Raw genomic sequence first — 114608 nt, 5'->3', positions numbered from 1 at the left:
CTCGGCGTCGAGGTCGAGCATCTCGGCGAGGGCCGCCTCCGCGGCGGGGCCGTGGCCCTTTCCGTGGTCGTGGTCGTGGTCGTGGCCCTGGTGGTGGTCCCCGTGCTGGTGCTGCCGGAGCTGGTGCTGGTCCGTGTTCATGCCTTCAACCCTACGAGCGGTTTGCGCCAATCGCATACCATCTTGCGTATGACGCAAGACAGCGAAATCGACACCCTCGTCCGCAAGCGGATCCGGAGCCTGCGGCTGGCCAAGGGATGGTCGCTCGACGACCTGGCCGCCCGCTGCTACCTCAGCCCGTCCACCCTCAGCCGCATCGAGACCGGCCACCGCCGGATCAGCCTCGACCAGCTGAGCCCGATCGCCCGGGCCCTGGGCGCCACCCTCGATCAGCTGGTGGAGTCCGCCACCGACGAGGACGTGGTGATCAGGCCGCACCGCGACGAGACCCGGGGGGTGACCAGCTGGCTGCTGTCCCGCGAGGCCGGTCCGCACGGCACGACCGTGGCCAAGATGCGGCTCACCAAGCCGGCCCCGCCGCGGGACACCGAACCGCTGCGCGTCCATCCGGGCAAGGACTGGTTCACCGTGCTGTCGGGCACCGTCGAACTGCTGCTGGGCGACCGGAACATCCGGGTCGAGGCGGGCGAGGCGGCGGAGTTCTCCACGATGGTCCCGCACGCCTTCGGGGCGATCGGCGGGCCCGCCGAGATCCTGTGCATCCTCGACCACGACGGGCAGCGCACCCACCTGCACCCCTAGGCCGTCAGCGGGACGGCCTGCGCTCCCCGGCCCGCGCCCGCCCGCGCCGCCCCACCAGCGCCACCACCACGGCGGCCGCCGCCACCACGGCGAGCACGATCAGCAGGTTCCGCCCGTACGGCAGCGGCAGCGCCGACGGGTTCGGCGGCGTTCCCGGCCGCAGCAGCAGGGGCAGGGTGACCAGTACGAGCACGCCCGCCGTCAGCAGGGCCCCCCGTACGACGCCCCGCGCGGGCACCGCGGCGACCGCCAGTCCGGCCACCAGGACCAGCGGCGCGATGATCCCGTCGTGCAGGACGAGCGCGCCGCCCAGCCACACCATGACGTCGAGGGGGTCGGGCAGCACCGAAAGCAGCCGGCCGCCGATCGCGATCAGCAGGAGGCCGCACCCGCCCAGGATCCAGCGCAGCCATCGCATGGTGTTCAAAGCACCTCCAGCAGGGTGACCCACTTGGTCTGCAGGACACCGGGGCGGTTCGGCGCGATGATGCGCGCCGGGTAGCCGTGGTCGACGGTCAGGACCTGCCCGTTCAGTTCCAGCGCGAGCAGGGTCAGCGGGTCCTCGGCGTAGTCGCGGCCCATCTCCATCACCCGGTACGAGCCGGACCTCTCCAGCGAAGTGACGCGCAGCCCCGCTCCGGGGCGGGCCCCGGCGCGGGCCAGGAGGTCGCTGATCCGGACCCCGCTCCAGGCGGCCTCGACGCTCCAGCCCTCCACGCAGGCGATCGGCAGCCGCGACCGCACCCTGGGCAGGGCCCGGAGTTGATCGAGCGTCAGGCTGTACGGGGCCGGTCCGCGCACCTCCAGCCGCCAGTCCCGTACCGCCCGCTCCGTGATCCCGGCGGCCGCCGCCGTCCGGTTGACCGGGAGTCCCTGCGGTCCGTGGTCGGGGTGCCGGGGCGCGAGCAGGTCCAGGCTCTTCAGCGGGGTGAAGGCCTGTCCGACGGTGGTGAGGGTGACGGCGCCGACGGCCGCGCCGACGCCGAGCATCAGGGAGCGGCGGTCGGGGCCGTCCTGGGCGGGCAGTTCGAGCGTGCCGGGCGAGCGGCGGCTCCAATGCGCTTTGATCTCGGGGGCTTTGACGGCGATGTGCAGGAGCAACGAGCCCGTCACCACCCAGGCCAGGGCGAAGTGGGTCTGGATGAAGCCGAAGGGCCACGGGTACCACTCGGCGATGTTGAGGAGACCGGTGAACACCTCCAGCACGGCGGAGGCCACCAGGACGGCCACAGACAGCCGTTCCAGCGCGTGCAGCACGCCGCGCACCGGCGGCCACGCGAACAGCCGCGGGTAGACCGTCCACAGTTTCACCAGCAGCAGCACGATCGCGGCGAGCCCGCTCGCGATGTGCAGGCCCTGGCTGAGCCGGTAGCCCCAGACCGGCCGGCTGGGCAGTAGATCGGCGGCCCAGCCGGGCGGGTGCTGGAGGTAGTGGCTGATCAGGCCGGTCACGAAGCAGACGAAAAAAGCCGCGCCCAGCCAGCGGCCGATGGAGGTCGCGGTACGGGCGTCGTGGAGGCGGCCGGAGAAGGCGGGCGGCCGCACCGGCGGGAGCGCGAGCCTCGGGAGAGCGAGCCTTCCGCGCGCCCCGGCGTTGGCGGGCGGACCGGAAGCGGGGGGCGGCACGGGCGTTTCGGGCGGCTCGGGAGCGGGGGGCGTCATGCCCTCCATCAGAGCGCTGCCGGGCCCCGCGCGGGCGATTCGACACCTTACGAAACGCGGACACCGGGCCGGGTCGCACGGCCGGTGGCGGTCCGCGCTGCCAGGCTGACCCGTATGAACCGCCCCCGCGCGAACCTCCCCCGGGCCCGCGTCGCCCTCACCGTGCTGCTGCTCGCCGCCCTGACGGCCGCGCTCGTGCCGGCCGTCCGCGAGGAGGGCTACTCCTCCGACCCGGCCGGGCTCACCTGCTGGTACGCGGCCGCGTGGACACTGTTCGCCGCGGCCGTGTGGTCACTGCGCCGGGTGCCGGACCGGTTCCTGGTCCCGCTCGTGCTGGCGGGTGCGGTGGCCGTCTGCGCCGCGGGGCTGGCCGGCCCACCGCTGACCAGCACCGATTCCTTCCGCTACGTCTGGGACGGGCGGGTGCAGGCCGCGGGGATCTCCCCGTACGACCACGCCCCCGCCGATCCGGCGCTGCGCGCGCTGCGCGACGACTGGCTGTTCCCCCGGGGCAAGGCCGCCTGCGCCGACAATCCGGACCTGGTGCCCGTCGAGCCGGGGGTGTGCACCCGGATCAACCGGCCCACCGTGCACACGATCTATCCGCCCGTCGCCGAGGGCTGGTTCGGGCTCGTGCACGTCCTCTCCCCACCGGGCGTGCGCCACAAGGCCTTCCAGGTGGGCGGGGCCCTGCTGGCGCTAGCCGTCACCGGGGCGCTGCTGCTGATCCAGCGCCGCCGGGGCGCGCGGCTGCGCAACGTCGCGTACTGGGCCTGGTGTCCGGCGGTGGCGGTGGAGGCGGTGAACAACGCGCACGTGGACGTGCTCGCCGTACTGCTCTCGGTGGCGGCGCTGGGGGTGGTCGTCCGCAGGCGGGTCCTCGGCGGGGCGCTTTTCGGGCTGGCGATCGCGGCGAAGCTGCTGCCCGCGGTGCTGCTGCCGGGCGCGCTGGCCGGCGTACGGCGGTGGCGGGACGCCGCGGCGCTGCTGGTTCCGGCGGCCGCGGTGGTGGCGCTGACGTACCTGCCGTACGTGCTCGTCTCGCGCTCGTCGGTCTTCGGCTACCTGGGCGGCTACGCGCAGGAGGAGGGGTACGAGGATCCGGGCGCGGGCGGCCGGTACGCGCTGCTGCGCCTCGTGCTTCCGGATTCCTGGGCGGTGCCCGCGGTGGTGGTCGGGATCCTGGCCGTCGTGGCGTACGTGTGGCGGCGCGGCGATCCCCGGCAGCCCTGGAGCGGGGCGCTGCTGGTGACGGGCACGGCGTTCCTGCTGATGACTCCGGGGTACTCGTGGTACGCGCTGCTGCTCATCGCGCTGGTGGCGCTGGACGGGCGCGCGGAGTGGCTCGGGGTGGCGGTCGCGGGCCTGGCGGCGTACGTCTCGGTGCGCACGCTCGGCGGGCAGACCACCCCGGTGGCGTACGGGCTCGCGGGCGCGGCGGTACTGGCGGGCTGGGCGCTGCGGCGGCGGGCGGAGCGGCGGCGGGCGACGGCCCGGGGAGGGGAGGGGGTCCACCCCGGGGCGCCGCCCGGATCGGCCGGAACCGTCAGCCGATGTGGTACGAGTCCCCGTAAACCTTCCAGTCCAGCGGGGTGTTGAGGTTGAAGTTGCCCTTCTTGACCCACACCCGCTGCGCCGTGTCCACGCGGCTGGTGTCGCTGTGCGCCTCCTCCTGCTTCATCGCCCAGACGCGGGCGTCGAGGAAGGCGTTGAGCCAGGTGGTCTCGTTGCCGCCCTGGGACGGGGGCTTGGCCTTGGAGAGGGCGCGCTTGCGGATGTTGCGGAAGCTGGTGGAGTCGGTTCCGTCACCGTGCATGACGATGGCGTCGTAGTAGGTGAACTGGCCGAGCGCGCCCACCCCGTCGGCCTTGCCCTGGCTGACGGCCGGGTTGAAGTAGACCCGGTCGCGCTCGTGGTCCTGGGCCTTCTTGAAGTCGGAGTCGGCGGCCGCCTTCGCCCAGTCCTTGGTGAAGTTGGGGTCGAGGCCGGCGTGCGAGTCGCTGCCGTCCACCTTCTTCAGGGCGGGGAGGTACTTGGCGAGGACATTGCCCGGCTTGATGCTCGTGTAGTACTGGACGAGCTCCAGCATGTCGTGCGTGCCGGAACAGAACCCGATGATTCCGCCCGTGTAGCCGCGGCCGTCGTCTATGTCCTCGATGTACTTGTACTGCGCCTTCCAGTCGAGCGAGGAGTTCTCGGCGCTGGAGACGATCTGCATGGCGATGTCCTTCTTCACCGGATCGTCGAGCCCGACGGCGGCGGCCACCGAACCCTGCACGGCGGCCGGGGCCGCTGTGGGGGCGGCGGCGGTCGCGTGGGCGGTGACGGGTACGGCGAGGAGGGCAGTACCCAACAGGGCGCTGACGGCCAGTCGCTTGCGGTGGGGGGTGAACACGGTACCTCCATGAGGGAGTTGATGCTCGGGCGACTTCGTTAGGAAACTTTACTACCAGACGTCGCGCCGACTCAACCCCTCGGAACGGGCCGTTCTGCTCTTGGAGCATCAACCAGTTCGACGCCCGTGAAGGGCGGGATTTCCGTATTCGGAACCAATTCCCGGGAAACCCCGACCCTTGGTTGACTGGCCTGACACCCACGGCCACCGGCCTGGCGCTTGCGGCTCTCTCGCCGGCGACCGTGACGTGAGGGGGGAGCTCCCGCGCGCCGATCAGCGGTGTTCGGCGCGCGGGCCCCTGGCATATGAGAGTCAAGACGAGGCATCCTTACGCATATGCGGTCGGTTTCGGCTGCTGGAACCACATGTGCGGCAACAGCACGCCGGCGCGTGTTCAAGGGATGGAGTGGCCGATGGCCGTCCTCGTGATCGGAGAAGCGCCCACGGCTGCCATCGAGGCGGCCGGCCTGCGGATCCACCCGTTCCGTCCCGGCGCCGACGACCCGCTCCCCGACACCCTCACCGGCATCGACGCACTGATCCTCTCCCCCACCGCCACCCCCGACGCGCTGCCCCTCGTCGGCCCGGCGCTGGCCGCAGAAGTCCCCGTACTCGCGCTCGGAGAAGGCGCCCGGCTCCTCGCGGAGGCCGCGGGCTCGGGCGGCACCGGGTGCGGGGCCACCGACCCGCTGCTCGGCGGCGCCGCCGCGGCGCACGGATTCCGCGTCGGCGCCAGCGCGTGGGGGCTCCCGGTCCCGGACGAGGCGGACCACGGGGTACTGCGCCGGTTCGCCGAGCTGGTCGCCGGACGGGCCCAGACCACCGCCACCCGGACCTTCTTCACACCCCGGGCCGCCGCCTGGGAGGAGCGCTTCGCCTACCAGACCCCCGCCTACGAGGCCGCCGTCGCCCGGATGCGGCTGCGGCCCGGCCAGAGCGCGCTCGATCTGGGCTGTGGCAGCGGCCGCGCCCTGCCCGCGCTACGGGCCCTGGTCGGAGCCGCCGGCACCGTGATCGGGGTCGACCTCACGCACGCCATGCTCACGGCGGCCTCCGACGCGGGCCGCGGCGGGCCGGCCGCGGGGCTGCTGCTGGCCGACTGCGGGCGGCTCCCGCTGCCCGACGGCGCCGTGCACGGCATCTTCGCCGCCGGGCTCCTGGACCACCTGCCGCATCCGGACACCGCCCTGCGCGAATGGGCCCGCGTCACCGCGCCCGGCGGGGAGCTGCTGCTCTTCCACCCCTCCGGCCGCGCGGAACGCGCCGCCCGCCACGGCCGCGCCGTCAGCCCCGACGACCCGCTGGCCGAGCCGAACCTGCGGCCGGCCCTCGAAGCGGCGGGCTGGCACCTGGCCACGTACGAGGACGCCGCCAACCACTTCCTGGCCCGCGCGGAGCGGTAGGGGGCCAGGGCGCGACTGCGAGTCGGGTCAGGCGGAGGTGCGTCCCGCCGCCACGCGACCCTGCAGCGCACTCTTGACGTCCGGCCATTCCGGGCGCGTGATGCTGTACACCGCGGTATCGCGGATCCAGCCGTCGGGCATGAGCATGTGGTGGCGCAGCACCCCTTCGTGCGTGGCGCCCAGACCAGCGATCGCGGCGCGGGACTTGGCGTTGCGCACGTCCGTCAGCAGCTCGACCCGGTTCATCTCCATTGCCTCGAAGGCATGGGTCAGCATCAGCAGCTTCGCCTCGGTGTTCACACCGGTCCGCTGCCGGGACTCGGCGAGGAAGGTCCAGCCGATCTCCAGCCGCCGGAACTTCGTGTTGATCACCATCAGCCGGGTCGAGCCGAGGATCCGGCCGCTCTGCGCGTCCACCGTCGCGTACGGAATCTGCGTGCCCTCCGCGCGCGCCGCCACGGCGTTGTCGATGAACTCCCGCACCTCGTCCGGGTGCGGGACGATCGTCACCGCGAGCTCCCAGAGCCTGCCGTCGTGGATCGCCTCGCACAGCCCGTCGTGGTGCAGGGGCTCCAGCGGCTCCAGCCGCACTCGCCGCCCGGCCAACACCGCGTTCGCCACTGCCTGCTGATCCATGTCCGTCCCCACCTGACCGTTCCCCGTGATCCCCTGTTCAAGCGGACCTTACCCGGCGGCCGGATTCGGCCAGGCGACGACCCCGTCGGGACTCCCCCGCGACCCCAAGCCCGCGCTCAGAGCCAGCCGTTGCGCCGGAAGCCGCGGTGGATGACGAAGCAGGCGACGGCCATCACACCGAGCACGATCGGGTACCCGTAGGTCCAGTGCAGTTCGGGCATGTTGTCGAAGTTCATGCCGTAGACCCCGCAGACCATCGTGGGGACGGCCACGATCGCCGCCCAGGCGGTGATCTTGCGCATGTCCTCGTTCTGGGCGACGGTCACCTGCGCCAGGTGCGCCTGGAGGATGGAGTCGAGGAGGGCGTCGTAGGCGCTGATCTGATCCGTGGCGCGGGTCAAGTGGTCGGCGACGTCGCGGAAGTACGTGCGCATCTCCGGCGGGATGACCGTTATCGGCTGCGTGCTCAGCTGATGGAGCGGCCGGCTCAACGGGGCCACCGCGCGGCGCAGTTCCAGGAGTTCGCGCTTGAGCTGGTAGATCCGGCCCGCGTCGCCGCGGCCGTCGTACTCGCTGAAGACCATGGCCTCGACGGCCTCGATGTCGCTCTGCACCGCGTCCGTCACGGCCATGTACTCGTCGACCACGTGGTCGGCGATGGCGTGCAGGACGGCGACGGGCCCCTTCGCCAGCTGCTCGGGAGCCGCCTCCAGCTCCTCGCGGACCGAGCCGAGGGTGCCGCGGCCGCCGTGCCGGATGGTGATCACGAAGTCCTGGCCGGCGAAGGCCATGAGCTCGCCGGTCTCCACGACCTCGCTGGTCGCGGTCAGCTCCTCGTGCTCCACGTAGCTCACGGTCTTGAAGACGGCGAAGAGGGTGTCGTCGTAGCGCTCGATCTTGGGGCGCTGGTGTGCGTGGACCGCGTCCTCGACGGCGAGCGGGTGCAGGCCGAACAGCTCGGCGAGCCCCGCGAGTTCGGCCTGCGCGGGCTCGTGCAGGCCGATCCAGACGAACCCCTCGCCCGTCTTGCGGACCCGGCGCAGCGCCTCGCCGGCGTCGGCGGTGCCGTCCTGGCGCTCACCGTCCCGGTAGACGATGCAGTTGACCACGGCGCTGCCGAGCGGGGAGCGGGCCGGGTGGCTGAGGTCGACGGCGCGGTGGTAGCCGCGGCGCACGGCCCGGCGCAGGTTGCTGAACATGGACAACGTCGTACTCCCCTTCGGCGGATCACCGGCCAGTCTGCCACCGGCTCCGCGGCGCCCTGCGCCCGGGCACATGCGGAAACGTTTGTGCGGCTCTCGGACACGGCCCCCTATGCTGCCGCGGTGACCACACCACCCGGCAGACCCGCACGCCTTCGCGCCTCCACGCTGACGAGCCTCCTGCTCATGGTCCTGTTCGTCGTGCCCGCCTGCGGATTCCTCGGGTGGAAGTACTGGCAGCTGAACCACCCGGGCGATTTCACCGCCGACCCCCGGCCGTGCGAACTGCTGTCCCCGGAGACCGTGCACCGGCTGGTGCCCACCTCCTACGGCGGTCGCGCCGAGAACGGTTCGTGCAGTTGGGCCGCCCCGCGCGAGGAGCGCGCGAACCGGGCCGGGATCTTCCTCCAGCCCTTCCGCGTCACCGAGAGCCTCGCCGTCAAGAACCTGCGCGAGGAGCGCGAGGACCTGACGGGCTGGGAGCAGACCACCCCGGCGGTCGTCCCGGACGTGGCCGACGAGGCCTTCATCCGCTTCCGTACGCCCGACCCCGCGCGCCCCGCGACCGCGCAGGTCTGCTTCCGCCTGAGCAACCTGCTGGTCACCCTGACCTACACCCGGACCGACTCCGACCGCGAGGCCGCCCGCGCCGGAGCCGTGGACGCGGCGCGGGAGGCCGCCAAGTGGCTCAGGGCCTCCGCGCACTGAGCCGACGCCGCCGCCCCTGCGACGCGCGGCGGCTCCATGGGTCGTCTCTTTTCGGCCTAGGCCTTGTCGATGAACACGCTCGTCGACTTCACCCGGGCCGTCGCCCGCGCCCCGACCTCCAGCCCGAGCTCTTCCACCGCTTCCCGCGTCAGCAGCGACACGATGCGGTGCGGCCCGGCCTGGATCTCCACCTGCGCGTCGACCGTGCCGAGCTTGACCCCGGTCACGATGCCGGGGAAGGCGTTGCGCGCCGAGGTGTACGGGGCTTCGTCGCCGTCGGAAGCCTCCTGCGCGGCCTCCACGCAGAACGCGGCCAGGTCCGGGCCGTCCACCATGCGCCGCGTGCCCTCGCGGCGCGTCGGGAACCGGTCCGCGTCCGCCCATCGCCGGGCCGTGTCAACGCTGACGCCGAGCAGCCGTGCCGCCTGACCGATCGTGTAGGACTCCATGCCCGCAGCCTATGCCCTGCCCGCTGCCTCATCGCAGGCCAGGGGCGCGCGGCGGCCGCCGCCGAGATCTTCGTCCGGCAGGCCGGACCAAGCGGTCAGGAATGGAGAAGCAGGACCGGACAGGCCGCTCGTAGCGTGAAGCACATGGAAATCAACCTTTCGCAGTGCTTCATCGCCGTCGACGATCACGACAAGGCGCTCGGCTTCTACCGTGACGCCCTCGGCCTGGAGGTGCTCAAGGACGTCGGGTTCGCCGGGATGCGCTGGGTGACCGTGGGCTCCCCCGCACAGCCCGGAGTGGAGATCGTCCTCGAACCCCCGCTCGCCGACCCCAACGCCTCGGCCGCCGACAGGGAGGCCGTGGCGGAACTCCTCGCCAAGGGCCTCCTGCGCGGCGTGATCTTCTCGACCGACGACGTCGACGCCACCTTCGACCACATCCGCGCCACCGGCGCCGAGGTGCTCCAGGAGCCGGTCGACCAGCCGTACGGCGTCCGCGACTGCGCCTTCCGCGACCCGGCCGGGAACATGATCCGCTTCAGTCGGCCCCTCGCACAGTGAGCCCGGCGGTGTCGGTCGTATGGGCGTTGCGCCGCCCCGGCCGACACCGCCGATCGGGTAAACAGAGGAATGCCGCCGCGCACGCGGCCCCGTCGAGCTGATGGAGAGACGATGAGCAAGGCCAGGAAGACGGACAGCCGGTCGGACGTCCCGACGGGCGCCCCGTCTGCGGCGCCGCACGGCGCCGACGGCAGCCACGACCTGATCCGTGTGCACGGCGCGCGCGTGAACAACCTCAAGGACGTCAGCGTCGAGATCCCCAAGCGCAAGCTGACGGTGTTCACCGGGGTCTCCGGCTCGGGCAAGAGCTCCCTGGTCTTCGGCACGATCGCCGCGGAGTCGCAGCGGCTGATCAACGAGACCTACAGCGCCTTCGTGCAGGGGTTCATGCCCACGCTCGCGCGCCCCGAGGTCGACGTGCTGGAAGGGCTGACGACGGCCATCTCCGTCGACCAGCAGCGCCTCGGCGGCGACCCCCGCTCCACGGTCGGCACCGCCACCGACGCCAACGCGATGCTGCGCATCCTCTTCAGCCGGCTCGGGAAGCCGCACATCGGATCGCCTCAGGCCTTCTCCTTCAATGTCGCCTCGGTCCAGGCGAGCGGTGCGTTCAAGGTGGACCGCGGCGCCGACAGGACGAAGACCGTCACGCGGACCTTCAGCCGCACCGGCGGCATGTGCACGCGCTGCGAGGGCCGGGGCGCGGTCTCCGACATCGACCTCACACAGCTCTACGACGACTCCAAGTCGCTCGCCGAGGGTGCGTTCACCATCCCCGGCTGGAAGTCCGACAGCTTCTTCACCGTGCGGGTCTACGCCGAGTCGGGCCTCCTCGATCCGGACAAGCCGATCCGCAAGTACACCAAGAGGGAAATGCAGGACTTCCTCTACCGGGAGCCGACCAAGGTGAAGGTCGAGGGCGTGAACCTCACCTTCGAGGGGCTGATCCCGAAGATCCAGAAGTCCTTCCTGTCCAAGGACAAGGAGGCGATGCAGCCGCACATCCGGGCGTTCGTGGAGCGGGCGGTCACCTTCACCACCTGCCCCGACTGCGACGGCACCCGGCTCAGCGAGGTAGCCCGGTCCTCGAAGATCAAGAAGATCAGCATCGCCGACGCCTGCGCGATGCAGATCAACGACCTGGCCGCCTGGGTACGGGGCCTCGACGAGCCTTCGGTCGCACCGCTGCTCGACGCGCTGCGGCGGACCCTCGACTCGTTCGTGGAGATCGGCCTCGGCTACCTCTCGCTCGACCGGCCTTCGGGCACGCTGTCCGGCGGCGAGTCCCAGCGCGTCAAGATGATCCGCCACCTCGGCTCCTCGCTCACCGACGTGACCTACGTCTTCGACGAGCCCACCATCGGGCTGCACCCCCACGACATCCAGCGGATGAACGGCCTGCTGCTGCGGCTGCGGGACAAGGGCAACACGGTGCTCGTGGTGGAGCACAAGCCGGAGACGATCGTGATCGCCGACCACGTCGTCGACCTCGGCCCCGGCGCCGGATCGGCGGGCGGCACCGTCTGCTTCGAGGGCACCGTCGAGGGGCTGCGGACCGGCGGCACCATCACCGGCCGCCATTTCGACGACCGGGCCGCCGTCAAGGAGACGGTGCGCAAACCGACCGGCGCGCTCGAGATCCGGGGCGCCACGGCGCACAACCTCCGGAACATCGACGTGGACATCCCGCTCGGTGTGCTCGCCGTCGTCACGGGCGTGGCCGGCTCCGGCAAGAGCTCGCTGGTGCACGGCTCGCTGCCCGGCCTGTCGGGGCCGCTCGGCACGGAGGTGATCTCGGTGGACCAGGGCGCGATCCGCGGTTCGCGGCGGAGCAACCCGGCCACGTACACGGGACTGCTCGACCCGATCCGCAAGGCCTTCGCCAAGGCCAACGGGGTCAAGCCCGCCCTGTTCAGCGCCAACTCCGAGGGCGCCTGCCCCAACTGCAACGGCATCGGGGTCGTCTACACCGACCTGGCGATGATGGCGGGCGTGGCCACCCCCTGCGAGGAGTGCGAGGGCAGGCGCTTCGACGCCTCGGTCCTGGAGCACCACCTCGGCGGCCGCGACATCAGCGAGGTGCTGGCGATGTCGGTGGCCGAGGCCGAGGAGTTCTTCGGAGCGGGCGAGGCGGCCACCCCCGCCGCGCACCGCATCCTGGTCCGGCTCGCCGACGTGGGCCTCGGCTACCTCACCCTCGGCCAGCCGCTCACCACGCTGTCCGGCGGCGAGCGGCAGCGGCTCAAGCTGGCCACGCACATGTCCGAGAAGGGCGGGGTGTACGTCCTCGACGAGCCGACCGCCGGTCTCCACCTCGCCGATGTCGAGCAGCTGCTGGGCCTGCTCGACCGGCTCGTCGACTCCGGGAAGTCGGTCATCGTCGTCGAACACCACCAGGCGGTGATGGCGCACGCCGACTGGATCATCGACCTCGGCCCCGGCGCCGGTCACGACGGCGGCCGGATCGTCTTCGAGGGCACCCCCGCCGACCTGGTCGCCGCCCGCTCCACGCTGACCGGCGAGCACCTCGCGGCCTACGTCGGCGCCTGAGGTTGGTGTGCCGGGCCGACGGAACCGGGTACCGTCTTTGTCATGACCGTGAGCAAGAACATCAACAACCCCGTGGGCCAGGGCGGCGGCCAGCGCAAGAGGCAGTCCCGCGCCGAACGGCAGAACAACGGTCCGCACCGCAACCTCGACCGCCAGGGTGCGGCGGACCAGAAGGCGGAGCTGCTGCGCAAGATGCGCGAGAAGGCGGACGCGGCCGAGGGCGCCGGGCAGGCGGGCGGAGACACCGCACAGAGCTGACACACCGGCGCGCCGCAGGGCGGCACCGCAGGGGGCAGGGCCCGGATCGCGACACGCGGTCCGGGCCCTGCCGCCGTATCCGGGCGCCACCGCGTTCCCCGTGCCCGGCCCGGGGCTCCACGGGAACCCGCCCAGTGAAGTGCCTCCGCTAGTGGAGTGCCTCCGCCGCCGCCCGGGCGATCACCGACGCCACCGTCGACAGCGCGGGCGACTCGAGCTTCCACTGCTGCCAGTACAGCGGAACGTCGAGCTTGCGTCCCGGCGCGACGATCACGAGCCGCCCCTCCTTCAACAGCGGCCCCGCCTGCGCCTGTGGCACCATCGCCCAGCCCAGCCCGGCGACCGCGGCATCGCAGAACCCCTCCGACGTGGGCACGTAGTGCCGTACCTCCGAGGCCCCGGCCCCCTCGTCCCCCGTCAGCATCCGCACGAAGCGGTCCTGGATCAGGTCCAGCCGGTCGAAGACGACCACCGGGGCCACCCGCAGGTCCCGGTCCACCCTCCCCTTCAGGTGCCGGGCCGCGAACCCCGGGCTGGCCACCGGCAGGTACCGCGCGAGCCCCAGCTTGCGCACCGTGCACCCCGCCACCGCCTCCGCTTGCGAGGTCACGGCCGCCATCACGCGACCGTCCCGCAGCAGCGCGGTCGCGTGCCCCTCGTCCTCGCGGTGCAGTTCGAAGCAGACGGGCGGATCCTGCGGCACCCGGGTCAGCGCGGGCAGGAACCAGGTGGCCAGCGAGTCCGCGTTGACCGCGATCGGCAGCCGCACCGGCCCCAGGCCCCGCACCATCCCGAGCTCGGCCCGCGCGTCGCGCTCCAGCCTGACCAGCTGCCGGGCGAAGCGCACGACGACCTCACCCGACTCGGTCGCGCGCACCGGTTTGGTCCGCATCAGCAGCACCCGACCGGTGCGCTGCTCCAGCGCCTTGACCCGCTGGCTGACGGCCGAGGGGGTCACGTGCAGGGCGGCGGCCGCGGCGTCGAAAGTGCCCTCGTCGATCACCGCGAGCAGGGTCCGCACCTGGTCCACAGGCAGTTCATCCATCACAGCGGCTAATGCTACGTAAGAATCTTTAGCTGTACTACGCACGCCACGCACGCCTACGGTCGAAGACATGACACACGGCATCATCGCGGCGGGCCTCGCGGGCTTCGGAACCGGACTTTCCCTCATCGTGGCCATCGGCGCCCAGAACGCATTCGTCCTGCGCCAGGGCGTACGCCGCCACTCGGTCCTCGCCGTGGTCGCCATCTGCGCCCTCTCCGACGCCGCCCTCATCGCCCTCGGCGTGGCCGGCGTCGGCGCCTTCGTCACCGCCTGGCCGCCCGCGCTCACCCTGGTCGGACTCGTCGGCGGCGCCTTCCTGATCTGCTACGGGGTCCTCGCCGCCCGCCGGATGCTGCGCCCCGTGCCCGGCGCATCCCTCAAGGCCGAGGAGGCGGGCTCCGGTTCCGCCACCTCGGCGGTCCCCGCGGCCGGACCCGCTTCCGGCACCACCCGGGCCGCCGTGCTGACCTGCCTGGCCATGACCTGGCTCAACCCCCACGTGTACCTCGACACCGTGTTGCTGCTCGGCTCCCTCGCCGCCGACCGCGGCGACCTGCGCTGGGCGTTCGGCATCGGGGCGGGTCTGGCGAGCCTGATCTGGTTCGGCGCGCTGGGCTACGGCGCCCGGCTGCTCAGCGGCCTGTTCGCCCGGCCCTCGTCCTGGCGGGTCCTCGACGGGCTCGTGGCGGCGACCATGGTCACGATGGGCGGCCTGCTCCTCGCCCGCGCCTGAAACCCGCGCCGCCGGCTCCGCCAGCTCCGGCTCCACTGCTGCCACTGCTCCCGCCGCTGCTCCCGTCACCGCCGCGGCCGACCTCGAAGTCCGCCGCGGTGGCCCGCCGGAGCCGCCGCAGCCACGCCCCGGGCAGCACCGGCGCCGGCACCGTCAGCACCGGGCACACCGCGTTCCCGCGCAGTCGGCGGCCCACCCGCCCGCCATGGCGGCGCCCCGGGCGGCCGCCGATGACCAGCAGGTCGTCCGGCCTCCCGGCCACGGCGCACAGGGTCCGGCCCGGGTCACCCCGCAGCACGTGCCTGCGTACCGCCGGAACACCCGCCGGGTCCCCGCCGAACGCCTCCGCGAAGGCCCGGTCGAGGGTCTCGGCGGCCTCGGCCTCCCACATGGCGGCCCAGCCCCGGTCCGGGAACCGGGCGAAGAGACCTTCTCCCTCGGGCGGGGACCAGGCCATTACCGCCACCAGTTCCAGGCCGCGCAGCCGCGCCTCGCGGGCGCCCGCCCGCAGGGCGGCGAGGCTGCCGAGCGAACCGCTCACCCCGACCACCACCCGGCTCATCGCCCCGGCTCCCGTACGGCCCTGACCAGCCCATGGACCCACTCGCGGAGCACGGGAAGGGCCGGGATCGCGGCGGGGAGGCGCCGCTCGTGGCGCTGCTGGAGGGCGCGCTCGGCACGGTCGCTGAGGGTGGTGAACTCGTTGGACATGACGGTCTCCTTCCATCGGACACCAGACCAATCTCCGGCGCCGGCTCCAGCCTGGAGCAGAATTGGCCTGCCCAGCAGAGCCAATCCCGCACATCTGGCCTGCCGCCGCTCCCCCGGGTCCACACCATGGACACTCGCCGAGTGGGTACGGATCACCGTGCCCGCGCCCCGGCCGACCAGCCGGCCAGCCGGCCCCGACGCACCTCCCGCACCCCCGCACCCCCCGCACTCCAGGAGCCCCCGTGCCGGACGACCCCTCCTACCCCGACCCGGTCCGCGCCTACTACGCAGCCCGGTCCGCTCCCCTGATGGCCGCCACCGGGATCGTGCTGGACTCCCGCGGGCGGGTCCTCGTACTGACCACCTCGTACAAGACGGATCGGGAACTGCCCGGCGGGAGCGTCGAGGACACCGAGACCCCCGAGGAAGGGCTGGCCCGGGAGCTGAAGGAGGAACTGGACCTGAGCGTGCCGGTGGGCCGACTGCTGGCCGTGGACTCCCGCCCGCCGGGCCCCCTCGGGCGCTCCCTCGTCGTCCACGCCCACCTCGTCGGACCACTGACCCCGGAGGAGGCCTCCGCGATCTCCTTCCCGGACGGCGAGGTAACCGAGGCCCGCTGGCTCACCCCGGACGAGGCCTACGAGGCCCTGCCCGACCGGATCGCGCCCCGGCTCCGGGCCGGCCTGGCCGCCCTGCGCACGGGCTCGCTGGCGCACCTGATCGACGGCGTCCCCCAGCCCGGCTCCCCGGCCGGCCTGGATCCGCAGCGCCGGGCGGCCCTGGAACACGCGGGTGCCTTCGACACCGCCGGTCACCGGGCCGCCCGCCCCAAGGCCCTGACGGCGGCGAGCGTGCTGTTCACCGACTCCGCGGGCGCGGTGCTCCTGGTGCAGCCCGCGTACGGGAATCCGGACCGCTGGCACCTGCCGGGCGGCGGCATCGACAGCGACCTCGGCGAGATCCCGCGGGCCGCCGCGCACCGCGAGGTCCGCGAGGAACTCGGCCTCGACGTCCCGCCGGGACGGCTGCTGGCCGTCAACTGGTCCCATCGGCCCGGCTATCCGGCCCGCATCCGCTTCCTCTACGACGGCGGAACCCTGGACGCCCGCGCCCTGGCCCGGATCCGGCTGCCCGCTTCGGAGCTGCTCCAGTGGCGCACGGTCCTCCGGGCCGATCTGCGCTCCTTCGTGAAACCGGCCCTGCGCCGCCAGATCAAGGCCTGTCTCAAGGCCCGCACCACGGCCACCGGCCCCCTGGAACTCCACGCGGGCCGCCCGGTCAAGAATCCGGATGCATAGCCCGAACCCCCCTGCCACCATGCGCACATGCCCCTTTCCGACGACCCCCACGCACCCCAAGCAGCTCACACGGCTCATGCAGCCCATGGACCCGACGCGGCACGCGACTCCCTCGAAGGCCTGGCCCTCGGCGACGCCTTCGGCGAGCGCTGGTTCCCGCGCCTGCGCCACGGCCGGGCGGCCCTGAACCAGATCCGGGAGCGCACCACGCCCGAGGAGTCCCCGTGGAAGTGGACGGACGACACCGCGATGGCGCTGTCGGTCCACCGGGTCCTGACCATCCACGGGGCCGTGCACCGGGACCAGTTGGCGGAGGCCTTCGCGGCGGCGTACCTCGACGACGCCTACCGCGGCTACGGGTACGGCATGCACCAGCTGCTTCCTGAGCTCGCGCGGGACCCGTCGAGCTGGCGCACGCGGGCCCGGACCCTGTTCGGCGGCGAAGGCAGCCTCGGCAACGGTGCCGCGATGCGGGTGGCCCCCCTGGGCGCCTGGTTCCACGAGGACCTGGACGAGGTGGCTGAGCAGGCGGCCTTCTCCGCCGAGGTCACGCACGCCCACCCCGAGGGCGTCGCGGGAGCCGTGGCCGTGGCCCTGGCCGCCGCCCTGGCGGCCCGCAGCCGCGGCGGAACCGCGCCCCTGCCGTCGGCGCTGCTGCACGAGGTCGCCGACCGCACCCCGGCGGGCCCCGTGGCCGAGGGGCTCCGCAGGGCCGCGGCCCTCCCGGGCGACACGGCCCCGAGCGAGGCCGCCGGGATCCTGGGCAACGGAATGCGGATCCGCGCGAGCGACACGGTGCCCTTCGCCCTGTGGTCCGCCGCCCACCACATGGACAGCCTCACCGACGCCCTGTGGACCACCGCCGAGGGCCTCGGCGACGTGGACACCACCTGTGCCATCACCGGCGGCACGGTCGCCGCCCGCACCGGCACCGCCGCCGCCCCCGCCTCCTGGCACGCCCGCCGCGAACCGCTCCCGCCCTGGCTCGCGGCCGCGTAACCCGCCGCCGGCCGCCGTCGGCCGCCGGAGGAGACGATCCGGCTCACGGCAGGGGCGTGGGCTCCTTCGGGTCTCCCGACAGGCGGACCGTGCTCAGGATCCGCATGATCAGGTCGTCGCTGACGGCGCCGGGGACCCCCGTGCGGCCGTAGAAGTCCCAGGCGACGAAGCCGCCCTTGGAGTTCTGGAAGCCGAAGACGATCGCCTTGCCGTCGCCGGCGCAGCGGTGAGGCTGTTTGGCTCCCTCGGAGTGGGCCTTGACGTAGGTCCCCTTGACTCCGGACTTCGTGGTGTACTCCACCGGCTTGTCCCACTTCACGATGCTCTTGTCGGGCTGGGTGTAGGCGGCGTAGACCCAGGTCGGTGCGGTCTTCTCGGCCACCTCGGTGGTGTCCTTGGCACCGTCGGCGCCCTTGGTGCCGGTGGTGCCGAGGGCGGTGTCCGTGACCACGCCGTCGCCGTCGCCGTCGATGCTGCACCACTTCGACTTGTAGAACGCGGGCGCCGTGTGACCGATGAGGACCTTGTCAGGGTCCTTGTGGTCCGTATAGCCGCCGAAGACCTCGGGCTTGAGGACTTCCCAGTCCGGCGGGACGTCGAACGCGGTGCCGTGCTCGGGGTTGACCACGGTCTTCCAGCCCGCGGTCGAGGAGGCCTCGGCGCGGTCCTCGTTCTTGTGGACGACCACCAGGATGCCGGCGACGGCAGCCGTGACCGCGACCGCCGTCACAGCGTAGATCCCGAACGCTCTCCTCCGCCTGTCGGTGTCCTGCATGGTGCCCCTCACTGGTTTCGTACCTGTCGGACGTGTCGGACGTGTCGTACGCGGGTTACTTACCGAAGGAGAGGATCGCGCGGCTCGCCTTCCGGGGCTCCGGGCTCTCGACCCTGCCGTTGAGCAGGAACAGCCGTCCGCCCGTCCAGGCGATGCGGACGGCCGAGCCGTAGAAGACGTCCTCGGCGCCTGCGGCCGCGGCCGGGCTCTGCAGGAGCGGCTGCGAGGCGCCGTCGGCCGGCGCGAGGGACACGACCGAGCCCCCCTCGTCGATGCCGGGCGAGATGTACACGACGACCCTGCCGTTCTCGATCGCGAGCGGCCACATGGTGCGGCGCTTGGGCTGCTCGGCCGTGCGCCACTTCTCCTTGCCGGTGTTCAGGTCGACGGCCACCACCTGGTTGGTGTCGTCGATGCCGAGCTCCTTACCGGTCTTGCCCGCGCCGATGTAGAGCGTGTCCGCGTCGGCCACGGCGGCGTAGCACTCCTGGAGGCCGTTCGCGTTGCCCCAGCCGTTGCAGCGGCCGGTGACCCCGAACGCCGCGTCGCTCTGCGAACGGACCTTGCCGTCCGCGGTGAACGCAGTGATGTTCCAGGCCTTCCCGTCCTTGTGGTAGGCCGCGACCACCAGCGGGTCCACGGACAGGACCCGGCCGAGGTTCCAGCCCTTGTCGTACGTGTAGCTCCACTTGGGGACGCCCGTCGCCGGGTCCACTTCCTGGATCATCATCTGGTCGGAGCAGTTCCGTACGCCGATCAGGCGCGAGCCCCCGGCGAACTCGGTCGGGTAGCAGCCGTTCTCCTTCGACGTACCGAAGAGCTTCCTGCCGTCCGTGACCGAGAAGCCGCTCATGTTGGCCGTCCGGGCGACGGCGACGGTGTCACCGGTGATCGCCAACTGGAATTCCGTCGTGGTGTCAAAGCGGTTCTCCTGCGGGACGGTTGTCTTCCACCCCGCCTTGCCCGTGGTGAGGTCGACCTGCTGGAGATCCGTGCAATGGGAGGTCAGCGAGTCGCTCTCATGGACGCCGAGGACCAGCTTGCCGTTCGCGGACGGGGCCGGCGGAGCCCCGCACAGCGGTGTCTGCAGCGAGACCTTCCACTTCTCCTGGCCGTCGGCCACCGCATAGGCGGTGACCTCCTTGAACATCGCCTTGACCACTACGTCGCCCACCCGCCACGGGCCGAACTGCCGGGTGCCACCGCCCACTACCCGGGTCTGGTTGTCACGCAGCCACACCTGGGCCTGACCCGGCTGGATGTCGAAGTTGGGATCGTAGACGTCACGGCCGACACCAGGGCCTTTGCCGTCACCCTGATCGATCGAGGGCGAACCGGACGGTACGGCCTGCTCCTTGTCGCCTCGCGCGACGGGATCCGCGGGCTTGCCGAGGACGAGGTACGCGCCGCCGATGGCGAGCAGAAGGGCGACCAGCGCCGCGACGGCGACCACGGCCGGCCGGCCCTTGAACCGGTCGCCCGCACGGATGCCCGAAGGGGCGCCCGCATCCGGTGCGACCGTCCACGGCTGCGGCGGCGGCCCGAACGTGCCGTGGCCGCCGGGTTCGGGCGGTGGCCCGAACCCGCCGGGCACCGCTGGCCACTGCTCTTCGGGTTTCGGCTGTTCGCCGGGTGTACGACCGGTCATGCGGAGAGTCTGGCCGGTAAGGCAATTTTCCAGAATAGATTTTTGGACTACTTCCCTGCCAGGTGCGAGGAGGACCACGGCGTCACCCCGTCAACCCGTCAAGATGCTGTCTCCGCGGCGTCAGGAGTCCATCAGGGTTCGCGGCCCCGGACCCGACCGGTCATAGCGTCGCCGACATGGGACGACGTATCACTCGGTCCGCGCCCGGCCCGCGAGCCGGACACGCGGGGCCTCCCGGGCCGCTCGCACAGGACATCCGCTGGGCCTCCGACAGACGATCGGCGATCGGCATCGCTTCCCTGTTCTGCACCGCCCTGTTCGCGCTGGACGCGGGCGTCGGCCGGCTCGACGTGATCCGCGGCGCCCTCTGGACCGGCCTCGCCGTCCTGATCTTCGTGGTCATGCTGCCGCCCCGGATCTCCACCCGGCCCGGTCTGCTGACCGCCCGCGGACTTCTCGTCGAGCACCGTGTCCGTACCGACGCCCTCGTCTCGGTCCAGTGGTTCGACGGGGTTTCCCAGCGGATGGTCCTACGGGACGTGGAAGGAGCCCGGGTCGAGCTCGACCCGGCCGTCCTCGTCCGCAATCCCGCGATGTGGCGGCGTCTCGACGCGGACACCCGTACCTCCATCGAGCGCGGCACCCTGCTGCGCGGCGCGACCGCCCTGCGCGAACTGGCGGGGCGCATCGACCGCGAGACGGCTCACACGGTCTTCAAGGTCTCCGGGCTGGAGTGAACGGGCAAGGGCTGCGGCCCTGTCCGACCGGAGGCGGCGCGGGGCCCCCGGCGCCGCCTGTCAGTGATGCGTATGGACTCGGCCGATCGTCGTCAAGGTCCCGTCATGGGGCGATCACAGGGGTGGGGACGCGGGGATAGCTTCGATGTCGTGCCCCGGACCGCCTCCCCGCGCCCGGGCCTCCACTGCCACTCGTGGTTCCTCTGGGAGGGCCCCATGTGTTTGTTCCGGTACGAAGACGACCCCGAGCCCGAAGAACGGGTCCCGGCCGGGCCCCTGTACGTACCGGCCCGGCCGGGACCCGCACAGGTGGTGCTGCGCCTGTTCCGCACCCCGCTGGGTGCCCGTACCGCCGTCGGCTTCACCACCGCGGAGCGGCTGACCGCCACCCTCGGTGAGGGCCAGCCCTGGATCCGGCTCTCGGAGGCGGCCCTGCGCGCGCTGGCGGAACCGCTCGGAGCCTCGCTGCTGACCGTGGACCCGGCCCTCACCGCCCCCTCGGTCCCCGCGGCAGCGGCCACGGCCACTGCCGCTGCCGCCGACCCGGCCCCTGCCCCTGCCCCTGCCCCGCAGGCACCCCGGACCACTGCCCGGACAGTCTGAGGAAGAGCCCGCCGGGCCCTCACATCTCGAAGCGGTACCCCATGCCGGGGGCGGTGATCAGATGGCGCGGATGCGACGGGTCGGCTTCCAGCTTCCGCCGGAGGTGGGCCATGTAGACCCGGAGGTAGTTGGTCTGCGTGCCGTACGAGGAACCCCACACCTCCTGGAGCAGGCGCCGCTGGCTCACCAGTCGGCCCCGGTTGCGGATGAGGACCTCTAGGACGTGCCATTCCGTCGGCGTGAGCCTGATGTTCTTCCCTCCGCGCCTGGCCTTCTTGGCGAGCAGGTCGACGGTGAACTCCTCGGTCTCGACGACCGCTTCGGCCGCGGCGACCGGGTCCCGCCCCAGAACGCGCCGGGTGACGGCTCCCAGCCGGGCCAGCAGCTCGTCCATGCTGTAGGGCTTGGTGATGTAGTCGTCGGCGCCCGCGTCCAGGGCCCGGATCTTCTCCTCGGAGCCGTGGCGGGCGGAGACCACCAGCACCCGGGTCATCGGCGTGCCGCCTCCCTCTCGTACGTCATGCGGAGATCGGGACCGACCCCACGCTCGGCCGTCCCACCCCACCCACCAGCCCCGACTCGATCGCCACCGGACCGGGGGCATGAGGGCGGTGTCCGGATGGGACAGCCTCTCGATCAAACAGCTGGTTCCCGGCCGACCCGGCCTGCCTTGACTACGTCCATACGGCGACGGCCACAACCTTGACGACCCCCATACGGCCCGTGCGCGTACGGACTCACGTGGCGCAGAGGGCGGTGACGCAGGCGAGGGCGAGGCGCTGGCGGCGGTGGCCGGGGTCGGCCAGGGCCGCGACGTCCTCGTACTGGCTGCCAAGGAAGTAGGTGCGGGCCGGCGCGAGGGCGCGGCCCCGGTGGAAGGCGCCCCGGCACGGTCCGCAGGCGACGAGCTGCTCGGGGCCGCCCCAGGTCTGGTGGATCCAGGCCGCTCCGGGCCCGAGGGCGACGAGGGCCGGGGCGTCCTCGGGAGTCGGCCGGCTCGATGTAGCTGCCCGCGAACCGCGCGAGAGCATCCGGGGTGAGCGCGCCCGGGTCACCGCGCAACAGCACGTGGTCCCCGGGAGGAGCCGGAACGAGTGATGCACCGCCGGTCAGCGGCGGGAGCGAGGCCGTCAGGGCTTCGCGGAAGGGGCGTCAAGGGCCGTCGGCCCGGCCTCCGCGGTGAGCCGGAAGCGCAGGCGGCAGATGACGGCGTCGGTGTCGCGGCGCACGGCGTGGGCGACGACGGAGCCGCGCTGGTTCTGGAGGATCCGCTGCCACAGGTGGGCGGGTTCGGTCTCCGGGATGAGCACGGTGACCTGGGTGCCCGGACGGGCCTGCGCGAGCTTTCGTACGTACGCCGATACCGGTCGACCCAACGCACGCTTCTCTGAAGCGAGTTCGACGAGGTCGACGCCTGGGTTCCACAACTCCCAGTCCCGGCGCAGGGCTTCGGCGCCCAGCCGGTCCTCGGCCGTGGGGTGGGTGACGGTGACGGCGAGGACCTCGTCGCCGAGCGAGCGGGCAGCGGTGAGGGCTTGGCAGGTCAGGCGGGACAGCCCCGAGACGGGGACCACGACGAGCGACCGGGCGCGGTGCGGCGACTGCGGGACGCGGCCCAGTTCGAGGCGTTCGCCGATCTCGGCGTAGGCACGGTGGATCTTCTCGAAGCCGAGGACGATCAGCGGCAGGGCGAGGACGATCAACCAGGCGCCCTCGGTGAACTTGGTGGCGGTGACGACCACTGCCGAGACGCCGGTCAGGAGCGCGCCGAAGCCGTTGAGGGCGGCCTTGGCCCGCCAACCCTGGGGGCGTTCGCCGTTCCAGTGCCGGACCATGCCGACCTGGCAGATCGTGAAGCCGACGAAGACTCCGATGGCGAAGAGCGGGACGAGGGTGTTGGTGTCGCCGCCGGAGAACACGAGCAGCGCGGCGGATACGAGGGCCAGCGCGAGGACGCCGTGGCGGTGGACCTGGCGGTCGGCCTTGAGCGCGAAGAAGTGCGGCAGGTGGTTGTCGCGGGCCAGCAGGCTCATGAGCACCGGGAGTCCGCCGAAGGAGGTGTTCGCGGCGAGCGCGAGCAGCACCATGGTGGCGAACTGGACCACGTAGAAAGCCGCGTTGTGCCCGAAGGAGGCGTCCGCGAGCTGGGCGAGGACGGTCACGCCCTCGACCGGCTGGAGGTGGAAGCGGCCGATGAGGATCGACAGCCCGATCAGCATGACGCCGAGCAGGGCGCCGAGTGCCGCCTCCGTGCGCTGGGCCCGACGAGCGGCCGGGGCGCGGAAGGACGGTACGGCGTTGGCGACGGCCTCGACACCGGTCAGGGCCGAGCAGCCGGCCGCGAATGCCTTCAGTAGGAGCAGCGCGCCGACACTGGTGGCCCCCTCCCCCAGCGCGGAGGCGTGTCCTGCGGCGGAGGCGGTGCTGACCGGGCCGTCGCGGAAGAGGCCGACGGCGATCATCGCGAGGATGGACCCGACGAAGAGCGCGGTCGGTACGAGGAAGGCCTTGGCGGAGTCGACGACCCCGCGCAGGTTCACGGCGGTCACCAGGACCAGGACCGCGAGGCAGATCCAGACCCGCTCGCCGTGCAGACCGGGAAAGGCCGAGGTCAGGGCGGCGACGCCGGCGGTGACGGACACCGCGACGTTCAGCAAGTAGTCGAGGATCAGCGAGGCCGCGGCGATCAGGCTCGTACGCCGGCCCAGATGGCGCTTGGCGACCGCGTACGATCCGCCGCCGTCGGGGAACGCGGCGATGACCTGCCGGTACGAGGCCACCAGCACCGCCAGCAGCCCGGCGATGGCCAGGGTGACCGGGAGGGTGAAGCCCATCCCGTACGCACCGGCCGCCGCCAGGACGAGCACGATCGACTCGGGCCCGTACGCCACGGACGCCATGGCGTCGAGCGACAGTGCGGAGAGCCCCTGGAGGGCGGTCAGCCTGTGCCGGTCACCGGCCCGGGGCGCGCCGGTATCAGGGGGTTCCTCCTGCCCCGACCCCTGAGCGGCCGCGGTCGGATTTCCTGTCTGCATGGCCATGTGGCCGTTCCCTCCGGATGAACAAAGTGAGGACAGCGTCGAAGGCGCTCCGGGCGGCCGCCAGCACCCTTGGCGAATTCCTTACGCCGGTCCGAACACTCTTCACGTGATTCATACGCGCGACGGACGGCGACGTATGAGGTCCGTCAAGAGGCGCTGCCGCGCGTTGCCCCGGCCCCGCGGAGGGGCACGCTGGATGTGGGTGACATCTCGTCCGGACGGGAGGCATCACATGTCCGGTTACTGGTTCCGGTTCCGCGACCGCATCGCCCTGGCGGCGGGCCTCGTGGTCCCCTTCCTGGTCGCGCTCGCGCTCGTGCCCTTCCGTACGGATCTCTCGGCGACGAACGCGTCGCTGATCCTGGTCGTCGCCGTGGTCGCGGTCGCTTCCCTCGGCACGCGGGCGGCCGGGGCTCTGGCCGCCCTCTCGGCGGCCGGCTGGTTCGACTTCTTCCTGACCAGGCCCTACCAGCGGTTCGCCATCAATGACCGCGACGACATCGGGACGGCCTTCCTGCTGCTCGTCGTCGGCCTGATCGTCTCCCAGCTGGCGGTACGCGCCCGCCGCCTCCGGGCGGTCGTGGTCACCGACACCGCGCACCTGTCGAGTCTGCGGGGAACGGCCCGGCTGGCCGAGGACGGCGGCTCGCCCGACGCGGTGGTCGAGTACGTGCGCCGGGAGCTCGTGGGCCTGTTGGGACTGCGCGGCTGCCGATTCGAGTACGGGACCCTGATGGGACGCCTGCCGCGCCTGGAGCACGGCGGCGGGCTGTGGCTGCGCCACGGGACCCGGATCACGGAGTACGCGCGCTGGCCCGAAGGCGAGACCGAGCTCCGTGTCGTCGGCGGCGGCCACTACTACGGCCGCTTCCTCCTCGACCCACTCCCCGGCCGCCCCCTGCCCTCCGAGGAAGCCCGCCTCGTGGCCGTCGCGTTGGCGGCGCAGGCGGGTGCCGCGCTGGACACAGCGGGCCTGCCCCACTTGGGCTGACGGCCCGTTCGCCGCGCGAACACCGCACGCAGACCGCACGCACACCTCGCGCTGACCACCGGCCGGCCGCCCTCCGGCCGCCGCCGACTGCCCTCCGACTGCCTTCCCACCGCCCGCGGCCACCCGTGGGCGGCCAGCCGCGTAAGGGTGGCGTCAAGGGTTCCGGTCCCGCCGTATGGACCCCGTCAAGGCGTCTTAACACCCGGGTGAAGACACGGTTGTCTCGTCATCGGCCATCTGGCCGATTCAGTTCTTCCCTTCTTCACTCAGGAGCTCACGATGGCCGACCTGGCCTTCGTCGTCACCACGGTCGCGGTGTTCGCGCTGGTGGCTCTCATCGCCCGAGGGGTGGCCAAGCTGTGACCGTCGAAAACATCGTCGGCCTCGTCGTGGCCGTCTCCCTACTGGGTTACCTCGTCCTCGCCCTTGTGTACCCGGAGAGGTTCTAGCCACCGATGAGCCCCGTTCTCGCTGGTGTGCTCCAGCTCCTCGCACTGATCGCCGCACTCGCGCTGGCCTACCGTCCGCTCGGCGACTACATGGCCCGCGTCTACTCCTCCGAGAAGCACTGGAAGCCGGAGAAGTGGATCTACAAGGCCATAGGCGCCAACCCCTCGGCCGAGATGCGCTGGCCCGCGTACCTGCGCGGCGTCCTCGCCTTCTCGGCGGTGAGCGTCCTCTTCCTCTACGCCCTCCAGCGCGCCCAGGGCGTACTGCCCGGCTCGCTCGGTTTCGTCGCGATCGACCCGGACCAGGCCTTCAACACGGCCGCCTCCTTCGTCGCGAACACCAACTGGCAGTCCTACGCCGGCGAGCAGGCCATGGGCCCGCTCGTCCAGACCGGCGGCCTGGCCGTGCAGAACTTCGTCTCGGCCGCGGTCGGCATGGCCGTGGCGGTGGCCCTCGTACGGGGCTTCGCGCGCTCCCGTACCGGTGAGCTCGGCAACTTCTGGTCGGACCTGGTGCGAGGCACCGTCCGCATCCTGCTGCCGATCTCGTGGATCGGCGCGCTCGTCCTCGTCGCCTGCGGAGTCATCCAGAACTTCTCCGGGATCCACGAGGTCGGCCAGTTCCTTAATGGGCACAGCATGAACGGCACCCAGCAGTGGAACGGCGGCGCGGTCGCCTCGCAGGAGGTCATCAAGGAGCTGGGTACGAACGGCGGCGGCTACTTCAACGCCAACTCCGCCCACCCCTTCGAGAACCCCACCCCGTTCTCGAACCTCTTCGAGATCTTCCTGATCCTGGTCATCCCCTTCTCGATGACCCGCACCTTCGGCCGCCTGGTCGGAAACCTGCGCCAGGGCTACGCGATCCTCGCGACCATGGGCGTCATCTGGGTCGGTTTCACCGCGCTGATGATGTGGACGGAGTTCAGCCACCACGGCCCGGCGCTCCAGGCGGCCGGCGGGGCGATGGAGGGCAAGGAGACCCGCTTCGGCATCGGCGCCTCCGCGATCTTCTCGGTCGCCACCACCCTCACCTCCACGGGCGCGGTCAACTCCTTCCACTCCTCCTACACGGGACTGGGCGGCGGCATCCAGCTGCTGGGCATGCAGCTCGGCGAGATCGCACCCGGCGGCGTCGGCTCCGGCCTCTACGGCATGCTGATCATGGCGATCATCGCGGTGTTCATCGCCGGTCTGATGGTCGGCCGGACCCCCGAGTACCTGGGCAAGAAGATCGGCACCCGCGAGATCAAGCTCGCCGCCTGCTACATCCTCATCACCCCCGCGCTGGTCCTCTGCTTCACCGCCGCCGCCATGGCACTGCCCACCCCGGGCAATTCGATGACGAACTCCGGCGCGCACGGCTTCTCCGAGATCCTCTACGCCTACACCTCGGGCGCCAACAACAACGGCTCGGCCTTCGCGGGTCTGAACGCCGACACCCAGTGGTTCAACAGCACCATCGGCATCGCGATGCTGCTGGGCCGCTTCCTGCCGATGGTCTTCGTCCTCGCGCTGGCCGGCTCGCTGGCCGAGCAGAAGCCGGCCCCCGAGACGGCGGGCACGCTCCGTACCGACAAGCCGCTCTACGCGGGCCTCCTCGTCGGCACGATCGTCATCATCACCGGCCTCACCTACTTCCCGGCCCTGGCGCTGGGTCCGCTCGCCGAAGGGCTCGCATCATGAGCACCGCCACACCTACGAGGGCTCCCCACCAGGACGTGCCCACCAGCCACAAGCCGGACAGCGGCCGCGTCGGCGGCGGCCTCTTCGACCCCAAGCAGCTGCTGAAGTCCTTCCCGGACGCGGTCCGCAAACTGGACCCGCGGATCATGATCAAGTCTCCGGTCATGTTCGTCGTCCTGATCGGCTCGGTCGTCACCACCGTCCTGGCGGTCAAGGACCCGACCGACTGGTTCGGTTGGGCGATCACCGGCTGGCTGTGGCTGACCACGGTCTTCGCCAACCTGGCGGAGGCGGTGGCCGAGGGACGCGGCAAGGCCCAGGCCGACACCCTGCGCAAGGCCAAGACCGACACCGTCGCGCGCCGCCTGAACGGCGCCGTCGAGGAAACCGTCCCCGGCACGGAGCTCCGCATCGGCGACCTCGTGGTCTGCGAGGCCGGAGACATCATCCCCGGCGACGGAGACGTCGTAGAAGGCGTCGCCTCCGTCGACGAATCCGCCATCACCGGCGAATCGGCCCCCGTCATCCGCGAGTCGGGCGGCGACCGCTCCGCCGTCACCGGCGGCACCAAGGTCCTCTCCGACCGCATCGTCATCAAGATCACGACCAAGCCCGGCGAAACCTTCATCGACCGCATGATCGCCCTCGTCGAAGGCGCGGCCCGCCAGAAGACCCCCAACGAGATCGCCCTCAACATCCTTCTCTCGTCCCTCACGATCGTCTTCCTGCTGGCAGTCGTCACCCTCCAGCCGTTCGCGATCTACGCGGGCGCCGAGCAGTCGATGATCGTCCTGACGGCCCTGCTCGTCTGCCTCATTCCCACCACCATCGGCGCGCTGCTCTCCGCGATCGGCATCGCGGGCATGGACCGACTGGTCCAGCGCAACGTCCTGGCCATGTCCGGCCGCGCGGTGGAAGCCGCCGGCGACGTCTCGACGCTGCTCCTCGACAAGACCGGCACTATCACCCTCGGCAACCGCCAGGCCTCCGAGTTCGTACCGGTCAAGGGCACCACCGAAGCCGATCTCGCCGATGCCGCGCAGCTCTCGTCCCTCGCGGACGAGACTCCCGAGGGCCGCTCGATCGTGGTCCTCGCGAAGGAGAAGTACGGACTGCGCGAACGCCACCAGGGCGAGCTGTCGCACGCCACCTGGATCGAGTTCACCGCGCAGACCCGGATGTCCGGTGTGGACGTGGACGGCAGGAAGACCCGTAAGGGCGCGGCCGGTTCGGTCATCACCTGGGTCAAGGAGCAGGGCGGCCACGTCTCCGACGATGCCGACCTCCTCGCCAACCGGATCTCCGAGGCCGGCGGTACGCCGCTCCTGGTCGCCGTCGAGGACGAGAAGGGCGCGCGCATCCTGGGTGTCATCCACCTCAAGGACGTGGTCAAGGAGGGCATGCGCGAACGCTTCGACGAGCTGCGGCGCATGGGCATCAAGACCATCATGATCACGGGCGACAACCCGCTGACCGCCAAGGCCATCGCGGAGGAGGCAGGAGTCGACGACTTCCTCGCGGAAGCCACCCCCGAGGACAAGATGGCCCTCATCAAGCGGGAGCAGGCCGGCGGCAAACTCGTCGCCATGACCGGCGACGGCACCAACGACGCCCCGGCGCTCGCCCAGGCCGACGTCGGCGTGGCCATGAACACGGGCACCTCGGCCGCCAAGGAGGCCGGGAACATGGTGGACCTGGACTCCAACCCCACCAAGCTCATCGAAATCGTCGAGATCGGCAAGCAGTTGCTGATCACCCGCGGTGCGCTGACCACCTTCTCGATCGCCAACGACGTCGCGAAGTACTTCGCGATCATCCCGGCCATGTTCGCGGTGGTCTATCCGGGCCTCGACAAGCTCAACGTCATGGGCCTCCACTCCCCGCAGTCCGCAATCCTCTCGGCCGTCATCTTCAACGCCCTGATCATCATCGCCCTGGTCCCCCTCGCCCTCAAGGGCGTCCAGTACAAGCCGACCAGCGCGGACAAGATGCTCCGCCGCAACCTTGGCCTCTACGGCGTGGGCGGTCTGATCGCCCCGTTCATCGGCATCAAGGTCATCGACCTGCTCATTTCCCTCATCCCCGGAATCGGCTGAGACGACCATGAACAACTCTGTAGGAAACACCGCTCGGTTGATCGGGGCGGGCCTCCGGGCCCTGCTGGTTCTGACCGTGGTCTGCGGGGTGATCTACCCCCTCGCCGTGACCGGCATCGCCCAGGTCGTCTTCAACGACCAGGCCAACGGCTCCGAGATCAAGGACAAGGGCGGCCAGGTCGTCGGATCCTCCCTCATCGGCCAGAGCTACAACCTGCCCGAGCAGGACCCGAACGACGCGAAGGAAGCCGCCAAGCCTGACCTCAAGTGGTTCCAGCCGCGCCCCTCCAACGGCCTCGGCGCCAACTCCGTCAACACCCAGTACTCGTTGATCCTCTCCGGCGCCACCAACCGCTCCGCCGACAACGGCGCCGTCGACGGCAAGTGCACCGACCGGGCGGAGGAGGGCACCCTCTGCGCCCAGGTCCTCGCCGCCAAGGACGCCGTCATCATGGACAACTCCACCGCCACGTACAAGGTCAAGCCGGAGGACGTACCGGCCGATGCCGTCACCTCCTCCGGCTCCGGACTCGACCCGGACATCTCCCCCGCGTACGCCAAGCTCCAGATCCACCGGATCGCCGAACAGAACAAGCTTGACGTCCAGCAGGTCGAGAAGCTCGTCGCCGGCCACACCACCGGCCGCACCCTCGGCTTCATGGGCGAACCCCGCGTCAACGTCCTCGAACTCAACATCGCGCTCAAGGCACTGACCAAGAGCTGATGTTCCCCGTAGCAGGGGCCCGGAGCCGGCGGGACGCGGCATGTTCGCGTCCCGCCGGCTCCGACCCGTATCCATCGACAGAGGAAGGCCCCACACCGATGATCAAGGTGCTGGTGGTGGAAGACGACGCCCAGCTCGTCCGCGCGCTCAGGATCAACCTGGAGGCACGGAAGTTCGGGGTGGAGACGGCTACCGACGGACACACCGCTCTGAGGCTCGCGGCCGTCCGCAAGCCGGACGTCGTCCTGCTCGACCTCGGCCTGCCGGACATGGACGGCATCGACGTGATCAAGGAGGTACGGGAGACCAGCGGCGTGCCGATCCTGGTCCTCTCCGCCCGGCACACCTCCGAGGAGAAGATCCGCGCCCTGGACGCGGGTGCCGACGACTACGTCACCAAGCCGTTCAGCATGGACGAGCTGCTCGCCCGGCTGCGGGCCGCCGTCCGCCGCCGGGAGGTCGCGGCTCCCGCGGACGAGGTCGCAGTGGTCACCACCGAGGACTTCACCGTCGACCTCGTCGGGAAGAAGGTCCTGCGCAACGATCGCAGCGTGCGGCTCACTCCCACCGAGTGGCACCTCCTGGAGATCCTCATCACCAACCCGGGGCGGCTGATCAGCCAGCGCAGGCTCCTGCTCGACGTCTGGGGACCGACGTACTCCGAGCACACCAACTACCTGCGGGTCTACATGGCCCAGCTGCGCCGCAAGCTGGAAGCGGACCCCTCGCACCCGAGGTACCTGATCACCGAGCCCGGCATGGGCTACCGCTTCGAGGAATGAAGTAGCAATGGGACGCGGCAAGTTTCGCATCTACCTGGGCTCCGCCCCCGGCGTCGGCAAGACGTACGCGATGCTCTCGGAGGGCCACCGCAGGGTGGAGCGCGGCACCGACCTCGTGGTCGCCTTCGTGGAGCACCACAACCGCCCCCGCACCGAAGTGATGCTGCACGGCCTGGACCAGATCCGGCGGCGCGAACTGGAGTACCGGGGCGCCGGCTTCACCGAGATGGACGTGGACGCGGTCCTCGCGCGGCGCCCCGCCGTCGCGCTCGTCGACGAGCTGGCCCACAGCAACATCCCCGGCTCGCGCAACACCAAGCGCTGGCAGGACGTGGAGGAGCTGCTCCAGGCCGGCATCGACGTCGTCTCGACGGTCAACATCCAGCACCTGGAGTCGCTCGGCGACGTGGTCGAGTCGATCACGGGCGTCCGGCAGCGCGAGACCGTGCCCGACGAGGTGGTGCGCCGGGCCGACCAGATCGAGCTGGTCGACATGTCCCCGCAGGCCCTGCGCCGCCGCATGGCCCACGGCAACATCTACAAGGCCGACAAGGTCGACGCCGCCCTGTCCAACTACTTCCGGCCCGGCAACCTGACCGCCCTGCGCGAACTCGCCCTGCTCTGGGTCGCGGACCGGGTCGACGAATACCTCCAGGAGTACCGGGGCGAGCACAACATCCGCTCCACCTGGCAGGCCCGCGAGCGGATCGTCGTCGGCCTCACCGGCGGCCCGGAAGGCCGCACCCTCATCCGCCGGGCGGCCCGTCTCGCCGAGAAGGGCTCGGGCGGCGAGGTCCTGGCCGTCTACATCGCCCGCAGCGACGGACTGACCGCGGCCTCGCCCAAGGAACTCGCCGTCCAGCGCACCCTGGTCGAGGACCTCGGCGGCACCTTCCACCACGTCATAGGCGACAACGTCCCCGACGCACTGCTGGAGTTCGCCCGCGGGTGCAACGCCACCCAGATCGTCCTCGGCGTCAGCCGACGGCGGTCCTGGCAGTCCGTCTTCCGCCCCGGCGTCAGCGCCACCGTCGCCCGCGAGTCCGGCCCGGACCTCGACGTCCACATCGTCACCCACGACGAGGCCGCCAAGGGCCGAGGCCTGCCCGTCGCGCGCGGCGCGCGGCTCGGAAGGCTCCGGGTCGTCTGGGGCTGGCTGACGGGGGTGGCGGGCCCCGCCCTGCTCACCGTCCTGCTGAACGAGCTCGTGCCCGACCTCGGGCTCGCCAACGACATGCTGCTCTTCCTCGCCTTCACCGTGGCGGCGGCCCTGCTCGGCGGGCTGCTGCCCGCCCTGGCCTCGGCTGCCTTCGGCTCCCTGCTGCTCAACTACTACTTCACCCCGCCGCTGCACGAATTCACCGTCTCCGACCCCAAGAACATCGTCGCCATCGCGATCTTCGTGGGCGTCGCGGTGTCCGTCGCGTCCGTGGTCGACCTGGCCGCCCGCCGCACCCACCAGGCCGCCCGGCTGCGCGCCGAGTCCGAGATCCTCTCCTTCCTCGCAGGCAGCGTCCTGCGCGGTGAAACCGCCCTCGACGCACTGCTGGAGCGGGTGCGCGAGACCTTCGCCATGGAATCCGTGGCGCTGCTGGAGCGCGGTACCGACGTGGATCCGTGGACCTTCGCGGGCAGCACCGGGCGCGATCCGGTGACCCGCCCCGAGGACGCGGACGTCGACATGCCGATCGGCGAGAACATGGCGCTGGCCCTCACCGGCCGGGTGCTGCCGGCCGAGGACCGGCGCGTGCTGGGCGCCTTCGCCGCGCAGGCGGCCGTCGTGCTCGACCGGCAGCGCCTGGTGGGCGAGGCGGAGGAGGCGCGCCGCCTCGTCGAGGGCAACCGGATCCGTACGGCCCTGCTGGCCGCCGTCAGCCACGACCTGCGCACCCCGCTCGCCGGCATCAAGGTGTCCGTCACCTCGCTGCGCTCCACCGACGTGGAATGGTCGGAGGAGGACCGGGCCGACCTGCTGGAGGGCATCGAGGACGGCGCCGACCGCCTCGACCACCTGATCGGCAACCTCCTCGACATGTCCCGCCTCCAGACCGGCACCGTCGTCCCGATCATCCGCGAGACCGATCTCGACGAGGTCGTCCCGATGGCCCTGGCCGGAGTCCCCGGTGACAGCGTGGTCCTCGACATCCCCGAGACCCTGCCCATGGTCGCCGTCGACCGCGGCCTCCTGGAACGGGCCGTCGCCAACATCGTCGAGAACGCGGTCAAGTACAACCCCGGCGGTGAGACCGTCCTGGTGTCCGCCAGCTCCCTCGCCGAGCGCCTCGAACTGCGCGTCGTCGACCGCGGACCCGGCGTCCCCGACGAGGCCAAGGACCGGATATTCGAACCCTTCCAGCGCTACGGGGACGCACCCGCCGGCGCCGGGGTGGGCCTCGGCCTGGCCGTCGCGAGGGGCTTCCTCGAAGCCATGAGCGGCACCCTCACCGCCGAGGACACCCCCGGTGGCGGCCTGACCATGGTGATCACCCTGCCCGTGAAGGCCGGCACCCCCCTGTCCCGCCCCGACCTCCCGGCGGACGCCACGACATGACCGTCGCAGTGCCCGGAGGGAGTTCGCCCGTGGAGGAGCGGCCTCAGCCGCCCCGCCCGGCCCGCCCGCCCCGCCCGGCCCGCCGCGGATGCTGGGCCCGTGTGATCAGGACCAGGCCGAAGAGGAGACCCACGACGCCGGGCATGTTGACGGCGGACCGGTAGGCGGAGTCGACCGCCAGGAGGCCGACCAGCTGGACGCCGAGCGCGGCAGCGACCAGCAGCTGGGCCCAGCCGAACAGGCGCGGGCGGACGATGTACCGGCGCTGCCAGGGCAGCAGCCGGCCACGGCCGAGCACCGCCGCACCGGACGCGGCGAGCAACAGCGCCACCACACCGATGGGTACCGAGACGTACAGGCCAAGGCTCATGTCGACCCTCCCGCTTCCATGGGCGCGATCATGCCAGGCGGCCTCGGGCTCGACCGATGGAGGGGTGGCGGAGAGGGGGCCTTGTCCGGCAGGGCCCCTCGGGCGTGCGCTGCGGACGTCACCTGACGGACACGGCCCCGAGCGTGCGGCGCGACTGGTGGCAGGACGCCCTGTCATGGCAACGAGAGATGCCAGCGACGAGGCGTACGTCGTCGGGTTGTGCGAGCGGATCCTCCGGGAGAACGCCCTGACGCAGCACAGGTTCGACTGGCTGCTCGGAGATCCCGGGTCAGGCGGCCGACGGGTCCAACTGCCGGTCGACGCCTACTGGCCGGGCCATCAGCTGGCGGTCGAGTACCGCGAACGGCCGCCAGGACCCGCACACGCGCTACGGCCTCGTCGTGCCGTCCTCCTCCCTCAAGGCCGCCGCACGTGTCCCGACCCGGGTCCGGCAGCTCCTGCGCATCGATGTGTACGAGGTGACGGATGACGACCGGGTGTGCCTGCTGACCGACTGAGAACTGAAGGTCGAGATCCGCGAGCATGCTGGAGATCGCACCCCGCCCACCCTGCCCGAGTGCGAGAATGCGGCTCTTGGCCGTGGAGCGCATTGGCTCAGGGTGGGGCAAAAGCACCGGCGAAGCGGAGCGGGGGTTGCCGTGGCATTGGCCATGTGTCCACTGTGCAGCGACGACGAGGACATCGCGGTGGTCCGCACGTTCGACGGCGCACATCGGCTCGTGCGGCACCGGTGCGGTTTCGAATGGGAGCACAGGGACCCCGCGCCCACCGTCCCGCACCGGGACCCGCTCCGCTCCTTCCAGGACCTCAAGGCCCGTTTCCCGAACGCCGGGGACGTCGACCGCGAGCAGCTGGAGCGCGTGACCCGGCTGAAGGAGCAGTACCTCGCCGGCAAACCGGACCTCGCCCCCGACGTGGCGGCCTACTGGTCGAAGTACCAGCAGATCTTCTCCCCTGACGGGCTGTGGACCTGCGACCCCAGAGCCCTCAAGGACTTCGCCAACTCCGAGGTCGGGGCCCGCCCCGGCAATCAGGCCACTTTCAACTCCGCGTGGAACAACATGGGCGACATCGCAGCCGCGAAGGCGACCCGCCAGACGATCGAGTACCTCCTGCACGGACCTTCCGACATACCGCTCGAAGACCGGCTCGAGCACCTGCTGTCCGGCACCAAGCCGTTCGCCATGACCGGCTTCAAGGAAGCCCTCCTCACGAGGGTCCTCTGCGTGACGCACCCCGACCGCTTCCTGACGATCCTGAAATACACGACCGAGGCGGGCGGCAAACGCGAGATCGCGCGGATGGTCTACGGCCTGGAGCTGCCGTCCCCCGAGTCGGTGAACTGGACCCGCGGCCGGCTCATCCTGTGGAGCAACGACCTCCTCCTCGACCTCGCCGGCGAGGGATTCGCCAACCGCCAGCACGCCGCGGCATTCCTGTGGTGGGCCAAAGACCAGCCCTGAGGGCGACGGGCAGCACGACCAGGATTCCGTCGACCATTGAGCGCGCACGGCCTCCGCGGGCGGGGCACGAGGTCCACAGGTCGCCGGCGTAGGTGAACGGCGACAGCACCAGGCCACCACGCCCCATGCCGGACCTTTGGGCGTCCGCCGTCGCCCGAGGCCGCACTGCCCCTCCCCCGACGGCATCGTGGTTGCAGGGCCTCCCCCGACCGGACACGCTCACCGTGCCCGCCCGTGGCCCCAGACCTACGCTCGGGGCATGCGAAGCCGCCAGATGCACATGTCCGACGAGGCCCAGGCCGCCCTGCTCTCCGCGCTGCAGGAACTCCGGACGGAACTGAAGATCCCCACGAAGTTCCCCAAGCGCGTGCTCGCGGCGGCCGACGAGGCCGTGGCCAAACCGCAGCCGCCCGCCGAGGACCGCACCGACCTGCCGCTGTTCACGATCGACCCGCCGACGTCCAAGGACCTCGACCAGGCCATGCACCTGGAGCGGCGGGCCGGCGGCGGATACCGCGTGTACTACGCCATCGCCGACGTGGCCGCCTTCGTCGAGGCCGGCAGGCCGCTGGATGCCGAGTCCCACGACCGGATCGAGACGCTGTACTTCCCCGACCTCAAGGTCCCCCTGTATCCGCCGGGCATCTCCGAGGGACCGGCGAGCCTGCTGCCCGACCAGATCGTGCCGGCTCTGCTGTGGCAGCACGACCTCGACGCCTACGGCAAGGTCACCGCCTCGTCCGTGGGCCGGGCAAAGGTCCGCAGCCGGGCGAAGCTCCACTACCAGGGCGTCCAGCAGGCCATCGACGCCGGAACGGCCGAGGAGCCCATCGCGCTGCTGCGCGAGATCGGCAAGCTGCGGGAGGCCGTCGAGGCCGACCGCGGCGGGATCTCGGTGAACCTGCCGGACCAGGAGGTCACCCTCGAGGACGGAACGTTCCGGCTGAGCTACGTGGCCACGCTGCCCGTGGAGGGCTGGAACGAGCAGATCTCCCTCATGACCGGGATGGCTGCGGCCCAGATCATGCTGGACAGCGGTACCGGGATCCTGCGGACGCAGAAGGAGACGTCCGATCAGAACGTGGCCCAGCGCGTGCACGACATCGCCACGTCACTGGGCATCGATTGGCAGGCCAACCTCTCGTACGCCCAACTGGTACGCAAGCTCGATCCGAACGACCAGAAACACATGGCCTTCCTCAGCGAAGCCACGGCGATGCTGCTCAGAGCCAAGTACACCGTCTTCCGCGACCACCAGATCCCGGACGACAAGATCCACGCGGCCATCGCGGCCCCTTACGCCCACTGCACTGCTCCGCTCCGGCGCCTGGTCGACCGGTACGCCGGTGAACTGTGCGTGGCCGCGTGCGCCGACAAGGCCCCGCCGGACTGGGTGCTGGAGGCCCTGTACTGCCTGCCCTGCGACATGGAGCGGGGGAAGGGGAAGGTGGCCGACCGTGATTCGGTGGACCTGGCAGAGGCCGCAATGTTGCAGAACCGCGTGGGCGAGGTCTTCGACGTCACGATCATCAACACCGAAAGGGAAGTCGGCAGTCCGAAGGATGGCACGGCGCACCTGGCGGAGCCCGCCGTAATGGGCAAGATCACGTCGGGCACACCCCTCGAGCTGGGCGCGAGCGTCCGCGCCGAGCTCAAGCGCGCCGACCCGTTCTTTGTCGGCAAGCAGAAGATCCTCTTCAGAGCGGTGTAGCGGCCCCTCACCCGCGCACTGCGGTATTCGCCGTGCCGGGAGTTGCGGCTCGCGCCGGTGAAGACGACCGCCCGCGAGGCCCGGGTATCCAGGCGAAAGAGGCGGGCGACCAGCCGTCCCCTACCCGTAGCGGCCCGCGACCGACGGGGGAGCCTGCCGGCGTTTGGGTGATCGGGGTTACCGTTTCCTCTTCGGACGTTGATCGTGCGGAGGGGGCACAACGTCATGGGGCTGACCGCAGAGATAGCCGCTTACCGGGAGGGCCGGGGGGATCCTGGGCGTTTGGTGGGGGAGTTCCGGCGGGCCGTTCTGCTGGTTCCGCTCGCGGACGGCCCCGAGGGCGGTCTGATGTCGGCGGTGTCGGGGGGCATCCGGTGGGTGTACGCGTTCACGGACGAGGCTGCGTTGGCGCGGTTCGCGGAGGCGCGCGGGGAGTCGGGCCGGGAGTGGGAGTACCTGTCGGTGCTGGGTGCGCGCCTGGTGGATGCGGTGGTTCCGATGGCGGGCGGTCCGGCGGGTGTGGCGGTGAACGTGGCGGACGAGGACGGGTCGATGTTCTTCCCGCCGGTGGTGGGGATCGTTCCCGAGGGCAGTGCCGTGGATCTGACGGCGGACGGGGAGGCGGCCTGATGGCAGGGGACGGGGATCTCGAGGTTTCGCCGGCGGCGGTCAAGAACATCCAGGACGGTCTGCGGGCGGCGATCGGGGAGTTGCGGGAGTCGGGGGATGCGGCCGGGGCTTCGATGGGTGCGGGGTTCGAGAGCCTGTCGATGACGGGTATGGAGGCCGGGCACGCGGGTCTGGCGACCGATTTCGAGGACTTCTGCGAGCGCTGGGAGTGGGGGGTGCGCAGTCTGGTGCAGAACGCGAGCACGCTGGCCCAGTCGTTGGGGATCGCGGCGGGCACGGTGTGGGAGGAGGAGCAGTACCTCCAGGGCTCGTTCAAGGTGGTTGTGAACGCTGCCGCGTTCGGCAATCCGCACGCGAGTGAGGACGAGATCGAGCAGAAGTCGTGGGGGGACATTTTTTCCGCTGACACCTACATGCCCGATTACAGCTCGGAGTCCTTCGAGAAGAGCGGCGAGGACATCAGGAAGACCTGGTCGGACACGGGGGAGAAGCTGACGTCCAGCGGGAAGATCGGCTCGTTGAAGGATCTGCTGGAGCAGGCGAAGCGTGACGGGGGCGGTCGCTGATGGGCTGGCGGGATTTCGTACCGGACGTCATCGAGGACGGCGTCGAGAAGGGTGCGGAGAAGGTCGGCGACGCGATCGAGTGGGCCGGTGACAAGACGGCCGACCTCGCCGAGGACGTGGGTCTGGACGATGCGGGCGACTGGATCCGTGACAAGAGCCGTTCTGCCGCCAACCAGCTCGGCGCGGACGTGGCGGAGTTGGAGCTGGGGCAGACCGAGGATCCGAACAGGCTGGTCTACGGCAGTGTGTCGAAGATCCGTGCGCAGGTGTCCCACCTGAACGACTTCAAGGCCTCGTTCGACAAGGTCGGCAACGGTCTGAAGGGGATGGGGGAGCCGGACGGGCTGAAGGGCAAGGCGGCGGACTCGTTCCGGGAGGCGGTGGCGAAGGAGCCTCCGCTCTGGTTCAAGGCGGCCGAGGCGTTCGGGAAGGCCGCGGACGCGATGGGCCGGTTCGCGGAGACGGTGGAGTGGGCGCAGAACCAGGCGAAGGAGGCGTTGGAGGAGTACAACAATGCCAAGAAGGTCTCCACCGACGCCCGCAACGCGCACAACAAGCTGGTCAGCGCCTACAACGATGCGCTGAAGGCGAAGAAGGACACTCTGCCGCCCCGTCCCTCGGAGCACTTCACCGACCCGGGGACCGGGCTGGCGACGGCGGCGCAGGACAAGCTGGACACGGCCCGCAAGCAGCGCAACGACGTCGCGGAGACGGTCCGTACGGCGGTGCGTGCGGCGCGGGACGCGGCCCCGCCGAAGCCCTCGTACGCGAAGCAACTCGGCGACGGCATGGACTACATGGACCTCGCCAAGACCCACCTCGCGGGCGGTGTCCTCAAGGGCACGGCCGGTCTGGTGAACTTCGCCCGCGCGCTGAACCCGGTGGACCCCTACAACCTGACGCACCCCGCCGAGTACGTGACGAACCTGAACTCGACGGCCGCGGGTCTGGTCACCATGGCCAACGACCCGCTGGGCGCGGGCAAGCAGATGCTCGACGAGTTCATGAAGGACCCCTCCGAGGGCCTCGGCAAGATGATCCCGGAGCTCGTCGGATCCAAGGGCCTGGGCTCCCTCAAGAAGATCGGCTCCGCCGCCAAACACCTCGACGACCTCGACGACTTCAAGGGCCCGGGGCGCCGGACGCTCTCCGTTGCCCCGGGCGACGCCCACAAGACCCCGGACGCCGACCGCGACGTGGACGGTGACCCGGTGGACCTCTCCACGGGCCGGATGTTCCTCCCCCAGACAGACGTCGCCCTGCCCGGCATCCTGCCGCTGGTCTTCACCCGCCGCACCGAATCCGGCTGCACGGTCGGCCGCTTCATGGGGCCCGCCTGGACGTCCACCGTCGACGAACGGTTGGAGATCGACCCGGTGGGGGTCCTCCACGTCACCGCCACAGGGCTGCTCATCGCGTACCCGCACCCCGCCCCGGGCATACCCACCGGGCCCGAAGGCGGTGGAGCCCGTACGCTGCTCACCCGCGACGCGGACGGCGACTACACGGTCACCGAGCCGGACAGCGGCCTGGTCCTCCACTTCGCAGCCCCGGCCAGGGGCGAACCAGGGGGCGACGGCGAAGCCTGGCTGTCGGGCATCACCGAACGCAACGGCCACCGCGTCACCGTCGAACGGGACGAGGACGGCCTGCCGTCGGCCCTGGTGCACTCGGCGGGCCACCAGCTGAACCTGTCCGTCACCGACGGCCTGGTCACCGCCCTGTCCCTGGCCGGTGCCGGCGAGGGCGGCAGAGACCTGCCCCTGATGGGATACGGCTACGAGGACGGCAACCTCATAGCGGTCACCAAGCCTTCGGGCGCCACCACTGCCTTCGTGTACGACGATCGCCGCCGCGTCACGGCCTGGATCGACTCCAATGCCAGCCGCTACGACTACGTCTACGACGACCTCGATCGCGTCGTGGCGGAGGGCGGCGAGGCCGGCCACATCCAGATCGCCCTGTCGTACGGCGAGCCGGACCCGCGGACAGGTCACCACACCACCACGGTCACCACCCCCGACGGGAACGCGACCCGCCACCTGTTCGGGCCCGGCCGCAAGGTCCTGGCCGTCACCGACCCGCTCGGCCACAGCACCCGCTTCACCTACGACCCGCGCGGAAACCTCCTGACCCGCACCGACCAGCTGGGCCTCACGACCGTCTTCTCGTACGACGAGGACGGCCGCATCGTCCGCGCGATCCGCCCCGACGGTAGCGAACTGCACAACGTGCGCGGCCCGTTCGGTCTGCCCGTGGAAGTTTTCGGGCCGGACGGCGCACGCATGCTCCACGAGTACGACGAACGCGGCAACCGCACGGCGGTCACCGACCCGGCCGGCGCCACCACTCACTACACCTACGACGACGCGGCCCGGCTGACCTCGCTCACCGACGCCGCCGGGGCCACGACCTACGTGGTGTGCGACGTGGCGGGGCTGCCCGTGGAGGTGACCGACCCGAGCGGCGCCGTGACCCGCACGGAGCGGGACGCCCTCGGCAGGCCGGTCCGCATCACCGATCCGATGGGCGGGGTCACCCGCCTGGGATGGGATGCCGACGGGCAGCTCGCCCGACGCACCGGCCCCGACGGCGCCACGGAGACGTGGACGTATGACGGCGAGGGAAACCTGCTCTCCCGTACCGACGCGTCCGGTGGGGTGACCCGCTTCGAGTACACCCACTGCGACCTGCCGGTCGCCCGCACCGGCCCCGATGGCGCGCGGTACGAGTTCGAGCACGACTCCGCCCTGCGCCTCACCCGAGTCACCAATCCGCACGGGCTGACCTGGACGTATACGTACGACGCCGCCGGCAACATCGTCTCCGAGACCGACTTCGACGGCCGCACCCTCACCTACCGGCTGGACGCCGCGGGCCGGCTGGCCGCCCGCGTGGACGCGCTCGGCGGGACCATCGCGTTCGAACGCGACCGGCTCGGCCAAGCGGTCCGCAAGGACGTCGACGGCCAGGTGACGGCCTACGTCTACGACAGGGCCGGACGTCTGCTGGAGGCAGCCGGACCGGACGGGGAGCTGCGCTACCAGTACGACCGACGCGGACGCACCAAGACCGAACTGGTGGACGGCCGCCCCATCAGCTACGCCTACGACGGTGTGGGCCGCCGCACGCGCCGTACGACACCCACCGGGCACGTCACCTCCTACACCTACGGCGCCGACGGACATCCCCACCGGCTCACCACCGGCAGCAAGTCGGTCGAGTTCACCCACGACGCCGCCGGTCGCGAGCTGGCCCGGGTCTTCGGAGACGCGATCACCGTGGCTTCCGCCTGGGACGAGGCAGGACGGCTCTGCGAGCAGCACATCATCGCCGCGGGGCGCGCCGTCAACAGCCGCGCCTACGGCTACCGCACCGACGGTCACCTGACGTCCGTCGCGGACCGGCTGTCGGGCACCCGTACCTTCGACCTCGACCGGGCGGGCCGGGTCACCGCCGTCCACGCCCAAGGCTGGACGGAGCAGTATGCCTACGACGAAGCGGGCAACCAGACCTCGGCGTCCTGGCCCTCCGGACACCCCGGCGGCGAGGCCACCGGACCGCGCGCCTACGCCGGCACCAGCCTCACCCGCGCCGGAGACGTCCGCTTCGAGTACGACGCCCTCGGCCGGGTCACCTTGCGACAGAAGACCCGACTCTCCCGCAAGCCTGACAACTGGCGCTACACGTGGGACTCGGAGAACCGCCTCACGGGCGTCACCACCCCCGACGGGACCCGCTGGAGGTACCGCTACGACCCGCTCGGCCGCCGCACCGCAAAGCAGCGACTGGCAGCCGACAGCGAGAGCGTGGTGGAGGAGGTCCGGTTCACCTGGGACGGCCTCACCCTGTGCGAACAGACCACCCACCAGCCGGACCAGCCGAACACGGTCGCCCTCACCTGGGACCACCGCGGCGACGCCCCGCTGGCCCAGACCGAGCGCATCCTCACGGCCGACGACCGCCAGCAGGAGATCGACCGCCGCTTCTTCGCGATCGCCACCGACCTCATCGGCACCCCCACCGAACTGATCCACGAGTCCGGCGACATCGCCTGGCGGTCCCGGGCCACCTTGTGGGGAACCACCGCCTGGGCCCGCGACAGCAGCACCTACACCCCGCTCCGCTTCCCGGGCCAGTACTACGACCCCGAGACCGGCCTCCACTACAACCTCTTCCGCCACTACGACCCCGAAACCGGCCGCTACACCTCCCCGGACCCCCTCGGCCTGGCCCCCGCCCCGAACCCCGTCGCGTACGTGTCAAACCCGCACAGCGGGTCCGACCCGCTGGGCCTCATGCCCAAATACACGAAGGAGGAGAAGGCCCAGCAGCGACTCGACAAGGTCGTGGACGACGTCATCGACAGGGCACAGAACGGCGGGTTCAAGAAGCACAGCGACTACCACGGGGACGACATGCACGCCTTCCCCGAAGATCGGGCCGTGGAGATCCTGAAGAACCCGGACGCGGTGTACCAGACGACGGGCACGACCCCGAAGCTCATCTTCCGCCAGGGTGAGGACATTGTCGTGGTTCACGGACCCGGCAGCAGCCAAGGCCAGGCCATCACGGCGTACGGGCCATCGGGGATCAAGGGCGACTCGGGGGCGACGGCGCTCGGAGGCAACCCGACGGACCCGCATCCTCCGATTACCCACGAAGACATCGTAAAGGGCAGGATTCCCGCCAAGAACGGCTACATGGCTCCAGGAGTACAGATCAGATGAGGCAGCAGACACCATGAATCTGGGTTTCGACGGCGGCTGGCGCGCGACCGTGACGGACGAACCGCTGCGCATCACCCCCCGCTTCACGGGTGACTCCGTGCGCGTCGTGCAGTACGCGGACAAGAAGGAGCGTGAGCGGTTCGTCCTGGACACCTTTGGCAGCCAGCACTTCATGTGGGACTTCCCTGACGTCTTCCGGTTCGACAAGAACAGCCGGCAGCTGGTCGGGGCCGAATTCCAGATGCCGTACACGTCCCCTCACTGCGAGAGCACCGACCGTGTTCCCGCCATGCCCGCGCTACGCAGCGGCGGGCTCCGCGCGGACGAGGTCCAGGACTTCCGGCACGAGATGTGCCCGGTGCTGTGCCGTGTTCCCGGGGACACCGTGCTGACCTGTCTGCGTGACCTCGACGTCCTGGACGAGCCGCTGGCAGCCCGCATCGGCATCGCACCCGACCTGGCGCTCCTGATCCAGCACGACGCCGTGGTCGGCTGGAGCCTGACGGATCCGGCGCAGTACCTGACCACCGGGTACACCGACCCGGACCCCAACCCGCCGGCCCCTGCCACCCGCCGGCTGCTCACCGAATGCCTGGACCTCGTCACCGATCCGCTGATCTACGACGTGGAGGACCAGGATCCGGCCGCCCTGGCCCGGCTGCGGGCCGCCGACGAGGCCCTGCGCGATCAGCCCGAGGACCGCCACCGCGCCGATGCCCTGACCGCGCTGATCTCCAATCTGGTGGAGACCTACGGGAACTGGTGACGGTCGGTGGGGAAGTCGAGGCGCACCGTCGCTCCGGGTTTCCGCTTGTAGGCGTCGACGAGGCAGATCGATTGCGAGGCGTCGGGTCACTGGCCTCACTTCCCGCAGCCGGTCGCGTTCGCCGGCGTCTTCCCCGCCGGTGCCTCGTTCACGCCTCGGGCGTGCGGCCACGCCGCGAGCGCCGGCATTCCGGCATTCCGGCATTCCGGCATGGAAAAGGCCGCTCTCTCACGGATGAGAGAACGGCCTCCGACCTGCTTTTCCGCATGGTCGGGACGACAGGATTTGAACCTGCGACCCCTTGACCCCCAGCAGTGCGGTTCACCCGGATTATCTGCACATAACAGACTTAATCCGGGCGTAAGTTGTGCGTGGGGAGGGCTATCGTGCGCCATCGCGCAGACCGTGTGGTCCCCAACTGGTCCCCAAGATGCCACCCTTGCCGCCGGGCCCGTCACGCCCAGGTCGCCTAAGGGAAGCAGCTCAGGAAGTGTTGTGGCGCCGCATCTTCTCGGCTCGGCGTCGCAGGTCCCGGACGACCTCACGCCAACGCCACGGGCCGTCGGAGCCCCAGTCCTCCTGCCCGCCAGGCTCCCAGTCCGCCGCCGCCTCCAGCTGCTTGGTTACAGCATCCAGGTCGACGGGGACGCGGTACGTACGTTCGTCGTCAAGCTGCCCTGCGATGTCGTGTAGGCGGTGGGCAGCGCGGTAGTGAGCTGAATGTCGGTCAGCCGGCGTACGGCGTAGCCGCCGCACTTGCTGCACCAGTCCCAGTCATCACGGGCCAGCAGGTCGGACACAGTCAGGAGATCGTCGCTCGCCGCAAGGCCTCGATCCCGTGTGTGCCTGCAGAGGGGTGAGTGCCCCTTGCCTTCGAACCTGGGATCCGCGTTCGTGGCGTAGATCTGCGCATGCCCCAGGACACCCAGTGGAAGGCTGCTGCCGCTGCGCCAGCGGTCCGCGCTGGGCGGCCGAAACGGCGAGAGGTCCAAGGGAGCAGGCGCGAGCAGGCCCTCCCACACCGCGAGGGGCAACGTGCCGGAGCGGCCGGTATCGAGGCTCCGCAAGTCGGGGACACCACGCGCCATGGCGAGCAGGCGCAGGTTGTGTTCCTTCTCGCGCTCCTGATACGTCCGCCGGACAACTTCCCGCGCCCCGGCCACGAGGCCCAGGTCAGCGCCGAAGTGGCTGTCCTGCCGCACATGGTCGTGGCCCGCGGACAGGACACCGTCAGCGTCTGGAGCGGGGGCGACCCCCTTGGTCCACGGACTAATCACGCTCTCGGGGAGGTCCGACGCGCCCGCGACGATGACGCCGAGCCAGCCCTGGGCAAGTCGCCTCTCAATGACCTCGAGAGGCAGAGCCTCCGCTCCCCCGCTCGGCGAGAAGACGATGTAGAGCTGGTCGGCAGCGTACGAGAAGTTCCGAAGCGCCCGGAGGTGAGCGGGGGTAACGGGCTGGCGGTCGAAGACAGGGGTGTCGTCGAAGACCCCGGGCCGGACGGAGTCCGGCTGCTCTTGGGGGCCCGCTTCAGTAGCCACGGCTTCGGAACCGCCCGGCTCGCACGCGAGGCTGCCCGAGGGGTCCAGGAGTCTGTCTGCGACGAGGGTAGGGACTCTCAGCGTCAGCGTGCGCCGACCCCAGTCGGCGGTCACGGTCCACGTCACCACCACGCCAAGGGTCCACCGATCCAGGCCGGCCAGGACATCGGGCGCACCGCCGCGCGAAAGCTTCTCCGTGGCCTCGGGCAGGCGCGCCGTGACCCACACCGCCGGTGTCGCATCTGTGGCCGCAGCGGCGGTGCGGGCTTCGTCCTCCCAGGACTGGATCAGGCGGGCGGCTCCTTCCAGAGCTTCCGCGTACCCCTTCTTGTTCGACCTGATGCCGCGCACGAGGTCATAGCGGCTGACCGACCGTGATCCCGGTCCTTCCCAGCCCCGCTCCGCCGAGTACTGCCACTGGCTCCAGAGCGCGTTCAGGCCTGTGGAGATCCTGCCGCTGTTGCCGAGCACCGCGAAGGCAGGATCGTCGATCGGCAGCGAGGGCTTCTCCAGCGTCGCCGCCGCAGCGGCAACGACGAGACCGGCCGGCTCCACGAAGAGGGCCACCTGTACCCGCAGAACCTCGAGGTAGCTCTCCTTCCCCGACACGTGCGGCCGAGTCCGTCAGCCAAGGAAAATGGGCGATGACTGCCTGCGCCTTGTGAAGGCTCTGGGCTGCGTGCCGCCAGCGGGACAAGACCTGCTCCTGCAGCTCTTGGGCCTCCCTGCGCGCTTCCCAACGCCCGTCCTCCTCCTCATCATCGTCCTCATCCGCAGCGCCCCTTTCCGAGTGCAGAAGATCGGCTGCAGCTCGCACCTCGTCCTGGGTCCAGTACACGTCCTCGTCCGGCTCCGCATAGGCCTGCAGCTGGTGGAGCAGTCCCGCTCCACCGAGCGCATTCATGAAGATGCCCAGCCCGGATGACGGCCTGACCCTCGGCCCCCAGTCCGCACAACCGGAGCAGAACCTGTCCACCACGTCCGCGTTCAACGGGACCTCGGTCCAGCGAGTCCACGAGTGCGCCGTGCACCGGCGTGCGTGACGGCGAGACAACTCCCTCCAGGCCTCGAAGGGATCCGCTGCCGGCCCTCCCGATCACACCACCGGATCGAACCCAATGTGGACACGAGCGGGCGCTGCCCCTGCAGCAAGGACCGCGCTCCATCTGGCCATACCCGGCAGGGGCTCATGTCGCCAGGTTTGGTCAGCCTCACGGGCTGGGGATGCGCCTGTAGAGCTTTGACCACCGGATGTGGAGTGGTGAGCCGTGCCAGTACGCCCCGTTCGTCGCGCGCGCCTGCCCAACGTGCGCAAAGCCGCCCGCGCGGGGAGCGGGGGCATTGCGGCACAGGTGCGAACACGGTCGGGACTGTGCAGCCGCTCGGCCGATCGACTCAGTGCCAGTACTGATCAGGGGCGGCCACAGGGGCGATGCCGGCCAGGCCGCCGGTGAGGGATCCGCCCACCAGCATGAGTGCGGGCGTACCGAACTCGGGGACAAGCACGTCCGTGATGGCGTGGCTGAACCTGGGTTCGAAGCCTGTGTCTGCGTACGCCGAAGAGGCGGTTCCGATCACGGCCCCCGCGAGGGTGAGAGCGGCAATTGCGCGCGTGGTGTTGTTCATTCCCTGCCAACGGTCTTGAGCTGTCAGGGGCACGCGCTGCCCATGGCCCCGCCGGCACAGTGCCGCGCATACACCGGGGCCGACGCGGCGGGGACGGCAGCGTGAGCGGTACTGGTCACCGTAAGCGCAGCCCCGACAGGGGCGAGCGCGCCGGAAGTGCGCTTGCCGACTGGCGGGGTGCCTGCGGTGGTCGATCGGAAAGCGAGATGCGCCCCGTCGGCCGCGCGCCGACCTGACCGCCTCCGGACGGCCTGTCGTCAGCACAGGTTGAACGATGCGCAAAGGGTGTCGAACGCGTTCTGGGCCCGCCGCCGGTCCCCCGAGGTGACGAGATCGAGCAGCAGGCCCCGGACGGAACACGCGAGGAGGTGTGCCTGGCTGCCGGCTGTCGCTTCGTCCAGGCCCTCGCGGATGCCCAGCTCTCGCAGGACGTCGGTCCAGTTGGCGAGGGAGTCGATGAAGTCCCGGTAGGGATCGGGCTGCTGGGCGGCGAGGCCGAGGACGTAGAAGAAGTTCCTGATCCGGGCATCGGAGCCCGGCGAGGAGTAGACCTCCCACAGCAGTCGCGCCACCTCTGCCCGGGTGGAGTTCGGCGCGTCGGCGAAATACTTCTGCCGCTCCTCCGCGCCGAGTCGCTGGAGCACGTCGGCGAGGAGCCGCTCGCGGGACCCGAAGTGGTAGATGAGCATCCGATGGCTGGTGCCGATCGCTTCGGCGAGGCCCCTGAGAGACACATCTGCCATGCCGCGCTCCCCGACGTGGGCGACGGCCTTGGTGAGCAGCTCGTTACGAGACTCTTGACGACTCATGTACCAATGGTACACGCTCTCGTTTTGTACCACTGGAACATGAAGGGACGCCGCCTTGCCCAGCACTCCGACTTTCGTCCACAGCGCCGACCTCTCCCCGGACGGGCGGCGGGTGATCTGGGCCGCGCAATGGGCCGAGGGAACAGCCGACAGGGTTGAGCTGCGGCTCAGCAACGTCGGCGAGCCGGGGTTCCGTGCCTTCGGGCACGGCTCACGCGATACCGATCCCTCCTGGTCCCCCGACGGGCGGCGCGTGGCGTTCGTGTCCGACCGTGCCGGCCTGCCTCAACTCCACCTGCTGGATCCGGAATCCGGTGACGTGGTCAGGGTCGCCGAGACCGCCGTGGCCCAGGGGCCGGTGTGGAGTCCGGACGGCCACCGACTTGCCTGGACCGCCCCGCCGCAGCACCCTCCCCGTGACCCGGACGCGCCCTACCGCATCACGCGCGCCGCGCCCTGGGCGGACGGCCTCGGCCTGCTCGACGACGTCCTCACCGACATCTACGTGCTCGATCTGGAGACGGGCGAGGTACACCGGCTCACCGACGACGACCGGCTCAACCGCGACCCCGAATGGGGCCCCGACGGCATCACCTACGTGGCGAGCTTCCCGCCCGCCTCCACCCACCTCGCGGACCAGGTGAGGACGGTGACCCTCGACGGCCGGCTCACCGACTGCGGCCCGCCGGTGCCGGACATGGCAGTGGCCCGTCCGCTCGCGGACGGACGTGTCGTCCACGGCTCGACAGCCATGATCCACCCGGCGTCGGTGGGCGACCTGTGGATCACCGGCCCCGAAGGGTCACGCTGCCTGACCGAAGACCTGGGCCTCGACCTGCACGGAGCATTCCATACCGACGTGCCGAGCTCGCTGGGCGAGAGCCCTGTGGTGCTCGCGGACGCGACGCACGCGGTGGCTCGTGTACAACGTGGCGGCACCCTGGAGATCCACCGGTTCGCCCTCGACGGCCCCCCTCGGTCCACGCCCCTCGTCACCGGACCGCGCACGGCTCATCCGATCGCGCTGCGCGCCGGACTCCTTCTCCACACGAGCGCCACCGCCGCCTGCCCGCCGGACCTGTACGTGACGGACCTCGCCACACTCACCGAGACCCGGGTCACCTTCCTGGCCGCCGAGCCCGTTCACGCGGTGGAGGAGCTGGCCATGCGCTCGGCCGACGGGACGGGGATCGACGGCTGGTTCCTGCGCCCCGCCGGGGCCACCGCACCGTACCCGACCGTCCTCATGATCCACGGTGGCCCGAAACTGGCCTTCGGACAGACGTACAACGCCGATGCGCAGCACCTCGCGGACCACGGCTACGGCGTGCTCATGATCAACCCGCGCGGCTCGCGGGGGTACGGCCCCGAGTTCTCCTCCGCCACCCGCGGCGCCTGGGGAGAGAGCGACTTCCCCGACTTCATGGCGGCGGTGGACCACGCCGTCGACAAGGGCCTGGCCGACCCCGACCGGCTCGGCGTCTGCGGCCTGTCCTACGGCGGCTACATGACCTGCTGGATCGTCGGCCACACAGACCGCTTCCGGGCCGCGGTCGCGGAGAACCCGGCCACCAACCTGCACAGCCTGTACGGGACTTCGGACATCGGTGTCCCCTTGGTCGGCTCCGCAATGGGCGACTGTGCGCAGCGCCTCGCCGAGTGTTCCCCCCTGACCCACGCCCACCGCAGCGTCACTCCCACGCTGCTCATCCAGTCCGAACACGACCACCGCTGCCCGCCCGAACAGGCCCGCCAGTTCTACACCGCCCTCACCGCGGCCGGGTGCCCGACCGAGATGCTCGTTCTCCCCGGCGTCGGCCACAACGGGTCGATCTCCGGGCCCCCCGTCATCCGCGAGGCCCAGGACGAGGCACTGGTGGAGTGGATGGACCGCCACCTCGGGCAGCGCACGTGCTGACGCTCGCCGGGGCGACCCTGATCGACGGAACCGGACGCGATCCGGTCGAGAACGCGCACGTCGTGATCGACGGCACGCGCATCCAGGACCGTTCTCCGTCCGGACGGACGCTGGATCTGACCGGCCTGACCCTCCTGCCGGGGCTCATCGACGCCCACGTGCACCTCTTCGGCGCGGGACACTCCCCGGACGATGTCGCCGGGGGCAGGATCTCCACCGCCGAGGTCGCGGCCGGCATGTTCCGCGCCGCCGAGCAGGCGCTGCACTCCGGGTTCACCACGCTGCGCGACTGCGGGGGCGCGGATGGGGGCCTCGTACGCGCCGTCAGCGCCGGCCTCGTACCGGGGCCGCGCCTGCTCGTGGCCGGACCGGTCCTGGTTCAGACCGGCGGCCACGGTCACTTCGGCTCGCCGTTCGGCGGCGACGACGCCTGGGCCGTGCCGGGGCTCGGACAGCTCAGCCTGGTGTGCGACGGCCCGGATCAGGTCAGACGGGCCGCCAGGACGGCCTTCCGCCGCGGTGCGGACTTCCTCAAGATGTGCGTCACCGGCGGCGTCCTCTCCCAGTCGGACTCCCTGAGCGACACCCAGTTCACCCACCAGGAGATCCGGGCGGCCGTCCGGGAAGCAGACGCCCGAGGCACGTACGTCACCGTGCACGCCCACAACAGCGAGGGCGTCCGGGCGGCGGTCCTGGCAGGGGCGCGCTGCGTGGAGCACGGGAGCTTCCTCGACGAGGAGACCTGCTCTCTGATGGCCCGCCACCGCACCGCCCTGATACCGACGCTGACCGCGGTCCGGCTGCTGGCCGAGGACGCCGGGAGGATCGGCATCTCCCCGGACATCGCCGCGCGGGCGGACGGGATGGAGGCCGCGATGGCGGAATCCCTGTGCAGAGCGGCAGCGGCCGGGGTCCTGATCGGCTCCGGATCGGACCTGTTCGGCGGCGCCCCGCGACGCCACGGACTGGAACTGGCGCTCAAGGCGGCCATCATCGGGCCCATGGCGGCCATCACCTCCGCCACCTCCGTCAATGCCCGCATCCTCGGCATCGACCAGCTGCTGGGAACCGTCCAGCCGGGCAAGACCGCCGACCTCATCGCGATCGACGGCGACCCGCTCGCCGATCCCGGCCTCTTCGACGACCCCTCCCGCGTCGTGCTGGTCGTCAAGGACGGCCGCATCGTCAAGGACACCCAGCACCTCCTCACCCCTTGACCACCACGAGCTCCCCGCACACCCGAGGCCCCACAGAAAGCCGTACACCACCATGACAACGACCGTCGAACGCCTCAGACAGCCCGGACTCGGCCGTGGAGCACTGTCGAGCTACGCGCTGACCATGGCCAGCCTGTCCGTGTGCTTCGGAGCCCCGTCCGGGGTACTGATCGCCATCCAGGCCGCCAATCTGGCACCGAACGACAAGGTCCAGGTCTTCGGACTGATCAGCGCCGTCTCCGCGCTGGCGGGCGCCATCGTCACTCCCATCGGCGGGGCCCTGTCCGACCGAACCCGCTCCCGGTTCGGCAAGCGTGCCCCCTGGATCGCGGCGACGACGCTCCTCGGCCTGCTCGGCATGGCGGGATCCGGCGCGGCACGCTCCGTGCCCGTGCTGCTGATCGTCTGGAGCGCGACCAGCATGGTGCTCAGCCTGCTCCAGACCGTACTCACTCCGCTCATAGCCGACCGCGTGCCCGTCGAACAACGCGGCAGGGCCTCCGCGTACCAGGGCGTCGCCTGGCTGGTGGGCAACCCCCTCGGCATGGCCATCGCAAGCCAGTTCACCCTGTCCGTACTCACCGGCTACGTGCTGTTCGGCGCCGCGCTCACCGTGGCCGCGCTGCTGTTCCTGGTGGTCGCACCCGAGCCTTCCAGCCTCGACGAACCACGCGTCCCCTTCACCCTGCGCCACCTGCGCGACATGTATTGGATCAGTCCGCGGCAACACCCGGACTTCGCCTGGGCCTTCACCGCACGGGCCCTGTTCCACCTCGGGTACGGAGGCCCGCTCTACTTCCTGCTCTACCTCCTCCAGGACTACGTCCACTACCCCGGCGACCCCGCCGAGGGCGTAGCGATCCTGGCACTCCTGAGCGCCGTTCCCCCGCTGGTGGCCGGGCCCCTGACGGGATGGCTGACGGATCGCACCAGCCGACGGAAGCCCTACGTCATCGGCTCCACGGCACTGATGTGCGCCGGCGCGGCCGTGCCGCTGATCTGGCCCACCTGGTCGGGGCTCATCGTCTTCCTCGTCCTGCAGACCTTCGGCTTCGGCTCCTACTATGCGTCCGACGGTGTGCTGATGACCCTCGTACTCCCCCACGCGGACGACTCCGGCAAGACCATGGGCCTCTTCCTCCTCTCCGGCAGCGCCGCCCTGGCCGTCTCCCCCTTCTACGCCGCACTGGTGGTGTCGCACCTCGGCGGATACCCGGCCCTGTTCATCAGCTCGATGGTGATCCTCGTCCTCGCGGCCCTCGCCATCCTGCCGATCCGAGCGGTGCGGTAGAAACCAGGGCCTGCCCGAAGGGCAGCCCTGCAGTCGCAGATCCCGGTCAGGGTCCGGTGGGAGACCCTTACCGGGATCCTGTGATGTGCGCCCACTGAGGGAAGCCGACGGATGAGCACGGCTCGACGGGCTGCGGGAGCCCGCGGGAAGGCGGCGGACGGCATCGAGGCAGATCGGGAATCCGCTCCGCGCACTCAGCCGGTGGAACAGCATGCGGCGTTCAGTTCAGCCGTCCTCAGGAACGGGTTCAGTGGTGAGGTACGCGTCGATGAGCGTGTGCATGCGTTCGCTGTGGAACGACCCGTCGTGGCCGGCATGGACGGTGCGCACGGGCAGGTCGCGTAGACGAAGCATGGTGCGCCGGTAGTCGGCCCGGTCCGCCCCGTTGATGGTGTCGAGGAGTTCGTCGTCGTACAGGACGTCGCCGGAGAACAGGGTGCCGTCACGCTGGTCGAACAGGGCGACGCTGCCGGGGCTGTGACCGGGTAGGTGGAGCACGGTGAAGCTGCGGTCCCCCAGGTCGACGGTGTCGCCCTCGTGCAGTTCTCGGGTGACCCGCGCCGGGCGGAGCCGGTAGTGGTCGAGGTCGTACTCGGCGTGCGGGCGTGCGCTGATGAGCAGTTCGGGCAGGGGCGGCCCGCCGGACTTCTGGCGCAGGCCAAGCGTTCGGGAAAGGACTTCGCCGTTCAGGGTTCCGGGCGCCGGCGCCTGCAACCGTTCCAGGGGGTGGGCCCACACCTCGGGGAACTCATGGGCGCCCCCCATGTGGTCGAGGTGAGCATGCGTCACCACCAGGACCGGGTCGCGTTCGAACAGCTCGGGAAAGGCGTCGCGCAGTGGGGCGACCCCCAACCCGGCGTCGACGAGCAGGTCTCGGTCGCGGCCCCTGACGTGCCAGATGTTGGCCTGCAACAGGGGGTCGACGTGGGGTTCGGTGATGCGGGTGAGACTGTCGTCGATCTCGGTGGCACGGAACCAGGTGGCGGCGACGGGTAGGGGTTGCTTGGCGGGCATGGTCGGAAGCCTCCACGGCCGGTCAGGTGCGATGCGCGGCGGCGGGGGCGGGAGCGCCTGGTCATCCCGGTCGGCAGCCCCGTGGAACGCACCGAGCGCACCCGCTCGCCCCGCCGACGCGGCCCAGTAGGTCTATGCGGGGTGGATGCGGTCCGCCAGCAGGGGCTGGCGGGGGTCCCAGGTGGCGCCGTCCGCCTGGTCGCGGCGGCGGCGTGCGATGCCCGACAGGGCCTCCAGGACGACGCGGTTGGCCAGGAAGGAGGTGATCTCGGCGTGGTCGTGGGGCGGTGAGACCTCGACGACGTCGATTCCGACGACCGGCAGCTCGTAGGCGATGCGCCGCACCGAGTCCAGGAGTTCACGGGCACTCAGCCCGCCGGGCTCCGGCGTCCCGGTGCCCGGGGCGTGGCCGGGGTCGCAGACATCGATGTCCACCGAGAGGAAGACCCCGTCGCAGTCGTCGGTGGCGATGGTGAAGGCCTCACTGAGGCACTCGGGCAGGCCGCGGGCGGTGATCTCGGTCATCTCGTAGGAGCGCATGCCCTGCTCGGCCATCCAGCCAAGGGTCTCGGGCCCGGGCCAGTAGCCGCGCAGGCCGACCTGGAGGAAGCGGTCGCCGCGCAGGGCGCCGGACTCGATCAGCCGGCGCATGGGCTGGCCGTGGCCTACGAGGGAGCCGAACTCGATGTCGCCGGTGTCGGCGTGGGCATCGAAGTGGATCATCGATACCCGTCCGGCGCCCAAGTGCTGGGCCACGCCTGCGGCGTCGGGCCAGGCGATGGTGTGATCACCGCCCAGGATCAGCGGGATGGCGCCGGTGGATGCCACCGCGTGGACGGCCACCTGTAGGTCGCGCACGGAGCGCTCCGCATCCCCGGAGTACATCTCCACGTCCCCGGCGTCGTAGACGCGCAGATCTTTCAGTGCGTCCACGCGCATGGCGAGGGAGGGCCGGGAGCCGTCGTGAGGCAGGTAGCAGGTCTGGCGGATGTACTGGGGGCCGAAGCGGGTGCCGGGGCGGTGGGTGGTACCGCCGTCGAACGGCGCACCCAGGATCACCACGTCGGCGTCGGCGTAGCTGGACGCGTCGGCCCAGTCGCACTTGTCGACGCCGAGGAAGGTGATGTCGGGGCCGAACTGCGCGCCGTATCGGGTCATGGGTGGTGCCTTTCCATCATGAGTGGTGTGTGCAGGGGGTACTGGGGTGGAGTGGCTCGGTGGCGGGCGTGCCGTTGCGGCGGGGCAGGGCCATGGTTCGGTGGTCAGGTCATCACCCCGCCGCCGTTGCGGGCGGTGCCGCTTCGGCGCCTTCGTGGCCGTCGGCAGCCGGGCGGGTGTGGCTCCGCCGGGCGAGAGTGGCGGCGGCGTAGACGGCTGCGGCGACGAGGGGGCCGGCCAGGCTGGACAGGTCCGCCCCGCTCAGCGCGGTGGCCAGTGGGCCGACCAGGACCGGTGTGTTCACACAGAGCAGCGCGGCCGCGGTGCCGAGGAGCTGTGCGCTGACGCCGGCCCAGTTGATGCCGTGTGCGTACCAGTACGGGCTGCCCGGCCTCTCGTCGTGCAGGTGCAGACCGTTGTACCGGTTGCGGCGCAGCAGGATGTCGGTTGCGTAGAGAGCGACGCTGGGACCGAGCAGGGCCACCGAGAGGGTGAGGATGTTGCCGAGGGTGTCCAGGAAGTTGGAGATGAACAGGGCGTAGAGGGTCAGGGCGACGGCGGTGACGCCGTCGAAGAAGACGGTGGCGGACCGCTTCCAGGGGATGCCGACAGCCTGCAGGCCCAGCCCGGAACTGTAGGCGGTCAGGACGTTGTTGGTGATCGAGCCGATGACGACGGCGAGCAGGAAAACCGGGTAGAACCACCCGGGCAGGATGGCCTTCAGGGAGACCTGCGGGTCCGTCATGTCGACGGCCGTGCCCGCCAGCACCCCGATCGCGCTGAGCAGGACCGAGGGCAGGAACCCGCCGAGGGCGGTCCAGCCGGCGACAGCGCGTGGAGAGGTGGTGGGCGGCAGATAGCGGGCGTAGTCGGCGCCGACGCCCCAGGACAGCGGACCCGAGGCGATGATGGTGAACCCCGCCAGTGCCGCCGCCCACAGCGCCGTACCGTGGGGCGCCGTGGGGGGCACGTAGTGCAGGTCGGCGTGGGCGACGACGCAGACCGCGAGGATCGCGACGCACACGCCCAGCACGAGGGTGAAGCCGGTGCTCAGGCGCACGATCGTGGCGTGCCCGTACACGCTGATGGTGAGCGTGACCACGGCGGTGACCAGGACGATCGCCAGCTTCACCGCGGTGTTCACGTGCCCGCCGACTTCCTCGACCAGGGCGAACCCGGCCAGGACTCCGACGGAGAGGTTGATCGCCTCGTAGGCGACGGCGATCCCCCAGCCGATGACCGCCGCGTTGGCCCGGTTGCCGCGGATGCCGAACATGGCCCGCATCACGATGCTGCTGGGGGTACCGGAGCTGGGGCCGCTGACCGCGAGCAGGCCCACCAGCACCCAGAACATGTTCCCGGCCAGCACCACAGCCATGGCCTGCCATGGGTCCAGGCCCATCAGGATCAGTGCGCCGCCGACCACGATGTACAGGTACGAGATGTTGGAGGCCGTCCACACGGCGAACAGTTCCCGGGCCCGGCCGTGGCGCTCCGCCTCGGGGATGAAGTCGATGCCGTGGACCTCGACCCGGCCGGCCTGGTCGGTGGCGTGCTCGGGGCGCGGTCTGTGTGAGTCGCTGCCGTCTGAGGGGGGTGCGGATGTCATCGAGGACTCCTGAACAGCTTATTGGTGGTACTCCCAATTGCTTGTTGGCGGCAGAGTCAATACGCTCCGGGGCATGACGTCAATCCCTCGACCGGCACCGAAGCGCAAACCCGCGGGGGAACGCCGCGCCGAGATCGTGGCCGCCGCCAGCCGCATCGCCCTGGACGAGGGGCTGGAAAGCGTCACGCTCGCCCGCGTCGCCGAGGCACTGGGCGTCGTACCCGGCCTGGTCAGCCACTACTTCCGGGCCGTGGACGAGTTGGTCGCCACCGCGTTCTCCGATGCCGCAGCAGGCGAACGCGAGGAGGTGTTCGCCGCCGTCGAGAAACTCCCCGACGACCCGACGGCCCGGATGCGCGGCCTGCTGGATCTGCTGGCCGGGGAGGATCGCGACGAGGTCAGCCTGCTGTGGCTGGACGCCTGGCAGGCCGGACGGCGCCGCGCGGGTCTGCGCGAGGAGGTCGCTCGCCAGATGGCCGCCTGGAGGGGCCGTCTGGCTGCGCTGATCCAGGAGGGCGTCGTCAGCGGGGACTTCCGCACGGATGACGCTGCCGTGGCTTCCGCGCGCATCCTGACGATGATCGACGGGCTCAGCGTGCAGGCCGCGCTACGGGCCACGGAGATCGACTACACGGGCGTCCGCGAGATCGTGCTGGGCACCGCCGAACGCGAACTGGGGCTGCCCCAGGGACTGCTCCACCCGGAGGGGTGACCGGAATGGGCGTACCCGTGCGCTGGTTGGTCGGACGGCGTGAACTCGGCCTGCGCGTACTGGCCGGCCGGGACGGGTTGGACCGCGACGTGGCGTGGGCACACAGCATCGAACTCGCCGATCCCGTCCCCTGGCTCAGCGGCGGCGAACTCCTGCTCACCACCGGGTTGCGGCTTCCCGCGACGGCTGGATCCCGCAAGGACTACGTTCGTCTCCTGGCCGGAGCCGGTGTGGCCGCGGTCGGCTTCGGGACCGGCCTGTCGCACGAGCGGGTGCCGTCGGCAGTGATCGAGGCGGCCGAGGAGGCAGGACTACCGCTCCTGGAAGTACCGCTGCCGACGCCGTTCCTGGCGATCACCAAGGCCGTGATGGAGCACCTGGCCGAGCTCCAGTACGAGGGGGTGGTCCAGGCGTCCCGGATCCAGCCCCGGATGACCCGCGCCGCACTGCACGGCGGCGCGCAGGCCCTGGTCAGGGAGTTGGCCGTCTCCACACGGACCGGCGTACTGCTGTTGGACGACGGCGGTACGGTGCGCGCCGCGCATCCCCCGGGCGCAGCGGGCCCCGATCCGGCCGTACTCGCCGCGCTACGGCCCGGGGACCAGGCGGCGTCGGCCGTCAGTACCAGCCCGGACGGCGTGGTGGCCGTCCAACAGGTCAGAGTGGGCCCCCGTGCCCATGGCCGGCTCGTGCTGGTGAGCGACCGGCCGCTGTCCCCCGTCGATCACCTCCTGCTCGGCCACGCGGCCTCACTGGTCGCCCTGGAGGCGGAGAAGCCGCTGCGGCTGCGCGACGAGCAGCACCGCGTCAACGGCCTGTTCCTCCGCATGGTCCTGGACGGGACGCTCACCGCGCCGGTCGCCCGTGACCATCTGACCGAGGCCGGATTCCCGGTGGGCGACGGGATACGCGTGCTGGTCCTGTGCGGCGGCAGCCCGCGCCGTGTACTGGAGGCGGCGGGCGGCCAGTTGGCCGACCGCGGCGTGCCGGTCTTCGCCACCGTCCGCGAGGAGTGCGCTGTACTGCTGCTGCCGGGGAGCCGTACGGAGACGGCCCGGGCGCTGGCGGACGCTGCGTCCGAGGGGGCGCGGGTGCACTCGTGGGCCGGACTGAGCGCCGCACACGAGCTGACCGAGGGCGCGACAGCGCTACGCGAGGCGATGAACGCCGCCGCCGTCGCCCGGGCCCGGGGTGGGTCCGAGCTGGTCGCCTTCGAGTCGCTGGCAGGTCAGGTGCTGGTGACGACACCCGAGAGCAGAGCCGTGCTGGAGCGGCTCTCCGGTGCCAGGCTGGGGCCGCTGGCCGCGTACGACCAGGAGAACGGTACGGAGCTCCTGGCCTCGCTGCGCGCGTTTCTGGAGCATCACGGCCAGTGGGAGGCCGCCTCGGCGGGCCTGGGCGTGCACCGGCACACGCTGCGCAGCCGGATGGAGCGGGTCCAGTCCCTGCTCGGCACCGATCTCGACTCCGCACACGTACGCGCCGAACTCCTGCTCACGCTGGCCGTATGGCCGGGAACGGTGCGCCCGGACTGAGGGGATCAACGCCGGGCACACCGTGGGGCTCAGACACGGCGTGGGCGGCGTCAGGCGGTCGCGGCCGTTTCCTCGGCGATGGCGGAGGCGAGGATGGCCAGGCCTTCTTCCAGGAGGTCGTCCGGGATCGACAACGGCGGCAGGAAGCGGAGCACGTTGCCGTAGCTGCCGGCGGTCAGTACGAGCAGGCCCGCGGCGTGACAGCGCCTGGCGATCCGGGCCGCCAGTTCCGGATCGGGAGCGCGGTCGCCGCCGGCCTCGACGAGTTCGACGGCGGTCATCGCGCCCCGGCCGCGTACCTCCCCGATCACGGGGTGGGCGACGCGGAGCTTGTCGAGGCTCTCCAGCATGACGTCGCCGATCTCCAGGGCGCGGTCGAGCAGGTCGTGTGCCTCGATCTCCTCGAACACGCCGAGCGCCGCCTCGCAGGCCACCGGGTTGCCACTGTAGGTGCCGCCGAGTCCGCCTGCCGGGACCGCGTCCATCAGCTCGGCACGCCCGGTGACCGCGCCCAGCGGCAGTCCTCCGCCGAGGCCCTTGGCGGTGACCAGGAGGTCCGGCTCGATTCCCTCGTACTCGCAGGCGAACATCCGGCCGGTGCGCGCGATGCCGATCTGCACCTCGTCGGCGATCAGCAGGATTCCGCGGGCCCGGCAGATCGCCGCCACCTGGGCGAGGAATCCGGGAGCGGGCACGATGAACCCGCCTTCGCCCTGGATCGGCTCCACCACCACCGCGGCCACGTTCTCCGCCCCGACCTGCCGGTCCAGCAGGTCCGCGAGAGCCTCCGCGGCCTCGTCGGCGCAGTGCTCGGGACCGGAGGGCCAGCGGTACGGGTAGGCCATGGGGGCCCGGTAGACCTCGGGCGCGAAGGGTCCGAAGCCCTGCTTGTAGGGCCGGCTCTTGGCGGTCAGGGTCATCGTGAGCAGGGTGCGGCCGTGGAAGGCGTGGTCGAAGACCACGACGGCGGGGCGGCCGGTGGCCGCCCGGGCGATCTTGACCGCGTTCTCCACCGCCTCGGCACCGGAGTTGACCAGGACGGTGCGCTTCTCGCCGGGCACCGGGGCCAGCTGGTTGAGCTTCTCGCACACGTCCAGGTAGGACTCGTACGGGGTGACCAGGAAGCAGGTGTGGGTGAAGCGGCTCAGCTGCGCGGACGCGAGCTCGACCACGAAACGTGCGGAGTTGCCCACCGTCGTCACCGCGATGCCGCTGCCGAAGTCGATGAAGGAGTTGCCGTCCACGTCGACCACCACCCCTCCGCCGGCCACCTCCACGAAGACCGGCAGTGCGGCGGTGACACCGGCCGGGACCAGGCCGCGCTGACGGGCCAGCAGTTTCCGCGAACGCGGCCCCGGGATCTCGGTGACGATCCGGCGCACTTGCGCGATACCCGGTCCGCCGGACGGTCGAACAGCATCAGACATGAGACGTCCTCGGGGATGTAGGGGAGATGGGACGCCGAGCCAACACCGCCGCGTTCAACGGGACCATCGACGGATCGGCGTGCCGACGACGTCAAGTGCGGGACATCTCGTCCACTGCGCGGGCCCGTGCGGCGTGACCACAATGTCGGCCTCCCCCACCCGACGTGTCCCCTCGCGGAACATGCCGAAAGGAAGCCCGATGCAGCACTACCCAGGCAGCACCACGGCCGCGAGCGGCATCCGGCCGGCACGGGAACTGCGTCACCTGGTGGCCGGCCAGTGGCGCCGCGGTGAGGGCGCCGAGCTCGTCGACGTCAATCCGGCACGTCCCCAGGAGACGGTGGCGACCGGAAGGCTGGCCGGCAACCACGACCTGGACCAGGCCGTCACGGCGGCACGGGAAGCCTTCCCCCGCTGGGCGGCGACCCCGCACCATTCCCGTGGCCGGATCCTGTCCCGCGCCGCCGACTTCATCGAGGTCCGGGCAGAGCAGTGGGGAGAGGAACTGGCCTGGGAGGAGGGCAAGATCCGGGCCGAGGCCGTCGGCGAGGTGCGGCGAGCCGCGGAGATCTTCCGCTACTACGCGAGCGAGGCCTCCCGTCCCGTCGGTGAGGTCTTCGCCTCCCCGCGGCCCGGCGAGCAGATCCAGGTGACCCACCGGCCGGTCGGGGTGGTGGCCGTGGTGACGCCGTTCAACTTCCCCATCGCGATCCCGGCTTGGAAGATCGCACCGGCTCTCAGCTACGGCAACACTGTTGTGTGGAAGCCCGCAAGTGCCGTGCCGCTGCTGGCCGTCCGCCTGGCCGAGGCACTGGTCGAGGCCGAACTGCCGGAGGGCGTGCTCTCGCTGCTCATCGGGGACGGTGGTCTCGGCGGGCGGCTGGTGGAGCACCCGGGAGTCGACGCGGTCACCTTCACCGGTTCGACCTCGGTGGGGCGCAGGCTGATCGCCGCCTGCGGTGGCATCGCGCGGCCCGTCCAGACCGAGATGGGCGGCAAGAACGCGGCGGCGGTCCTCGCCGGAGCCGACCTGGAACTGGCCGCGAGGGAGGTGCTGGCCGGCGCCTTCGCCTCGACCGGCCAGAAGTGCACCGCCACCTCCCGGCTCATCGTGGCCGAACCGATCGCCGACGCGTTCTTGGACCTGCTCGTCCAGCGGGTCGCAGCCTTGCGGGTGGGCGACCCCCTCCGCGAGGGTGTGCAGATGGGGCCGGTGATCTCGCTCCAGGCCCGGGACGAGATCCAGCACGCCGTCGACGCCGCCACCACCCGCCCCGGAGTCGACGTCCTCACCGGGGGCCTGCCCTACGACGACGACCGCAGCAAGGGGGCCTTCATGCCACCCGCCGTGGTCGAGCTCACCGGGGACGACCCGCTGTGGCGCGAGGAGCTGTTCGGCCCCGTCCTGGCCGTCCGCCGGGCCCGCGACGACCGCGAGGCACTGGACCTGGTCAACGACAGCTCCTTCGGACTGTCCGCCGCCGTCTTCACCGACGACCTGCGCGCCGTGACCGCCGCCATGGAGCAGCTGGACGTCGGCGTCCTGCACATCAACTCGGAGACCGCCGGCGCCGATCCGCACGTCCCATTCGGCGGCTCGAAGCAGAGCGGGTACGGCCCGAAGGAGCAGGGCCGCGCTGCCCGCGAGTTCTTCACCACCACCAAGACCGTCTACCTCCGCAGCTCCCGGGTGGTCACCCAGTGAACGACGCCGTCCGGCTGCCGCTGTCCGGCGTCCTGGTCGCCGACTTCGGCCGCGTCCTGGCCGCCCCGTACGCCACGATGCTCCTCGCCGACCTGGGCGCGGACGTGGTCAAGGTCGAGCAGCCCGGCGTGGGGGACGATACCCGCGCCTGGGGCCCGCCCCGGGCCCAGGGCGAGGCCACCTACTTCCTGTCCGTCAACCGCAACAAGCGCTCCTTCGCCGCCGACCTGCGCGAGGAGACGAGCCGCCGACGAGCGGTGGAGCTGGTCCGCCGTGCGGACGTGGTGTTCGAGAACTTCCGGCCGGGCACCATGGCCAGGCACACGCTCTCCTACGAGCAGGCACGCGCGCTCAATCCCGGCATCGTCTACTGCTCGGTGACCGGCTTCGGCCCCGGCAAGGGCGCCGCGCTTCCCGGGTACGACCTGCTGGTACAGGCGGTGGGCGGGCTGATGAGCGTGACCGGACCCGAACCCGGCACACCGGTCAAGACGGGCGTGGCCCTGGTGGACGTGCTCACCGGCCTGCACGCCGCGATCGGCGTCCTGGCCGCGCTGCGTCACCGCGACGCGACCGGTGAGGGACAGCACGTCGAGGTCAACCTGCTGTCCTGCCTGCTGTCCAGCCTGGTCAACCAGGCGGGGGGCTACACCCTGGCCGGTGTGGTGCCGGGCATCCTCGGCAACCGGCACCCCTCCATCGCACCGTACGAGGTGTTCTCCACCGCGGACCGGCCGATCGTGGTCGCCGTCGGTACCGACCGGCAGTTCGCCGCCCTGTGTGAAGGTCTGGAAGCCCCGGGGCTCGCCGCCGACTCCCGGTTCACCACCAACACCGACCGGGTCGCACACGTCGACGAACTCGCCGAGCAGCTCGCCCGACGGCTCGAACTCCGCACCGCCGGCGACTGGTTCGACATCCTCACGCCGCTGAGCGTGCCCTGTGGGCCGGTGAACGACCTCGCCGAAGCCTTCGAGCTCGCTGAGGGCCTGGGGCTCGCCCCGCGCGCGACGATCACCGACGGCGGGCCGCCGATGGACCTCGTAGCCAACCCCATCGGGCTCTCCCGCACCCCGCCCCGCTATGAGCGGCGCCCGCCCCGACTGGGCGAACACACCCGGGAGATCCAGGAATGGCTGGACTCGTGAACCACGAGCCCTGACCCGCCCCTGCCCGTCCCGACCGACCCCGACCGACACCGCCCGACACCGCCCGACACCGACAAAACCTCACCGGAGCACACGATGAACGGCGCCAAGCCGATCAAGGACCCCCTCGACCTGCTGGACATCTCCTCCGTCGTCACCGACGAGGAGCGCGAGATCCAGGCCACCGTCGCCAAGTTCCTCGCGGACCGGGTGCGCCCTCACATCGGCGAGTGGTTCGAGAACGCCCATTTCGCGCGTGAACTCGCCCCCGAACTCGGCAAGCTCGGCGTACTGGGCATGCATCTGGAGGGCTACGGCTGTGCCGGGGTCAGTGCCGTCGGCTATGGCCTGGCCTGCCTCGAACTCGAAGCGGCCGACTCCGGTTTCCGCAGCTTCGTGTCCGTCCAGGGCTCACTTTCCATGTACTCGATCTGGAAGTGGGGATCGGAGGCACAGAAGCAGGAGTGGCTGCCCCGACTCGCCGCCGGCGAGGCGATCGGCTGCTTCGGACTGACCGAACCGGACTTCGGCAGCGACCCGGCCGGCATGCGCACCAAGGCCGTCCGCGACGGCGGCGACTGGATCCTGAACGGCTCGAAGATGTGGATCACCAACGGTGGTATAGCCGACGTGGCCACGGTCTGGGCCCAGACCGAAGAGGGCGTGCGCGGCTTCCTCGTACCGCGTGGCACTCCTGGCTTCACGACCCAGGACATCAAGCACAAGATGTCCCTGCGCGCCTCGATCACCTCCGAGCTGCACTTCGACCAGGTGCGCCTGCCCGACTCCGCCCGCCTCCCCGAGGCCAAGGGCCTGAGCGGCCCGCTGTCCTGCCTCAACGAAGCCCGCTTCGGGATCCTCTTCGGCGCGGTCGGCGCCGCCCGCGACTCCCTGCAGACCGCCATCGACTACGCCGGCACACGGGTCCAGTTCGGCAAGCCGATCAGCGGCTTCCAGCTCACCCAGAAGAAGCTCGTCGACATGACCCTGTCCCTGGGCAACGCCGCCCTGCTCGCCCTGCACCTGGGCCGGCTCAAGGACCAGGGCCGGATCCGCCCCGAGCAGGTCAGCGTCGGCAAACTCAACAACGTCCGCGAGGCCCTGGCCATCGCCCGCGAGTGCCGCACCGTGCTCGGCGCCAACGGCATCTCCCTCGAATACTCACCACTGCGCCACGCCAACAACCTCGAATCGGTCCTCACCTACGAGGGCACCAGCGAGATCCATACCCTCGCCATCGGCCATGCCCTCACCGGCCACCCCGCCTACCGCTGAACCGCCGCCACCGCCGAGCCCCGGCTCCGGGCGCGCCACAGGGGGCGTCCGGAGCAGGCACCGACCGACCCCGAGCCGTATCTGGAGACATGTTCCATGACCCCGTCCAGTACCAGCGTCCATTCGGCTGCTCCGCTGTACGGGAGCGCACCTGTGGACGTACGCCGTGTCGGTATTGTCGGGGCAGGACTCATGGGGAGCGGTATCGCCGAGGTCTGCGCCCGAGCGGGACTCGACGTACTCATCCGGGAGGTCGGGCCGCAGGCCGTCGATTCGGGCCGCCACAGGATCACCGCCTCCCTGGACCGTGCTGTCCGCAAGGGCAAGCTCTCGGAGCAGGACCGCGACGACACCCTCGCTCGGCTGCGCTTCACCACGGACCTGGCCGACCTTGCCGAACACGACGCGGTGATCGAGGCGGTGGGCGAGGACGAACAGATGAAGACCGAGGTGTTCACCGCGCTGGACAGGATCCTCACCCGGCCGGACGCGATCCTCGCCTCCAACACCTCCTCCATTCCCATCATGAAACTCGCCATGGCCACCCAACGGCCCAAGCAGGTCATCGGCATCCACTTCTTCAACCCGGTGCCGGTACTCAAACTGGTGGAACTGGTCCCGTCCCTGCTCACCAGCGCCGACACCCACACGCGCACGGTGGACTTCGTCACCCGGACTCTCGGCAAGCAGGTGGTGGCCTCGCAGGACCGGGCCGGCTTCGTCGTCAACGCACTGCTGGTCCCCTACCTGCTCGCCGCGATCCGGATACTGGAGTCGGGCTTCGCCTCCGCCGACGACATCGACACCGCCATGGTCCTGGGCTGCGCCCACCCCATGGGCCCACTGCGCCTGGCCGACCTGATCGGCCTGGACACTCTCAAGGCCATCGCCGACTCCATGTACCAGGAGTTCAAGGAGCCGCTCTACTCCGCGCCACCCCTCCTGCTGCGCATGGTGGACGCGGGGTTCCTCGGCACCAAAGCGGGGCGCGGGTTCCACGACCAGGCCGCAGCCCTGAAGTGACCTCACCACCCTGAAAATCCCCCTCGAGCAGAGCGCCGAGGACCGTGAGTCGCCAGCGCTTCATCCGCCTCGGCAGCCCACCCTGCCGTTCACACCGCTACGTTGAAGGAACGTCCGATGCCGAGCACCAGTTCGTTCGCTGACACCGTCTTCCTGGGGGGACAGGTCTTCACCAGTACCTCCGAGGCCCCGATCGATGCCGCGGTCGCGGTCCGGGACGGCCGCATTCTCCAGGTGTCCGACGAGGCGTCCGCGCGAGCCCTAGTGGGGCCGGACACCGAGATCGTCGACCTCGCTGACGGCCTGCTCGTACCCGGCTTCCACGACGCCCACATCCACGCGGTCTTCGCCGGCACCCAGATGCTGCGCTGCGACCTGTCCGCACAGCGCTCCGTGGACGGCTGCCTGGCAACCATCGCCGACTACGCCAAGACCCACCCCCACGCGGACTGGATCATCGGCGGCGGCTGGTCCATGGACGTCTTCCCCAACGGAAGGCCGACCCGCGCCATGCTCGACGCGCTGGTGCCGGACCGACCTGTACTGCTGACCGCAAGCGACTGCCACAGCTCATGGGTCAACTCCCTGGCGCTGCGCATCGCGGGCATCGACCGCGACACCCCCGAGCCTGCCGATGGCCGCATCGACCGCGAACCCGACGGCAGCCCGTCCGGCACCCTCGTGGAGGGCGCGATGAACCTGGTCGGCGACCATGCCCCGGCCGCCACGACCGACGAGGCATACAACGGACTGCTCGCGGCCCAGCATCACCTGCTCTCCCTCGGCGTGACCAGCTGGCAGGACGCCATGATCGGAGCCTTCCCAGGCAACCCCGACAACTTCGACATCTACGTGCGCGCGGCCCGGGAGGGTTCACTGCAGGCGAGGGTCGTCGGCGCCCTGTGGTGGGACCGTGAGCGCGGCCTCGAACAGATCCCCGGCTTGGAGGAGCGCCGCCACACCGGACAGGTGGGCCGCTTCAACGCCACCACCGTGAAGATCATGCAGGACGGCATCGCCGAGAATTTCACCGCCGGCCTACTGGAGCCCTACCTCGACCACTGTGGCTGCCCCACCGCGAACACCGGGCTCAGCATGATCGATCCCAAGGCGCTGACCGAGGCAGTGCGCGCACTCGACGGGTCCGGCTTCCAGATCCACTTCCACTCGCTCGGCGACCGCGCCGTCCGCGAAGTCCTCGACGCGCTGGCCGCCGCCCGCGAGGCCAACGGCACCAACGACAATCGCCACCACATGGCGCACCTGCAGATCGTCCACCCCGACGACGTCAGCCGCTTCGCGAACCTGGGCGTGGCCGCCAACATCCAGGCGCTGTGGGCCGCGCACGAACCCGCTCTGGACGACCTCACGATCCCCTACCTCGGACCCGAACGCTCCGCACTGCTGTACCCGTTCGGCGATCTGCACCGCGTCGGAACCCGACTGGTCGCGGGGAGCGACTGGCCGGTCACCAGTCCCAACCCCCTGTGGGGCATCCACGTCGCCGTCAACCGCACCGTGCCCCGCGACGCCCCCAACGCGCCGACCGACCACGTACCGCTTGAACCGTTCCACCCGGAGCAGGCACTGACCCTCGCCCAGGCCCTCACCGCCTACACCGCCGGCAGCGCCTGGGCGAACCACCTCGACGACGTCACCGGCACGATCGAGCCAGGCAAGTACGCAGACCTCGTCGTCCTTGACACCAACCCCTTCGCACAACCCGTCCAAGAGATCAGCGCGACCCGGGTACGCCGGACCTACATCGAGGGGCGCCTCGTCCACGATGCAGACGCCTGAAGAGCCTGTCCTCACCCCAGGCAAACCGAGCGCACTCGCTGAAGTGGCCGCACGGCACTCGCATCGCATCGCATCGCAACAGGGCATCGATACCGTGGCCAGCGCGACAAGCGACGCTGCCTGAGCTCTGCGGCACAGCGCGACCCACTGCTCGGTACAACGCGTTGTACCGAGCAGCGTCAGGCTCCAATCGCCCCTGCGACCCAGTAAGCAGGACGCCACCAGAGCTGACGAGCTGCCACCAAAGTCAGCATTGGTCCTGGCAAAGCTGAACCCAGCCGGTCATACCTGGGAAACACCGAGCGCCCGGAGAGGGCCTCCCGCAGCCTCCCGTCGCGTAACCAGAACACCGCGCCCCCTCCGCTCCACCCGCCACGAGCCGCGAGTGCTGATAATTCGCCGAACACTCTGGGTACTTCCCGTGTAGGCCTGCCTCAACTCATTCCGGATCGTCGACGGTCAGCGAACCGTCGGCATTGCCCTCTGCCTCGGCATTGTGGCGTGCGAGGCCACCACCCACATCACGATGTGTCTGCTGGGGAGGAGCGGGGCAGCTGCGGGTTCTCAGGGAGTCGTGGACAGCCGATAGGTCTCGCCCGGGTCCATCGTGAAGGCGAGGCGCAGGGCGGTGGGCGTTCGTATCGACTCGGTGGCGAGGGCTCGGCCGTTGTGGTCGGTCACCGTGAGGTCGGGGGTGCCTGGTGGCAGCAGGACGCTGAGGGGCTGGGCATGGGTGGCGTGCACGGTTGCCTCGGTGAGGTGGCCCTCGTCCCAGCGGAGGTCGACTGTGACACCGCCGCGGGCGCGAAGGCCCTTGACGTGGCCGGTGGGCCAGGCCTGAGGCAGGGCGGGCAGGAGGCGCAGGATGCCGTTGTGGCTCTGCAGCAGCATTTCGGCGATCGCCGCGGTGGTGCCGAAGTTCCCGTCGATCTGGAACAGGTCCGGCGGGTGCAGGCCGAACAGGTTGGGGGCGGTGAAGTCGGCCAGCGTCCCGCGGACGCTGTGGTGGGCCAGGTCGGCGTCGCCCAGGCGTGCCGCGAGGGCGGCGACCCAGGCGCGACTCCAGCCGGTTGATCCGCCGCCGTGTTCAAGGCGGCGGGCCAGGGCCAGCCGTGCCGCCTCGGTGAGGGCCGGGTCGGAGAGCGGGTCGATCGCGTTGCCGGGGTACAGCCCGTAGAGGTGGGACAGGTGCCGGTGGCCGGGGTCCTCCTCGGGGAGGTCCTCCCACCATTCCAGCAGCCGTCCCGCCTCGTCGGTCCGCGGGGGACGCAGCCGGGAGCGGGCCGCTTCGAGGGCTTCGGCGAGATCGTGGTCGACTCCGAGCCGGCGGGCCGCCTCGGAAGTGTTCGCGAGCAGTTCGGCGGCCAGCCAGTGGTCCATGGTGGTCGCTGCGGATACGGCGGCGAGGGTGCCGTCCGGCAGCCGGAAGTGGTGCTCCGGGGAGGTCGAGGGGCAAGTTACCAGGTGGCCGTCCTGGTCCTCGGTGAGGAAGTCCAGCAGGAACAGGGCGGCTCCGCGCATCAGCGGGTAGGCCCGTGCGGCCAGGAAGGCGAGGTCGCCGTCGAAAAGGTAGCGGTCCCAGAGATGTGCGCAGAGCCAGACTCCGGCCATCGGCCAGTTGGCCCAGACCGGGGAGCCGGAGACCGGGTTGGCCGAGCGCCACACGTCGACGTTGTGGTGGACGGCCCATCCGCCGGTTCCGTAGTAGGTGGCGGCCGTGTGCGCATCCGTCTCCGCGAGGTCCGCGGTCAGGTCGAAGAGGGGCTCGTGGCAGGCGGCGAGACCGGTGGTCTCGGCTGGCCAGTAGTTCATCTGCAGGTTGATGTTGGTGGTCCAGTTGGAGTTCCAGGGCGGGGCGACCTCCGTGTTCCAGATGCCCTGCAGGTTCGCGGGTTGGGTGCCCGGGCGCGACGAGGCGATCAACAGGTAGCGGCCGTAGGCGAACAGAAGGGCCGTCAGCCCGGGGTCATCGCCGCCGGCGCGGACCGCGGCCAGCCGTTCGTCGGTGGGGAGGTCGGCGGTCGACAGGTCGCGGCCGAGGCGGAGCGTCGCGGTGCGGAACAGGCGCTGGTGGTCGGTGACATGGTCGTCGAGCAGCCGCTCGTACGGCTGGGTGGCGGCCACTGCCAGGAGCTTCCCGACCTCGTCGAGCGGTCCGTCGTCGGGGCCGGCGGGGCGTTCGGTGTGCCCGCGGTATCCGGTCTCGGCGGCGACCAGGAGGATCACCTCGTCCGCACCGGTGACCGTCACCGCGTCCTGTGCCCGCTCAACCCGTCCGCCGCTCGTCACCACGCGGAGCCCCGCCGCGAAGCCCATGCCCTCATCGGGGGCGTAGCGCGCGGCGTCCTCCTCGCCGAAGGCGACGTGCGCGGGCGCCCGTCCCGAGACGAGCAGGGAGTCGTCCCGGTCGCCGCCGTCGTGCGTGGCGCCGGGGTGCGGTGTGCCGAAGCGTGCGGTGAGGTCGATCCGCCCGGGCTGCGACGAGGAGATCCGGGTGACGAGCACTCCGGCGGGAGCCGAGACGAAGGACTCGCGCAGGATGTCTGCCTCGCCGATCCGGTAGGAGACGCGATGGACGGACGTGTCCAGGTCCAGCGAGCGTACGTAGTCCTCCGGCCTGCTGCCTCCGAAAGCCAGGTGGAGCGTGGCGAGGGGCTGGTACGCCTGCGAGTACGGGCCTTGCATGTGTGCGGCGGCAATCTTCTCCGCGCGGGCGTAGTCACGGTCGTCGAGGACCGCGGCGCGCAGGGACGGCAGGTGCTCGGCCGATCCGGCCCGGTCATGCGGGCCGGGGCCGCCGGACCACAACGTGTCGGCATTGAGATCGACGGTCTCCCCTGCACCGTCCCGGCCCGCGCCGCCGTGGAACATAGCGCCGAGGCGCCCGTTGCCCAAGGGCAGGGCCTCGAGGAAGGAGGAGGCCGGCCGGCGGTACCACAGGCGGTCCGGCGTCAGGGCGCGGTCCATCGACAACTGAGGTTTCCTTTCGAGGAATTGAGAGTGCGAGCGCCCGCGGGTGCGCGGCGGATCAGACGTCGCGGTCGACGGTCGGCGTACCGCCGACCGGACCGGTGCTGTCCCGTACGACCAGCTGGGGCCGCAGCAGTTGCAGCGAGTTGGTCTGGGTGCCCGACTTGGTGACGGCGCGCAGCAGCAGCTCCATCGCCTGCCGGGCCATCTCCCGCTTGGGGATGGCCACGGTGGTGAGTGCCGGTCGCGCGAGCTTGACTTCCGGGTTGTCGTCGTGGCCGACGACCGACAGGTCCTGGGGGACGGAGAGGCCGGCCTCCCGGGCAGCCTCCAGGGCGCCGAGGGCGAGGATGTCATGGGTGGCGAAGATCGCGGTCGGACGGGCGTCGGCCGTGAGCGCCATGTTCGCCGCCGCGAAACCGCCCGCGAACGTCGGCTCCGATGCCATGTGGACGGCACCGTCGGGGACGGTCAGACCGTGTGCGGCGAACGCTCGCCGGAATCCCGCCACGCGGGCGGCATGGGCGGGACTGGCCAGCACGGCGACGCGCTCGTGGCCGAGTTCGTACAGGTGGCGCCCGGCGAGGTAGCCGGCACCCTCGTAGTCGATGGTCACTACGGGGAGCGCGTCCGGAACCTCGGTCTCCCATGCGCAGAGCACCACCGGGAAGCGGGCATCGGCCAGCAGCGGCAGGTGGTCGATCAGGTCGCGGTCCCCCGCGATCAGCAGCGCGTCCACCGAGCGGCTGGTCAGACTGGCCAGATGCCGCCGGGCACGCTCGCCGTCGAGGCGGGTGGTGCACAGCAGCAGGTGGTAGCCGTGCTCCTCCAGGACGTCCTCGGCCTCCTCGACGATCTCGGAGTAGAAGGATCCCGACACGGTCGGAACGAAGAGGCCCACCGTCTTGGTGGCGCCGGTGGCCAGGGAGCGCGCGACCAAGTTGGGCGTGTAGCCCAGTTCCTCGATAGCGGCGCGTACCCGGGCCGCGGTCGCCGGGCGTACGGCCACCCGGCCGCTGACGACGTTGGAGACGGTCTGCTTCGTGACGCCGGCGCGTTCGGCCACGTCCTGCATCGTCACCATGGGGGATCCCTTGCGTTTTACCGGTCAACCAGAACCCTTGAAAACTAACCCCGGCGCGGAGCCCCGTCAAGGATCAGTCACTCCCTGTAGAACCCCCGTTTCCATCAAGTCCCGCTCATAGACGGCACCTGTTATCCAACTTTCCTGAAGAAATGTTTGCGCCACCGTCTTGTTTTACCGGTCAAGAGACCCGTACCGTCCCAACCATGCCAGCGGGGTCCGTCGTACGGACCTTCGCTGATGACACGTCTGCGCGGTCTCGCGCCATCGAGAGGAACTTCCATGGGTAGACCCACCATGTCCGCCGCCCGCATCGTGGGAGCCGCCACGGCGGTCGCCCTCGTCTTCGGCATGACCGCGTGCGGCAGCGGCTCGGACGGCGATTCGAAGGCGTCGGGAAGCTTCACCTACTGGTCGATGTGGCGCGCCGACGAACCGCAGGCCAAGGTCCTCAAGGCCGCGATCGACGACTTCACCGCCTCCACCGGTATCAAGGTCACCGTCGACTGGGCCGGGCGCGACGTCTCGAAGAAGATCGGCCCGGCGATCGCCGCGAACCAGGCGCCGGACCTGTGGGACCAGGCCAACGACGCGATCTTCGGCGCCACGGCCTCGGCCGGCCAGGCCCTGGACCTCTCCCCCGTGCTCGACATGCAGGTCCCGGGCGAGAACGTGCCGGTCTCCAAGGTCGTCCCGGCCAAGTACTTCGACATGCTGCCGAAGGACCCGTCGGGCTCGAACCACTACGTCATCCCCTACGAGGTCGCCTCCACGGGCCTGTACTACAACGCGGCCGACCCGGACCTCGCCGCAGCCATGCCGAGCGCCCCCGCCGACTGGGCGGGCCTGCTCAAGGTCTGCGACGCGCTGAAGGCCAAGGCCAAGCCGTGCATCGCCTCCGAGGGCGAGGACCCCTGGACCAACGGTCTGTACCTCGACTACCTGCTCAGCGCGGGCGGCGTCGACGTGAGCAAGCTCGCCGCGGACAAGTCGGGTGCCGCATGGGACGCCCCGGCCGTGCTGGCGGCGGCCCAGCAGGTGGAGCAGCTGGTCAAGGGCGGCTACATCACCCCCGGTTACGACGCGACGAAGTACCCGGCGCAGGAGACCAACTGGGCGGGCGGCAAGGCCGCGTTCTACATGAACGGCAGCTGGGTCACCTCCGAGGTCGCCAAGCAGATCCCGCCGACCTGGAAGTTCGCGTCGATGCTGCCGCCCGGGGCGAAGAGCCCGGACGCCGCGCTGTTCGGCTTCTCCGTCCCGAAGCGGGCCAAGCAGGCGGACTCGGCGCAGAAGTTCATCGCCTTCTTCATGCAGAAGAAGCACATGTCCGGGATCGCAACCACCGCAGGGAACATCACCCCGCGCGAGGACATCCCGGCCCCCGCCGAGCTGGCCGACGCGCAGAAGGCGCTGAGCAGCCCGACCGTCCGACTGGCCTTCGACGGTGTCGCCGGCGAGTGGTTGCCGAAGGTCCTGAACGAGAACTACCTGGACCTGTGGCACGGCAAGACCACCGCCGCCGCGTTCGTCGCGAAGTGCAAGGCCGACCAGGTCTCGTACTGGAAGACCCAGGGCTGAGCCTTGTCCACCACGATCCAGGAGAGTCCCCGGACGAGCCCCGTCCGGGGGCCCGTCCCCGGCGCCACCCGTCGCGGCCCAGGCCCGCACGAGCGTCAGCAGCGGCGGCTGTTCTGGCCGTTCACCGCCCCCGCGCTCATCGTGTACGCCGTGCTCTTCCTCGCTCCGGTCGGGTACGCGATGTGGACCAGCCTCTTCAAGTGGGACGGCATGGGGCCGATGCAGTGGCGCGGCCTGCGCAACTACGAGCTGCTGTTCCAGGATCCGTTCTTCCGGACGTCGCTGGTCAACACCCTGGAGCTGATGTTCGTCGGCGGGTCGGTCACCTTCGCGATCAGCTTCGCGCTGACCCTCGTCCTGCGGGAGATGCGGGCCCGGCTGTTCGCAAGGTCCGCGCTCTTCTTCCCCTGCCTGGTCAACGGGATGGTCTTCGGCATCGCCGCCGGTTTCCTCTTCTCGCCGACCGGGCCGGTCAACAAGGCGCTGCAATTCCTCGGGGTCACCGCTCCACCGAAGTGGCTGTCGACGGACAACCTCCTCCCGATGGTCCTCGGGACGCTGGTGTGGACGGCGACCGGCTACTACACGTCGATCATCATGGCCTCCGTCGACCAGATCCCCGCTTACCTCTACGAGGCGGCGGAGCTCGACGGGGCCAATGCCTTCCAGCGGTTCCGCCACGTCACCCTGCCGCTGGCCTGGGACGTCATCTCGGTCTGCGCGGTCCTCTGGACGGTCAGCTCCGTGAAGGTCTTCGAGCTGATCCTGCTGTTCGGCGGGAGCAGCAGCTCCTATCCGCCGGCGAGCAGCTGGAACACCGCCCTCTACGTGTACGTACAGGCGTTCCCCCAGGCCACCACGCCGAGGCTGGGGGTCGCCACGGCCGCCGCGGTCACCAGCCTGCTGATGGTCACCGTGGTGACGCTGATCCTGCGCCGGCTGATGCGCCGCGAGCCCCTCGAGTACTGAGAAAGGTCACACACGTGCGAAGCAAAACCGGGTCGGCCGGGCCGGTGACACGGATCGGCAGGGCACTCGTCTGGTGCGTGGTGGCCGCGAACCTCCTGCTGATCCTCTGGATCTTCCTGACGTCGTTGCGCGGCAGCTCGGACATCCTCCAGCGCGCCTTCGGGCTTCCGGCGCCTCCGGAAATCGGGAACTACGTCGCGGCCCTGAACGAGGGCGGATTCGCGCAGGCGGCTCTCAACAGCGTCGTCGTCGCGGTGGGCTCGTCGGTCTTCGCCGTCGCCCTCGCCGCGCCGTGCGCCTATGCGCTGGCCCGTCGACGCTCGCGCGTCTCCTCGGCACTGACCATGACCTTCGCGATGGGCCTCGGCGTACCCGGCCAGGTGCTGGTGGTGCCGCTGTTCTTCGGCCTGGCACAAGTGGAACTGACGGACAGTCTGCTCGGACTGACCGTGGTCTACGTCGGCCTGGCCATGCCGTTCACCGTGTTCGTCCTGACGGGCTTCTTCTCCGGGATCCCGGCCGTACTGGAGGAGGCCGCGGTGCTGGACGGCGCCGGACCGGTGCGCACCTTCGTCCAGGTGGTGCTGCCGGTCGCCCGTGGCGGGCTCATCACCGCGTTCCTGCTGCAGTTCATCAGCGCCTGGAACGAGACCCTCTTCGCCATCGTCCTGACGCACAGCCAGGGCAAGACCACCCTGCCCGTGGCGCTGGCCTCGTTCGTCGCCGCCCAGCAGTTCAAAGGCATGGACTACGGAACGATGTTCGCCGGAGTCTGCATCATCCTCGCCCCGATGGTGGCGCTGTTCTCCTGGATGGGGACGCGGATCATCCAGGGCATGACCGTGGGAATCGGGAAATGACCTCGACACTGCGCAAGGACGTCCTGCGGATCGAGGGGGCCGCCGATCCGGCCGGCACACTGCCGATCCTGCACGGCGTCTCCTCCTACACCGCCGAAGGCGTCGGGATCGACGCCGAGATGCGCCGCAACCTGACCTACGGAGCCCCGCACTCACTGCTCCCCTACACCCGCCAGGACGGCTACGACCGCGCCCGCACCGCACGCGAGCTGCCGGCTCTGGTCCTGGAGAACGACACGCTCACCGCCACGTTCCTGCCCGGACTCGGCGGACGGCTGTGGTCGCTGACCCACCGGCCGACGGGCCGGGAGCTGTTGCACCGCAACCGGATCCTGCAACCGGCCAACCTCGCGCTGCGCGACGCATGGCTGGCCGGAGGCGTGGAGTGGAACCTCGGCACGACCGGGCACTGGCCCCTGACCTGCGAACCGCTGCACGCCGTCCGGGTCACCGCCCCTGACGGCACCCCAGTGCTGCGGATGTTCGCCTTCGAGCGTCTGCGCCGTCTCGTCCTGCGGATGGACGTCTGGCTGCCCGCGAGCTCGCCCGTTCTGTACGTGCACGTCTCGATCCACAACCCCTCGCCGGAGGAGACCCCGGTCTACTGGTGGTCGAACATCGCCGTGCCGGAGAACAAGGACGTCCGGGTCGTCGGCCCGGCCGAACACGCCTTCCACTGCGACTACGTCAGCGAACTGAAACGGGTGGAGTTCCCGTACCTCGACGGCGCCGACCGCAGCTATCCGGGCCGGGTAGCCCGCGCCGCCGACTACTTTCTCGACGTACCGGCAGCCGAGCGCCGCTGGATCGCGGCGCTGGACCGGACCGGCGCGGGCCTCGTGCAGACGTCCACCGACCTGCTGCGCGGCCGCAAGCTGTTCTGCTGGGGAACGGCGGCCGGTGGGAAGCACTGGCAGGAATGGCTGTCCGGTCCCGACGCCGCCTACCTGGAGATCCAGGCCGGACTGGCCCGGACCCAGCTGGAGCACCTCCCGATGCCCGCCGGCGCGACCTGGTCCTGGACCGAGGCGTACGGAATGCTCCAGGCCGATCCGCAGGCCGTGCACGGGAGCTGGGACGAGGCGCGGTCGGCCGCTGCCGGCGCCCTCGCACAGCTGGTCACACCCGAAGAGCTGGACCACTCCCAAGCCCTGGCCGTCGGGTTCGGCGAGCCCGAGGAGGTGCTGGCGGAGGGCTCCGGCTGGGCCGCCCTGGAGATCGAGAGCGGATCGCTTCCCTCGTCGCCGCTGCTGCCCTTCGCGGCGCCCGGCACCGAGCAGGAGCCCTGGCAGCAATTGCTGACGACGGGCACGCTCCCGGTCAGCGATCCGCCCGCCGCCCCGGTTACGGGACCACGCTGGCGCGAGCTGCTGGAGGAGAACGCCCAGGACTGGCACGCCCTCTACCACCTGGGCCTGATGCGCCTGGCCGACGGTGAGCATGACGCCGCGCGTGAGGCGTGGAAGCGCTCACTCGGTGAGCAGGCGTCACCGTGGGCGCTGCGCGCGCTGGCCTTCCTGACCACCTCGCCGCAGGAGGCGGCGGACCTCATGGCCGAGGCACACCGACTCCGCCCGGACCTGCGGGAACTGACCGTCGAGGTGCTCGACGCCCTGCTGCGGGCCGACCGCCCGGAGGAAGCCCTCACCGCCATCGAGGCACTGCCCAAGGCCACCCGCGAGCACGGCCGCATCCGACTGGCCGAGGCGAAGGCCGCGCACGCCTCCGGTGACGACGACCGGGTCCGACGCCTGCTGGCCGAGGGGATCCGCGTCGACAACATGCGCGAGGGCGAGGTCTCGCTCGACACGCTCTGGCTCGCGGTCCATCCGGGGCAACCGGTGCCGCCGTCCTACGACTTCCGCATGTCGGAAGGCTGAGAGCCGGCCCTCTCCGGTGGTGGGAGAGCCGGGGCTCATGCGGGTCACACAAGGGCTCGGGGCACCGGCCCCGGCCCCGCTGGTGCCGAGTGCGGCACCAATCCACCAAAGGGTGCGCCGGTCGGCGCTCCCCGCCCTACAGAAGGAGTACCTGTGTCAGCTCCTCGAAGAAGGCTCGTCAGCGCGGTTGTCGCCACGGTGCTTGCCGCGGCCGGCAGCACCGCGCTGGTGACCGAGCCGGCGTCGGCAGCCCAGTCCGACACCACGTACACGATCGCCGTCGGGTCGACGCATTCGTACGCGTACCCGACCGACACCCCGGCCGCTTCCTACATCGACAAGGACGGCACGTTCTACTTCCAGCAGTCGGCCGCCCTGTACGGCAAGAACGACCCGCGCTACTGGGAGTTCTACTCCGGCACCAACTTCGACACCGCCACGCGGTCGAATGCGATCAGCGACGCGGTGAACCCCGCCAACACCGCCGACAAGAACAACGACACGACCTGGCGGTGCAACAACAGCCCGACCGGCCTGCAGGCGACGGCCGCGGGCGGCACATCGGGCTACTCGCAGAAGAACTACTGCGACCTGGTCGGGGTGTGGGTCGACCCGGACACCGGAAACTGGTACGGCCTGGTGCACAACGAGTTCACCCCCCAGCCCTTCGGCGACGGGCTGCACTACGACTCGATCGACTACGCGGTCTCCACCGACCAGGGCAAGACCTGGACCATCAAGGACCACGCCCTCACCTCGCCGTACAGCACCACGCGGGGCGACACCACGGCGTTCCCGAACCAGACGTACGACTACGGCGACGGTGACCCGCGCCTGTTCGTCGACACCGCGTCGGGCTACTTCTACGTCTATTACGGCTCCCGAATCGTCCCGAAGGGCGGAGTGGGCGGCAGCAACGGCGGCTTGGCCCACGTCGCGCGTGCCCCGATCTCCTCCAAGATGGCGGCCGGGTCATGGCAGAAGTGGTACGACGGCGCCTGGTCACAGCCCGGTGTGGGCGGCCGGGAGAGCAACATGGTGCCGGCCACCTCCTCGAACCCCAGCGGCTATACGCCGGTCGGGAGCGACTACTCTCCGTCGAACACGGGCACCGTCGACCAGCAGGTCGCGGCCGGCAAGCTGCCCGCCAAGTCGGACCTGTTCATCATGAACATCGCCTACGACGCACACCTGGGCCTGTACATAGGTGAGCCGGAGGTCGTCTCCGGCACCGCCCCTCAGCGCTTCTACGTCACCAACGACCTCTCCACGCAGAAGTGGACCCTGATCGGCGACTCGGGCAGCTACACCTCGGGCTCCTGGTACCGCTGGTTCGTGGACGGCGTGAACCGCACCGACTCCACGATCATCGGGAAGACCTTCCGGTCGTACTGCTCGATCGCGTGCGCGACCTCAAGCGGCGAGTACGCCGACATCACCGTTGATTCCAGCACCCCGGCGGCTCCACCGGTCGATCTCTCGAAGGCCTACCGGATCGGCAGCGGAAACGGCCGGGTCCTGGCCCAGGTCTCCGGAAGCCCGGCGACCACCTCGCTGGCGTCCGCCACCGGCTCCGCCCTGGAGTCGTGGACCTTCCTCGCCAACGGCGACGGCTCCTACCGGATCGCCAACGCCTCCACCGGGAATCTGCTGGGCGTCGACTCCACCGCCACCGCCAACCGCGCCTGGGGTACACGCCCGACGGTCGCCTCCGCCGCCAGCGGACCCGGAGCCGTCGGACAGCAGTGGTTCATCGTCCCCAGTACCTCCGCCTCGGGCACGTTCCGGCTGGTCAACCGCTACAGCGGTCTGGTGATCGGCATGTCCGCCACCTCCGGGCGTCTCGCCGAGACCACTCCCGGCCGCGCCTGGACGGACACCAGCGGGAGCACGGTCGGCGGCGGACGCACTTCCACTGAGCAGACCCTCACCTTCACCCAGACCGGTACCGCCCCCGAGTCGGTCGTACTCAACGCACCCGGCAACCAGTCCGGGACGGCCGGTACAGCGGTGTCGCTGCAACTGACCGCCACCGACAACCTGGGCAAGCCGCTCACCTTCTCGGCGACCGGCCTGCCCGCCGGGCTGTCGATCAGTTCCTCGGGCCTGATCTCCGGCACGCCGACCACCACCGGGTCCTCCAGCGTCACCCTCACCGCCTCCTCCGGCACGGCGAGCGCCCAGGCCGCCTTCACCTGGACCGTCAACCCGCTCTTCACCGGCAGCCACACGCTGACCACCGGTGGAAAGGCGCTCGACAGCGCCAACGGCAGCACCTCCGCCGGCAACCGGCTGATCACCTGGACCGCGACCGGCAGCAGCAATCAGCAGTGGGAGTTCCTCCTGCAGTCCGACGGCTCGTACGAGCTGGTCAACGGTAGGTCGGGCATGTGCGCCGACGTCAGCGGCGGCTCCACCGCCGCCGGTGCCACGGTGGTCCAGTGGCCGTGCAGCGGGTCCCCCAACCAGCGCTGGAACGTAAAGCTGCTGGCCAACGGCTCCTACACCGTCACCTCGGTCCGCAGTGGACTGCTGCTCACCACCGCCTCGACGTCCAAGGGCGCCGCCGTGACGCAGCAGCCGGACACCAACTCGCCGCTGCAGCAGTGGTCGATCAACTGACCCACACCCGCATGAGGACGCGGCCCTGACCACCGGGTCCCCGGGACGGTCCCCGGGGACCCGACGCCCCAACGAAACCGGCTGCCGCTCAGGCTCTCCTCCGGAGCCGGGCGGCGGCCCCTTCGACCAAGCTCCGGAAGGCCCTTCCACCATGAAACTCCTGCGGGTCGGACCCGCCGGGCAAGAGACGCCGGCACTCCTCGCGGACGACGGCAAGCTGCTCGACCTTTCTTCCGTCGCCCGGGACATCGACGGCCGCTTCCTCGCCTCCGGCGGCGTGGAGCGGGTCCGCGAGGCGCTCGCAGGCGGCGGACTCACGGAGCTCGACGCCTCCGCGCTGCGGATCGGAGCCCCCGTGGCTCGCCCGGGCAAGGTCGTGTGCGTCGGGCTCAACTACCGCGACCACGCGGAGGAGACGGGCGCCGCGATCCCCGCCCGGCCGGTGGTCTTCCTCAAGGACTCCGCCACCGTGGTCGGGCCCTACGACGACGTGCTGATCCCGCGCGGCTCGGTCAAGACGGACTGGGAGGTGGAGCTCGCGGTGGTCATCGGCCGCCGCGCCCACTACCTCGACTCCGCCGAGGAGGCCCTGGACTGCGTCGCGGGCTATGCGATCAGCCACGACGTGTCCGAGCGGGAGTTCCAGCTGGAGTACTCCGGCCAGTGGGACCTCGGCAAGTCCTGCGAGACCTTCAACCCCCTCGGCCCCTGGCTGGTCACCCCCGACGAAGTCGGCGACCCGCAGGACCTCCGGTTGAGCGCGTCCGTCAACGGCGTACCTCGCCAGGACGGAAGCACCAAGAACATGATCTTCGGCGTCGCGCACATCGTCCGGTACCTGAGCCAGTACATGGTCCTGGAGCCCGGAGACGTGATCAACACCGGGACGCCCGCCGGAGTGGCCCTGGGCCTGCCCGACACCCCCTACCTGCGCGCCGGCGACACCGTCGAGCTCGCCATCGCCGGGCTCGGCAGCCAGCGCCAGACCTTCGCACAAGCCTGAGAGAGACCCCCATGCCCGTAACCACGGCTCGTGTCACCGCCCTTGACACCTACGACATCCGGTTCCCCACCTCGCGCGAACTCGACGGGTCGGACGCGATGAACCCCGACCCCGACTACTCCGCCGCCTACGTCGTGCTCCGCACGGACAGCCCTGACGGCCTGGAAGGCCACGGCTTCACCTTCACCATCGGACGCGGCAACGACGTCCAGGTCGCCGCGATCACCGCACTGCGCGGCCATGTCGTCGGCCGCTCGCTCGACGAACTGTGCGCGGACCCGGGATCGCTCAGCCGCGATCTCGTCGGTGACAGCCAACTCCGCTGGCTGGGACCGGAGAAGGGCGTGATGCACATGGCCATCGGCGCGGTGGTCAACGCGGTGTGGGACCTCGCCGCCAAGCGCGCCGGTCTGCCGCTGTGGCGCCTCCTCGCGGAGGCCGAACCCGAGTGGCTGGTCGCCCAGGTCGACTTCCGCTACCTGACCGACGCACTCACCCCGGCCGAAGCCCTTGGCCTGCTGCGCGACGCCCGCCCCGGCCGCGAAGAGCGCACCAAGGAGCTGCTGGACCGCGGCTATCCCGCCTACACCACCCAACCGGGCTGGCTGGGCTACTCCGATGAGAAGCTCACCCGGCTGGCGAAGAAGGCCGTCGCGGACGGCTTCACCCAGATCAAGCTGAAGGTCGGCGCCGACCTCGCCGACGACATCCGCCGCTGCCGAACCGCCCGCGCCGTGATCGGACCGGACATACGGATGGCGATCGACGCCAACCAGCGCTGGGACGTGGCCGAGGCCGTCGAATGGACGTCCGCGCTGGCCGAGTTCGACCCGTACTGGATCGAGGAACCGACCAGCCCGGACGACATCCTCGGTCACGCCGAGATCCGTAGCGGCGTCGCGCCGACCAAGGTCGCCACCGGTGAGCACGTGCAGAACCGGGTCGTCTTCAAGCAACTCCTGCAGGCCGGTGCCATCGACATCCTCCAGCTCGACTCCACCCGTGTCGGCGGTGTCAACGAGAACCTGGCGATCCTCCTGCTCGCCGCCAAGTTCGGCGTCCCGGTCTGCCCGCACGCCGGCGGCGTCGGACTGTGCGAACTGGTGCAGCATCTCTCCATGTTCGACTTCGTCGCGCTCTCCTCCACCACCGAGAACCGCACGGTCGAATTCGCCGACCACCTGCACGAGCACTTCATCGACCCCGCCACTGTCTCCGGGGGCCGCTACCGCGCACCGTTGGCCCCCGGTTTCTCCGCGCAGATGCACGAGGCCTCCATCGGCGCCTATACCTACCCCCAGGGCAGCTTCTGGGCCCAGGAGGCCCAGGCATGACGGATCTCCACGGCCTGCGGGCCATCGTGACCGGCGGCGCCTCCGGTATCGGTCTCGCCACCGCCCGGCTGCTGTCCGAGCGCGGCGCGCAGGTCGCCGTGCTCGACCTGGCCCCTGACGGCCTCGACGGACCGTTGATCGGCTTCGCGGCCGACGTGGCCGACGACACCTCCGTACGGACCGCCGTCGGAGCCGCGACCCGCGAGCTCGGCGGCCTGGACGTCCTCGTCAACAACGCCGGCATCGGCGCCGCGGGAACCGTCGAAGACAACCCCGACGAGCAGTGGCACCGCGTTCTCGACGTCAATGTGCTCGGCATCGTGCGCACCACCCGCGCCGCGCTCCCCCATCTGCGGGCCTCCCGGCACGCGGCCATCGTGAACACCTGCTCCATCGCGGCCACCGCCGGCCTGCCCCAGCGCGCCCTCTACTCCGCCAGCAAGGGAGCCGTCCTCTCCCTGACGCTGGCCATGGCCGCCGACCACCTCCGCGAGGGCATCCGGGTCAACTGCGTGAACCCCGGCACCGTGGACACCCCCTGGGTCGCCCGGCTGCTCGAGAACGCCGACGACCCCGCCGCCGAGCTCGCCGCGCTGGGCGCCCGCCAGCCCCACGGCCGGCTGGTCGGCGCGGACGAGGTCGCCGCCGCCGTCGCCTTCCTCGCGAGCCCGCACGCGGGATCTACGACCGGAACGGCCCTCGCCGTCGACGGCGGCATGGCCGGCCTCCGCCTGCGCCCCGAAGCAGGCTGACCCCCGAACACCCGGCCGGGCCGGGGCATCGCCAGCCCATCCGCCTGCCCACCCCTGACCGGCAGTACCAGCGAGAGGCAACACCCTTGCGCACCACACGACTCGGGCGCAGCGCCACCCCGGTCACCGAGCTCTCCCTCGGCGCCGCCCCGCTCGGCAACCTCTTCCACGCGGTCAGCGACGATGACGCCGCCGCGGCGGTCGACACCGCCTGGGCCCACGGGATCCGCAGCTTCGACACCGCCCCGCACTACGGGCTGGGCCTGTCCGAACTCCGCCTGGGCAAGGCACTGCGCCGCAGGCCGCGCGAGCAGTACACGCTCTCGACCAAGGTCGGCCGGCTGCTCAGGCCCCTCCCGGGCCCGTACGCGGACGACCTGCCCAACGGCTTCGCCACACCGTCGACCCATGAGCGGGTATGGGACTTCAGCGCCCGCGGCGTACGCACCGGCATCGAGGAGAGCCTGACCCGGCTCGGCCTGGACCGGGTCGACATCGTCTACCTGCACGACCCGGACGACCACGAGGACCAGGCATTCGACTCGGCCTACCCGGAGCTGGAGCGGATGCGCGCGGAAGGGACGGTCGGTGCGATCGGCGCCGGTATGAACCAGACCCGCATGCTGGAGCGGTTCGTCCGCGAGACAGATGTCGACGTGGTCCTGCTCGCCGGCCGGTACACCCTGCTGGACCACGGCGCCCTGGCCTCCCTGCTTCCGGAGGCCGCGCGTCGCGACGTGTCCGTGGTCGTCGGCGGGGCATTCAACTCCGGGCTGCTCGCCGACCCCGCGCCGGGGGCGACGTTCGACTACGCCCCCGCCCCGCAGGACCTTCTGCGACGGGCGCTGCGCCTGAAGGCTCTGTGCGAGGCGTACGGCGTCCCTCTGCGGGCGGCGGCCCTGCAGTTCCCGCTCGCGCACCCGGCCGTGGCCGGCGTGCTCGTCGGCGCGCGCAACGCCGCCGAGGTCGCCGACGCCGCCGCCATGACGCGCCACCCGATTCCCCCGGAGCTTTGGCGGGCCTTGCGGTCCCTGCAGCTGATCCCCCAGGACGCGCCGCTGCCCGCCGCCGACCGCGAGGAAGGACTCTGATGCGGATCGCCCTGTTCATCACCTGCTTCAACGACACGCTCTTCCCCGGGACGGGCAAGGCGGTCGTGCGCCTGCTCGAACGCCTGGGCCACCGCGTCGACTTCCCCGCGGCGCAGACCTGCTGCGGCCAGATGCACTTCAACACCGGCTACCGGCCCGAGGCGCTGCCGCTCGTACGCGGCTTCGCCGACTCCTTCGCCGGATTCGACGCCATCGTCACCCCGTCCGCGTCGTGCGCCGGCATGGTCCGCGACAACCACGCGGTCATCGCCGACCAGTACGGCGACATCGCGCTCCGCGCCGCCGTCCGCCAAGTCACCCCTCGGGTCCTCGACCTGACGGAACTGCTGGTCGACCGGCTGGGGGTCACCGACGTCGGCGCGTACTACCCGCACCGCGTCGCCTACCACCCCACCTGCCACTCCCTGCGCGCCCTGCGCCTGGGTGACCGTCCGCTGCAACTGTTGCGCGCCGTGCGCGCCATCGACCTGGTCGAACTTCCCTCGGCCGAGTCCTGCTGCGGCTTCGGCGGCACCTTCGCGCTGAAGAACGCCGACACCTCGACCGCCATGCTCACCGACAAGATCCGCGCCGTCCTGGACACCGGCACCGAGGTGCTGTGCGCGGCCGACAACTCCTGCCTCATGCACATCGGCGGAGGCCTGTCCCGGTTGCGTACCGGCGTGCGCACCGTCCACCTGGCCGAGATCCTCGCCGCCACCGAAGAAGGCCCGGCATGAGCCCCGACAACGTCGTCTGGCTGGGCAGCCCCGCCTTCCCCGACGCCGCGCGCGAGGCGCTCGCGAATCCCCGGCTGCGCGGCAACCTGCGCCGCGCCACCGCCACCATCCGCGACAAGCGCCTCGCCGCCACCGGCGAACTCGACGACTGGGAACAGCTCCGCGACGCCGGGGCGGCACTCAAGCGACGTACGCTGCGCCACCTGGACCGCCATCTGGTGCGGCTGGAGGAGTCCGTCACGGCGGCCGGCGGCACGGTGCACTGGGCCGCGGACGCGGCCGAGGCCAACCGGATCGTCACCGAGCTGGTCACGGCCACCGGGGAGCGGGAAGTCGTCAAGGTCAAGTCCATGGCCACCCAGGAGATCGGCCTGAACGAGGCGCTGGCCGGGGCGGGGATTCGTGCCCGGGAGACCGATCTGGCCGAGCTGATCGTGCAGCTGGCCGACGACCGTCCCTCCCACATCCTGGTCCCCGCGATCCACCTGGGCCGCGCCGAGATCCGGGACGTCTTCGTCCGCACCATGGCCGCCTGGGGCCGACCCGCACCCACGGACTTGAGCGACGAGCCGCACGCGCTCGCCGAGGCGGCCCGGCTGCACCTGCGCGAGACCTTCCTCAAGGCCAAGGTCGCCGTGTCCGGAGCGAACTTCGCGATCGCCGAAACCGGCACCGTCGGGGTCGTGGAGTCCGAGGGCAACGGCCGGATGTGCCTGACCCTGCCGGAGACCCTGATCACGGTGATGGGCATCGAGAAGGTCCTGCCCGCCTGGTCGGACCTGGAGGTCTTCCTGCAGCTGCTGCCGCGTTCCTCCACCGGCGAGCGAATGAACCCCTACACCTCCACCTGGACCGGCACCACCCCCGGCGACGGCCCCCAGGCCTTCCACCTCGTCCTGCTCGACAACGGACGCACCGCGACCCTGGCCGACCCCGTCGGCCGGCAGGCCCTCGCCTGCATCCGCTGCTCCGCCTGCCTGAACGTCTGCCCGGTCTACGAGCGCACCGGCGGGCACGCCTACGGCTCCGTGTACCCCGGTCCGATCGGCGCCGTGCTGACACCTCAGCTGGTCGGCATCGAGCAGGCGAGCACCCTCCCCTTCGCCTCCACCCTGTGCGGAGCCTGCTACGACGCCTGCCCCGTGAAGATCGACATCCCCCAGGTGCTGACCCACCTGCGTGCCCGGGCCGTGGAGGCGAAGCGGCTCGGCCGACTCACGCCCAGTGCCGAGTCCCTCGCCATGAAGGCCGCCGGCGCCGTACTGGCCAAGCCCGGGCGTCTTGCCGCGGCCCAGCGGGCCGCCTCGTTCGGAGGCCGCCTTCTGGCCCGCGACGGCGTCATCGGACCACTGCCCGGCCCCCTCCGGGGGTGGAGTGCCTCCCGGGACACCCCCGTACCGGCGGCGGAGTCCTTCCGTGCCTGGTGGAAACGTACCGACGAGCGCTCAGGAGAAGGCCGATGAGCGCCCGCACCGCCATGCTGGCCCGTATCCGCGCCGCACTCGCCGACGTGCCCGCCGCCGAGACGCCCGACGATGTCGAGGTCCCGCGCACCTACCGGCGCGACCACCACGGCGACGACCCGGTCGGGCTCTTCGCCGAGAGGGCCGCCGACTACCGGGCAACCGTGACGGTGGTGCCCGAGACCGAGGCCGCGTCGGCGGTCGCGGACCGCCTGCGCCGACGCCACGTCGACCGCCTCGTCGTACCGCCCGGATTCCCCGAGGCACTGCTGTCACCGGGGCCCTGGAAACGTCTCGACGACGAGCCGCTTGCGGATGCCGACCTGGACGGCGCGGACGCGGTACTGACCACCTCCGCGGTCGCGATCGCGGAGACGGGCACCGTCGTGCTGGACGCCGGACCCGGCCAGGGGCGGCGCGTGCTGACGCTGCTCCCCGACTACCACCTGTGCCTCGTGCGTGCCGACCGGATCGTCAGCGGCGTCCCGGAGGCCCTCGAGCTGCTCGATCCCCGGCGTCCGCTGACCTTCGTCTCGGGCCCGTCCGCCACCAGCGACATCGAACTCGACCGCGTCGAGGGAGTCCACGGACCACGCACCCTCGACATCTTGATCATCACCCACGCCGAACGGCCGGAAACACGACCATGACAGCCACCCCCGTCCCCGTTCGGCCCGACCGCGTCATCGACGCCCATCACCATGTCTGGGACCTGTCCGTCCGCTATCAGGAGTGGCTCATCGGACCCGAACTCGCATCGCTCCGGCGCAACTTCACACTCGATGAACTGCACCCCCAGGCCGCGGCCGCCGGAGTCGACGCCACCGTGCTGGTGCAGACGGTCTGCGTCCCGGAGGAAACCCCCGAACTCCTCGCGCTCGCCGAGGCCGACCCTCTGGTGGCCGGCGTCGTCGGCTGGACCGATCTGACCGCCCCCGACATCGCCGACACACTGGCCGCCCTATGTGAACTACCCGGTGGCGGACACCTCGTGGGCATCCGCCACCAGGTGCAGAGCGAACCCGACCCCACCTGGCTGGTACGCAGTGACGTCCTCCGCGGCCTGACCGCCGTCGGCGCGGCCGGGCAGGCGTACGACCTGGTCGTGCGGCCGGACCAGCTGCCGGTGGCGTTCGAGGCGGCGGCAGCCGTTCCCGGGGTCACCTTCGTCCTCGACCACCTGGGCAAGCCTCCCATCGCCTCGCGGGGGCTGGACCGCTGGCGGACCGAGCTACGCCTGCTGGCCGGGCTGCCCAACACGGTGGCCAAGCTCTCCGGCCTGGTCACCGAGGCCGACTGGCACACCTGGAGCGCCGACGACCTCAGGCCGTGCGTCGAGGCGGCCCTCGATGCGTTCGGCCCCGATCGGCTGATGTTCGGCTCCGATTGGCCCGTGTGCACGCTCGCAACCGACTACCAGCAGCTGGCCTTGACTGCATACGAGTTGCTCGCCGAACTCTCTCCGGCAGAACGGCAGTCCGTCTTCGGTGGCACGGCCGCCCGCTCCTACGGCCTCTGAACATCCTGCCCGTCACACATTCCTGCATCCCTGCCCCAAGGAGTTCACATGTCCCTTCGCGACACGTCCCGGACCTCAGCCGAGATCGCTTCACAGCCGGACACATGGCGGCTGGCCGCCGAGTCCGTTCCCCGCCTGTCGCACGCACTGCCCCGCCGGGGCGAGCGCGTCGCGGTGATCGGTTGCGGCACCTCCTGGTTCATGGCACTGGCCTACGCGCAGATGCGCGAGTCCGGCGGCCACGGGCTGACGGACGCCTTCGCCGCCTCGGAGTTCCCTCTCGGCCGTGACTACGACCGGGTCCTGGCCATCACGCGGTCCGGCACGACGACCGAGGTGCTGCAGGTCCTGGACGGCATCCGGGGCACGGTTCCGACCTGCGCCATCACCGCCGATCCGGCCACACCCGTCATGGAAGCGGCCGACGCGGTCGCCGTACTGGACTTCGCGGACGAGCAGTCGGTCGTCCAGACCCGGTTCGCCACCACGGTACTGGCCCTCCTCCGCGCCCATCTGGAGGCGGAAGGCGCCCTCCCCGCCGGCATGCTCACACTCTCCCGGGCTATCGAGGACGCCGAGCGGGCGGTCACCGCGCCGCTCCATGACGCGGCCTGCGCCGCCGAGCAGATCACCTTCCTCGGCACCGGCTGGACCTACGGTCTGGCGCTGGAGGCGGCGCTCAAGATGCGGGAGGCTGCCGGTGCCTGGACGGAGGCGTACCCGGCCATGGAGTACCGGCACGGGCCCATCAGCATCACCGCCCCGGGACGGGTGGCCTGGCTCTTCGGTCCGGCTCCACAGGGGCTGGCGGAGGATGTCGCGCGCGTCGGCGGCACGTTCCTCGCCGGTTCCTCCGAACCCTCCACCGGGCTCGACCCCATGGCCGACCTCGTCCTCGCGCAGCGGCTGGCCGTGCGCTTCGCCCAGGGCCGCGGGTACGACCCCGACCGGCCCCGCAACCTCACCCGCTCCGTGATCCTCGAGGGCAGCCATGCCTGAGTTCCCTGACGACGACGGTGCTTGTGTGCTCGCGCTCGACGTCGGCGGCACCGGCATGAAGGGGGCCGTGCTGGACCGGCGCCTTCAGTCCGTGACCACGCTCCGCCGCCCGACTCCACGGCATGCGGGACCGGACGCGGTGGTCTCATCGATCACCGCGGCGCTGCGGGACCTCGCCGAGGATGCCGCCGTCCGCGGCCTGCCGGTCCGCGGAGCGGGGGTGGTCGTACCCGGCATCGTGGACGAGCAGAGGCAGCGGACGGTCCACTCCGTCAACATAGGCTGGCGCGACCTTCCGCTCGCATCCCGGCTCGAGGATGCGTGCGGGGTGCCCGTCACCCTCGGACACGACGTACGCGCGGGCGCTCTCGCGGAAAGCCGGCTCGGCGCGGCCCGTGGTGCACGGAACACCCTGTTCGTTCCCATCGGTACGGGCATCTCCGCGGCCATGGTCTGCGACGGGCGGCTCGTACGCGCCGACGGGTACGCCGGGGAACTGGGACACGTCGTCGTCGAGCCGGGCGGCAGGCAGTGCGCCTGTGGCAGTCGCGGGTGTCTGGAGACCGTGGCGTCCGCCGTGGCCATTCAGGACTCCTACGCCGCACGGTGCGGCCGATCCGTCCACGGCGCGGCCGAGGTCGCCGCACGGCTGGCGCAGGGCGACGACGATGCGCGCGTGGTCTGGGACCGCGCGGTCGCGGCACTGGGCTTCGCATTGGCCATGTCGACCACGATGCTCGCCCCCGAGATCATCGTCCTCGGCGGCGGCCTCGCCGAAGCCGGCGAGCTGCTGCTCCAGCCGCTCCGCGCCCGTCTCGACGAGGCACTCACCTTCCAGCGGCGCCCGCTGGTGGTTCGGGCGGCCCTGGGCGACAGGTCCGGATGCCTGGGTGCGGGGCTGTCCGCCTGGGGGGCCGCGACCGGCCATCCGTCAGAACCCGAGGACGACGAGGCTCGGACACTGTGATCCTCACCGTCACCCTGAATGCCGCCCTCGACGTCACGTACGAGGTCGCCGCCTTGGAGCCGCACGGCTCGCACCGCGTCATCGCCTCCCACGCACGCGCCGGAGGCAAGGGAATCAATGTCGCCCGGGTCCTGTCCGCGCTGGGCCGGGACTCACAAGTGACCGGCCTCGTCGGCGGTCCGACGGGCGCACTCGTGCGCGAGGACCTGCACACCGCCGGGCTCCGCGACGAACTCGTCGAAACGGCCGGTGACTCGCGTCGCACCCTCACTGTCGTCAGCCAAGAGGACGGCGACGCAACGGTGTTCAACGAGTCCGGCCCGCAGGTTGCCGCCCCCACGTGGACCGACTTCACCGAGCGGTTCGCCCAACTCGTCCGTTCCGCGCAGGTGGTCGTGCTCTCCGGCAGCCTGCCGCCCGGGCTCCCGTCCGACGCGTACGCGCATCTCATCCGGACGTCCGCGCAGTCGGGCGTACCCACGGTCCTCGATACCAGCGGCCCGGCCCTCCTGGACGCCCTGGCCGCCGGACCGGACGTCATCAAGCCCAACGCGGCAGAACTGGCCGAGGTCACCGGCCACGACGACGTCCTCGTCGCTGCCTCCAGGCTGCGGGCGTACGGGGCCGGAGCCGTCGTGGCGTCCGCCGGGCCCGACGGTCTGTACGCCGTAGCCCCCCGGGGAGTCTGGCGCGCCACTCCCCCGCAACGGCTGTCCGGCAACCCCACCGGTGCCGGCGACGCCTGCGTGGCCGCGATCGCCGCCGGTCTCGCCGACGGCCTTCCTTGGCCTCAGCTACTGCGCGAGGCCGTCGCCCTCTCGGCCTCGGCCGTGCCCTGTCCCGTAGCCGGTGAGGTCGACGCAGACCTCTACCGCCGCATCCGCACCACATCAACGGTGGAGGAAATCCATGCCCCTCACGGCCACTGACGCCATCGTCCGCCCCGCCCGCGCGGCGGGCACGGGCGTCGGCGCGTTCAACGTCGTCCAGATCGAGCACGCCGAGGCCATCGTCGCCGGAGCGGAGACCGCCGGACTGCCCGTCATCCTTCAGATCAGTGAGAACACCGCTCGCTACCACGGCTCCCTCGCCGTCATCGGCAGTGCGGCTCTCGCGGTCGCCCGAGCGGCCCGGGTCCCCGTAGCCGTCCACCTGGACCACGCCGAGTCCGCCTCCCTGGTCCACGAAGCAGTCGAACTCGGCTTCACCTCCGTGATGTTCGACGCCTCCACCACCCCGTACGAGGAGAACCTGGCGGCGACCCGTGACATCACGGACCATTGCCGCCACGCGGGCGTGTGGGTGGAGGCCGAGCTGGGCGAGGTGGGCGGCAAGGACGGGGCCCACGCCCCCGGCGTCCGCACCGACCCGTACGAGGCCCGGGCCTTCGTCGAGGCCACGACCGTCGACGGCCTGGCCGTGGCGGTGGGCAGTTCGCACGCCATGCGCACCCGCGACGCGGACCTCGACTTCGCCCTCATCCGCCGCCTGCGCAATGCGGTCGACGTACCGCTCGTCCTGCACGGCTCCTCCGGTGTCGGGGACGCGGACCTCGCCAGGGCGGTCGAGGCCGGCATGACCAAGGTGAACATCTCCACCCACCTCAACTCGATCTTCACCCGGTCCGTCCGAGAGCACCTGCACACGCATCCCGAGGCCGTGGATCCCCGCAAGTACCTCGGCCGTGCGCGGGACGCCGTCACGGCCGAGGTGGCACGCCTCCTGCCGCTCCTCGCGAGAACCGACGTCGCCCCATGAGGGGAGACAGATCCGGACCCGGCACGGACCGAGCAACCCGGCCCGGGTGTGTAGGTTGGCTGCCCGTCGCCGTCCCGCTCGGAGGCGCGAACTCTCTCCCCCACCGCCACAGGAGGCCCCGCCATGCCCGCATTCCCTTCTTCCCCCGCCGGCGCCCGCCCCGGCGCGGCCCCTGAGACGGCAGCCGCTGTCTGGCAGGTGATCACCACCATGTACGAGGCCTACTCGGCCGGGGACCGAGCGCGGATCGACGCCTGTCTGGACCCGGAGGCGACCGTGTGGGATTCCGCGACTGCCGGGCTGCTCTTCGGGAAGCCGGACCTGGACCGGGTGCGCGAGGAGCGCCCGGCCGGTGGCGAGGGGCCGGTGGAGACCGGGCTGGAGCCGTACGGGCAGGTCGTCGACGTCTTCGGTGACATCGCGGTGCTGCGTTTCTGGCTGCGGGTGGACTTCGCGCCCGACCCCTCGGCCGGTGAGGTGCGCCCCGAGCTGGTCCGCAACACCGCGGTCCTGCGGCAGGGCCTCGACGCGGGGTGGCGCATCGTCCACCTGCACGAGGACGTGCAGCAAGCGGGCGGAGTCCCCGTCGCCGACCACTGAACCGGGCACGGCGCACTGTGGCGGCCCGCCACCCGTGCGCCGCGCACAGCCCTCCCGGGGAGCCCCCGGCTAGCGTCCTCGGCGATCCCCTGAGGAAGCCGGGAGGCGCAATGACATACCGGGTGGCCATGGACATCGGTGGAACCTTCACCGACGTCGTCGCCTATGACGAACACAGCGGTACCTACTTCGCGGCCAAGGCGCCCACGACGCCGGGCGACCTGGCCGAGGGAGTCTTCGCCTCGCTGGGCCGGGCGGTGGACTCGCCCGGCGACATCTCCTTCTTCGTGCACGGCACCACGCAGGGCCTGAACGCCCTGCTGGAGCGCAAGGGCGCTCGCGTCCTGCTGCTCACGTCAGCCGGGATGCGGGACATTTACCACATCGCCCGCGGCAACCGGGACCGGATGTTCGACCTGCACTACCGCAAGCCGAAGCCACTGGTCGAGCGCCTCGACACGATGGAGGCCGCCGGCCGCTTCGACTGGCGCGGCACCGAGCTCGCGCCCCTCGACGAGGACGCCGTACGGGCCGCCGCCCGACGCGCGAAGGACGAGGGCTTCGACGCCGTCGCCGTCTCGTTCCTCTTCTCGTACGTGAACCCGGACCACGAGCTGCTGGCCGGGAAAATCCTGGAGCAGGAGCTCGGCGAGGACGTCGTCGTGGTGCTCTCGCACCAGGTGGCAGGCGAGTGGCGCGAGTACGAGCGGACGTCCTCGGCCGTCCTGGAGGCGTACACGGGCCCCGTGGTACGCCGCTATCTGGGCCGGATCGAGGAGCGGTTCGCGGAGCACGGCCTGACCGTCCCGGTCCAGGTGATGCAGTCCTCCGGCGGCATCGTGAACGCCGCCTACGCCCGCCGCCACCCCCTGCAGACCCTGCTGTCCGGGCCGGTCGGCGGCACCATGGGCGGCGCGGCGGCCGTGGACCTGCTGGGTCGGCGCAACGCGATCTGCGTGGACATGGGCGGCACCTCCTTCGATGTGTCGCTGGTCCTCGACGGCCGCCCCGACGTCTCCAACGAGGGCTCGGCTGACGGCTTCCCGGTCCTGATGCCACTGGTCAACCTGCAGACCATCGGCGCCGGCGGCGGCTCCCTCGCCTATGCCGAGGCCGGTGGCCTGCGCGTGGGCCCGGAATCCGCCGGAGCCGTCCCCGGCCCGGCCTGCTACGGCCGCGGCGGTACGCAGGCCACCGTCACCGACGCCAACGCGGCGCTCGGACGCGTCGACCCGGACTGGTTCGCCGGCGGCCACATGACGCTCGACGTGGCCGCGGCACAGCAGGCCGTCGCCGCACTCGCCGATGAGCTCGGTCTGGAGCCGCTGGAGCTGGCGAGCGGGATCTGCGACGTTGCCAACGCCAAGATGGCCCAGGCGATCCGTACACTCACCGTCGAACATGGCCTGGAGCCCCGCGAGTTCGTCCTGCTGGCGTTCGGCGGCGCGGGCCCGATGCACGCGGTGGAGATTGCCCGCGAGCTCGGCATCGGCGAGGTCGTCGTACCGCGTTTCCCCGGCGCGTTCTCCGCCTGGGGCATGCTCGGCACCGAGGTCCGCCGCGACCTCTCCCGCCAGTTCTTCACCCTGGCCGCCGACTTGGACGGGGCGGCCATGGCGCGGGCGCTGGTCGGCCAGGAGGCCGAAGCCCTGGCCGAACTCGCCCACCAGGGCGTCCCCGCAGAGCGACAGCGGGTCGAACACGTCGTCGAAATGCGGTACGAGGGCCAGGACTACACCCTCGCCGTGCCGCTGCTCTCCGCCACCGAACCGGCCGACGAGGGCTTCCTCGCCGCGGCCGCCCAGCGCTTCGCCGGCCTCCACGAACGCCGCTACGGGCACGCCACGCCCGAGGCACCCGTCGAGTTCGTCACCCTGCGCAGCACCGCCCTCGGCGCGCTGCCCGAGACCGTACCGGTGCCGTACGCCGCCGACGAGTCCGCCTCCGACACCGTCCGGCAGAGGCCGGTCGTATTCGGCGACCGCTCGTACGACACCACCGTTCTGCGCCGCGAGCGGCTCGCGCCCGGGCAGCGCATCGACGGTCCCGCGGTCATCGTGGAGGCCACCTCCACCACCGTCGTCCCCCCGGACTCGTCGGTCACCGTCGACGAGAACGGCTTCCTCGTCATCAAGGTTGGAGCCACGGCATGACCGACACCGGCAACCGGGTCGTCGACCCGGTAACCACAGAGATCATCCGCTGCGCGCTCATGCAGGCCGCGGAGGACATGAACACCACCCTCATCCGGTCGTCCTACACGCCCACCATCTACGAGGCGAAGGACTGCGCGGTCGCCCTCCTCGACCGGGACCACAACGTGCTCGGCCAGTCCTCGGGGCTGCCGATCTTCCTGGGCAACCTGGAGGTGTGCACCCGGGCGACCGAGGAGACGTACGGCTCGGACGTCTGGCAGCCCGGCGACGTATGGGTCCTCAACGACTCCTACATCGGCGGCACCCACCTCAACGACGTCACCGTCTATGCGCCGATCTTCACCGAGGACACCGCCGACGGCGAGCTGATCGGCTTCGCCGCCTCCCGTGCGCACTGGATCGACATGGGCTCCAAGGACCCCGGCGGTTCGATGGACTCCACCTCGATCTACCAGGAGGGCCTGCGGATGGGCCCGTTGAAGATCTACGAGGGCGGCGAGCCCTGTGAGCAGGCGCACTCGTTGATCGCCCGCAACGTCCGCTTCCCGCAGCCCACCCTCGGGGACATGCGCGCCCAGGTGGCCTGCGCCCGTACCGGTGCGAGGCGGTTCGCCGAGATCGTCCGCCGCTGGGGCCTGCCGACCGTCCTCGCCGCGCGGGACGCCATCTTCGCGCAGACCGAACGGCTGGAGCGGGAGCAGATCGCCGCCATTCCCGACGGCGTCTACGAGGCGACGGGCTACCTGGACAACGACGGCATCGACCTGCGTACGCCGCTCCACGTCACCGTGCGCGTCGCGATCGACGGCGACCGGATGACCATGGACGTCACGGACTGCGCCGACCAGGCCACCGGCCCCGTCAACTGCGGTGCGGCGCAGACCGTCGCCGCCTGCCGGGTCGGATACAAGCTGCTGGTCAGCGGCGACGTCCCGCTCAACGGCGGTTCCTTCCGGCCGCTGAAGGTGGTCACCCGGCCGGGCACCATGCTCGCCGCCGTCGAGCCGGCGGCGTGCCAGTACTACTACTCCCACCTCGGGCTGGTCATCGACCTGGTGGTCAAGGCACTGGCGCCCGCGGTGCCCGCGCGAGCGGCTGCCGCAAGCTACGGCGACTCGATGATCGTGCAGTTCACCGGGACCGACCCGCGCAACGGCAGGCTTTTCGTCTCCCAGGAGGCGACGGTCGGCGGCTGGGGCGCCTGGCAGACCGACGACGGCGAGTCCTGCCTGATCAACAACGTCAACGGCTCCCTGCGGGACATGCCCGTCGAGGTGCTGGAAACGCTGTTCCCCGTACAGGTCACCGAGTACGCGATCCGTACCGACTCCGGCGGAGCGGGCCGCACCCGCGGCGGCAACGGCGTGGTACGCCAGTACACGTTCGAGGCCGACCAGGATCTGTCCCTGTGGTGGGAGCGTTCCGTGACCCCCGCGTGGGGCGTCTTCGGCGGCGGCACCGGCGCGGCGCCCCGCGTGGTCCTCAACCCCGGCCGGGACGGCGAGCGCGAACTGCTCAAGGTGAACGCGCTGGCCGTTCGCCGGGGCGACGTACTGCGCTGCGAGAGCGGTGGTGGCGGCGGCTTCGGTCCCGTCGCGGAGCGCCCCGCCGAGGCGGTACGGGAAGACCTCCGCCAAGGCCTGCTGAGCCGTGGGCGGGCGGCGTCCGCCTACGGCGTCGAGGCCTGACGCCCACCGCTCCAGCTCCACCTCGAACCGGGCCCGGTTGCCGAATCCCCCTCGGCGACCGGGCCCTTCTCACGTGGCGGCGCGTCCATCACCGCTTCCCGCTCAGGACTCGGCCAGCAGGACCCGGCAGGCCAGGTGAAGGGGAAGGCGCTGAGCAGGGTCCTCGGGGTCGAAGCCCAGCGAGCGGATGCGCTCCATGCGTGCCGCGACCGTGTTCCGGTGGACGCCGAGGATCTCCGCCGCCGCCGAGGGGGCGGCGCCCTGGTCCAGGACGACCGCCAGCGTGCGCAGCAGCGTTCCGTCCCGGTCCGCGGCGAGCAGCGGGGCCAGCACGACCTCGGCCGGACGCCGAAGCGCCTCCGTGGGCAACGCCGACAGCAGTTGGGCGGGACCCATCCGGTCGGCGCGGACCACCGACCCGGGTACCGCGGCAACCGCCGCGGCGGCCCTGGCGTCGGCGAGCGCCACTCCCAGTGTGCCGGTGCCCTCGGCCGGACCGGCCACTCCCCCGGCGACCGGCAGATGGTCCCCGATCGCTCGGACTGCCGTACGCAGTTGTGCCTCGCCCTGCCGCAGCCACACTTCCGGGTCGGTGGCTGCCGGACTGCCAGCCACCGCGGAACGCCACGACACCCAGCAGTCCTCGTACGCGATGAGCGGTCCGCCGATGCCGTACCTGGCCCAGAGCGCGCGCAGCGCGGGTCCGGGTGCCGGCCCGGAGTCGGCCTCCGCGACGGCGTCCGGTCGCAGGGCGAAAGCGATCAGCGGCCCGGCCAGCGGCCAGCCGAGCGCCGCGGCCTCGGCCCGGACGTGGACACGGGCCGGTTCGTCCTCCTCCTCGGAGGGATGCGTCAGCTGGTGCAACAGCAACTCGCTGCGGCGGTCCAGCTGTTCCTCCGCGAGGCGGCGGGTGGCGGCCCATGCCGTCAGCGGGGGTACCGCCAGCCGCAGCACCGCTTCGACCGTCGTCGCCCAACCCGCCTCCTTGGAGCGGGAGTCGGCCACGAGAGCCGCCAGCGGGTGCCCGTCGGGCCCCGGCACGTCCAGCCGCACGGGGTGCGCGGAGTCGAGTGCGGCCCGCCGCCCGGCCAGCATTCCGCCCACCGGATCGGTGAGGGCCAGGGCTGTCGAGGGCAGCGCCGCGTGCAGCGCCGCCAGTACGCGCTCGACGTGCGGCCCCGCGGCGGCGAGGCGCTGGGCGGCGTCGGCCAGCAGCGCGGTCCGGCCGGCGTCCGGCCTGGACACGGCGGAAGCGATCCGTACGGCGCCCTCCAGGGCGTCCCCGCCGATCAACAGCAGCGGGACGCCGAGGCGGTCCGCGAGCGCGCCCGGCAGATGCGCGGCCACCGCCGTCTCGGGTACGACCACGCAGGCGGCCGCCTGCTCCCAGGCCTTGCGCAGGGCCATCTCCACGATCCATCCCGACCGGGCGAGCGCCTCGGTGAGGACGACGGCGGTGTGCGGACGCAGGTCGTCGAGGGCTTCGCGCCGGTCCACGATGCGCACGTCCAGGACCTGGGCGTCGCGCCCCGCTGTGCCGAGTATCCGCACTCCGGGCAGCGGGCCGTACTGCACCAGCTCCGCGACGGTCATGGGTGCGGGCAGGTCGGGACGTCTCACCACCGGGTCTCCTCGGGTCGTTCCGCGTCCGGGTGTCTCGCCTGCCGCGCATCCGGGTCCAGGTCCGGGTCCGGGTCCAGCAGGATGAGCCCGCCGGCGGCCGCCAAGCGGCGGCCTTGCGGGGTGTGCCAGGCGGGTGCGGCGGGGATCACGACGATCTCCACCTCGATGCCGGGCATGGCACGTTCGACGTCGAGCACCCGCTGGTCGGCTGCCGACAGCATCAGGATCTGGTCCGGCGCTGCCGCAGCCGGCGCGCCGTCGGCGAGGACCAGCAGCACCTCGTTGTGTGCTTCCAGGCGGAACCGTCTGTGCAGGCCCTCGGTCTCGGAGACGACCACACTGGTCGGCCGCGACGGCAGCGCCGCGCCACCGGCCGCGTCCGGTCCCGGGCTCGCGGAATGCTCCACGGCGCTGATCCGCCCGATGCCCAGTCGACGGGGACGCGGCTCCCACAGCGCGAAGGGGTCGCCGTGCGTCGGGCGCCCCGCCGCCAGGGCCCGGCTCACGGTGCCGGGAACCACGGCTGCCGCCAGCCGTTCGCCGTCCACGGCGTAGCAAGCGGCGACCGCCCAGCCCCCGGCCGCGAGGACCAGCGGCCGTACGAGCTCCTCCACGCCGCTGCCGGCCGCGTCCACGACGACCACGTCCCCGGCGGGCGTGGCCAGGGCGACCGGGGCGACATCGATCCCGGCGATGGTGAACGTGGTCTGTTCCAGCAGGGGGAGCACTCGTCCGCAGCCGTCTCCGTCCACCAGCGGCAGCCCGCAGGAGGCCGCCGTGACGACTGCGAGCAGGGCGTTCTCGGCCGCGGTGTTGAGCGGCACCACGGCGTCCGCCGCCCTGCCCAGGCGGCGCTCCAGGGCCCGGACCGCCAGGCGCGGCTCCTCGCCCGTGGGCAGCTGCTCGGCGAGCGCGGCCGAGGAGCCGAGCAGGCTGACCGTGACGCACATCCGCCCGGATCCCAGGTCGCCGGGGCGGATCAGCGGCACGGGCCCGTGCTCCGCGACGACCGCTCGTGCCCAGTCGAGGCTCGCCCGGTACGAGGAGTGCTCGGAGCCCGCCGCGAGCAGCAGCGCCCCCTTGGCGAGCTCCTCCAGCCGTGCGGCGTCCAGCACGGTCTCCTCCCCGGGCGTCATGTGCGGCGGCTACGGGTCATGACGGGATCCCCGAGGGGGATCCGACGGCGCGGACGCGGAGGCGGTGGACGCCCTCGGGCAGGTACGACACGGGGGTGTGGGCGGCGAACGCGACGCGGGCGGTGGCCGGGGCGGCGCCGGCGGCGACGACCCGGGCCAGGGCCTGGTCACGGGCGAGCCCGAGGAGCTTGTCGAGTTCGCCGCGGACCCCGGCCACGGCGACCTGATCGATTTCGGCGACGATTTCGGAGCGGGCGGCTCCGTAGGCCGCGGCGGCGATGGAGGCCGCTGGATCCTGGGCGCGGACGGGCACCAGCGCGCAGTCTCCGCCCGCCGCGAGGAGCACCCCGCCGGGGGTCCGTCGACGGACCCTGTCCACCAGGTCGGCGACCTGCTCGGCGCCGGTCCGGACGAGGTCGGCGCGGGGCAGGACGTCGGTGCGGATCCGGGCCAGGTCCAAGTCGACGCCGCCGAGCCCGGGGCCGACGTCGGAGCTTTCGACTTCGCCGTCGGTGACGCTCGCGCACCGGAATTCCGCGGCCCCGGCGTCGACGACCACGGCGCGGTCCGCCCCGGCCGCGAGCGCGGCGCCCCGTACGGCGCTCGCCGTGGTGGAGGCGATGGCGAGGACCGGGTAGTGGCGGAAGTACGCGGCGGAAATCAGTCCGCCGGTGTTGCGGGCCAGGAACAGCGGCGCCCGGAGACCGCCGACGCGCAGCGCGCGTTCAGCCGTATCGCTCACTCGTGCCGCCCACGGCCGTAGGGCGGCGTTGAGGACGGCGGTGTTCTCGCGCTCCCGCAGCCCCGACCGCCCGAGCTCGTGCGACAAGGTGATCTCCGCGCCGGGAACGGTCTCCGCGATGACCTCGGCGGCGGCGAGCTCCGGGTCGGGGCGGGTCAGCGCACCGGCCGCCGCGATCGAGAACGCGGTGATGCCGTCGTCGGCGGCCCGCCGCGCGAAGTCCGCGACCGCTGCCCGGTCGAGCGGGGCCAGTTGCCTCCCGGTGAGCGCGGATCCGCCGGGGACGACCGCGTGGAGCGGCCCCACCTCGCGGGCGGCCTGAGGAGGCCAGCCCGCGAGCGGCCCGAGGGACGGATGGCTGGGCGGGGCGATCCGCAATGCGGCTACTGGTCGCAGCCTCGACGGACGGCGCTCCAGGTCCGTGGTGAGGCCGACCGCGTCCACCTCACCGGTCTCAGCCGGGGGCAGCGCGGCGAGCACCGCGCGCAGACACTCGCCGAGGCCGGGAACACTGTCCACCACCACGCGCGCCACCGTCTGACCATCCGGCCCGACCAGCAAGGCGACGGTGGTGACGCGCCCCACGTCCACGCCCAGCCTCACCCGCATCACCCTGTCACCATCTGCCCCTATATATCACTTGCATCACTCCAGATCGCGCCCCTCGGTCTCCGGCAGCGGCACGGCCACGACCAGCGCCACGACCAGGAACGCGGTGATGAACAGCACGGTGGAGGAGAACCCGGTGGCACGCGCCAGCAGGTATCCGACGGCCGAGGGCGCGACCGAGGTGGAGATCAGCTGGGCCGCGGTGGCCCAGGAGTACCCGGTGGCGCGCAGCGCGGTCGGGTAGAACTCACCGTTCCAGGTGTTCCAGACGCCCCAAGCGCCGAGGCTGAAGAACGACAGGGCGAAGTTGGCGGCGTACAGCTGGGTGAGGCTGCCGGAGTAGGCGAACAGCACGCCGCTGACCGCGGCGGCCGCCACGTACGGCAGGAAAACCTTCTTGCGGCCGAAGCGCCCGGTCAGGTACGAGGCCGAGACGTAGCCGGGGATCATGAAGAGGGCGCTCAGTGCCACGAAGCCGAGGCTGCTGGACATGCTCAGCCCCTTCTCCATCAGCAGCGTGGGCAGCCAGGTCTGCAGGCCCCAGTAGCCCCAGTTGAAGGCGAAGTTCACGATCAGCATGAGCAGGGTGATGCGCAGCAGCCGCCCCCGCAGCAGGGCGAGGGGGTTGCCGGTTCGCTCGGCCTCGACCACGGCGAAGCGGACGCCCTCGGGGACTTCGACGCCGAGCTTCACGAGCACCGCCCGGGCTTCGGCGTGCCGGCCACGGGCGGCCAGCCAGTACGGGGACTCGGGCACCCAGGCCCGGATCGCGAAGACCCACAGGGCCGCCAGCGCACTGGCCACGGCCACGACGTGCCAGCCCATTCCGGACAGCACCTGGGTCACTCCCACGGCGGCGAGCACGCCGATGGGCCAGCCGATCGACAGGTAGACGGCTGCCCTGCCGCGCAGCCCGACCGGGAGCAGTTCGAGGAAGTAGGGGAAGGTGACCGTGTAGATGCCGGCCAGGGCCATCCCCGAGAGCACTCGGGTGGCCATCAGCGTGGTGAAGTTCGGCGAGAAAGCGCTGCCCAGCGCCACGGCACCGTAGGAACCGAGGCTCCACAGGCACACGGCGCGGCGCCCGATCCGGTCGGCCACGGGCCCCCAGACGAGCGCGCCGGGGATCATGCCGAGGGCCACGGCCGACAGCACCCACCCGATCCGTCCGGCGTCCAGGGCGAAGGCGTCGCCCAGGTCGCCGGAGACGTAAACGAGGGCGAGCTGCTCCCACGATTCGATGACGAAGGCCATGAACAGCGCGAGGGCGATCAACACGTGGGCCCTGCCGAACGGCATGCGTTCGAAGTAGGCACCCACAGGCTGCGGACCGCCGGCCCCGTCCGGGACTCCGGCGGTTCCGGACTGTACTGAGACTGCGCTCATCGGCTGCCCTCCTGGCACTGGTACCGAGACGCACACCATCGGGTTCGGTGTGAATGCGAGGCACCATAAACAGGCCACCACGGCCGGAACCATGCTGCGAGCACAGTCGTCCGGGCGGCAGGTGTGCCCCGCGCACAGACGCCCCTGCCGCCACTCTTGCGCCCACCCGCCCCCTGCGCCCGCCCTCAGCCGCACGGACGGCTCGGACGCGCCGCTGCTGCAAACGCCCCGAGCGCATGCGCTGCGCCTTGTCCGACCGCCCGGCCAGTGCACCGTGCACAGCCCCGTCCACCGGCGCGCGCGTAGCGTTCTTGCCATCCGGATCGCGCCGGCGGCAGCGCTGTAACGGCCCCAGCTGTAACGGCCCCTAAGGAGACGCCGGCGTCGAGGCCTCGGTCCCGAGTCACACCTCGCACAATGCCCGGCCGACCTGCATGTTCGGCCCGGCCTCACCGCGATGCGCCCCAGCGACAGCTGTCCCGTGCAGCGTCGACCGCGGCAGAAGGGAATTCTCACCCACATGAGCTCTACAAGTGGAAATATCCGCATTCTATGGACTGGTCCTGCCTACGACACTCCTGTCAGGGAGCTCACGGCGGTGCTTGCCGAGTCAGTGCGCCCGACCACCCGCGTTGAGGCCCTGATGAGCCCGGACCTGCCCTTTCCGAGCTTGGAGCACGAGACCATCCTGCCCACCGCTGGGGTCCGCTAGATGTCCGGGCGGATGTCACACAATCCGAACTTGTACCCCGCGGACCGCGTCGAGCGAGCCCGGCGGGGCGCGGTCCAGGCGGGTTTGGACGCGCTGCTGATCTCGCCCGGAGCGGATCTCCGCTATCTGACCGGCTATGCCGCGCACCCGCTGGAACGGCTCACCTGCCTGGTCGTCCCGGCGCAGGGGGATCCGTTCTTGGTGGTACCGCTGCTGGAGAAGCCGCTGGCCGAGACCTCGCCGGCCGCCGGGCTCGGAATCGAGATCGTCGGCTGGGCCGAGACCGAGGACCCCTATGCGCTGATCGCCAAGCGGCTGGGCGGCAACCTGCGCCGCGTCGGCCTGGACAAGCAGATGTGGGCCGAGCAGGTGCTCGCCTTCCAGAGGTCGCTGCCGGGTGGAGCCGAACTCGCCCTCGCCGGGGGTGTGCTGGGCGAGCTGCGCATGCGGAAGTCCACGGCCGAGGTGGAGGCGCTGCGGAGGGCGGGGGCGGCGATAGACAAGGTCCACTCCTCGATGGGCGAGTGGCTGCGGGTGGGCCGCACCGAGCGTGAGGTCGCGCGGGACATCGCGGACGCGATCCTCGCCGAGCACGCGACCGTCGACTTCGTGATCGTGGCCGCGGGACCCAACGGCGCCAGCCCGCACCATGAGACCTCCGACCGCGTGATCGGGGCGGGCGAACCGGTGGTCGTCGACATCGGCGGGACCACGGAGGACGGCTACTGTTCGGACTCCACTCGCAACTACTGCGTGGGCGGCGAGCCGGAAACGGGCTACCAGGAACTGTTCGAAGTGCTGCTGGCAGCGCAACGGGCGCAGTGCGAGGCCGTGGGCCCCGGGATCACCTCCGAGCGACTCGATGCCGTGGGGCGAAAGGTCATCACCGACGCCGGCTACGGCGAGTACTTCGTGCACCGGACCGGACACGGGATCGGGCTGGAGACTCACGAGGAGCCGTACATCGTCGCGGGGTCGGCGCAAGTGCTGGAGCCTGGCATGGCGTTCTCGATCGAGCCGGGGATCTATGTACCGGGACGGTACGGCGCAAGGATCGAGGACATCGTGGTGTGCAGCGAAGGAACAGGCGCGGAGCGACTCAATAGGACACCCCGGGAACTCGGCCTGCTGGGATGAAGCGCCGGCCTGAGGGGAGGCCGCATCCTGCGGATGACGTCAGGTCGCGCCGTCTTGGGGGAACACACCCGCCTGGAGCGGATGGGGGGCCATGCCCTCTCTGCCCGACTGCCCGAGCGGCTGCCGCCGCTTGGGCAGCGTACTCCCGCTCCACCCCGGCCCACATGGCCCCGGCGGCAAGCCGGGGCCACCAGCGCTGGCCCCCTTGACCCTCGCTGCTCCCTATCACTCCCAGAACCCACCCGATCCCCACCGCCCCGGGCACCGCACACACCAAGATCCGGACCATTCCCGGACCAACTCCCTCCAAGGAACCCTACTGAACGACGTTTCCCCAGTTCAGTGGAGGTGCAGCTGCTGTACCGCCAGCAGACGAAGAATCTGCTGGGTGCCCATCGCTGGTAGCAGCGTTGCCCGAGCCGCCGCCCTTGGCGCGCTGACAAGGGAAACCTGCAGGTCACGCCGACGTCGTGGGCGGGGTGATCGCCCGTGGTCGCATGCTGAGAGGGTCAGCACGACCTCCGCCTCTTGGAGGCGATCTCTATGCCTACCACCGTCGGCCGCGGACGTGTCTACCGCCGCTGCGGCTGCAGGGACCCCCACCGCCACCAGCTCGGCGCACGCTGCCCTTGCCTGCTCACCGACAGTGAGCACGGCACCTGGACCTTCGCCGTCGACGTCCCCAGCCCAGCCCGTCGGCGGACGACGATCCGCCGGGGCGGCTTCGTCGACCACGATGCCGCTGAGACTGCGCTCCACCAGTTCCTCGAAGGGGAGGCCGGCGGGTTCGACGCGGACCCCAACCAGACCGTCGCCGACTACCTCGGCTCATGGCTGGCGGCAAAGGCCCTCGTGCTGAAGCCGACCACGATGGCCCGGTACCGCGACTACGTCCGCAACGACCTCATCCCCGCGTTCGGCACCCTCAAGCTCGACCACCTCGCCCACCGGCACGTCTCGGCCTTCGTCACCGGTCAGCTCGCTGCCGGCCGCGGCAAGACCACCCTCTACCGGTGCCTGGCCACCCTCTCCAGCGCCCTCGGCGACGCGGTCCGCCAGCACCGCCTCCCACGCAACCCCGCCAGTCCCCCAGCCCTACGGCGACCACCGTCGCCGGAACGGAGGATCTGGACGGCGGAGGAAGCCGGCTGCTTCCTCCTGTACTGCCACCAGGCCGACCCCGAGATGGCCGACCTGTTCGAGTTCCTCATCGGCACCGGCCTACGCAAGAGGGAAGCCCTGGGCCTCCACTGGGACGACGTCCACCTGACGGAAGGCGTCCTCTACGTCCGCTGCACCCTCTCCGCCATCGACAACAACCACCTCGTCATCACCACGCCGAAGACCCGATCCAGCTGCGGCTGGGTCGCCATCTCACCCCGCGTCGCCACCGCCCTCCGGCACCGTGCACAAACAACGCCCTGCACACACAGCGATCCTGACGACCCGTTCGCCGGACTCGTCTTCTGCCAACCCGACGGCAGACCGCTCGGACCACACCACGTTCTCGACCGGCTTCGCCAGCTCTCCGTCGAAGCCGGCGTTCCAAGGATCACGGTCCACGACCTGCGCCACCTGGCAGCCACCATCACCATCACCGCCGGCGTGCCGCTCACCGTGGTCTCCAAGACCCTGCGGCACTCCACCCTGTCGACCACCGCCAACATCTACAGCCACCTCACCCAACAGGCAGCACGAGAAGCCGTCGACACCATCGACCACACGCTCACGGGAGCCGAGAAGGCCAGCCACCAAACGGGCCGTACGACATGGCTGCGACCACCACGCGACCACATCCACCGGCTCCGCGAGGCTGTCCGCCGGCTCCGCTCCCCCGCGCCGCCGGCCTTCAGCGCTGCGGCCGACCGGCCACAGACCGGACGTGCGACCACACTGCGACCACCATGGCCCCGGACACACGAAAGGCCGCCCTCTCATAAGCGAGAGAACGGCCTCCGACCTGCTAAAAGCATGGTCGGGACGACAGGATTTGAACCTGCGACCCCTTGACCCCCAGTCAAGTGCGCTACCAAGCTGCGCCACGTCCCGATGCCCGCTGACCTGGGGTTTCCCCTAGTTGAACGCGCAGGAGAACGATACCGCACTTCGCGGGGTGGTCGCGCGCACGTTTCGCCGCCGCGCCGGAGGCCGTGAGCGGGGGCTTGACCTCAAGCATGCTTGAGGTAGAACGATCGGTCCATGACACAGGCAACCGCGGACACCGGGTTCCGCTACGAGGACCTCCGACCGCTCATCACGCTCATGACCGGCGCCGAGAAGCACGGTCCCGCCGCCTCGTCCACCCTCGACGCACTGTGGGTGCTCTACGACCGGGTGCTCCGGGTGGGGCCCGCGAGCGTCGAGGACCCCGGGCGGGACCGGTTCCTGCTCTCCAAGGGGCACGGGCCGATGGCCTACTACGCCGTCCTCGCCGCCAAGGGGTTCATCCCCGTCGATTGGCTGAGCGGCTTCGGTGGCTACGACTCCCCGCTCGGGCACCACCCGGACCGCACGCTGATCCCCGGGGTGGAGATCGGCAGCGGCTCGCTCGGGCACGGTCTGCCGCTCGCCGTCGGCAGCGCGCTCGGACTGCGGGCGCAGGGCCTGACCGGCCCGGCGGTCTGGGTGCTGATCGGCGACGCCGAGCTGGACGAGGGAAGCAATCACGAGGCCATCGCCTACGCCGGCCCGGCCGGGCTGGAGCGGCTGCACACGATCGTGATCGACAACGACTCCGCGACCCACGGCTGGCCCGGCGGCATCGCCTCCCGTTTCGAGGCGGCCGGCTGGTCGGCCGTCACCGTGGACGGCCGGGACCACGCGGCGCTGCACGCCGCCTTCACCGCACCGCACCCGGGCAGGCCGCACGCCGTGGTCGCCCGCGTCGAGAAGAAGCAGTAGGAGGGGAAGCAATGGACACCATGCGCGAACGGTTCATCTCGGTCACATCGCACGCACTCGACGAAGACCCCCGACTGGCACTCGTGCTCGCCGAGATCACCATGGACGCCTTCCGACCGGCCCGGGACCGGCACCCCGACCGGGTGATCAACGTAGGGATCCGCGAACAGCTGCTGATCGGCGTCGGCGGTGGACTCGCGCTCACGGGCCTGCGGCCCGTGGTGCACACCTTCGCAAGCTTCCTCGTGGAACGTCCGTTCGAACAGCTCAAACTCGACTTCGGACACCAGGGCACGGGCGGGGTCCTGGTCAGCGCGAACGCCAGCCACGACTGGCCGGCCGGCGGCTTCACCCACATGGCACCGGGCGACGTGGCCCTGCTGGACACCCTGGACGGCTGGACCGTCCACATCCCTGGCCACCCCGACGAGGCCGAGGCGCTGCTGCGCCACGCGTACGCGGCCGGGGACGACAAGGTGTACGTCCGGCTCTCCGCGCAATCGAACGCCTCGGCCCGCCCCGTCACGGGCCTGGGCTTCCAGACCGTACGGGAGGGACGCACGGGTGTCGTGGTCGCCGTCGGGCCGCTACTCGACAACGTCCTCGCCGCGACCGAGGGCACGGACGCGACCGTCCTGTACGCGCCGACCGTACGGCCCTTCGACGACGCGGCGCTCCGCGTCGCCGTCGGGCGCGCCGGGACCGACGTGGTCCTGGTCGAGCCGTACCTGGCGGGCACCTCGACGGCGGCCGCCAACGAGGCGCTGGCGGAGGTCCCCCACCGGGTTCTCGGCCTGGGCGTCGCCCGCGCCGAGCTGCGCCGCTACGGCACGATGGACGAGCACACGGCCGCCCACGGCCTCGATCCGGCCTCACTGCGCGCACGGATCTCCGCCTTCACCCGTGCGTGAGGAGGCAGGGGCGGCAGGCGGCGAAGGGCCCCGCGTCGCCGCCCGCCCGCCTACTCCCCTACCGGGCCGCCTTCCGCCGCGACCGCGCCCGAGACCAGTTCGGGGTGGGACGCGGCGAGGCGCTTCGGGGCTGCCTGGAGCCAGGAATCCGTGAGGATCGAGCGGAGCTCCCGGACGTTCTCCACGGCTGCGAGGCGGACCCGGACCCAGGCATAATTGTCATCGTGGCCCGGCCGTATGAAGAACTTCTCCGGCTCCGCCTCGATCAGTTCGGCCCGGTCCTCCTTGGGGCACTTCACCCCGATCGAAGTGTCGTCGTCGGCCAGCGAGACGAAGATCTTCCCGCTCTTCCCCTCCTTGCCCCCGACCCGGAAGGTCGGCATGCCCCAGGCGAGCTTCTCACTGCTGCCCGGAAGCGACAGTGCGATCGTCCGGACATCGTGCGCCGTCGTGGCCATCCCCGCGACTCCTCTCCAGTCCTCTCCAGCCCCTGGTGATCCCTCGCCTTCGACGGTAGCCCCCGCCACTGACAACGGCCCGGCGCCCGCGCGGCGCCGCGCTCGTCCGCGCCGCTCTTGCCCGCGCCGCCCTCACCCGCACCGGTCCCCCCGGCGCCCCTCCTCCCCCGCCCGGCCGTCCTCCCGCGCCTGCACGAGCTCCACCAGCTCCGCGGCCAGCGCCTTCACCGTCGCCAGCCCCGCCAGCCCCCACCGCCTCGGCACCACGTCCACCGCGCACACCGTGCCCAGGACGATCCCGCGCCGGTCGATCAGCGGCGCACCCACGTAGGAGCGGATCCCGCTCTCGTCCACGACCGCGTTGCCCGCGAAGCGCGCGAAGTCCCGTACGTCCTCCAGCACGAGGCCCCGGCGCCGCACCACCACGTGCGGGCAGTAGCCGCGGTCGCGGGTGAGCACCCGCGCCGGGTAGCCGCTCGCCGGGGCGTCCGCCGCGTGGTGCAGTCCGGCAAAGAACTGCCGTTCCTCGTCGATGAAGTTGATCCCGGCGTACGGGGCCGCCAGCGCGTCCGTGACCCGCCGGGCGAAGGCGTCCAGTTCGCCGTCCGGCCGCTCCCCCAGCCCCAGTTCGCGCAGCCGGACCACGCGCGCGGGTGCCTCCCGGTCCACCGGTGTGAGCAGCAGGTGCCCGGTCGATTCGTAGTAGGTCATGGTGTCTCCCCCGAATCCCGTTACTCCGAATATTTCAAATGCTTCGAATCGCTTGAAAGGTTCGAATCGCTGGACAGCAGGTGGTGGACCAGCGCGGCCAGCGCCCCCGTGCCGGAGCCCGGCAGCCGCGCGTCGCACCGTACGACGGGCACGTCCGGCCCGAGCCCCACCGCTTCCCGTACCTCGTCGGCGGCGTAGCGGTGGCCGCCGTCGAACTCGTTCACGGCGACGATGAAGCCGATCCCGCGCCGCTCGAAGAAGTCCACGGCGGGGAAGCAGTCGGCGAGGCGGCGCGTATCGGCGAGCACCACCGCGCCCAGTGCGCCCGCGCACAGCTCCTCCCACAGGAACCAGAAGCGCTGCTGGCCGGGCGTGCCGAAGAGGTACAGGACGTGCCGTTCGTCCAGGGTGATCCGGCCGAAGTCCAGGGCCACGGTCGTCGACGTCTTCGCCTCGATCCCGTCCAGCGGATCGGCGGCCTCGCTCAGCCCGCTCAGCAGCTCCTCCGTGCTCAGCGGCTCGATCTCGCTCACCGCGCCCACAAAGGTGGTCTTGCCCGCCCCGAACCCGCCCGCGACCAGGATCTTCAAGGTCGCGGGGAGCCCGTGGGCGGCCGGCTCAAAGCCTTTTGCGCAGGCCATCGAGCACCGCCCGGAGCAGGGACTGGTCATCGGCGGCGAACGAGCCGCCGGTCGGGAAGCGCGGCGCCCGCACCGTCACGGCCCCGTGTTCCATCAGGTCGGACAGGAGCACCTTGACCACCACGGCGGGCAGTCGCAGGTGCCCCGCCACTTCTGCGACGGTGACGGCGGCCGCGCCGGCGCACAGTCGGAGCGCGAGCGCGTGTTCGGCGCCGAGCGGTGCGCGCGGGCGTACGCCCGTCGCCGTCACCAGCGAGAGGAGGTCGAGGGCGATCGCCGCCCGCGTCCGCCCGCCGCTCGCCGTGTAGGGGCGCATCACCCGTCCCGCCGAATCGTCCAGCCACGGACTGTCACGCGGCGCCCCCGATGCCGTGGCCTCCTTCGTCCCGGTCCCCCTCGTCCCGGTCCTCATCACTCCGCGTCGGCGGTGAGCCGCCTCGGCGGCGCCGCCAGGTACGGGCGCACGCTCTTGACCAGCATGGCCATTTCGTAGCCGAGCACTCCGGCGTCGGCCTCCCGGGCCGCCAGTACCGCCAGGCAGGTGCCGGATCCCGCCGCCGAGACGAAGACGAGGGCGGTGTCGAGCTCCACCACCACCTGCCGGACCTCGGCGCCGTCCGCGAACCGGGATCCGGCGCTGCGGCCCAGCGAGTACAGCCCGGAGGCGAGCGCCGCCAGGTGGTCGGCGCTGTCCGCGTCGAGCCCGTGCACACAGGTGACGAGCCCGTCCGCGGTCAGCAGCACCGCGCTGCGCGTGTACGGAACCCGTTGGACCAGGCCGCTGAGCAGCCAGTCGAGGTCCGAGAGCCGACTGGTCTTGGTCGCCACTTCGCCGCCCATGGGGATGCGCTCCTTAACTGACGTGTGAGTCGGGTGGATTGAGCGAGTCGAGTCGGATGCCGGGGTCACGTCCGGTTCTCCGACTGGGCGAGACCGAAGCCCCGTTGGAAGGCGGCCATCAAACCGGGGTCGTGCACGGGCTGTTCCACTCCGGACCCCTCGGACGGTCTGGCTACGGGCGCCTCGCGCAGCTGGGGCGCGACGTGGTGCTGGGCCCGCCGCCGCGGCAACGGCGGCCGCTCCCCGCCGACCCGGGCGGCCGGCACGGAGGGCTGCGCGGGGGCGGGCGCGGTGACCTCGGGGGCGCTCGGCTCAGGGGCGACCGAGGCCGCCGGGAACACGGCCGGGGCCCGCTCGGCGAGGGTCTCCTCGGCCGGTTCCGCGGGCCCGCCGGTCGCCCGGGGCACCGTACGGGGCTTCGCGCCGACCACGTCAACGGCCCATCCGGGTGCGGCCGACGGGACGGGCCGGGACGCGGAGACGGGCTGGGGCGCCGGGCCCGTCCGGGGCCCGGAAACGGGCTGGGACGCGGAGACGGGCTGGGGCGCGGAGACGGGGGACGGCTCCGGCCTGGGCAGGCCCACCCGTACCGGCTCCAGCGGCGGCGGCCCGTCCGCCCCCTCACCGGATCCCCACGAGGTGGCCCGCGAGCCGCCCAGCGCGTCGGCGGCGCTCGGGACCTCCGCCCCCAGGAGCTCCTGCGGCAGGACCAGGACGGCCAGCACCCCGCCGTAGATGTTGGACTTGAGCTCCACGGCGATCCCGTGCCGCCGCGCCAGCGCCGATACGACGAACAGGCCGATCCGGCCGTCCGCCAGCAGGTGCCGGACGCTGATCTGGTCGGGGTCGCCGAGCAGCGCGTTCATCCGGTGGGCTTCCTCGGGGGGCATGCCGAGGCCCCGGTCCTCCACCTCGACCGCGATGCCGGCGGTGACCCGCTCCGCGCGCACCACGACGTCGGTGTCCGGGGCGGAGAACACGGTGGCGTTCTCGACGAGTTCGGCGAGCAGGTGCACGACGTCGGCGACGGCGTGGCCGCGTACGGTGCCGCCCGCCGGGGGCACCACCTTGACCCGGGTGTACTGCTCGACCTCCGCGACCGAAGAGCGCAGTACCTCGCTCAGGTCGATGGGCCGGGTCCACTGGCGGCGCGAGGCTGCGCCGCCGAGCACGGCGAGGTTCTCGGCGTGCCGTCGGATCCGGGTGGCGAGGTGGTCGACGTGGAAGAGCTCCTTGAGCAGGTCCGGGTCCTCGACCGTGTCCTCCAGGTCGTCCAGCAGCGAGATCTCGCGGTGGACGAGGGACTGGAGGCGGCGCGCGAGGTTGACGAAGACCTCGACCTTGCGGTCGCTGTCCGACGGGGCGACCGGGCCGCCGAGGCGGACCAGGGTCGCGTGGGCCTGTTCGCGGGCTCCGCGCAGCTCCTGGGCGAGCAGCCAGAACTCGTCCACGCGCGCCGTGTCGCCGCCCAGCCCCGAGCCGCCAGGCCCACCGCGCACCGGGCGGGCGGGCAGCTCTCCGCGCTCCAGCCGCTCGGCGGCCGTACGCAGCTCCTGGCGCCCGCGGACGCTGGAGCGGCGCAGGGCCTCGCAGCGGTCGCGGACGGAGTTGGCCGCGCGCTGCGCGCCGAGCAGGGCGGCGGCGAGTGCACCGACGACGAGCAGGGCGCAGCCGGTGAGCACCGGCCAGAGCCTGTCGTCGCGGGCACCCGCGCCACCGCCGAGCTGGAGCGTGAAGATCACCGCGGCCGCACCGCTGAGCCCGGCGGCGAGCGTGGGCAGCACGGCGGAGCGGACCAGCTGAGGGCGTATCTGCCGACCGGGACCGGTGACGGCGTGTCTCGACGGGGCGTGGCGGGCGGCGCGGAGTCCGGACATCTGCGTCCTCGGTCAGTGGGGCCCGGCCCCGGGCGTCCCGGGATCCGGTGTTGATCACCGGATACCCACGCTAGACCGCACGATCCCGCCCCTGACGCCCAGTTGGGGAACTTGCCCCGGGTGCTTCCCGCTCCCGATGGAGCGCTCGTACGCAAGCCCGAATGCGCCGTGGGCGCACACGCCAGTCCCCCAAAGGGGCGCATATCTCCCCACCCAACCCCCACAAAGCCAGGCCCCTCACCCACCCCACCCACCCCGAAAGCCACAACCACGGCCTCCGGCCGACAACGGGGTCGATCCGGTCGCTCGCGCCCCGGGGGCACACCCTTGACCGGAGCCACGGCCTGGCCGAGACCGAAGTCCGGCGGACGGCACGGAGGCACGGGCGCAGCCCGGAACGGGTCCAGCTCAGCCCCAGCCCGGCATCCTGAGCACAGCCCGGAACGGGGGCACAGCCCCGAAGCGAGTCCCGGCGCACAGCCCCGGTGGGCGCACAGCCCGAGGGCGGGTCCGGGCACAGCCCGGGTCCAAGAACGGGTCGGGGCCGGGGCGCAGCCCCAAGCAGGCCCGGGCGCAGCCCCAAGCAGGCCCGGGCGCAGCCCGAGGGCGGGCCCGGACGAAGCCCGAAGCAGGCCCGGGCGCAGCCCGGTTTCGGGAAGGGGCGGGGTGGGGGAAAGCTCCGCGCAGCGGCCCCGGCTCCGGACCGGGAACCGGACCCGGCCGCCCCAACCAGACGGCGGCCCCGGCCCGCCCCCGCACCCCCTACGAACCCACCGCCTCCGGCTCCTCGCGGCCCGCCGACGGGGCGACCGTCTTCGGGGGCTCCGCCGCAGGAACGGAAACGGGCTCAATCGCAGACGCCGGCCCGACCGCCACGAACGGCCGCCACCAGGCCCCGGCCGGCGCATCCGCCGCGCCCGGCTCGAACGGCTGCCCCGGCACCGGCAGGGCGATCGCCGCCCCGACCCCTTCGGCCGCGGCCACCGTGCCCTCGCCCGGCTCGTCCCACGGATGCGGGGCCAGGTTGAAGGTGCCCCAGTGGATCGGCAGCATCGTGCCGTGCGGCACCCCGCCCTGGAGGTCGAGGTGGGCGCGCATGCCCTCCTCGGGGGTCATGTGGATGTCGGGCCAGTACTCCGAGTAGGCCCCGATCTGGATCATCGTGGCGTCGAACGGGCCGTGAGCGGCGCCGATCTCCTTGAAGCCGGGGAAGTACCCCGTGTCCCCGCTGTGGAAGACCCGGTGCTCGTCGCCCGCGACGACCCAGGAGGCCCACAGGGTGAACTGCTGGTTGCGCAGGCCGCGCCCGCAGAAGTGCCGGGCCGGGGTGGCCGTCAGCGAGAGCCCGGCGACCTTGGTGGTCTCGTTCCAGTCGAGCTCGCGCACCCGGTCGGCCGGGACGCCCCAGCGCTCCAGGTGGGCTCCGACGCCGAGCGGGACCGCGAAGACCGTGTTCGTGTCGGCCAGTTCCTTGATCGTCGGCAGGTCGAGGTGGTCGTAGTGGTCGTGCGAGATCACCACGACGTCGACCTCGCCCAGCGAGGCCAGCGGGACCGGAACCGGGTGCAGCCGCTTGGGGCCGGCGAAAGGGAAGGGTGAGCACCGGTCGCCCCAGACCGGGTCGAACAGCACCCGGCGCCCGTCGATCTCGGCGAGCACGCTGGAGTGCCCCATCCAGGTCAGCCGCAAGCCGCTGACCGGCGGCTTCGCCAGCTCGGCGAGCGTCGTCGGGTAGACCGGGATGGGCGCGCCGGGGTTCCGCCGGAGCCGCTGCTCCTTGTGGAAGTAGATCTTGGCGAACTCCGACATCGAGCCGGAGGGCCTGGTCCGGGCGCCGACGGGATTCTGGAACACGCCGTCGGCGAAGTTCGGCGAGCTCCGGATCCGGTCCAGCCGGGCACCGGACGGGTCGGCGCCGAAGGCTTCGGGTCGCAGGGCGCGCAACCGCGGACGCAAGGGACGGGAGCCGGTCAAGGCGCCTCCTGGGAGGGGTGGGGACAAGACGTTCTCATGGCTTACCACCATCCCAACGCACGGCACTGCCGAAGGATTCCATTTGGCGCTCCCGAACGCCCCCCACCCGCCCGCGCACCCGCGCCCGTACCCGTGCCGTACCTACAACGGCAGCAGGTCCGGTCGCTTCGGCTCCACGTGGTCCCCGGAGGACTCCCCGCGCAGCCGTCGCCCGATCCACGGGACCAGGTACTCGCGCGCCCACTGGATGTTGTCGCGGGTCACGTCCACCGAGCCGCGCGGCCGCATCGGCGGCCACGGCTGGTCCGGGTCGGCCGGGGTGTCCAGGCCCAGCACCTGGGCGGCGCGCAGGGCGACCCGCGTGTGCCCCTCGGGCGAGAGGTGCAGCCGGTCCTCGTCCCAGGCCCGCCGGTCCTGTACGGACTTCAGGGACCAGAGGTCGAGCACGGGGCACTCGTACCGGTCGGCGATGGAGCGCACGTGCGCGCTGTACGTCGCGATCTTGCCCCGCATGTGCTTGAGGACCGGCACGTCCCGCGTGTCGAACCCGGTGGTGATCATGACCTGGCCGACCGATCCGGTGAGGTCGGCGACCGCCGCCTCGAACCGCTGGGCCACGTCGTCCGGGTCGCTGCCGGGCCGGATGATGTCGTTGCCGCCCGCGCAGAAGGTCACCAGGTCCGGCGCGAGCTCCTTGGCCCGGGGGACCTGCTCGGCCACGATCTGGTCCAGGAGGCGGCCCCGGACGGCCAGGTTCGCGTACCGGAAGTCGTGCTCTTCGCGCTGATCGGCCAGGAGTACGGCCAGCCGGTCCGCCCAGCCGAGAAACGTTTCCCCGGGTCCCGGGTCCCCGACGCCTTCGGTGAAGCTGTCCCCGATCGCCGCGTACGAGCCGATGGTCTTGAGTGTCGTCGTCGTCGCTGCCACGGGACCACATCCTTCACCCCTGCGCACGACCTACGCGACCGTAGCCAAGGTTTGACGGACCGTGATCTTTGCCACCCGTCGCACGAGGAATAGGCGGGAGGGGCGACGAACCGACCGGGACGCACATACGGCCGGGCCCCCCTCGGGTCCCGGCCGCACGCACGTTCCCGGTCCGCACCGGCCGGCAGCTGCTCTCAACCGCTCGCAACCGCTCGCCCGCCGCCGGAGCCGACGGTCGGACTCAGATGCTGACGCCCTTCGACCGCAGGTAGGCCAGCGGGTCGATGTCCGAGCCGTACGAGGGCCCCGTGCGGATCTCGAAGTGGAGGTGCGGGCCGGTCACGTTGCCGGTGGCGCCGGAGAGACCGATGCGCTGCCCGGCGGTGACGCTCTGGCCGACCGAGACGGACAGCTGGGAGAGGTGGCCGTACTGGCTGTACTTGCCGTCCGCGTGGCGGATGACCACCTCGTTGCCGTACGCACCGCCCCAGCCGGCCGAGACGACCGTGCCCGCGCCGACGGCCTTGACGGTGGTGCCGGTGCTCGCGATGAAGTCCACACCCGTGTGGTAGCCGCTGGACCACATGGAGCCGGCGGCCTTGTACGGGGTGGAGGTGCCGCCGCCGACCGGGGCGACGAACCCGGCGGAGGCCGGAGCGGCCTGCTGCTTGACGGGGGCCGCCTTGGGGGCGGGCGCGGCCGGGGCCTCGGCCGCCGACCCGTCGGCGGAGCCTTCGTCGGAGGAGTCACCCGACGGGGAGTCCGAGGTGTCGTCCGACGAGGCGTCAGCCGAGGCCTGGGAGGGCTTCTCGGCCGGCTGCGCCGCGCCCGTGGCACCGAGCGTCAGCTTCAGGCCCGGGTGGATCAGCGAGGGGTTGGAGCCCACGGCCTCGCGGTTGTCCGCGTAGAGCCGCTCCCAGCCACCGGTGAGGTGCTCACGCTCGGCGATCTTGGAGAGGTAGTCCCCCGGCACGACCGTGTAGACGGTGGGGGCGGCCTGCGCCGCGGTCGGCGCGGCCTGGAGGGCGGCCGGAACCTGGGCGACCCGTGCCGCCTGGACCGGCACGGCGGCGGGCGCCGCGGCCGGGACGCCGGCCGCGTGGGCGCCGGCGGCACCGAGCAGCGGGAGCGCGAGGGCCGCGCCACCGGTGCCCGCAACGGCGAAACCGCGGGATATCGAGCGGGACTTCGGGCGGCGGTGCTTACCCGTTGCGGTCATGGCGAATTCCTCTCCGACGCCTGCGAGGTGAGCTGTCGGGTTCGGACGGGAGATGTCCGGCCATATCCGCGCCGGCGAACGGCGCATGTACGACTTCACCCCGAGCTGTCCCGTTGTAAAGATCCGATACGGATCGGGAACAGCGGCTTACCTGGTTCCCCCGCTCCTGCCACGCGCTGAATAGTCGGGTGCGGTTGCCGGACGGCGGCAGGATTAGGCGGTCCGTCCGGATCGATCGCGAACGT

At 71.2% G+C, this 114608-nt stretch carries 97 protein-coding genes, 1 tRNA gene, 1 pseudogene and 1 riboswitch (1 of these 100 running past the window's edge); of the genes and pseudogenes, 60 read left to right on the top strand and 39 right to left on the bottom strand.

What is annotated here, in order from left to right:
• Window positions 1-141 carry the beginning of a class I SAM-dependent methyltransferase gene (locus tag AC3IYJ_RS33755; protein ID WP_489398295.1) on the bottom strand. It extends 777 nt beyond the left edge of the window, so the window shows 141 of its 918 coding nt (coding positions 1-141); its start codon is at window positions 139-141; its stop codon lies beyond the left edge, outside the window.
• A gap of 48 nt (window positions 142-189) precedes the next feature.
• Between AC3IYJ_RS33755 and AC3IYJ_RS33750 the strand changes: the two genes are divergently transcribed.
• Window positions 190-762, top strand: coding sequence for an XRE family transcriptional regulator (locus AC3IYJ_RS33750; protein ID WP_489398294.1), 573 nt, complete (start codon window positions 190-192; stop codon window positions 760-762).
• Between the two features lie 4 nt (window positions 763-766).
• Here the strand turns inward: AC3IYJ_RS33750 and AC3IYJ_RS33745 are convergent, their stop codons facing one another.
• Window positions 767-1180, bottom strand: a complete 414-nt coding sequence (locus AC3IYJ_RS33745) for a hypothetical protein (RefSeq protein WP_489403016.1) — start codon at window positions 1178-1180, stop codon at window positions 767-769.
• Window positions 1181-1185: 5 nt separating this feature from the next.
• A complete protein-coding gene (locus tag AC3IYJ_RS33740) occupies window positions 1186-2424 on the bottom strand; it encodes a molybdopterin-dependent oxidoreductase (protein ID WP_489398293.1) in 1239 nt (412 codons plus the stop codon).
• 114 nt (window positions 2425-2538) lie between these two features.
• On the opposite strand from AC3IYJ_RS33740, the gene AC3IYJ_RS33735 reads away from it, so the two are divergent.
• A complete protein-coding gene (locus tag AC3IYJ_RS33735; protein ID WP_489398292.1) occupies window positions 2539-4023 on the top strand; it encodes a glycosyltransferase family 87 protein in 1485 nt (494 codons plus the stop codon).
• On the opposite strand, the gene AC3IYJ_RS33730 is transcribed toward AC3IYJ_RS33735, so the two are convergent.
• Window positions 3971-4819, bottom strand: coding sequence for a chitosanase (locus AC3IYJ_RS33730; protein WP_489398291.1), 849 nt, complete (start codon window positions 4817-4819; stop codon window positions 3971-3973). The genes AC3IYJ_RS33735 and AC3IYJ_RS33730 overlap by 53 nt on opposite strands.
• Window positions 4820-5232: 413 nt before the next feature.
• Between AC3IYJ_RS33730 and AC3IYJ_RS33725 the strand changes: the two genes are divergently transcribed.
• Window positions 5233-6222, top strand: coding sequence for a class I SAM-dependent methyltransferase (locus tag AC3IYJ_RS33725; protein ID WP_489398290.1), 990 nt, complete (start codon window positions 5233-5235; stop codon window positions 6220-6222).
• A gap of 27 nt (window positions 6223-6249) precedes the next feature.
• Here the strand turns inward: AC3IYJ_RS33725 and AC3IYJ_RS33720 are convergent, their stop codons facing one another.
• Both AC3IYJ_RS33720 and corA read right to left on the bottom strand, forming a co-directional pair.
• Window positions 6250-6858 (bottom strand): GNAT family N-acetyltransferase, encoded by a 609-nt coding sequence (locus AC3IYJ_RS33720; RefSeq protein ID WP_489398289.1) that lies wholly within the window; start codon window positions 6856-6858, stop codon window positions 6250-6252.
• Window positions 6859-6974: 116 nt separating this feature from the next.
• Complete coding sequence (gene corA, locus AC3IYJ_RS33715) at window positions 6975-8057, bottom strand: magnesium/cobalt transporter CorA (RefSeq protein ID WP_489398288.1); 1083 nt, start codon at window positions 8055-8057, stop codon at window positions 6975-6977.
• A 126-nt stretch (window positions 8058-8183) separates the two neighbouring features.
• Here corA and AC3IYJ_RS33710 point away from each other — a divergent pair, with 126 nt between their 5' ends.
• The gene (locus AC3IYJ_RS33710) at window positions 8184-8768 is read left to right on the top strand and encodes a hypothetical protein (protein ID WP_489398287.1); all 585 of its coding nucleotides are present in this window, start codon (window positions 8184-8186) and stop codon (window positions 8766-8768) included.
• 56 nt (window positions 8769-8824) lie between these two features.
• On the opposite strand, the gene AC3IYJ_RS33705 is transcribed toward AC3IYJ_RS33710, so the two are convergent.
• Entirely contained in the window at window positions 8825-9217 is a 393-nt protein-coding gene (locus AC3IYJ_RS33705; RefSeq protein WP_489398286.1) for a TOBE domain-containing protein, read from the bottom strand.
• A gap of 144 nt (window positions 9218-9361) precedes the next feature.
• On the opposite strand from AC3IYJ_RS33705, the gene AC3IYJ_RS33700 reads away from it, so the two are divergent.
• The 3 genes from AC3IYJ_RS33700 (at window position 9362) to AC3IYJ_RS33690 (ending at window position 12586) form a co-directional block, all read left to right on the top strand.
• Complete coding sequence (locus tag AC3IYJ_RS33700; protein ID WP_489398285.1) at window positions 9362-9778, top strand: VOC family protein; 417 nt, start codon at window positions 9362-9364, stop codon at window positions 9776-9778.
• A gap of 111 nt (window positions 9779-9889) precedes the next feature.
• Entirely contained in the window at window positions 9890-12328 is a 2439-nt protein-coding gene (locus AC3IYJ_RS33695; protein ID WP_489398284.1) for an ATP-binding cassette domain-containing protein, read from the top strand.
• 42 nt (window positions 12329-12370) lie between these two features.
• Entirely contained in the window at window positions 12371-12586 is a 216-nt protein-coding gene (locus AC3IYJ_RS33690; RefSeq protein WP_489398283.1) for a DUF6243 family protein, read from the top strand.
• Between the two features lie 148 nt (window positions 12587-12734).
• Here AC3IYJ_RS33690 and AC3IYJ_RS33685 read toward each other — a convergent pair whose 3' ends face one another.
• Window positions 12735-13631 (bottom strand): LysR family transcriptional regulator ArgP, encoded by an 897-nt coding sequence (locus AC3IYJ_RS33685; protein ID WP_489398282.1) that lies wholly within the window; start codon window positions 13629-13631, stop codon window positions 12735-12737.
• Between the two features lie 70 nt (window positions 13632-13701).
• Here AC3IYJ_RS33685 and AC3IYJ_RS33680 point away from each other — a divergent pair, with 70 nt between their 5' ends.
• On the top strand, window positions 13702-14367 hold the full coding sequence (locus AC3IYJ_RS33680) for a LysE/ArgO family amino acid transporter (RefSeq protein ID WP_489398281.1): 666 nt from the start codon (window positions 13702-13704) through the stop codon (window positions 14365-14367).
• Here AC3IYJ_RS33680 and AC3IYJ_RS33675 read toward each other — a convergent pair.
• A complete protein-coding gene (locus AC3IYJ_RS33675) occupies window positions 14333-14929 on the bottom strand; it encodes a universal stress protein (RefSeq protein ID WP_489398280.1) in 597 nt (198 codons plus the stop codon). The two genes, AC3IYJ_RS33680 and AC3IYJ_RS33675, sit on opposite strands and share 35 nt — an antisense overlap.
• Window positions 14926-15078, bottom strand: a complete 153-nt coding sequence (locus AC3IYJ_RS33670) for a hypothetical protein (RefSeq protein ID WP_489398279.1) — start codon at window positions 15076-15078, stop codon at window positions 14926-14928. Before AC3IYJ_RS33670 ends, AC3IYJ_RS33675 begins: the two co-directional genes overlap by 4 nt.
• 242 nt (window positions 15079-15320) lie before the next feature.
• Between AC3IYJ_RS33670 and AC3IYJ_RS33665 the strand changes: the two genes are divergently transcribed.
• Both AC3IYJ_RS33665 and AC3IYJ_RS33660 read left to right on the top strand, forming a co-directional pair.
• Complete coding sequence (locus tag AC3IYJ_RS33665) at window positions 15321-16376, top strand: NUDIX domain-containing protein (protein ID WP_489398278.1); 1056 nt, start codon at window positions 15321-15323, stop codon at window positions 16374-16376.
• Window positions 16377-16403: 27 nt separating this feature from the next.
• The gene (locus AC3IYJ_RS33660) at window positions 16404-17375 is read left to right on the top strand and encodes an ADP-ribosylglycohydrolase family protein (protein WP_489398277.1); all 972 of its coding nucleotides are present in this window, start codon (window positions 16404-16406) and stop codon (window positions 17373-17375) included.
• A gap of 43 nt (window positions 17376-17418) precedes the next feature.
• On the opposite strand, the gene AC3IYJ_RS33655 is transcribed toward AC3IYJ_RS33660, so the two are convergent.
• The gene (locus AC3IYJ_RS33655) at window positions 17419-18105 is read right to left on the bottom strand and encodes a DUF8017 domain-containing protein (RefSeq protein ID WP_489398276.1); all 687 of its coding nucleotides are present in this window, start codon (window positions 18103-18105) and stop codon (window positions 17419-17421) included.
• Window positions 18106-18205: 100 nt separating this feature from the next.
• Complete coding sequence (locus tag AC3IYJ_RS33650; protein ID WP_489398275.1) at window positions 18206-19798, bottom strand: outer membrane protein assembly factor BamB family protein; 1593 nt, start codon at window positions 19796-19798, stop codon at window positions 18206-18208.
• Between the two features lie 176 nt (window positions 19799-19974).
• Between AC3IYJ_RS33650 and AC3IYJ_RS33645 the strand changes: the two genes are divergently transcribed.
• A complete protein-coding gene (locus AC3IYJ_RS33645; protein ID WP_489398274.1) occupies window positions 19975-20535 on the top strand; it encodes a hypothetical protein in 561 nt (186 codons plus the stop codon).
• A gap of 216 nt (window positions 20536-20751) precedes the next feature.
• Entirely contained in the window at window positions 20752-21138 is a 387-nt protein-coding gene (locus tag AC3IYJ_RS33640; RefSeq protein WP_489398273.1) for an SAV_915 family protein, read from the top strand.
• A gap of 19 nt (window positions 21139-21157) precedes the next feature.
• On the opposite strand, the pseudogene AC3IYJ_RS33635 reads toward AC3IYJ_RS33640, so the two are convergent.
• The 3 genes and pseudogenes from AC3IYJ_RS33635 to AC3IYJ_RS33625 form a co-directional block, all read right to left on the bottom strand.
• Window positions 21158-21622: pseudogene (locus AC3IYJ_RS33635) on the bottom strand (winged helix-turn-helix domain-containing protein); the annotation flags it as partial.
• Window positions 21623-21875: 253 nt separating this feature from the next.
• Window positions 21876-22193 carry a hypothetical protein gene (locus tag AC3IYJ_RS33630; protein WP_489398272.1) on the bottom strand — a complete coding sequence of 106 codons (318 nt, stop codon included), beginning with the start codon at window positions 22191-22193 and terminating at the stop codon, window positions 21876-21878.
• Between the two features lie 75 nt (window positions 22194-22268).
• On the bottom strand, window positions 22269-24179 hold the full coding sequence (locus AC3IYJ_RS33625; protein ID WP_489398271.1) for an APC family permease: 1911 nt from the start codon (window positions 24177-24179) through the stop codon (window positions 22269-22271).
• Window positions 24180-24411: 232 nt separating this feature from the next.
• Here AC3IYJ_RS33625 and AC3IYJ_RS33620 point away from each other — a divergent pair, with 232 nt between their 5' ends.
• From AC3IYJ_RS33620 to AC3IYJ_RS33590, 7 genes are all read left to right on the top strand, one after another.
• Window positions 24412-25170: a DUF4118 domain-containing protein gene (locus tag AC3IYJ_RS33620; protein WP_489398270.1), complete on the top strand. Its 759-nt coding sequence runs from the start codon at window positions 24412-24414 to the stop codon at window positions 25168-25170.
• 359 nt (window positions 25171-25529) lie between these two features.
• Window positions 25530-25619: a K(+)-transporting ATPase subunit F gene (gene kdpF, locus AC3IYJ_RS33615; RefSeq protein ID WP_042817481.1), complete on the top strand. Its 90-nt coding sequence runs from the start codon at window positions 25530-25532 to the stop codon at window positions 25617-25619.
• Between the two features lie 6 nt (window positions 25620-25625).
• Entirely contained in the window at window positions 25626-27305 is a 1680-nt protein-coding gene (kdpA, locus tag AC3IYJ_RS33610) for a potassium-transporting ATPase subunit KdpA (protein ID WP_489398269.1), read from the top strand.
• A complete protein-coding gene (gene kdpB / locus AC3IYJ_RS33605) occupies window positions 27302-29401 on the top strand; it encodes a potassium-transporting ATPase subunit KdpB (RefSeq protein WP_489398268.1) in 2100 nt (699 codons plus the stop codon). Before kdpA ends, kdpB begins: the two co-directional genes overlap by 4 nt.
• Before the next feature lie 7 nt (window positions 29402-29408).
• Window positions 29409-30125, top strand: a complete 717-nt coding sequence (locus AC3IYJ_RS33600; protein ID WP_489398267.1) for a potassium-transporting ATPase subunit C — start codon at window positions 29409-29411, stop codon at window positions 30123-30125.
• A gap of 98 nt (window positions 30126-30223) precedes the next feature.
• A complete protein-coding gene (locus tag AC3IYJ_RS33595) occupies window positions 30224-30907 on the top strand; it encodes a response regulator (protein WP_489398266.1) in 684 nt (227 codons plus the stop codon).
• A 7-nt stretch (window positions 30908-30914) separates the two neighbouring features.
• Entirely contained in the window at window positions 30915-33458 is a 2544-nt protein-coding gene (locus tag AC3IYJ_RS33590) for a DUF4118 domain-containing protein (protein ID WP_489398265.1), read from the top strand.
• 43 nt (window positions 33459-33501) lie between these two features.
• Here the strand turns inward: AC3IYJ_RS33590 and AC3IYJ_RS33585 are convergent, their stop codons facing one another.
• Complete coding sequence (locus AC3IYJ_RS33585; protein WP_489398264.1) at window positions 33502-33828, bottom strand: hypothetical protein; 327 nt, start codon at window positions 33826-33828, stop codon at window positions 33502-33504.
• Between the two features lie 659 nt (window positions 33829-34487).
• Here AC3IYJ_RS33585 and AC3IYJ_RS33580 point away from each other — a divergent pair.
• The 6 genes from AC3IYJ_RS33580 to AC3IYJ_RS33555 all read left to right on the top strand — a co-directional run bounded on the left by AC3IYJ_RS33580 (window position 34488) and on the right by AC3IYJ_RS33555 (window position 43715).
• Window positions 34488-35312 (top strand): hypothetical protein, encoded by an 825-nt coding sequence (locus AC3IYJ_RS33580; protein ID WP_489398263.1) that lies wholly within the window; start codon window positions 34488-34490, stop codon window positions 35310-35312.
• A gap of 259 nt (window positions 35313-35571) precedes the next feature.
• Complete coding sequence (locus AC3IYJ_RS33575; RefSeq protein ID WP_489398262.1) at window positions 35572-37023, top strand: RNB domain-containing ribonuclease; 1452 nt, start codon at window positions 35572-35574, stop codon at window positions 37021-37023.
• Window positions 37024-37248: 225 nt separating this feature from the next.
• Window positions 37249-37653, top strand: coding sequence for an SseB family protein (locus AC3IYJ_RS33570; RefSeq protein WP_489398261.1), 405 nt, complete (start codon window positions 37249-37251; stop codon window positions 37651-37653).
• Complete coding sequence (locus AC3IYJ_RS33565; protein ID WP_489398260.1) at window positions 37653-38219, top strand: hypothetical protein; 567 nt, start codon at window positions 37653-37655, stop codon at window positions 38217-38219. The genes AC3IYJ_RS33570 and AC3IYJ_RS33565 overlap by 1 nt, the downstream gene beginning before the upstream one ends.
• Window positions 38219-42949, top strand: a complete 4731-nt coding sequence (locus AC3IYJ_RS33560; RefSeq protein ID WP_489398259.1) for a putative T7SS-secreted protein — start codon at window positions 38219-38221, stop codon at window positions 42947-42949. The genes AC3IYJ_RS33565 and AC3IYJ_RS33560 overlap by 1 nt, the downstream gene beginning before the upstream one ends.
• A gap of 13 nt (window positions 42950-42962) precedes the next feature.
• Window positions 42963-43715 (top strand): hypothetical protein, encoded by a 753-nt coding sequence (locus AC3IYJ_RS33555; protein WP_489398258.1) that lies wholly within the window; start codon window positions 42963-42965, stop codon window positions 43713-43715.
• Between the two features lie 623 nt (window positions 43716-44338).
• Here the strand turns inward: AC3IYJ_RS33555 and AC3IYJ_RS33550 are convergent.
• Window positions 44339-45865, bottom strand: coding sequence for a hypothetical protein (locus AC3IYJ_RS33550; protein ID WP_489398257.1), 1527 nt, complete (start codon window positions 45863-45865; stop codon window positions 44339-44341).
• Window positions 45866-46164: 299 nt separating this feature from the next.
• On the opposite strand from AC3IYJ_RS33550, the gene AC3IYJ_RS33545 reads away from it, so the two are divergent.
• A complete protein-coding gene (locus AC3IYJ_RS33545) occupies window positions 46165-46299 on the top strand; it encodes a hypothetical protein (RefSeq protein WP_489398256.1) in 135 nt (44 codons plus the stop codon).
• Between the two features lie 352 nt (window positions 46300-46651).
• Here AC3IYJ_RS33545 and AC3IYJ_RS33540 read toward each other — a convergent pair whose 3' ends face one another.
• Together AC3IYJ_RS33540 and AC3IYJ_RS33535 are read right to left on the bottom strand one after the other, a co-directional pair.
• Window positions 46652-46882 carry a hypothetical protein gene (locus AC3IYJ_RS33540; protein ID WP_489398255.1) on the bottom strand — a complete coding sequence of 77 codons (231 nt, stop codon included), beginning with the start codon at window positions 46880-46882 and terminating at the stop codon, window positions 46652-46654.
• Window positions 46883-47139: 257 nt separating this feature from the next.
• Entirely contained in the window at window positions 47140-47691 is a 552-nt protein-coding gene (locus AC3IYJ_RS33535) for a TetR/AcrR family transcriptional regulator (protein ID WP_489398254.1), read from the bottom strand.
• Between the two features lie 55 nt (window positions 47692-47746).
• Here AC3IYJ_RS33535 and AC3IYJ_RS33530 point away from each other — a divergent pair, with 55 nt between their 5' ends.
• The 3 genes from AC3IYJ_RS33530 to AC3IYJ_RS33520 are packed head-to-tail and all read left to right on the top strand — an operon-like array spanning window position 47747 to window position 52117.
• Complete coding sequence (locus AC3IYJ_RS33530; protein WP_489398253.1) at window positions 47747-49609, top strand: S9 family peptidase; 1863 nt, start codon at window positions 47747-47749, stop codon at window positions 49607-49609.
• Window positions 49603-50826: a metal-dependent hydrolase family protein gene (locus AC3IYJ_RS33525; RefSeq protein ID WP_489398252.1), complete on the top strand. Its 1224-nt coding sequence runs from the start codon at window positions 49603-49605 to the stop codon at window positions 50824-50826. The genes AC3IYJ_RS33530 and AC3IYJ_RS33525 overlap by 7 nt, the downstream gene beginning before the upstream one ends.
• A gap of 52 nt (window positions 50827-50878) precedes the next feature.
• On the top strand, window positions 50879-52117 hold the full coding sequence (locus AC3IYJ_RS33520; RefSeq protein ID WP_489398251.1) for an MFS transporter: 1239 nt from the start codon (window positions 50879-50881) through the stop codon (window positions 52115-52117).
• Window positions 52118-52342: 225 nt separating this feature from the next.
• Here AC3IYJ_RS33520 and AC3IYJ_RS33515 read toward each other — a convergent pair whose 3' ends face one another.
• The 3 genes from AC3IYJ_RS33515 to AC3IYJ_RS33505 all read right to left on the bottom strand — a co-directional run bounded on the left by AC3IYJ_RS33515 (window position 52343) and on the right by AC3IYJ_RS33505 (window position 55898).
• On the bottom strand, window positions 52343-53131 hold the full coding sequence (locus AC3IYJ_RS33515) for an MBL fold metallo-hydrolase (RefSeq protein ID WP_489398250.1): 789 nt from the start codon (window positions 53129-53131) through the stop codon (window positions 52343-52345).
• A gap of 132 nt (window positions 53132-53263) precedes the next feature.
• Entirely contained in the window at window positions 53264-54289 is a 1026-nt protein-coding gene (gene speB, locus AC3IYJ_RS33510) for an agmatinase (RefSeq protein WP_489398249.1), read from the bottom strand.
• A 112-nt stretch (window positions 54290-54401) separates the two neighbouring features.
• Window positions 54402-55898, bottom strand: a complete 1497-nt coding sequence (locus AC3IYJ_RS33505; RefSeq protein WP_489398248.1) for a purine-cytosine permease family protein — start codon at window positions 55896-55898, stop codon at window positions 54402-54404.
• Between the two features lie 73 nt (window positions 55899-55971).
• Here AC3IYJ_RS33505 and AC3IYJ_RS33500 point away from each other — a divergent pair, with 73 nt between their 5' ends.
• On the top strand, window positions 55972-56610 hold the full coding sequence (locus tag AC3IYJ_RS33500) for a TetR/AcrR family transcriptional regulator (protein ID WP_489398247.1): 639 nt from the start codon (window positions 55972-55974) through the stop codon (window positions 56608-56610).
• A gap of 5 nt (window positions 56611-56615) precedes the next feature.
• A complete protein-coding gene (locus tag AC3IYJ_RS33495; protein WP_489398246.1) occupies window positions 56616-58145 on the top strand; it encodes a PucR family transcriptional regulator in 1530 nt (509 codons plus the stop codon).
• A gap of 50 nt (window positions 58146-58195) precedes the next feature.
• Here the strand turns inward: AC3IYJ_RS33495 and gabT are convergent, their stop codons facing one another.
• Window positions 58196-59572, bottom strand: a complete 1377-nt coding sequence (gabT, locus tag AC3IYJ_RS33490; RefSeq protein WP_489398245.1) for a 4-aminobutyrate--2-oxoglutarate transaminase — start codon at window positions 59570-59572, stop codon at window positions 58196-58198.
• Window positions 59573-59771: 199 nt separating this feature from the next.
• On the opposite strand from gabT, the gene AC3IYJ_RS33485 reads away from it, so the two are divergent.
• From AC3IYJ_RS33485 to AC3IYJ_RS33465, 5 genes are all read left to right on the top strand, one after another.
• Complete coding sequence (locus AC3IYJ_RS33485; RefSeq protein ID WP_489398244.1) at window positions 59772-61277, top strand: aldehyde dehydrogenase family protein; 1506 nt, start codon at window positions 59772-59774, stop codon at window positions 61275-61277.
• Window positions 61274-62425: a CaiB/BaiF CoA transferase family protein gene (locus AC3IYJ_RS33480; protein ID WP_489398243.1), complete on the top strand. Its 1152-nt coding sequence runs from the start codon at window positions 61274-61276 to the stop codon at window positions 62423-62425. Before AC3IYJ_RS33485 ends, AC3IYJ_RS33480 begins: the two co-directional genes overlap by 4 nt.
• Before the next feature lie 96 nt (window positions 62426-62521).
• Window positions 62522-63700, top strand: a complete 1179-nt coding sequence (locus AC3IYJ_RS33475) for an acyl-CoA dehydrogenase family protein (protein ID WP_489398242.1) — start codon at window positions 62522-62524, stop codon at window positions 63698-63700.
• Between the two features lie 96 nt (window positions 63701-63796).
• A complete protein-coding gene (locus tag AC3IYJ_RS33470) occupies window positions 63797-64723 on the top strand; it encodes a 3-hydroxybutyryl-CoA dehydrogenase (RefSeq protein WP_489398241.1) in 927 nt (308 codons plus the stop codon).
• 117 nt (window positions 64724-64840) lie between these two features.
• Complete coding sequence (locus AC3IYJ_RS33465) at window positions 64841-66523, top strand: amidohydrolase (protein WP_489398240.1); 1683 nt, start codon at window positions 64841-64843, stop codon at window positions 66521-66523.
• Between the two features lie 564 nt (window positions 66524-67087).
• Here the strand turns inward: AC3IYJ_RS33465 and AC3IYJ_RS33460 are convergent.
• Complete coding sequence (locus tag AC3IYJ_RS33460) at window positions 67088-69490, bottom strand: glycoside hydrolase family 95 protein (protein ID WP_489403015.1); 2403 nt, start codon at window positions 69488-69490, stop codon at window positions 67088-67090.
• 61 nt (window positions 69491-69551) lie between these two features.
• A complete protein-coding gene (locus tag AC3IYJ_RS33455; protein ID WP_489398239.1) occupies window positions 69552-70577 on the bottom strand; it encodes a LacI family DNA-binding transcriptional regulator in 1026 nt (341 codons plus the stop codon).
• A gap of 282 nt (window positions 70578-70859) precedes the next feature.
• Here AC3IYJ_RS33455 and AC3IYJ_RS33450 point away from each other — a divergent pair, with 282 nt between their 5' ends.
• From AC3IYJ_RS33450 to AC3IYJ_RS33355, 20 genes are all read left to right on the top strand, one after another.
• Complete coding sequence (locus tag AC3IYJ_RS33450) at window positions 70860-72158, top strand: ABC transporter substrate-binding protein (RefSeq protein WP_489398238.1); 1299 nt, start codon at window positions 70860-70862, stop codon at window positions 72156-72158.
• 3 nt (window positions 72159-72161) lie between these two features.
• The gene (locus tag AC3IYJ_RS33445) at window positions 72162-73127 is read left to right on the top strand and encodes a carbohydrate ABC transporter permease (protein WP_489398237.1); all 966 of its coding nucleotides are present in this window, start codon (window positions 72162-72164) and stop codon (window positions 73125-73127) included.
• 14 nt (window positions 73128-73141) lie between these two features.
• Window positions 73142-73987 carry a carbohydrate ABC transporter permease gene (locus AC3IYJ_RS33440; RefSeq protein WP_489398236.1) on the top strand — a complete coding sequence of 282 codons (846 nt, stop codon included), beginning with the start codon at window positions 73142-73144 and terminating at the stop codon, window positions 73985-73987.
• Window positions 73984-75867: a DUF5107 domain-containing protein gene (locus AC3IYJ_RS33435; protein WP_489398235.1), complete on the top strand. Its 1884-nt coding sequence runs from the start codon at window positions 73984-73986 to the stop codon at window positions 75865-75867. Before AC3IYJ_RS33440 ends, AC3IYJ_RS33435 begins: the two co-directional genes overlap by 4 nt.
• Window positions 75868-76020: 153 nt before the next feature.
• Window positions 76021-78489 carry an RICIN domain-containing protein gene (locus AC3IYJ_RS33430; RefSeq protein WP_489398234.1) on the top strand — a complete coding sequence of 823 codons (2469 nt, stop codon included), beginning with the start codon at window positions 76021-76023 and terminating at the stop codon, window positions 78487-78489.
• Between the two features lie 151 nt (window positions 78490-78640).
• Window positions 78641-79492: a fumarylacetoacetate hydrolase family protein gene (locus tag AC3IYJ_RS33425; protein WP_489398233.1), complete on the top strand. Its 852-nt coding sequence runs from the start codon at window positions 78641-78643 to the stop codon at window positions 79490-79492.
• Window positions 79493-79503: 11 nt separating this feature from the next.
• On the top strand, window positions 79504-80826 hold the full coding sequence (locus AC3IYJ_RS33420) for an L-fuconate dehydratase (protein ID WP_489398232.1): 1323 nt from the start codon (window positions 79504-79506) through the stop codon (window positions 80824-80826).
• Entirely contained in the window at window positions 80823-81578 is a 756-nt protein-coding gene (locus AC3IYJ_RS33415; RefSeq protein ID WP_489398231.1) for an SDR family NAD(P)-dependent oxidoreductase, read from the top strand. The genes AC3IYJ_RS33420 and AC3IYJ_RS33415 overlap by 4 nt, the downstream gene beginning before the upstream one ends.
• Window positions 81579-81664: 86 nt before the next feature.
• A complete protein-coding gene (locus tag AC3IYJ_RS33410; protein WP_489398230.1) occupies window positions 81665-82669 on the top strand; it encodes an aldo/keto reductase in 1005 nt (334 codons plus the stop codon).
• Window positions 82669-83409 carry a (Fe-S)-binding protein gene (locus AC3IYJ_RS33405; protein ID WP_489398229.1) on the top strand — a complete coding sequence of 247 codons (741 nt, stop codon included), beginning with the start codon at window positions 82669-82671 and terminating at the stop codon, window positions 83407-83409. The genes AC3IYJ_RS33410 and AC3IYJ_RS33405 overlap by 1 nt, the downstream gene beginning before the upstream one ends.
• Window positions 83406-84872 carry a lactate utilization protein B gene (locus tag AC3IYJ_RS33400; RefSeq protein ID WP_489398228.1) on the top strand — a complete coding sequence of 489 codons (1467 nt, stop codon included), beginning with the start codon at window positions 83406-83408 and terminating at the stop codon, window positions 84870-84872. Before AC3IYJ_RS33405 ends, AC3IYJ_RS33400 begins: the two co-directional genes overlap by 4 nt.
• Entirely contained in the window at window positions 84869-85522 is a 654-nt protein-coding gene (locus AC3IYJ_RS33395) for a LutC/YkgG family protein (RefSeq protein ID WP_489398227.1), read from the top strand. The genes AC3IYJ_RS33400 and AC3IYJ_RS33395 overlap by 4 nt, the downstream gene beginning before the upstream one ends.
• A complete protein-coding gene (locus tag AC3IYJ_RS33390; protein ID WP_489398226.1) occupies window positions 85519-86391 on the top strand; it encodes an amidohydrolase family protein in 873 nt (290 codons plus the stop codon). The genes AC3IYJ_RS33395 and AC3IYJ_RS33390 overlap by 4 nt, the downstream gene beginning before the upstream one ends.
• A 48-nt stretch (window positions 86392-86439) precedes the next feature.
• Window positions 86440-87390, top strand: a complete 951-nt coding sequence (locus tag AC3IYJ_RS33385) for an SIS domain-containing protein (RefSeq protein ID WP_489398225.1) — start codon at window positions 86440-86442, stop codon at window positions 87388-87390.
• Window positions 87383-88357, top strand: a complete 975-nt coding sequence (locus AC3IYJ_RS33380) for an ROK family protein (protein WP_489398224.1) — start codon at window positions 87383-87385, stop codon at window positions 88355-88357. Before AC3IYJ_RS33385 ends, AC3IYJ_RS33380 begins: the two co-directional genes overlap by 8 nt.
• Complete coding sequence (locus AC3IYJ_RS33375) at window positions 88354-89286, top strand: 1-phosphofructokinase family hexose kinase (RefSeq protein WP_489398223.1); 933 nt, start codon at window positions 88354-88356, stop codon at window positions 89284-89286. Before AC3IYJ_RS33380 ends, AC3IYJ_RS33375 begins: the two co-directional genes overlap by 4 nt.
• The gene (locus AC3IYJ_RS33370) at window positions 89267-90115 is read left to right on the top strand and encodes a class II fructose-bisphosphate aldolase (protein WP_489398222.1); all 849 of its coding nucleotides are present in this window, start codon (window positions 89267-89269) and stop codon (window positions 90113-90115) included. The genes AC3IYJ_RS33375 and AC3IYJ_RS33370 overlap by 20 nt, the downstream gene beginning before the upstream one ends.
• A gap of 123 nt (window positions 90116-90238) precedes the next feature.
• On the top strand, window positions 90239-90715 hold the full coding sequence (locus tag AC3IYJ_RS33365; protein WP_489398221.1) for a YybH family protein: 477 nt from the start codon (window positions 90239-90241) through the stop codon (window positions 90713-90715).
• Between the two features lie 110 nt (window positions 90716-90825).
• On the top strand, window positions 90826-92868 hold the full coding sequence (locus tag AC3IYJ_RS33360; RefSeq protein WP_489398220.1) for a hydantoinase/oxoprolinase family protein: 2043 nt from the start codon (window positions 90826-90828) through the stop codon (window positions 92866-92868).
• Entirely contained in the window at window positions 92865-94559 is a 1695-nt protein-coding gene (locus AC3IYJ_RS33355) for a hydantoinase B/oxoprolinase family protein (RefSeq protein WP_489398219.1), read from the top strand. Before AC3IYJ_RS33360 ends, AC3IYJ_RS33355 begins: the two co-directional genes overlap by 4 nt.
• 102 nt (window positions 94560-94661) lie before the next feature.
• Here the strand turns inward: AC3IYJ_RS33355 and AC3IYJ_RS33350 are convergent, their stop codons facing one another.
• From AC3IYJ_RS33350 to AC3IYJ_RS33335, 4 genes are read right to left on the bottom strand one after another with little or no spacing between them, the layout of a single operon-like run.
• On the bottom strand, window positions 94662-96179 hold the full coding sequence (locus AC3IYJ_RS33350) for a PucR family transcriptional regulator (protein ID WP_489398218.1): 1518 nt from the start codon (window positions 96177-96179) through the stop codon (window positions 94662-94664).
• Window positions 96176-97318 (bottom strand): DUF917 domain-containing protein, encoded by a 1143-nt coding sequence (locus AC3IYJ_RS33345; RefSeq protein WP_489398217.1) that lies wholly within the window; start codon window positions 97316-97318, stop codon window positions 96176-96178. The genes AC3IYJ_RS33350 and AC3IYJ_RS33345 overlap by 4 nt, the downstream gene beginning before the upstream one ends.
• A gap of 16 nt (window positions 97319-97334) precedes the next feature.
• The gene (locus AC3IYJ_RS33340) at window positions 97335-98669 is read right to left on the bottom strand and encodes a hydantoinase/oxoprolinase family protein (RefSeq protein ID WP_489398216.1); all 1335 of its coding nucleotides are present in this window, start codon (window positions 98667-98669) and stop codon (window positions 97335-97337) included.
• Between the two features lie 36 nt (window positions 98670-98705).
• Window positions 98706-100055 carry an MFS transporter gene (locus tag AC3IYJ_RS33335; protein WP_489398215.1) on the bottom strand — a complete coding sequence of 450 codons (1350 nt, stop codon included), beginning with the start codon at window positions 100053-100055 and terminating at the stop codon, window positions 98706-98708.
• Between the two features lie 724 nt (window positions 100056-100779).
• Here AC3IYJ_RS33335 and AC3IYJ_RS33330 point away from each other — a divergent pair.
• Entirely contained in the window at window positions 100780-101904 is a 1125-nt protein-coding gene (locus AC3IYJ_RS33330) for a M24 family metallopeptidase (protein WP_489398214.1), read from the top strand.
• Window positions 101905-102447: 543 nt separating this feature from the next.
• Window positions 102448-103914, top strand: a complete 1467-nt coding sequence (locus AC3IYJ_RS33325) for a tyrosine-type recombinase/integrase (protein ID WP_489398213.1) — start codon at window positions 102448-102450, stop codon at window positions 103912-103914.
• Here the strand turns inward: AC3IYJ_RS33325 and AC3IYJ_RS33320 are convergent.
• Window positions 103877-103953 (bottom strand) — tRNA-Pro (locus AC3IYJ_RS33320). The genes AC3IYJ_RS33325 and AC3IYJ_RS33320 overlap by 38 nt on opposite strands.
• Before the next feature lie 150 nt (window positions 103954-104103).
• Here AC3IYJ_RS33320 and AC3IYJ_RS33315 point away from each other — a divergent pair.
• Together AC3IYJ_RS33315 and AC3IYJ_RS33310 are read left to right on the top strand one after the other, a co-directional pair.
• A complete protein-coding gene (locus AC3IYJ_RS33315; RefSeq protein WP_489398212.1) occupies window positions 104104-104805 on the top strand; it encodes a transketolase in 702 nt (233 codons plus the stop codon).
• A gap of 11 nt (window positions 104806-104816) precedes the next feature.
• Window positions 104817-105716, top strand: coding sequence for a transketolase family protein (locus AC3IYJ_RS33310; protein ID WP_489398211.1), 900 nt, complete (start codon window positions 104817-104819; stop codon window positions 105714-105716).
• Window positions 105717-105766: 50 nt separating this feature from the next.
• On the opposite strand, the gene AC3IYJ_RS33305 is transcribed toward AC3IYJ_RS33310, so the two are convergent.
• The 9 genes from AC3IYJ_RS33305 to AC3IYJ_RS33265 all read right to left on the bottom strand — a co-directional run bounded on the left by AC3IYJ_RS33305 (window position 105767) and on the right by AC3IYJ_RS33265 (window position 114363).
• Complete coding sequence (locus AC3IYJ_RS33305) at window positions 105767-106174, bottom strand: MmcQ/YjbR family DNA-binding protein (RefSeq protein WP_489398210.1); 408 nt, start codon at window positions 106172-106174, stop codon at window positions 105767-105769.
• 132 nt (window positions 106175-106306) lie between these two features.
• A complete protein-coding gene (locus AC3IYJ_RS33300) occupies window positions 106307-106885 on the bottom strand; it encodes a GAF domain-containing protein (RefSeq protein WP_489398209.1) in 579 nt (192 codons plus the stop codon).
• Between the two features lie 20 nt (window positions 106886-106905).
• Window positions 106906-107526, bottom strand: coding sequence for a GTP-binding protein (locus AC3IYJ_RS33295; RefSeq protein WP_489398208.1), 621 nt, complete (start codon window positions 107524-107526; stop codon window positions 106906-106908).
• Entirely contained in the window at window positions 107504-107842 is a 339-nt protein-coding gene (locus tag AC3IYJ_RS33290; protein ID WP_489398207.1) for a DUF742 domain-containing protein, read from the bottom strand. Before AC3IYJ_RS33290 ends, AC3IYJ_RS33295 begins: the two co-directional genes overlap by 23 nt.
• 95 nt (window positions 107843-107937) lie before the next feature.
• Window positions 107938-108366, bottom strand: coding sequence for a roadblock/LC7 domain-containing protein (locus tag AC3IYJ_RS33285; RefSeq protein ID WP_489398206.1), 429 nt, complete (start codon window positions 108364-108366; stop codon window positions 107938-107940).
• 65 nt (window positions 108367-108431) lie between these two features.
• Window positions 108432-110243, bottom strand: a complete 1812-nt coding sequence (locus tag AC3IYJ_RS33280; protein WP_489398205.1) for a sensor histidine kinase — start codon at window positions 110241-110243, stop codon at window positions 108432-108434.
• Between the two features lie 762 nt (window positions 110244-111005).
• The gene (locus AC3IYJ_RS33275; protein WP_489398204.1) at window positions 111006-112217 is read right to left on the bottom strand and encodes an MBL fold metallo-hydrolase; all 1212 of its coding nucleotides are present in this window, start codon (window positions 112215-112217) and stop codon (window positions 111006-111008) included.
• 141 nt (window positions 112218-112358) lie between these two features.
• A complete protein-coding gene (locus tag AC3IYJ_RS33270) occupies window positions 112359-113144 on the bottom strand; it encodes an SGNH/GDSL hydrolase family protein (RefSeq protein WP_489398203.1) in 786 nt (261 codons plus the stop codon).
• Window positions 113145-113385: 241 nt separating this feature from the next.
• Window positions 113386-114363, bottom strand: a complete 978-nt coding sequence (locus AC3IYJ_RS33265) for a LysM peptidoglycan-binding domain-containing M23 family metallopeptidase (RefSeq protein WP_489398202.1) — start codon at window positions 114361-114363, stop codon at window positions 113386-113388.
• A 2-nt stretch (window positions 114364-114365) separates the two neighbouring features.
• Window positions 114366-114560: riboswitch (cyclic di-AMP (ydaO/yuaA leader) on the bottom strand.
• Window positions 114561-114608: the final 48 nt, after the last annotated feature.

It is taken from the genome of Streptomyces sp. GL_140 (genome assembly GCF_057834465.1).
The sequence above is the reverse complement of the archived record's forward strand: the minus strand, read 5'-3'. Positions and strand labels throughout refer to the sequence as shown.

Bases quoted from the DNA above. Each gene is read 5' to 3' on its own strand.
- AC3IYJ_RS33750 (WP_489398294.1), top strand. From the start codon at position 190: ATGACGCAAGACAGCGAAATCGACACCCTCGTCCGCAAGCGGATCCGG.
- AC3IYJ_RS33745 (WP_489403016.1), bottom strand. From the start codon at position 1,180: ATGCGATGGCTGCGCTGGATCCTGGGCGGGTGCGGCCTCCTGCTGATC.
- AC3IYJ_RS33740 (WP_489398293.1), bottom strand. From the start codon at position 2,424: ATGACGCCCCCCGCTCCCGAGCCGCCCGAAACGCCCGTGCCGCCCCCC.
- AC3IYJ_RS33735 (WP_489398292.1), top strand. From the start codon at position 2,539: ATGAACCGCCCCCGCGCGAACCTCCCCCGGGCCCGCGTCGCCCTCACC.
- AC3IYJ_RS33725 (WP_489398290.1), top strand. From the start codon at position 5,233: ATGGCCGTCCTCGTGATCGGAGAAGCGCCCACGGCTGCCATCGAGGCG.
- AC3IYJ_RS33720 (WP_489398289.1), bottom strand. From the start codon at position 6,858: ATGGATCAGCAGGCAGTGGCGAACGCGGTGTTGGCCGGGCGGCGAGTG.
- corA (WP_489398288.1), bottom strand. From the start codon at position 8,057: ATGTTCAGCAACCTGCGCCGGGCCGTGCGCCGCGGCTACCACCGCGCC.
- AC3IYJ_RS33705 (WP_489398286.1), bottom strand. From the start codon at position 9,217: ATGGAGTCCTACACGATCGGTCAGGCGGCACGGCTGCTCGGCGTCAGC.
- AC3IYJ_RS33700 (WP_489398285.1), top strand. From the start codon at position 9,362: ATGGAAATCAACCTTTCGCAGTGCTTCATCGCCGTCGACGATCACGAC.
- AC3IYJ_RS33695 (WP_489398284.1), top strand. From the start codon at position 9,890: ATGAGCAAGGCCAGGAAGACGGACAGCCGGTCGGACGTCCCGACGGGC.
- AC3IYJ_RS33690 (WP_489398283.1), top strand. From the start codon at position 12,371: ATGACCGTGAGCAAGAACATCAACAACCCCGTGGGCCAGGGCGGCGGC.
- AC3IYJ_RS33685 (WP_489398282.1), bottom strand. From the start codon at position 13,631: ATGGATGAACTGCCTGTGGACCAGGTGCGGACCCTGCTCGCGGTGATC.
- AC3IYJ_RS33680 (WP_489398281.1), top strand. From the start codon at position 13,702: ATGACACACGGCATCATCGCGGCGGGCCTCGCGGGCTTCGGAACCGGA.
- AC3IYJ_RS33675 (WP_489398280.1), bottom strand. From the start codon at position 14,929: ATGAGCCGGGTGGTGGTCGGGGTGAGCGGTTCGCTCGGCAGCCTCGCC.
- AC3IYJ_RS33670 (WP_489398279.1), bottom strand. From the start codon at position 15,078: ATGTCCAACGAGTTCACCACCCTCAGCGACCGTGCCGAGCGCGCCCTC.
- AC3IYJ_RS33660 (WP_489398277.1), top strand. From the start codon at position 16,404: ATGCCCCTTTCCGACGACCCCCACGCACCCCAAGCAGCTCACACGGCT.
- AC3IYJ_RS33650 (WP_489398275.1), bottom strand. From the start codon at position 19,798: ATGACCGGTCGTACACCCGGCGAACAGCCGAAACCCGAAGAGCAGTGG.
- AC3IYJ_RS33645 (WP_489398274.1), top strand. From the start codon at position 19,975: ATGGGACGACGTATCACTCGGTCCGCGCCCGGCCCGCGAGCCGGACAC.
- AC3IYJ_RS33640 (WP_489398273.1), top strand. From the start codon at position 20,752: ATGTGTTTGTTCCGGTACGAAGACGACCCCGAGCCCGAAGAACGGGTC.
- AC3IYJ_RS33625 (WP_489398271.1), bottom strand. From the start codon at position 24,179: ATGGCCATGCAGACAGGAAATCCGACCGCGGCCGCTCAGGGGTCGGGG.
- AC3IYJ_RS33620 (WP_489398270.1), top strand. From the start codon at position 24,412: ATGTCCGGTTACTGGTTCCGGTTCCGCGACCGCATCGCCCTGGCGGCG.
- kdpA (WP_489398269.1), top strand. From the start codon at position 25,626: ATGAGCCCCGTTCTCGCTGGTGTGCTCCAGCTCCTCGCACTGATCGCC.
- kdpB (WP_489398268.1), top strand. From the start codon at position 27,302: ATGAGCACCGCCACACCTACGAGGGCTCCCCACCAGGACGTGCCCACC.
- AC3IYJ_RS33600 (WP_489398267.1), top strand. From the start codon at position 29,409: ATGAACAACTCTGTAGGAAACACCGCTCGGTTGATCGGGGCGGGCCTC.
- AC3IYJ_RS33595 (WP_489398266.1), top strand. From the start codon at position 30,224: ATGATCAAGGTGCTGGTGGTGGAAGACGACGCCCAGCTCGTCCGCGCG.
- AC3IYJ_RS33590 (WP_489398265.1), top strand. From the start codon at position 30,915: ATGGGACGCGGCAAGTTTCGCATCTACCTGGGCTCCGCCCCCGGCGTC.
- AC3IYJ_RS33585 (WP_489398264.1), bottom strand. From the start codon at position 33,828: ATGAGCCTTGGCCTGTACGTCTCGGTACCCATCGGTGTGGTGGCGCTG.
- AC3IYJ_RS33575 (WP_489398262.1), top strand. From the start codon at position 35,572: ATGCGAAGCCGCCAGATGCACATGTCCGACGAGGCCCAGGCCGCCCTG.
- AC3IYJ_RS33570 (WP_489398261.1), top strand. From the start codon at position 37,249: ATGGGGCTGACCGCAGAGATAGCCGCTTACCGGGAGGGCCGGGGGGAT.
- AC3IYJ_RS33565 (WP_489398260.1), top strand. From the start codon at position 37,653: ATGGCAGGGGACGGGGATCTCGAGGTTTCGCCGGCGGCGGTCAAGAAC.
- AC3IYJ_RS33560 (WP_489398259.1), top strand. From the start codon at position 38,219: ATGGGCTGGCGGGATTTCGTACCGGACGTCATCGAGGACGGCGTCGAG.
- AC3IYJ_RS33555 (WP_489398258.1), top strand. From the start codon at position 42,963: ATGAATCTGGGTTTCGACGGCGGCTGGCGCGCGACCGTGACGGACGAA.
- AC3IYJ_RS33545 (WP_489398256.1), top strand. From the start codon at position 46,165: ATGCCCAGCCCGGATGACGGCCTGACCCTCGGCCCCCAGTCCGCACAA.
- AC3IYJ_RS33540 (WP_489398255.1), bottom strand. From the start codon at position 46,882: ATGAACAACACCACGCGCGCAATTGCCGCTCTCACCCTCGCGGGGGCC.
- AC3IYJ_RS33535 (WP_489398254.1), bottom strand. From the start codon at position 47,691: ATGAGTCGTCAAGAGTCTCGTAACGAGCTGCTCACCAAGGCCGTCGCC.
- AC3IYJ_RS33520 (WP_489398251.1), top strand. From the start codon at position 50,879: ATGACAACGACCGTCGAACGCCTCAGACAGCCCGGACTCGGCCGTGGA.
- AC3IYJ_RS33515 (WP_489398250.1), bottom strand. From the start codon at position 53,131: ATGCCCGCCAAGCAACCCCTACCCGTCGCCGCCACCTGGTTCCGTGCC.
- speB (WP_489398249.1), bottom strand. From the start codon at position 54,289: ATGACCCGATACGGCGCGCAGTTCGGCCCCGACATCACCTTCCTCGGC.
- AC3IYJ_RS33505 (WP_489398248.1), bottom strand. From the start codon at position 55,898: ATGACATCCGCACCCCCCTCAGACGGCAGCGACTCACACAGACCGCGC.
- AC3IYJ_RS33500 (WP_489398247.1), top strand. From the start codon at position 55,972: ATGACGTCAATCCCTCGACCGGCACCGAAGCGCAAACCCGCGGGGGAA.
- AC3IYJ_RS33495 (WP_489398246.1), top strand. From the start codon at position 56,616: ATGGGCGTACCCGTGCGCTGGTTGGTCGGACGGCGTGAACTCGGCCTG.
- gabT (WP_489398245.1), bottom strand. From the start codon at position 59,572: ATGTCTGATGCTGTTCGACCGTCCGGCGGACCGGGTATCGCGCAAGTG.
- AC3IYJ_RS33485 (WP_489398244.1), top strand. From the start codon at position 59,772: ATGCAGCACTACCCAGGCAGCACCACGGCCGCGAGCGGCATCCGGCCG.
- AC3IYJ_RS33475 (WP_489398242.1), top strand. From the start codon at position 62,522: ATGAACGGCGCCAAGCCGATCAAGGACCCCCTCGACCTGCTGGACATC.
- AC3IYJ_RS33470 (WP_489398241.1), top strand. From the start codon at position 63,797: ATGACCCCGTCCAGTACCAGCGTCCATTCGGCTGCTCCGCTGTACGGG.
- AC3IYJ_RS33465 (WP_489398240.1), top strand. From the start codon at position 64,841: ATGCCGAGCACCAGTTCGTTCGCTGACACCGTCTTCCTGGGGGGACAG.
- AC3IYJ_RS33460 (WP_489403015.1), bottom strand. From the start codon at position 69,490: ATGGACCGCGCCCTGACGCCGGACCGCCTGTGGTACCGCCGGCCGGCC.
- AC3IYJ_RS33455 (WP_489398239.1), bottom strand. From the start codon at position 70,577: ATGGTGACGATGCAGGACGTGGCCGAACGCGCCGGCGTCACGAAGCAG.
- AC3IYJ_RS33450 (WP_489398238.1), top strand. From the start codon at position 70,860: ATGGGTAGACCCACCATGTCCGCCGCCCGCATCGTGGGAGCCGCCACG.
- AC3IYJ_RS33435 (WP_489398235.1), top strand. From the start codon at position 73,984: ATGACCTCGACACTGCGCAAGGACGTCCTGCGGATCGAGGGGGCCGCC.
- AC3IYJ_RS33425 (WP_489398233.1), top strand. From the start codon at position 78,641: ATGAAACTCCTGCGGGTCGGACCCGCCGGGCAAGAGACGCCGGCACTC.
- AC3IYJ_RS33420 (WP_489398232.1), top strand. From the start codon at position 79,504: ATGCCCGTAACCACGGCTCGTGTCACCGCCCTTGACACCTACGACATC.
- AC3IYJ_RS33415 (WP_489398231.1), top strand. From the start codon at position 80,823: ATGACGGATCTCCACGGCCTGCGGGCCATCGTGACCGGCGGCGCCTCC.
- AC3IYJ_RS33405 (WP_489398229.1), top strand. From the start codon at position 82,669: ATGCGGATCGCCCTGTTCATCACCTGCTTCAACGACACGCTCTTCCCC.
- AC3IYJ_RS33400 (WP_489398228.1), top strand. From the start codon at position 83,406: ATGAGCCCCGACAACGTCGTCTGGCTGGGCAGCCCCGCCTTCCCCGAC.
- AC3IYJ_RS33395 (WP_489398227.1), top strand. From the start codon at position 84,869: ATGAGCGCCCGCACCGCCATGCTGGCCCGTATCCGCGCCGCACTCGCC.
- AC3IYJ_RS33390 (WP_489398226.1), top strand. From the start codon at position 85,519: ATGACAGCCACCCCCGTCCCCGTTCGGCCCGACCGCGTCATCGACGCC.
- AC3IYJ_RS33385 (WP_489398225.1), top strand. From the start codon at position 86,440: ATGTCCCTTCGCGACACGTCCCGGACCTCAGCCGAGATCGCTTCACAG.
- AC3IYJ_RS33380 (WP_489398224.1), top strand. From the start codon at position 87,383: ATGCCTGAGTTCCCTGACGACGACGGTGCTTGTGTGCTCGCGCTCGAC.
- AC3IYJ_RS33370 (WP_489398222.1), top strand. From the start codon at position 89,267: ATGCCCCTCACGGCCACTGACGCCATCGTCCGCCCCGCCCGCGCGGCG.
- AC3IYJ_RS33365 (WP_489398221.1), top strand. From the start codon at position 90,239: ATGCCCGCATTCCCTTCTTCCCCCGCCGGCGCCCGCCCCGGCGCGGCC.
- AC3IYJ_RS33360 (WP_489398220.1), top strand. From the start codon at position 90,826: ATGACATACCGGGTGGCCATGGACATCGGTGGAACCTTCACCGACGTC.
- AC3IYJ_RS33355 (WP_489398219.1), top strand. From the start codon at position 92,865: ATGACCGACACCGGCAACCGGGTCGTCGACCCGGTAACCACAGAGATC.
- AC3IYJ_RS33345 (WP_489398217.1), bottom strand. From the start codon at position 97,318: ATGACGCCCGGGGAGGAGACCGTGCTGGACGCCGCACGGCTGGAGGAG.
- AC3IYJ_RS33340 (WP_489398216.1), bottom strand. From the start codon at position 98,669: ATGCGGGTGAGGCTGGGCGTGGACGTGGGGCGCGTCACCACCGTCGCC.
- AC3IYJ_RS33335 (WP_489398215.1), bottom strand. From the start codon at position 100,055: ATGAGCGCAGTCTCAGTACAGTCCGGAACCGCCGGAGTCCCGGACGGG.
- AC3IYJ_RS33330 (WP_489398214.1), top strand. From the start codon at position 100,780: ATGTCACACAATCCGAACTTGTACCCCGCGGACCGCGTCGAGCGAGCC.
- AC3IYJ_RS33325 (WP_489398213.1), top strand. From the start codon at position 102,448: ATGCCTACCACCGTCGGCCGCGGACGTGTCTACCGCCGCTGCGGCTGC.
- AC3IYJ_RS33315 (WP_489398212.1), top strand. From the start codon at position 104,104: ATGACACAGGCAACCGCGGACACCGGGTTCCGCTACGAGGACCTCCGA.
- AC3IYJ_RS33310 (WP_489398211.1), top strand. From the start codon at position 104,817: ATGGACACCATGCGCGAACGGTTCATCTCGGTCACATCGCACGCACTC.
- AC3IYJ_RS33305 (WP_489398210.1), bottom strand. From the start codon at position 106,174: ATGGCCACGACGGCGCACGATGTCCGGACGATCGCACTGTCGCTTCCG.
- AC3IYJ_RS33300 (WP_489398209.1), bottom strand. From the start codon at position 106,885: ATGACCTACTACGAATCGACCGGGCACCTGCTGCTCACACCGGTGGAC.
- AC3IYJ_RS33295 (WP_489398208.1), bottom strand. From the start codon at position 107,526: ATGGCCTGCGCAAAAGGCTTTGAGCCGGCCGCCCACGGGCTCCCCGCG.
- AC3IYJ_RS33290 (WP_489398207.1), bottom strand. From the start codon at position 107,842: ATGCGCCCCTACACGGCGAGCGGCGGGCGGACGCGGGCGGCGATCGCC.
- AC3IYJ_RS33285 (WP_489398206.1), bottom strand. From the start codon at position 108,366: ATGGGCGGCGAAGTGGCGACCAAGACCAGTCGGCTCTCGGACCTCGAC.
- AC3IYJ_RS33280 (WP_489398205.1), bottom strand. From the start codon at position 110,243: ATGTCCGGACTCCGCGCCGCCCGCCACGCCCCGTCGAGACACGCCGTC.
- AC3IYJ_RS33265 (WP_489398202.1), bottom strand. From the start codon at position 114,363: ATGACCGCAACGGGTAAGCACCGCCGCCCGAAGTCCCGCTCGATATCC.